This is a genomic window from Pseudomonas sp. RIT-PI-S (genome assembly GCF_025642975.1).
Classification (GTDB): domain Bacteria; phylum Pseudomonadota; class Gammaproteobacteria; order Pseudomonadales; family Pseudomonadaceae; genus Aquipseudomonas.
Genome location: NZ_JANZKJ010000007.1, coordinates 57,672 through 173,014, shown reverse-complemented (window position 1 = coordinate 173,014; position 115,343 = coordinate 57,672). Strand labels below are relative to the sequence as shown.

The window sequence follows — 115,343 nt, the reverse complement described above, 5'->3', positions numbered from 1 at the left end:
GCCCTGCTGCTCGCTTATTTCTTCTTTTTTGCCATCCGCGCGGCACGGCGGATCGACGAACACCTGCAGGTGCTGCATGCCAGCAACCGCGCGCTGGAGGCGAGCGAGGAGCGCTTCCGGGCAGTGGCTGAGGCCGCCTCGGACTGGATCTGGGAGGCCGACAGCCGCGGCCGCCTGACCTACCTCTCGGCCCGCTTCGCCGAGGTCACCGGGTATGGGGTCGAGGCGTGGATAGGCGTGCCGATCGAGCAACTGCTCAGTTGCGATACCACGCCCATCGGCCCGTGGCTGGCCAGCCTGCCAGAGCACCCCACGACCGGGACGACCTTGCGCTGCGCCTACCGCGACCACAACACCGACCGCCGCCATTGCCGGGTTTCGGCCCGGCCGATTCTAGAGGCAGGCTCGGTGGTTGGCTTTCGTGGCACTGCCAACGACATCACCGATGAAGTGGCGGCCCATGCGCAGATCCAGCACTTGTCCATGCATGACGCGCTCACCGGGCTGCCCAACCGCAACCTGCTCGGGCGCTACCTCGAAGATGCGTTGGCGCCCCGCCATGAAGGGCCGCCACTGACCCTGATACTCATCGACCTGGATAACTTCAAACCCATCAACGATAGCCTTGGGCACCCGGCCGGCGATGCGGTGCTGCTGGAAATCGCCAAGCGCCTCAAGGCGAGCACCCGCGACCTGGACCTGATCGCCCGTTTGGGCGGCGATGAGTTCGTGCTGATCCTCTGCGGGCCAGAGAACCGCTTCGAGATCGACCGCTTCTGCCAGCGCCTGATCGATAGCCTGCAGCAGCCGGTGAGCTATGCCGAGCACACCTTGCACGTAGGTGCCAGCCTGGGCATTGCGCAGAGCCGCCTGCAGGGCTATGAAGGCCACGAGCTGATCCGCTGCGCCGACATTGCCTTGTACGAGGCCAAGAATGACGGCAAGGGCACCTGGCGCTATTTCTCCGAGCAAATGAGTGAGCAGATCCAGCATCGGCGCCGGCTGGAGAGCGAGCTACGGCTTGCCATACGCAACCAGGAATTCGTGTTGCACTACCAGCCCCGTTATCAGATCGACGGCCTGGCCATCGTGTCCGTGGAGGCGCTGGTGCGCTGGCACCACCCGGTGGAAGGGCTGATCGGGCCAGATACGTTCATTCCGCTGGCGGAGCAGTCGGAGCTGATCGTTCCGCTCGGCCGCTGGGTGCTTTATGAAGCATGCCGTACCGCCTGCACCTGGCCGCAACCGCTGGTGGTGTCAGTCAACCTGTCACCAGCGCAGTTCGCCCGCAGCGACGTGGTCAAGGATGTGCGCGACACCTTGATCGCCACCGGCCTGCCGGCGCAGCGCCTGGAGCTGGAGATCACCGAGAATGTGATGCTCACCGCCATCGACAACGCCCTGGCGACCATGAACGCGCTGAAAGAGCTGGGGGTGAAACTGAACATGGATGACTTCGGCACCGGCTACTCCTCACTGGGGTACTTGCGGGCCTATCCGTTCGACAGCATCAAGATCGACCGGCGCTTCATCGCTGCGCTCAATGGCACCACCGCCGCCGAAGGCGACCGCGCGGTGGTACGGGCGATCATCAGCCTGGGCAAGGCCATGGGCATGACCGTAACGGCCGAGGGTGTGGAAACCGAGCAGCAACTGAGCGCGTTGACCCATGACCAGTGCCATGAGGTGCAGGGTTACTTCCTCAGCCGGCCGATAGACCGGGACGCCTTGCTCAGCCTGCTCCACGACCAGAACGCTCCACCCGGCCGCGCCAGCGCCGGCTAGGCTGGGTGGCCCACGGCGGATGTAGGTGAGCGGCAGCCCGTGAACCTTGCCCGGCAAACGTTCGAAGTTGCCTGGCCATTCCCAGGCGTTGCCCGGGCCCGCCGTGGCCGGCGCAAGCCAAGGATCCGCGCGGCCATGCCAGCTTTTTTTCTTACAAATCCACCAGCGCACCGATAAACTGCGGCTTTGACCCTTTTTGCACAGTGGCTCGGATGGCAAACAACTTCAGCTCGGATGTGGCGCTTATCGGCCGGATCGAGGCCGTTCCCGGCATGCTCCGTGTGCTGTGCGATACCACTGGGTTGCGCTTTGCCGCCGTGGCGCGGGTGAGCGACAGCCATTGGACGGCCTGCGCAGTGCATGACCGCCTGGGCTTCGGCCTGGAACCCGGCGGGCAGCTGGAGTTGAGCAGCACCCTGTGCGACGAAATCCGCGGCAGCCACCGCACCATCGTGATCGACCACGCCAGCACCGACCCTCTTTACTGCAATCACCACACTCCACGCCAGTACAGCTTCGAGAGCTATATATCGGTGCCGCTGTTCTACCCCGACGGGCGCCTGTTCGGCACCGTGTGCGCCTTCGATCCGCTGCCGACGCAGCTTCGCAACAGCACCGCGACGACTATGGTGGAATCCTTCGCCCGCCTGCTGACGACCCTGATGGAGTCGCAGGATCACCAACAGCGTACTGAACAGGCCCTGCTACACGAACGGGAAGTGGCCGAGCTGCGCGAGCAGTTCATCGCGGTGCTCGGGCATGACCTGCGCAACCCGCTGTTCGCCATCGGCGCGGGGGCCGAACTGCTGCTGCGCCGCAGCCCGGATGAGCGCACCAAAGGTATCGTGGAACACATCCTGGCCAGCGGCCGACGGGCCTCTCGGCTGGTCGAAGATGTGCTGGACTTCGCCCGTGGACGCCTCGGTGGCGGTATCACCGTAAACCTCGAGCCCTGCCCGGACCTTCCACAGGCGCTGCGTCACGTGGTTGCTGAAATTCAGCGGGTCCACCCCCAGCGCACCTTGCAGCTGTTCCTCGGCGACTTGGACGGCGCCTGCTGCGACCGTGAGCGAGTCTCGCAACTGGTGTCGAACCTGGTGAGCAACGCCATCGTGCACGGCGCCAGGGATGGGGTGGTGACGATCACTGCCGAGCGCACTGCAACCGGGCTGTTGATCAGCGTGCACAACCTGGGGCCGGTGATCGAAGACGCTGTACTGGTCAAGCTGTTCCAGCCCTTCTCCCGGGGTCACGGTGAGCGCGCCGGCAGCGGCCTTGGGCTCGGCCTGTACATCGCGCAGCAGATCGCCGAGGCCCACGGCGGCCACTTGCAAGTCACCTCCAGTGTCGAGGCCGGCACGCTGTTCAGCTTTCACCTGCCGCAACCCCCGCGCGCCCCCGCGCTGGGGTGACGCACCCGCCATACCACGCCCACGCCTGGCCAGAATGCCTTCGGTCAGCCGTTTTTCGCGCCGATTAAAGCAGAGCAAGGTCTAGCCGATGGCTTGGCATACTCCCTTCGGGTCTTGGCAGGTACCTGCGATGTTCAACAAACAACAGAAAGCGGAATTGGCGGCACTGCGTGAAGAGCTCGCCTCGGTGCGGCAAGTCCGGGATACCCTGGACGCCGACATGATCGGTATGCGTCTGGACGCCAGCGGCCGCATCGAGCATGTGAACGCCAATTTCGAAAATGGAATGCTCTATCGCCGCCAGGATCTGATCGGCAAGCTCCTGGAAGACATCGTCCCGGAGCACGTCAAGCGTGACCCCTTCCACCTTCGCGTGCGCACCGCACTGGAGCGCGGTGAACCCTTCAGCGGCGCCCTGCGGCTGTTGCGCAAGGATGGCCGCGAGGCATGGCTTCGGGCCTTGATGCACCCAAGCAGGGATGCCAGCGGTGCGGTCGTCTATTTCGCCATCTATGCCAGCGACCTTACCCGCACCATAGAAACCTCCCGCGAGCAGGAGGGGGTGATCAAGGCCCTGTTGCGTTCGACGGCGGTGATCGAATTTGACCTGCAGGGCCATGTGCTGACCGCCAATGATCGCTTCTTGCAGGGCATGGGTTATCGCCTGGAGCAGATCAAAGGCAAGCACCATCGCCTGTTCTGCACCGCGGCTGAAGCCAGCTCACCGGAGTATCAAGGGTTTTGGGAAAAGCTACGGCGCGGTGAATACGTGGCCGCTCGCTTCGAGCGGGTTGACAGCCAGGGCCGCCCGGTGTGGCTGGAAGCGTCCTATAACCCGGTGCTGGACGCCAATGACCGGCTGGTCAAGATCATTAAATTCGCCACTGTGATCACCGAGCAGGTCAACCGCGAAAAGGCCGTGGCCGAAGCGGCGAACCTGGCCTACAGCACCTCGGTTCAAACCGACAGCAGCGCTCATCGCGGCGCCGATGTGGTTCAGCAAACCGTTGCAGTCATGCGCAACCTCGCCAAGCACATGGAGGAAGCCGCCGAAGGCATCGAAGCGCTGGACCAGCAAAGCCAGATCATCAGCACCATCATCAAGACCATCAGCGGCATCGCCGAGCAAACCAACCTGCTGGCGCTCAACGCCGCCATCGAGGCGGCGCGTGCCGGAGAACAAGGCCGCGGTTTTGCGGTGGTCGCCGATGAAGTGCGCCAGTTGGCCTCGCGCACTACCCAGGCCACGGCGGAGATCGCCGGCGTGGTGCAACAGAACCAGAAGCTCGCGTCGGACGCGGTCACTGTGATCGCGACCGGCAAGCAGCAGGCCCAGGATGGCCTGGACCTGGCAGGCCAGGCGGGCAGCGTGATCGTTGAGATCCAGGACGGCGCGCAGAAGGTAGTGAGCGCCGTAGGGCAGTTCGCCACGCAGTTGAGCCGCTAGCCCTGCCGGTAGGGCAGCGCCTGACGGGCCTCGCTGGCATAGCGGGCGATGCCCTCGCGCTCGCGCTCGAGAAATTCGCCGACGGCCGCGTGCAGCCCGGGGTGCAGGAGGTAGTGCCAGGAACGGGTAATCACCGGCTCGAAGCCTCGGATCAGCTTGTGCTCGCCTTGGGCGCCCGCGTCGAAGCGGGACAAACCCATGGCGATGGCCTGGTCCATGCCTTGATAGAAACAGGTCTCGAAGTGCAGGCGGTCGAACTCCGCCAGGCAGCCCCAATACCGGCCATACAACGTTTGGCCATCCACCAGGCAAAACGCCATGGCCACCGGCCGCCCCGCCTGGTGAGCGAACACCACGCGAATGGCCTCAGGCATGCGCTCGGCCAGCAGGCTGAAGAACGCACGCTCCAGGTAAGGCGCCTGCCCCCGTACTTCATAGGTGTTGGCGTAACAGGCGTAGACAAAATCCCAATGGGCTTCACCCAGCTCAAAGCCCTCCAGCCACTGGAATTCAAACCCTTGCGCGGCTACCTGTTCACGTTCCTTGCGCATCTGCTTGCGCTTGCGTGAGCTGAGGGTGTCGAGAAAATCCTGGAAGTCTCGGTAGCCGCGGTTATGCCAGTGATACTGGCAGCCCCAACGCTCCAGCCAACCCGGCTCTCGGGCCAGGTGGCGGTCCAGGCCGGCCTCGGTGAAGTTCACATGGGCGCTGGAATAGCCATGCGCCAACAAGTGCGCCGGCAGGCCACGTATCAGTGCCATGCCTTGGTCCAGGTCGTGGGCCAGCAACCGCGGCCCGCTCACCGGGCTGAAGGGCACCGCGCAGAGCAACTTGGGGTAATAGGGTAAGCCTGCGCGGCGGCAGGCGTCCGCCCAGCCGTGATCGAAGACGTATTCACCATAGGAATGGCTCTTCCGGTACGCCGGCAGCGCGGCACGCAGCTGGCCCTCCTCCCACAACAGCAGGTGCTCCGCGCGCCAACCGGTGCCGGGGCCAACGCTGCCGCTGTCCTCAAGGCTGCTCAGGAAGGCGTGACGCAGGAAGGGCTGCGCATCGCTGAGCAAGTGATCCCAGGCGGTGGCTGGCACCTCGGCCAGGCGGGTACAGATCTGCACGGTCATAAATCTCCCCCATCGCCGCAGTTGCCGCGAGTATCGCGTAAAAGCCAGCCCGATTCACCGCGGCCAGGCCCAACGGCATCCCAGGCAATAGCGGCCATTTGCCCACGAATGGCTTTGAAGCAGCGCGCTAGAGCGGTTGCTTCCGCTTCGCTTGTAACCAATCTGCCATCTGTTCGCCACGCACCTGTCATAACGCCTCGCAATACTTGCGCCAGTTTCGAAGACGGGGGTCGCCTTGGCGTAACCCCGCATCGATGTCCTTCTGGACCTGTCTTGGGGTGGCCACCATCCCGCCTTTTAACCTGGGAGTACTTTATGCGTCTTGTTTCAACACGAACCGGAGCGGGTATGTGCGCGGCTGTATTGTTGGCCACCACCGTACCAGCCCATGCTGGCGTGGACGAGAAGCTGCTAGACATGCTTCGCGCCAACGGTTCGATCAGCGCCAACCAGTATGCCGAGCTCAAGGGCGAACTCGTTAAGGAGCAAGAGGCGCAGCAGCAAGTCGCGGCGCAACAGGTCAAGAAGGAAGATCTCAACGCCTTCCAGCAGAAAGTCGCTTGGGCCTCCAAGACCCAGATCAAAGGTGACGTGCGCCTGCGTTACGAAAACCAGGACACCGAAGGCGCCGCCAGCAACAGCGGCAAGGAGCAGGATCGCCAACGCGTGCGGGCCCGCTTTGGCGTGTATAGCGAGATCAACCCGCAGGTGGATGCCGGCATCCGCTTGGCCACTGGCAGCAGCAACGACGCCCGCTCGACCAACGAAAACCTGGACAACTACTTCGTCAAGAAGAGTTCCTGGATCGACCTGGCCTACCTGGACTGGCACCCCACAGCCCTGCCGAACCTGCACCTGATCGGCGGCAAGATGGCCCAGCCGTGGGTCAGCATGGGCGACGTGATCTGGGACGGCGACATCAACCCCGAAGGCGCCACCGCCACCTACAAGCACGCCTTGGGCGGCAAGTCCGAGCTGTTCGGCAGCGTCGGCTATTACAACCTCAAGGACAACGTGGACGGGGAAGGCGTCGAATTCCGTCATGACCTGCGCATGTACGCCGGCCAGTTGGGCGGCCGCTTCGGCGTCACCGATAACCTGAAACTGACCGTGGGCGGCAGCGTGTATGGCTTCGATGGCGACGAGGACACCACCGCGTTGTCGATCAACGGCAACAGCGCCAACGAGCAGTTCAAGCTGTACGAGGGCTTCGCCCAGGTGGATATCAGCGGCCTGGCCATCCCGCTCGCGCTGTACGGCCAGTACGTGAAGAACGCCGACGCCTCCGACGACCACGATGTTGCCTGGCTGACGGGCGCCAAGACCAAGGTCTTCGACAAGTGGAGCCTGGATTACAACTATCGCGACGTGCAGCGTAACGCCGTGGTAGGCGCCTTCACCGACTCGGACTTCGGTGGCGGCTTCGCCGGTGCCCGCGGCCACAAGTTCAAGGTCAGCTACGACATCGACAAGAACTTCGCCCTTGGCGCTACCTACTTCATGGCTGAGTCCGACACCTACTTCGCGGCCAAGCGCGATGCCGATGTGGATACCTTGCAGGTGGATCTGGAAGCGAAGTTCTAACGCTAAGAGGCGGGGAAGAAGGCCCCTGCAAGAGCGCAAGAAGCCTGCGAACTGCAGTGCAAGGGTTCGCGGGCTTCGGCCCGCTCCTACAACAAGCGGGCGCCGCCCTTGTGAGAGCAGGCAGCGCCTGCGAAACGCTGTAAAAGGGTTCGCGGGCTTCGGCCCGCTCCTACAACAAGCGGGCGCCGCCCTTGTGGGAGCAGGCAGCGCCTGCGAAACGCTGTAAAAGGGTTCGCGGGCTTCGGCCCGCTCCTACAACAAGTGGGCACCGCCTTGTAGGAGCAGGCAGCGCCTGCGAAACGCTGTAAAGGGGTTCGCGGGCTTCGGCCCGCTCCTACAATCTAGGCACCGCCCTTGTGGGAGCAGGCAGCGCCTGCGAGCCGCTGTAAAAGGGTTCGCGGGCTTCGGCCCGCTCCTACAATCTAGGCACCGCCCTTGTGGGAGCAGGCAGCGCCTGCGAAACGCTGTAAAAGGTTCGCGGGCTTCGGCCCGCTCCGACAACAGGTGGGCACCGCCTTGTGGGAGCAGGCAGCGCCTGCGAAACGCTGTAAAAGGGTTCGCGGGCTTCGGCCCGCTCCTACAACAGGTGGGCGCCGCCCTTGTGGGAGCAGGTAGAGCCTGCAGACCGCTGTAAAAGGATTCGCGGGCTTTGGCCCGCTCCTACAACAGGTGGGCACCGCCTTGTGGGAGCAGGCAGCGCCTGCGAAACGCTGTAAAAGGGTTCGCGGGCTTTGGCTCGCTCCTACAACAGGTGGGCACCGCCTTGTGGGAGCAGGTAGAGCCTGCGGACCGCTGTAAAAGGGTTCGCGGGCTTTGGCCCGCTCCTACAACAAGCGGGCGCCGCCCTTGTGGGAGCAGGCAGCGCCTGCGGACCGCTGTAAAAGAGTTCGCGGGCTTCGGCCCGCTCCTACAACAGGTGGGCGCCGCCCTTGTGGGGGCAGGCAGCGCCTGCGAAACGCTGTAAAAGAGTTCGCGGGCTTCGGCCCGCTCCTACAACAAGCGGGCGCCGCCCTTGTGGGAGCAGGCAGCGCCTGCGGACCGCTGTAAAAGGGCTCGCGGGCTTCGGCCCGCTCCTACAACAGGTGGGCGCCGCCCTTGTGGGAGCAGGTAGAGCCTGAGAGCCGCTGTAAAGGGGTTCGCGGGCTTCGGCCCGCTCCTACAACAAGCGGGCACCGCCTTGTGGGAGCAGGCAGCGCCTGCGAACCGCGTTTCAGCGTTTGCGCAGGATCACGCTACCGATCGAATAACCCGCACCGAACGAGCTCAGCACGCCGAGCGCGCCGCTGGGCAAGTCGTCCTGGTATTTGTGCAAGGCGATCACCGAGCCGGCCGAACTGGTGTTGGCGTAGGTGTCGAGGATCACCGGTGCCTCTTCCGGCGTGGCGTCGCGGCCGAGCAGCTTCTTGACGATCAGGTGGTTCATGCTCAGGTTGGCCTGGTGCAACCAGAAGCGCGACACCTTCGACACTTCGATGTCGTTCTCTTCCAGGTGCTTGCCGATCAACTCGGCGACCATCGGGCACACCTCGCGGAACACCTTGCGACCTTCCTGCACGAACAGCTTGTCATCGCCGCCCACGCCCTCTTCCGCGGCGCGGTTGAGGAAGCCGAAGTTGTTGCGGATGTTGTTGGAGAACTGCGTCAGCAGCTTGGTGCTCAGCACTTCGAACTGGTACGGCGAGGTCGCCAGGTCGGCGCGCTCCACCAGCACCGCGGTGGCTGCATCGCCGAAGATGAAGTGGCTGTCACGGTCACGGAAATTCAGGTGGCCCGTGCAGATTTCCGGGTCCACCACCAGCACCGAGCGGGCCTGGCCGAGCTGCACGGCGTTGCAGGCGGCTTGAATACCGAAGGTCGCCGAGGAGCAGGCGACGTTCATGTCGAAGCCGAAGCCCTGGATGCCCAGCGCCTGTTGCACTTCGATGGCCACGGCCGGGTACGGGCGCTGCAGGTTCGAGCAGGCCACGATCACCGCGTCGACGTCCGCCGGCGTGCGGCCAGCGCGTTCGAGGGCCTGGCGAGCGGCAGCCACGGCCATCTCGCACAGGATCGATGGCTCGTCGTTGCTGCGCTCAGGCAGGCGCGGCACCATGCGCTGCGGGTCGAGGATGCCGGCCTTGTCCATTACGAAACGGCTTTTGATGCCCGAGGCTTTTTCGATGAAGGCCGCGTTGGATTCGCCCAGCGGCTCGAGCTCGCCCCGCGCGATTGCGTCGGCGTTGGCGGCATTGTGCTGGTGAACCCAGGTGTTGAATGATTCCACCAATTCGTCATTGGTGATGCTCTGGGCCGGGGTGAACAGCCCGGTACCACTGATAACGACGCTATGCACGCTCGTTCCTCTGAATGATGAGACGCCTTGGTCAGGCAATGACCGCCGATTTTGCCACATCTGGAACGAACGTGCCCGTTCGCTTCAGGCCTCGACCATCGCCCACTGCTTGGTCAGGCGCTTATCGGAAATCGGCGCGCGGGTCCCCAACTGCTGGGCGAACAACGACACGCGGTACTCCTCCAGCCACCAGCGATACAGCACCAGGTTCGGATCGCGCTTGCCTTCCTGGGCATGCTTGGCGGCGCGGGCCTGGTACTGCGCCCACAGCTGACCCAGCTCGCCGCTCCACACCCGATCCCGCTGTACCTGAGCGCCGATCTTATCCAGGCGCAGTTCGATGGCCTTCAGGTAACGCGGCAGCTCCTTGAGCCATTGCGCAGGGGTCTCGCGCACAAACCCAGGATAGACCAGCGCCGCCAGCTGCTGCTTGATGTCATTGAGGGCCACCGCCTGAGCCAGGTCGATCCGGCCCTTGAAGCGCTTCTGCAAGCCATGCCACAGGGTGAGGATCTCCAGCACCAGCCGGGCCAGGCGCTCGGCGTGCTCGGCCCAGCTCCCGCGCTTGCGCTCGGCCAGGCTGGCCAGGCCGGCGCCGTCCCGCGGCAGGCTGGCCTCGCCGTCCAGCACGCAGCTGTCGAGGCTGGCCAGGAGGATGTCCTCCACCAACGCTTCGATACGGCCCAGGTCCCGGTACAACAGGCCCATCTGGGTCTGCCCGGGCAGCTTGCCGCGCAGGAACCGCGCCGGCTCGGCCAGTTGCTGCAGCAACAGCCGTTGCAGGGCACGCCGATGCTGGTGTTCGGCCTCGGCGGCAGTGGCGAAACGGCCCTCGCGCACCTCGCCCTGTTCTTCCACCAATGCCGGGTACACGGTCAATTGCAAGCCGGCAACGCTGTGCCGCGCGGTTTCGGCCACAGCGGCGAAGGCCTTGGGCTGCACCGGCGTCGGCTCGCGCGCCGCGCCAGGCATGGCCAGTGCGGCCTGCCCGGCTTCGGCGAAGCGCGCGTTCAGGGCATCGAGGTCGCGCCCTTCGCCGAGGAACTTGCCCGCGGCGTCGACCACTTCCAGGTTCATCCGCAAGTGCCCTTCCAGCTGGTGCTCGGCGTCGGCCCAGTCCTGTTCGCTGACGCGGGCCCCGGTCATGCGGGTCAGCTCCGCGCCCAACGCTTGAACCAGGTTGCCCTGGCCGAAAACCATGCGGGCAAGCGCGGCTTTGATGAAATCTGGCACCGGCACGAAGTTCTTTCGCACCGCCTTGGGCAGGTTGCGCACCAGGGCGATACAGCGGGCTTCGATCAACCCCGGCACCAGCCAGGCCAGCCGCTCGGCGGGCAGCGTCGACAACAGCGGCGCCGGCACGCGCAGGGTCACGCCGTCGCGCGGGTTCCCCGGCTCGAAGTGGTAGCTGAGCGGCAGGCTGAGGTCCCCCAGCTTGAGCGTGTCTGGGTACATCGCCGCCGTCACCTCGTTGGCGTCGCGGGCGAGCACGTCTTCTTCGCGCATGATCAGCAGGTTGAGGTCTTTCTGGCTGTGGGTGCGATACCAGCTGTCGAAGGTCGCGGTCTGGTGGATGTTCTCGGGCAGCCGTGCTTCATAGAAGCTGTAGAGGGTTTCTTCGTCGGCGAGGATGTCGCGCCGACGCGCCTTGGCTTCCAGTTCATCCAGGCGTTCGAGCAGCGCCCGGTTGGCCGTCAGGCAACGCGCCTTGGATTGAATCTCGCCGCGCACCAGCGCTTCGCGAATGAACAGCTCGCGCGAAGCCACAGGGTCGATAGGGCCAAAGTGCACCGGGCGGCGGCCGACGATGATCAGCCCATAAAGGGTCAGTTGCTCGAAGGCCACCACTTGGCCGCGCTTTTTCTCCCAGTGCGGCTCGAAGTGGTTGCGCTTGATCAGGTGCTCGGCCAACGGCTCCAGCCACTGCGCGTCGATGCGGGCCACCACCCGTGCGTAGAGCTTGGTGGTTTCTACCAGCTCGGCAGCCATCAACCATTGCGGCCGCTTGCGCCCGATACCGCTGGAGGGATGCACCCAGAACCGCCGCTGGCGCGCGCCGAGGTAGTCCCCCTCTTCGGTTTTTTGCCCCACCTGGCTCAACAGCCCGGAGAGGATCGCCCGGTGCAACCGGGCATAGTCCGCCGGCTCTGGATTCACCGGCAACTGCAACTCACGGCAGATCAGCGAAAGCTGGCGGTGGGCGTCGCGCCACTCGCGCAGGCGCAGGTAATTGAGGAAGTGCTTGCGGCACCAGTTGCGCAGCGGGTTGGACCCCAGCGCCTGGCGCTGCTCCTCGAAGCCGTTCCACAGGTTGACCAGTGCGGTGAAGTCCGAATCCACGTCCTTCCACTGCGCGTGCGCCTGGTCGGCCGCCTGCTGGCGCTCCGGCGGCCGCTCGCGGGGATCCTGCACGGACAACGCACTGGCCACGATCAGCACCTCGGCCAGGCTGCCTTGCTGGGCGCCTTCGAGGAGCATGCGGCCCAGGCGCGGGTCCACCGGCAAGCGCGCCAGTTGCCGGCCCAGCGGGGTGAGCTGATTCTCACGGCTGACCGCCCGCAGCTCTTGCAGCAGGTTGAAGCCGTCGCTCACTGCCTTGCCGTCTGGCGGCTCGATGAAGGGGAAGGCGTCGATGGCGCCCAGGCGCAGGTGCAGCATCTGCAGGATCACCGCGGCCAGGTTGGTGCGCAGGATCTCCGGGTCGGTGAAAGCCGGCCGGGCGTTGAAGTCTTCTTCGCTGTACAGGCGTACGCACAGGCCCGGCTCGACCCGGCCGCAACGCCCCTTGCGCTGGTTGGCGCTGGCCTGGGACACCGCTTCGATCGGCAGCCGCTGCACCTTGGCGCGATAGCTGTAGCGGCTGATGCGCGCGGTGCCGCTGTCGATCACATAACGGATGCCGGGCACGGTCAGGGACGTTTCCGCCACGTTGGTGGCCAGCACCACGCGCCGCCCAGGGTGCGACTGGAAAATCCGCTGCTGCTCGGCCGGCGAAAGCCGCGCATACAGCGGCAAGATTTCCGTATGGCGCAACTGAGCCTTGCGCAGGTAGTCCGCGGCATCGCGAATCTCCCGCTCGCCGGGCAGGAATACCAACACGTCACCGGGGGTCTTACGCTCGCGGCGCTCCAGTTCGGCGAACTCTTCAAGGCTGGCGAGGATGCCTTGGTCGATGCTGAGGTCTTCCTCGACCGCGTTGCCATCTTCGTCCTGCTCTCCCACCAGCGGCCGATACCACACGTCCACCGGGAAGGTGCGCCCCGACACCTCGATCACCGGCGCGCCGTCGAAGTGCTTGGAGAAGCGTTCCAGGTCGATGGTCGCCGAGGTGATGATGACTTTCAGGTCCGGGCGGCGCGGCAGCAGGGTTTTCAGGTAACCCAGGAGGAAGTCGATGTTCAGGCTGCGCTCGTGGGCTTCGTCGACGATGATGGTGTCGTAGCGCTCGAGGAAACGGTCATGCTGGGTCTCGGCCAGCAGGATGCCGTCGGTCATCAGCTTGATCAGGCTCTGCGGGCCGGTCTGGTCCTCGAAGCGCACCTGATAACCCACCAAGGCACCCAGCGGCGTGGCGAGCTCTTCCGCTACCCGGGTGGCAACGCTGCGGGCAGCGATCCGGCGCGGCTGGGTGTGGGCGATGAGGCCGGCCTGGCCGCGGCCCAGCTCAAGGCAGATCTTCGGCAACTGGGTGGTCTTGCCCGAACCGGTCTCCCCGGCGATAACGACGACCTGATGCTCGGCGACCAGCTTTTTGATCTCGTCGCGCTTGGCGGCGATCGGCAGTTGATCGTCGTAGCGAATGCTCGGCACGCTCGCTCGCCGTGCCTGCACCACCGCGCACGACGCCTCGTAGCGTTCCAGCCAGCGCGCCAGCTTGGCGTCGTCCGGCGCTTTACGCAGTTCGTGCAACTGCCGACGCAGCCGATGGCGGTCGGCGGTCTGGGCGAGGTCAAGGTTGCGCAGCAGGGTGTCGAGGGAAGGCGTCGGTTCGGTCATCAGTCAGGCCCGGGCGGGCACGGCAAGAAAAGTGCGGAGGATTGTCGCAGATTTACCCGACTTTCGCGCGGCAGCCTCAAGGCAATGTTTAGCCAACGCGCAACCGAAGTTCTTCTAATCCCCATTGAACGAACGAAAGTGGCCATGGGAGCATCCCGGCATGATTTCGCCCGTGCGCAGCTCCCGCCACACCGCCGGCCCTTCGTTCACGAAGCGTGGCGGCCATCCCGGCGAAAACCCGCTGTTCAACATCATCCTCGCTTTCTGGGCCCTGTGGCATTGCCGCCACGCCCGCCCGCCAGACGCCCTCGCCCCTCGACCCCGCTAATTCGTGCCCTCCTCGGCACGGCCCTGTGATCGTGCGCCCCGGCGGCGCGAGCGAGTGACCATGTTTGCCACTGAGCAAGAAGCCCGGTTGTTCCTGGAACAAAACCCGGATATCGAACTGTTCGAGCTGTTTATCCTCGATGCCAATGGCGTCCCCCGCGGCAAGCTGCTGCATCGCGAGGAACTGCTGGCGACCTACGCCAGCGGCCGCCCGCTGCCCAGCACAATGCTGGGCCTGACCCTCAACGGCGACGACGTGGAAAATTCCGGCCTGGTGTGGGAGGTCGGCGACATCGACTGCCGTGCCTATCCCCTGCCCGGCAGCCTGGTGCGCCTGCCCTGGCGGCAAGTGCCTACCGCCGCGGTACAGGTGAGTTTGCACCCTGAGCAGGGAATGCCGGCCACGGTCGCCGACCCTCGCCATGTGCTGGCCCAAGTGATCGAACGGCTGCACGCCGACGGCTATTACCCGGTGATGGCCTGTGAAGTGGAGTTTTACTTGCTGGACCCGCGCCGCGACGCGTTCGGGCGGCCACAACCGGCGCTGGACGCCGATGGCGGCCGCCCGCGCAGTACCCAGGTGTATGGGTTGCGGGAACTGGAGCAAATCGAGCCGTTCCTGGCCGACCTCTATGCCGCTTGCAAGGCCCAAGGCATTCCGGCGCGCACGGCAATTTCCGAATACGCCCCCGGGCAGGTGGAAATCACCCTCGAACACGGCCCGGCGCTCGAGGCGATGGACCAGGCCGTGCGCTACAAACGGCTGGTCAAGGGCGTGGCGCACCGGCATGGCATGCAGGCCTGCTTCATGGCCAAGCCGTTCGACCATCTGGCCGGCACCGGCATGCACATGCACGTAAGCCTCACGGACGCCACCGGCCATAACCTCTACGCCAGCGAGGACAAGGCGGGTACGCCGCTGTTGCGCCACTCCCTGGGCGGCATGCTCGAACACCTGCTCGCCAGCCTGCTGCTGTTTTGCCCCAACGCCAACTCGTACCGCCGCTTCCAGGCCAACAGCTATGCCCCGCTGGCACCTACCTGGGGTGTGGACAACCGCACCGTTAGCCTGCGTGTGCCCGGCGGCCCGGCGCCTACCCGGCATATCGAGCACCGCATCTGCGGCGCCGACGCCAACCCTTACCTGGCGGCCGCAGCGATACTCGCAGCGATCCACGACGGCGTGCGCCGCTCGCTGGACCCCGGCGCCCCCGTGCAAGGCAATGGCTATGCCCAGGCGACTTCGCTGCTCCCCACCGACTGGCTCAGCGCACTCAACGCTATGAGCGCGTCGGCCTGGGCCTGGGAGGCGTTCGGCGAAGGGTTCATGCAGGTGTACATGGCGGTGAAACGTGCCGAATACCGGCAATTCATGGCGCAGGTGAGTGAACAAGACTGGCGCTGGTACTTGACCCAGGCTTGAGCCTGCATTTGGAGATTCAGCAATGACGGCTCGAAGCCCTTCGTATTACACCGCGACCATCGCCCAGGAAAGCGCCTACCCCCGTTGCCAGGGGGAACATCACGTGGACATCGCCATCATCGGTGGAGGCTTCACCGGGGTCGCCACCGCGGTCGAGCTGGCCGAACGCGGGTTTCGCGTGGCCATCGTGGAGCAGCACAAGATCGGCTGGGGCGCCAGTGGCCGCAATGGCGGCCAGGTGACCGGCAGCCTGTCTGGCGACGAGGCCATGCGCAAGCAGATGCGCCTGCGCCTGGGCGATGAGGTGGACGACTTTATCTGGGCCCTGCGCTGGCGCGGGCACGCCATCATCGAAGAACGCGTGCAGCGCTATGGCATTGCCTGCGACCTCAAGCATGGCCACCTGCATGCGGCGATGAAGCCCGCGCACATGGCCGAACTCCGCGCCAGCCTACAAGAGGCCGAACGCCGTGGCATGGGCGCCCAGGTGACGTTGCTCGATCAGGCCGGCGTGCGCGACCACCTGCAGAGCGACCTGTACATAGGCGCATTGAAGAACACCCGCAACCTGCACCTGCACCCGTTGAACCTGTGCCTGGGCGAGGCCCACGCCGCACAAAGCCTGGGCGCCCTGGTGTTCGAACACAGCGAGGTACTGGAAATCATCCACGGCGCGAGCCCTGCGGTAGTCACCCGTAATGGCCGCATCAATGCCAGCCAAGTGATACTCGCCGGCGACGTGTATCACAAACTGGAACCCGCCCAACTGGCCGGTAAGATCTTCCCGGCAATGGGCGGTATCGTCACCACCGAGCCCCTGGGCGAACTGGCGCGGGAGCTGAACCCCCAGGACCTTGCCGTCTATGACTGCCGGTTCGTGCTCGACTATTACCGCTTCACCGCCGATGGCCGTCTGCTGTTCGGCGGTGGCGCCAATTACTCTGGCCGGGATTCGCGGGACATCGCCGGCGAGCTGCGCCCGTGCATCGAGCGCACCTTCCCGCGGCTCAAAGGCGTGAAGATCGATTTCCAGTGGAGCTGCGCCATGGGCATCGTGATCAACCGCATTCCCCAGGTGGGCAAGCTGTCCGAGAACGTCTGGTATTGCCAGGGCTACTCCGGCCATGGCATCGCCACCAGCCACATCATGGGCGAGATCATGGCCGAGGCTGTAAGCGGTACGTTGGAGCGGTTCGATACCTTCGCCGGTTGCCGCCACGTTCGGGTGCCGGCGGGCAGGCTGCTGGGTAACCCGCTGCTGGCGGCGGGCATGTGGTATTACCAGATGCTGGAAAGGTTGCGCTGAAGGGCGTGGAGGTGGGGCAGATCCGGGGTTCATCCAACCCCGGCTCTGGTCCCAAAGCGCCTAGCTTCAGGCGTTTGTGGGAGCTGGCACAGCCTGCGAAAAAGGCATCGCAGACTGGCCGAAGGCAGCGTTTATCCGCGCGCCTCAGGCCGTCTTCTTCAGCCCCAGCTTTTTAAGCTCTTCGTCGCGCAGCTCGCGACGCAAGATCTTGCCAACGTTGGTGGTCGGCAGGGTGTCGCGGAACTCCACGGCCTTGGGCACCTTGTAGCCGGTGACGTTGGCGCGCATGTAATCGAGCACCTGTTCGCGGGTGAGGGTCATGCCAGGCTTGACTACCACGAACACCTTGATCGCCTCGCCGGATTTTTCGTCTGGGATGCCGATGGCTGCGCACTGGAACACCCCAGGCAGGGTGACCAGTACATCTTCGAGCTCGTTGGGGTACACGTTGAAGCCCGACACCAGGATCATGTCTTTCTTGCGATCGACGATGCGGATGTAACCGTCAGGCTGGATCAGCGCGATGTCCCCGGTTTTCAGCCAGCCATCGGCGTCGAGGATCTCCGCGGTCGCGTCCGGGCGCTGCCAGTAACCCTTCATTACCTGCGGGCCCTTCACACACAGCTCGCCGACTTCGCCGAAGCTCAGCTCGCGGCCACTGTCGTCGCTCACCCGGCACAGCGTGGAGGGAACGGGGATACCGATGGTGCCCACCTGCACGGCCTGCTTGGGGTTGACCGTGGCCACCGGGCTGGTCTCGGTCATCCCGTAGCCTTCGCAGATGGTGCAGCCGGTGACTTCGCGCCAGCGATCGGCCACCGCTACCTGCAGCGCCATGCCGCCCGACAACGTGAGCTTGAGCGCGGAGAAGTTGAGGCGGCGGAAATCGGCGTTATTGCACAGGGCGACGAACAGGGTATTGAGCCCCACGAAACCGGTGAACTTCCAGTTCCCCAGCTCCTTGACCATGGCGGACAGGTCGCGCGGGTTGCTGATCAGGATGTTGTGGTTGCCCATCAGCATCATGGCCATGCAATGGAAGGTAAACGCATAAATGTGATAGAGCGGCAGAGGCGTGATCAGCACTTCGGCGCCCTCGTCCAGGTTCGACCCCATCAGTGCCTTGCACTGCAGCATGTTCGCCACCAGGTTGCGGTGGGTGAGCATGGCGCCCTTGGCCACCCCTGTGGTGCCGCCGGTGTATTGCAGCACGGCGACGTCATCGCCCTGGGGGGAAGTTTCGTTCACCGCCACGCCGCGGCCCAGCGCCAGGGCGCGGTTGAAGCGCACCGCCTGAGGGATGTGGTAAGCGGGGACCATTTTCTTCACATAGCGGATCACGCTATTGACCAGCACCCGCTTGAGCGGCGACAGCAGGTCGGCTACCTCGGTGACGATCACATGGCGCACGGAGGTCTTGGGCACTACCGTTTGCGCCAGGTGGGCCATATTGGCCAGGCACACCAGCGCCTTGGCGCCGGAATCCTTGAACTGGTGTTCCATTTCCCGCGCGGTATAGAGCGGGTTGGTATTGACAACGATAAGCCCTGCGCGGATCGCGCCGAAGACGGCCACGGGGTACTGCAGCACGTTGGGCAACTGCACGGCGATACGGTCGCCGGGCACCAGGTCGGTGTGCTGCTGCAGCCAGGCGGCGAAGGCCCCGGATAGCTCGTACAGCTCGCCGTAGGTCAGGGTCTTGCCCAGGTTGCTGAACGCTGGCTTGTCAGCGAAGCGCCGGCACGACTGCTGGAGCACTGCTTGGATATTGGGGTATGCGTCTGGATCGATCTCGGCGGGAATACCCGGCGGGTACTTGTCTGTCCAGTAATTGTCGGCCATGGGAACCCTGCTCCTCGTGCAGCGAGATCACCGCATTTGATGCGATTTTTATAGATATGTTGAAAAGCGGGCCGAGATTATCAGCTTTGCGAAAGACCGCCTAGAGCCCGACCGGGCTCCGAGGTCATGTTTGAAACCAAACGAGGCTGTACGGTCACGTTTAGAGTAAATGCACTAAACGCTGGCAGCAGTGCCGGCTGGAACCGCTATCTCGTCGCGCAGGGCGCGACGCAGGATCTTGCCGACCGGGGTCATCGGCAGGCTGTCGCGCACCACGATCTGCCGCGGCACCTTGTAAGCGGCGAGGTTCTCGCGGCACCAGGCACTCAGCGCTTCGATATCGACGGTTCCCTCGCGGGGCACCACGAACAGGCGAATGGCTTCACCGGTGCGGTTGTCGGGAACCCCGATAGCGGCGCAGTTGAGCACCTGCGGGTGCGCCATCACCACCTCTTCCACCTCATTGGGGTAAACGTTGAAGCCTGAGACGATGATCATGTCTTTCTTGCGATCGACGATCCGCACGAAGCCGTCCGCCTCGATCACCGCGATGTCGCCGGTCTTGAGCCAACCCTGGCTGTCGATGGCTTCGGCGGTCGCCTCCGGCCGCTGCCAGTAGCCTTTCATCACCTGCGGGCCCTGCACGCACAGTTCGCCTGGCTCCCCGAGGGGCAACTCCTCGCCGTTCTCGTTGATCACCTTCACCGCCGTGCCGACCGCTGGCAGGCCCACCGTTCCCAGGCGCGCGGCCTGACCATAAGGGTTGGTGCTGACCACCGGCGAGGTTTCGGTCAGGCCATAGCCCTCGGAAATACGGCAACCGGTCAGCGCCTCCCAGCGGTCTGCCGTAGCCTTGACCAGCGCGGTGCCGCCGGAATTGGTCACCTTCAGGCTGGAGAAATCCAGGGTGGCGAAACCGGGGTGGTCCATCAGGGCGACGAACAGCGTGTTAAGGCCCACCAGCGAGCTGAACTTCCAGCGAGAAAGCTCCTTGACGAAGGCAGGGATATCCCGGGGGTTGGTGATGAGCACACTATGGTTGCCAGTGACCATCATGCACATGCAGTTCGCGGTGAACGCGTAGATATGGTAGAGCGGCAACGGCGCGATGGCGGTTTCTTCGCCCTCGCGCATCAAACGTTCACCGCTGGGCCCAAGCTGGGCGAACCAGGCCTGCATCTGCTGCATGTTGGCCAGCAGGTTGCCGTGGGTCAGCATCGCGCCCTTCGCCTGGCCAGTAGTGCCGCCGGTGTATTGCAGCACGGCGATGTCTTCCCGGCGCAGCGGCACTGGCGTGATCGCGCCCTTGCGGCCAACCCGCAGCGCTTCGTTAAAGCGCATCGCCTGGGGCAGCCGATAGGTAGGGACCATTTTCTTGAAGCGGGCCACCGCCATGTTCACCAACCAGCCCTTGGCCGGCGGCAGCAGGTCGCCCATGCGCGCTTCGATCAGGTATTCGATCGGCGTATCGGCCACGACCTCCTGCACGCGGTCGCCGAACAGGTTCAGGTACACCAATGCGCGGGCACCGGAGTCCTTGAATTGATGGCGCATCTCCCGGGCCGTATACAGCGGGTTCGTGTTGACCACGATCAGCCCTGCGCACAATGCGCCAAACACCGCGACGGGGTACTGCAGCACGTTGGGCAGCTGCACGGCGATGCGGTCGCCCGGTATCAGGTCAGTATGCTGCTGCAGCCAGGAAGCGAAGGCCACCGCCTCGCGCTCGAGTTCCGCATAGGTGAGGGTGCGGCCCAGGTTGCTGAAGGCGGGCTTGTCGGCGAAGGTCCTACAGGAATGTTGAAATACGTCGACCACCGAGCCCCATGCCGTGAAGTCGATGGCGGAGGGAACCCCACGGGGGCGCTTGTCGTTCCAGAAGTCAGGTTGCATTGTTGTTTTCCCCTGCTTGGGTGGCGGGCTTCATGCCAGCGCAGCCTTGAGGCGAAAGTAGCAGGTGCGGCACACATGGCAATCGCCGGGCATGCGTTATTTACATCCTGAATTGATAAGGCCAAGCCACATGGCGATACACTACGCCCCTTTACGCGAACAGGATCACGCCTCCATGACCGAAAGCACCAACACGCCTTACGAGGCCCTCGAGGTCGGCCAGACCGCCAGCTACACCCGGACGGTCGAGGAGCGGGACATCCAGCTGTTCGCGTCCCTGTCCGGGGACCGTAACCCGGTCCACCTGGACGCCGACTACGCCGCTCGTTCGCTGTTCAAAGAGCGCATTGCCCATGGCATGTTCAGTGGCGCGCTGATCAGCGCCGCCGTCGCTTGTGAGCTGCCTGGCCCCGGCACGATCTACCTGGGGCAGCAAATGACCTTCGAAAAGCCGGTAAAGCTGGGCGACACCCTGACCGTGCGCCTGGAAATCCTGGAAAAACTACCCAAGTTCAAGGTCCGGATCGCCACCCGCGTGTTCAACCAGCGCGATGAGCTGGTGGTCGATGGCGAGGCTGAGATTCTCGCGCCGCGCAAGCCGCAGACCGTGACCCTGGCCGAACTGCCGCCGATTACCGTCGGTTAGCTGCCACGCCGGCCCAATACCGGCAGGAATCGGGCGGGGCCGTTCGCAGGTTTCGCCAGCGCCTATAAAAGCTTGCGGGGCGGCCCTGAAATCACCTGCACGAGCTTCGGCCACACCGCTTACCCTGAGGCAAAAAAAAGGCGGCCGAAGCCGCCTATAAAATGCCTTGCGTGCCCGAGGACAGTGGGGTTCCGCTGCCTCGAGGCACAAACATTAACGCCCAGCGCGATTCCGGGAGCTGACCGAGGTCAACGCTTTTTCGGTTTTTTCTTAGGCTTTTTCTTGCCCGCCATGGGCATGGCCTGCTCGAAGGCGCGGCGAACCTCAGCAAGGCGCTTGTCGTTCAAGTCGTGCTGGCGGCGGGCGCGCTCAGCGGCGAAATCCAGCAAGTTGTTGTCCTGGCTCATGGTCGTGATGTCAGTCAAAGGTGGCTGTATCATCGCGCGTCATCGCGGCGCTGGCCAGTCACACTTCAAGGTCAACCCACAAGCCCTGTCTGGCGGGGGCGTCCATCAGCGGCACGGCGGGCACGGTGTTATCGGCATTGAGCTCATCTCCCGGTACCACCAACAGCGCCTGCTCGTCCTCGCTTTGCGGCTGCCGGCGGCGGCGTTGCTCATGCTCACGCAACAACAGCGCCGCCTCCTCACGCTCGCGGTTGCGCAGGTCGATGTCCGTTTCGGCCGAAGGTGCTTGCACCGGGCCCACCGGAGGAATATCTGGGGTCGGCTTGACCGGATCGAGCTGGGGGTTGATCGGCACGAACGGCTGCAGTGTCACGGGTGAAATCATCTCGCCTCCAGGCACCTGGTTGATCGCTCCACTCATGGCCAGGCGTGGCTGACGGAGCACTGGCTAGCTGGATTATCGGCGCAGCGGCGGCGAACTTGAGGCCAATCGTCGGCTCCCTCTGGCCAAGCTTCGGCAGCCCTTTGGCATAGCTGGACTACAATTGCGCCAGGCAACTTTGGTTCTCTCTTGGCGATCCGTTAGAATCCTCGGCTTTTGGCAGGCGGAGTAAGGCATGGCGCAGCAGTATCAACCGGGACAACGCTGGATCAGCGACAGCGAAGCGGAGCTCGGCCTGGGCACGGTGATCGCCCAGGATGGCCGCCTGCTCACGGTGCTCTACCCTTCCACCGGCGACACCCGCCAATACGCGCTGCGCAATGCGCCTCTGACCCGGGTGCGATTCTCCCCAGGGGATGTCATCACTCACTTCGAGAACTGGAAGCTCACTGTCCGGGAAGTCGAGGACGTGGACGGCCTGCTGGTGTATCACGGCTTCGATGCCCAGCATCAGCCACGCACCCTGCCAGAAACCCAGCTGTCGAACTTCATTCAATTCCGCCTGCCCAGTGACCGCCTGTTCGCCGGGCAAATCGACCCGCTGGCGTGGTTTTCTCTGCGCTACAACACCCTGCAGCACGCCAGCCGGCTGATCCAGTCTCCGCTGTGGGGCTTGGGCGGCGTTCGCGCGCAGCCTATCGCGCACCAACTGCACATCGCCCGTGAAGTCGCCGACCGTATCGCGCCTCGGGTACTGCTTGCCGACGAAGTGGGCCTGGGCAAGACCATCGAAGCGGGCCTGGTGATCCACCGGCAGCTGCTTAGCGGCCGCGCCAGCCGTGTGCTGATCCTGGTGCCGGAAAACCTCCAGCACCAATGGCTGGTCGAGATGCGCCGGCGCTTCAACCTGCAGGTGGCGCTGTTCGATGCCGAACGCTTCCTCGAAAGCGATGCCAGCAACCCCTTCGAGGACGCGCAACTGGCATTGGTGTCGCTGGAGTGGCTGACCCGCTCGGAAAAAGCCCAGGACGCGCTCTTCGCAGCCGGCTGGGACCTGCTGGTGGTCGACGAAGCGCACCACCTGGTTTGGCACCCCGATCAGGTCAGCCCGCAATATGCGCTGGTAGAACAGCTCGCGCAGGTGATACCTGGCGTGCTGCTGCTCACTGCCACCCCTGAGCAACTGGGCCTGGACAGCCACTTCGCGCGGCTGCGCCTGCTGGACCCGAACCGCTTCCACGACCTGGAAGCCTTCCGCCACGAAAGCGAGCATTACCGGCCAGTGGCCGAAGCCGTGCAGGAGCTGCTGGAACAGGGCCGTCTTTCGGAAAGCGCGCACAAGACCATCCATGCCTTCCTCGGCGCCGAAGGCGAAGCGCTGCTCGGCGCGGTGCAGGACGGCGACGTTGAAGCCAGCGCACGCCTGATTCGCGAACTGCTCGACCGCCACGGCACCGGCCGCGTGCTGTTCCGCAACACCCGTGCAGCGATCCAGGGCTTCCCGGAGCGCGAACTGCATCACCATGCCCTCGAGGCGCCCGCGCAATACGCGGAGCTCGCCGGGGCTGCGGCCCTGCACCCTGAGCGCACCCTGCAACGCAACCAGAGCGAAGGTGACGAGGACCGCTGGTGGCGCTTCGACCCGCGGGTTAGCTGGCTGATCGACACCCTCAAGGGATTGAAGAAGGTCAAGGTGCTGGTGATCTGTGCCAAGGCCGAAACGGCCATGGACCTGGAAGACGCCCTGCGCGTGCGCTCGGGGATCCCTTCGACCACCTTCCATGAAGGCATGAGCATCCTCGAACGCGACCGCGCCGCCGCTTACTTCGCCGATGAGGAATACGGCGCGCAAGTACTGATCTGCTCGGAAATCGGCTCGGAAGGTCGCAACTTCCAGTTTGCGCACCACCTGGTGCTGTTCGACCTGCCCGCCCACCCGGACCTGCTCGAGCAACGCATCGGCCGTCTGGACCGGATCGGCCAGAAGCACGTCATCCAACTTCACGTGCCGTACCTGGCCGGTACTGCCCAGGCACGGCAATTCCGCTGGTATCACGAAGCGCTCAACGCCTTCCTTAATACCTGCCCCACCGGCAACACCTTGCAGCACCGCTACGGCGAACAGCTGCAAGCGCAACTCGACGACGGCAGCGATGCCGCTTTCGATGCGTTGATCGTCGAGGCACGGGCCGAGCGCGAACGCCTGGAAGCCGAACTGCATAGTGGTCGCGACCGGCTGTTGGAACTCAACTCAGGCGGCGCGGGCGAAGGGCAGGCGCTGGTGGAGGCGATCGACGAACAGGACGACCAGTTCGCCTTGCCTATCTATATGGAAACCCTGTTCGACGCCTTTGGTATCGACAGCGAAGACCATTCGGAAAACGCCCTGGTGCTCAAGCCCAGCGAAAAAATGCTCGATGCCAGCTTCCCGCTCGGCGACGACGAAGGCGTGACCATTACCTATGACCGGCAGCAGGCGCTGTCACGCGAAGACATGCAATTCCTGACCTGGGAACACCCGATGGTTCAGGGAGGCATGGACCTGGTGCTGTCCGGCTCCATGGGCAACACCGCCGTGGCGCTGATCAAGAACAAGGCGCTCAAGCCAGGCACCGTGCTACTCGAGCTACTGTACGTCAGCGAAGCGGTGGCGCCGCGCGCCCTGCAACTGGGCCGCTTCTTGCCACCGATGGCACTGCGCTGCCTGCTCGACGGCAACGGCAACGACCTCTCGCCACGCGTGGCCTTCGAAACGCTCAACGACCAGCTTGAAAGCGTGCCGAAAGGCAGCGCGAACAAGTTTATCCAGGCCCAGCGCGACGCCCTAGCCCCTCGGATCAACGGCGCCGAAGCCAAGGTAGCGCCCCGACATGCCGAACGCGTGGCCGAGGCGCAACGTCGGCTTGCCGCCGAGCTGGACGAAGAGATCGCCCGTCTGACTGCGCTGCGCGAGAAGAACCCCAGCGTACGTGAAAGCGAGATTCAGGCACTGCGCGACCAACGCGAGCAAGGCATGGCCATGCTGGCCAAGGCCGCCTTGCGGCTGGAAGCGATTCGGGTGTTGGTGGCTGGCTGACCGGCGCCAGCGGTGGCACCCGCAATGGGCAGCCACCGCCGCCGCACTCAAATAGCGCATCGCCCTAGCTGGATGCCCTTTCTTGGAACAACACCCAGGGAGACACGACGACCGCCCACAGCTCTGGCTCGCGTTCCAGCAGCTCTGCCGCCAACCCTTCTCCTACTTTCTGCAGGTCGCCGGCCTCTAGCCAGGCGCTAACTTGCGATTTGTCGTTATCGGCCATGGCCTCAGCCACTCGGATAAGGTCCACCGCTGGGGCGACCCACAAGAGTGCACCCTTGGCAAAAAAGGGCTGTAACTCTTGCCAACTAATTCTTGCCGTCTCCCCTAGCAGCTTGGCATAGAGGGTGCTTGTCTGTTGTGTCATGAAGGGGGCCTGCGAGGCTGAAGTGGCGCCTATGATAGCCGCAACCCTTTTCCTGAAAAACCCGGTTTCAATATCCGCTACACAAGGAAACACTCGCATTTTCGGGATGTTACCGCGATGAACGGCAAACGCCCGCTCGCAATCTATAAGAAACTTTCATTTAAGCGACACGGCGTCAGCAGTCGGCAACTGGCCAGCTTTTCAAGAGAACGACGCGCGCTCTACACTGCGTTCGTGATACTCAAGGGGCTGGCCGGGGTGGTCGATTCTGGTGCAGCCTGCCAGGGCAGGCGGCAGTACCCCGGTCCACGGCCCCGGCCGAACGGACTATAAAAACTAAAACATGAGAGTGGAGCCCTATGCACAACACTACCAAGATGTCCAAGCTGTTCGCCGCCATGGTACTGGCCGGTGCCGCTAGTTACTCCTTCGCCGCCGACACAATCAAAATCGGTATCGCTGGGCCAAAGACCGGTCCGGTAGCCGAATACGGCGCCATGCAGTTCCGCGGCGCCAAGATGGCAATCGAGCAGATCAACGCCAAGGGCGGGGTCGATGGCAAGAAGATCGAAGCCGTGGAATACGACGACGCCTGCGACCCCAAGCAGGCCGTGGCCGTGGCTAACAAGGTGGTGAACGACGGCGTGAAGTTCGTGGTCGGCCACTTGTGCTCCAGCTCCACTCAGCCCGCACTGGACGTGTATAAAGATGAAGGCGTGCTGATGATCACGCCCGCCGCCACCAGCCCGGATATCACCAGCAAGGGTGACTACAACGGCGTATTCCGCACCATCGGCCTGGACAGCGCTCAAGGCCCGGCCGCGGGCAACTACATCGCCGAGCACGTGAAGCCCAAGATCGTCGCTGTTGTCCACGACAAGCAGCAATACGGCGAAGGTATTGCCACCGCGGTGAAGCAAACCCTCGAAAGCAAGGGGGTGAAAGTCGCCCTGTTCGAAGCCATCAACCCCGGCGACAAGGACTTCTCCTCGCTGATCGCCAAGCTCAAGCAGGCTAATGTGGACTTCGTCTACTACGGCGGCTACCACCCGGAACTGGGCCAGATTCTCCGTCAATCCAAGGAAAAAGGCCTGAACGCCAAGTTCATGGGCCCGGAAGGCGTGGGTAACGACTCCATCTCGCAAATCGCGGGCGATGCCTCCGAGGGTTTGCTGGTGACCCTGCCTAAATCCTTCGATCAAGACCCGGCCAACCAGGCGCTGACCCAGGCGTTCAAGGACAAGAAAGAAGACCCGAGCGGCCCGTTCGTTTTCCCCGCCTATAGCGCTGTGCAGATCATCGCCGACGGCATTCAAGCCGCTAAAAGCGAAGACGCCGAGAAAGTGGCCAAGGCCATCCACGCCGGCACCTTCAAAACCCCAATGGGCGATCTGAGCTACGACGCCAAGGGCGACCTGAAGAACTTCCAGTTCGTGGTCTACGAATGGCACTTCAACGCACCTAAAACCGAAGCGAAGTAATCACGGCGCTACGGTTTCCCCAAGGCCCACTGCTTTCGTGCAGTGGGCTTTGTTTTACGAGTACCGAAGCCTGAGCCGAGATCCGGCGCAGGCTTTCCCTGAAAATCTTAAAACCGTTACAGGCGGTTCACCGGACGCAGACGAGGTTGAACGCACCCTGAGAGTGCGCACCCCACCCGACTCGCTGGAGAAATGCAGACAGGTTTTTAGGAGCGCGGCAAATGCCCGATATTTTTCACTACCTGCAACAGCTGGTTAACGGCTTGACCGTTGGCAGTACCTACGCCTTGATCGCCATCGGCTACACCATGGTCTACGGCATTATCGGCATGATCAACTTCGCCCACGGCGAGGTGTATATGATTGGCTCCTACGTGGCATTCATGGCCCTTGCCGGCCTGGCCATGCTAGGCATCCATAGCCTGCCCGTGCTGATGATCGCCGGCTTCGCCGCGGCCATCCTGGTGACCAGTGCCTATGGCTACAGCATCGAGCGAGTCGCCTATCGCCCCTTGCGTAACAGTAACCGCCTGATCCCGCTGATCTCGGCGATCGGCATGTCCATCTTCCTGCAGAACGCCGTGCAGCTGTCCCAAGGCTCCGGCAACTTCGCCATTCCCAACCTGCTTCCCGGCAACCTGACGTTCGGGCCCGGCGGCTCGGAAGAAGTGGTGGTGTCTTATATCCAGATTCTAGTGTTCCTGGTCACGGTCGCGACCATGTATGGGCTGACCCAATTCATCGCCCGCTCCCGCATGGGCCGTGCCTGCCGCGCCTGCGCCGAAGATATGAAAATGGCGAGCCTGCTAGGCATCAATACCAACAGCGTGATTGCTCTGACCTTCGTGATCGGTGCCGCGCTGGCAGCGGTCGCCGCCATGCTGCTGAGCATGCAGTACGGCGTGATCAACCCCAGCGCCGGTTTCCTTGTCGGTCTCAAAGCCTTCACCTCGGCGGTGTTGGGCGGTATCGGCAGCATTCCCGGTGCCATGCTCGGCGGGCTGGTGCTGGGCGTAGCCGAAGCGTTCGGTGGTGACATCTTCGGTGACCAATACAAAGACGTAGTCGCCTTTGGCCTGCTCGTGCTGGTGTTGCTGTTCCGCCCGACCGGCCTGCTCGGTCGCCCGGAGGTTGAAAAAGTATGAGCAAGTCAATCAAGAGCGCGCTGTTCAGCGCGTTGCTGGTGTGGGCCGTGGCCTACCCGGTGTTCGGCCTCAAGCTGGTGTTCTCGGGCGTTACCTTGCAAGTGCAAGGCGCGGATACCCGCACCATCCTCATCATTGCCCTGTGTTCGGTGGCCCTGTTCCTCCGAGTATTGTTCGCCGAGCGTATCGCCGCAGCACGTAAAGGCTCCGGTGGGTCGTTAGTGCCGAGCAGTGTCAGCAACTACCTGACCCTGCCAAGCACCCAGCGCTGGGGCCTGGCGGCGCTGATAGTGCTGGCGTTCGTGTGGCCGTTCTTCGGCTCGCGAGGCGCGGTGGACATCGCTACCCTGGTGCTGATCTACGTGATGCTCGGCCTGGGCCTGAACATCGTGGTAGGTCTCGCGGGCTTGCTGGACCTGGGCTATGTAGGCTTCTACGCCGTGGGTGCCTACAGCTACGCCCTGCTGTCGCACTACTACGGGTTGAGCTTCTGGGTCTGCCTGCCGATCGCTGGCTTGTTGGCGGCGACATTCGGGTTCCTGCTGGGCTTCCCGGTGCTGCGCCTGCGCGGCGACTACCTGGCGATCGTGACCTTGGGCTTCGGCGAGATCATCCGCATTTTCCTGCGTAACCTGACCAGCCTCACGGGTGGCCCGAACGGTATCGGCGGCATCCCGAAACCCACCCTGTTCGGTCTCACCTTCGATAGCCGTGCCGCCGAGGGCATGCGCACTTTCCATGAGTTCTTCGGCCTGACCTACAACCCCGTCAACAAGGTGATATTCCTGTACTTGGTCGCGCTGCTATTAGCGTTGATCGCGCTCTTCGTGATCAACCGCCTGCTGCGCATGCCGATCGGCCGCGCCTGGGAAGCCCTGCGCGAGGACGAGATCGCCTGCCGCGCGCTGGGCCTGAACCCCACCGTGATCAAGCTCTCGGCCTTTACCCTGGGCGCAGCCTTCGCAGGTTTCGCCGGCAGTTTCTTTGCCGCTCGCCAAGGCCTGGTCACGCCGGAATCCTTCACCTTCATCGAATCGGCGATCATTCTCGCCATCGTGGTGCTGGGTGGCATGGGGTCTCAGCTTGGGGTCATCCTGGCGGCGATCGTGATGATCCTGCTGCCTGAACTGATGCGTGAATTCAGCGATTACCGCATGTTGATGTTCGGCGCCTTGATGGTGCTGATGATGGTGTGGCGCCCGCAGGGCCTGCTGCCCATGCAACGTCCCCACATGGAGCTGCGTCGATGAGCCGTGACATTTTGCAAGTGAGCGGCCTGGCCATGCGCTTCGGCGGGCTGCTGGCGGTCAACGGCGTGGCCTTGACCGTCAAGGAAAAACAAGTGGTGTCGCTGATCGGCCCTAACGGCGCCGGCAAGACCACGGTGTTCAACTGCCTGACCGGCTTCTATCGGCCGTCGGAGGGCAGCATCCTGCTCGATGGCGAGCCCATCCAGGGCCTGCCCGGCCATGTGATTGCCCGCAAGGGGGTGGTGCGGACGTTCCAGAACGTGCGGCTGTTCAAGGACATGACCGCCGTTGAAAACCTGTTGATCGCGCAGCATCGGCACCTGAACACGAACTTCCTCGCCGGGCTGTTCAAGACCCCAGGCTTCCGCCGCAGCGAGCGCGAGGCCATGGAGTACGCCGAGCACTGGCTGGAACGGGTGAACCTCAAGGACGTGGCCAACCGCCCGGCGGGCACCCTCGCCTACGGCCAGCAGCGCCGCCTGGAGATCGCCCGTTGCATGATGACCCGCCCACGCATCCTGATGCTCGACGAACCCGCCGCGGGCCTCAACCCGCGGGAAACCGACGAGCTCAAGGCGCTGATCGGCGTGCTGCGCGAGGAATACAACGCCACTGTGCTGCTGATCGAGCACGACATGAAGCTGGTCATGACCATTTCCGACCACATCGTGGTGATCAACCAGGGCACACCCCTGGCCGATGGCACGCCTGAGCAGATCCGGGACAACCCCGACGTGATCAAAGCCTACCTGGGGGAAGCCTGAAATGCTGCAGTTCGAAAACGTATCGACCTTCTACGGCAAGATCCAGGCACTGCACGGCGTGAACGTGGAAATTCGCCAAGGGGAAATCGTCACGCTGATCGGGGCCAACGGTGCCGGCAAGTCCACCCTGCTGATGACCCTGTGCGGCTCGCCGCGCGCGCACTCTGGCAGCATCCGCTACCTGGGCGAGGAACTGGTGGGCCTGGACTCGGCGCAGATCATGCGCAAAAGCATCGCCGTGGTGCCTGAAGGGCGCCGGGTATTCGCCCGCCTGACGGTGGAAGAAAATCTCTCCATGGGCGGCTTCTTCACCGACAAGGGCGACTACCAGGCTCAGCTGGACAAGGTGCTGGAGCTGTTCCCGCGGCTCAAGGAGCGCTACCACCAACGCGGCGGGACGATGTCCGGCGGCGAACAGCAGATGCTTGCCATTGGCCGGGCGTTGATGAGCAAGCCCAAGCTGCTGTTGCTCGACGAGCCCTCCCTGGGCTTGGCACCGATCATCATCCAGCAGATCTTCGACATCATCGAACAGCTGCGGCGAGATGGGGTGACGGTGTTCCTGGTAGAGCAAAACGCCAACCAGGCCCTGAGGGTGGCTGACCGTGCCTACGTGCTGGAAAACGGCCGGGTAGTGATGACCGGTACCGGCCAGGCACTGCTGACCGACCCGAAGGTCCGCGACGCCTACCTCGGCGGCTGATCCTGCCCAGCGACTGCCCGCGGCGCTTCGCGGGCAGTCGCCCTATCCTCTTCCCCGCCCCGGGCCCGTGCGCCCCATTGCGTCAGCCAATCGGCAACCACACTGACCCGCCTGGACATCCCCGCGCCATAACCGTGAACCAGATACAGCGGCAACCGCCGAGCGCGGTAGGCCGGCAACAACCGTTGCAGGCGCCCCTGCGCCAGATCCTCACCGATCAGGTAGAACGGGAGCCGGGCAATGCCGGCACCGCTGAGTGCGGCCTGCCGCAGCAAGTTGTAATGGTTGGTGATGATCGGGCCACTGACCTGGACCTCGACTGGCTCATGATCCCGGTGATAGCGCCAGCGCTCGGGTTCTCCCCGGTAACTATGCAGCAGGCAGGCGTGACTGCTCAGCGCAAGCGGTGAGTCGGGCGTACCTCGTTGTGCGAGATAGGCCGGGGCGGCGCAGGTGAGCTCTTCGATATCCAGGAACGGCCTCGCCACCAGCCGCTCGTCGCTGCCAACGCGGTCCCGAACAGCCAGGTCGAAACCTTCGCGCAGCAAATCTCGATAACCGTTATAGAGGTCGACCTCCACCCTAAGCGCCGGGTATGTGCGGGTGAGGAAGTCGAACAGCGGCTGAAACACCGCCTCGCCCACCGAGACCGGCAAGGTCAGGCGGACCAGCCCACTGGTTTCGTCTCGAAGCGCGCCCAGCGCCTGTCGTGCCCGTTCGCTCTGCTCTAGCAACTGCCGGGCGTGGGGCAGCAAGGCAGCACCAGCCGCGGTCAGCCCCAGCCGCCGGGTTGTGCGGTGCACCAGTTGCACGCCACACGCGTGTTCCATCGCGCTGATGCGCTTGGACAACTGCCCTTTGCTCCAGCCAAGCCGCTGCGCGGCCACGGTGAAAGATCCTGCAGCCATGAGCACGGCGAACGCGCAGAGGTCATCGTTGGTGGCGGGCATTGTTTCCTCACGAAAACGATAGGTTCTGGATTAGTAGGCTTATCAAGCATAAAGCTCGGCGTAGAGTGATAGCTCACCCGGAGGAACATCACTATGAAAATTTTGCTTATCGGCGCGGCCGGTACCGTTGGCAGCGCGATTGAAACCGAACTGGGGCAACGTCATGACCTGGTACGCGCCGGCAGGTCGAACGTTGACGTACAGGTCGATATCGCCGACCCGGCGTCGATCCGCGACCTATACCGGCACGTGGGCAAGCTAGACGCGGTGATCTGCGCAGCAGGCAGCGTGGTGTTCAAGCCTCTGGCCGAGATGGCCCCGGCCGATTTCGAACTGGGCCTCAGAGACAAGCTGATGGGCCAGGTCAACCTGGTGTTGCTAGGCCAGGAGGTACTCAATGAGGGCGGCTCCTTTACCCTGACCACCGGCATCCTGAGCCAGAGCCCTATCGCCAGTGGGGCCAGCGCCAGCCTGGTCAACGGCGCTGTCGATGCCTTCGTGCGCAGTGCTGCCATCGAGCTGCCGCGCGGGCTGCGGATCAACTCGGTCAGCCCGACGGTGCTGGTCGAGGCACTTTCTACCTACGGGTCGTATTTCCGTGGTTTCAAGGCAGTGCCCGGGGCAGAGGTAGCACTGGCCTACTCGCGCAGTGTGGAAGGCCGGCAAACGGGGCAGAATTACCAGGTTGGCTACTAACGGCTGGGGCGTGCCGTGTTAACGTGGCCGACCATTCTTCGGAGGCCCACGATGCACGCTGCCCGCCCGCTACTGTTCGCCGCCCTGCTGCCCTTGCTCGCCGGCTGCCAAATGCTCCCCTCGTTCAGTGCCGATGCCCCGGAAGAGCTGTCGGGGCAAACCCGCATGCAGGGCACGCTCACCGCCAACGGCGGCCACTTGCTGTTTACCCCATGCGACTCGGCACGAACCTTTGTAGTGCAGGACAACGGCGCGACCGGAATCGCCCAAGAGGCAGCCACCTTGGCCGCTGAGCCAGGCGAGCTGTTCGCCGACCTGCGCGGGCGCTTCGATGGAAACAGTGTGGAGGGGGTTGCCGGCACGCTGAACCTGCAGAGCCTTTATCGCGTAGAGCGCACGGCTGGGGCGTGCAAGGACCCAAACTTCAAGCTCACCCGCTTCTATGCCAAGGGCCCGGCCTGGGCCGTGCGCGCCAATGCCAATGGGATGAAGCTCGAGCGCGAAGGCCAGCCAGAGCTGGCCCTGCCCTATGTGCTCGAACAACTGCCGGGGGGCGGCAGTAGCTTGAGCACCGAGGCCAATGGCCAGCACATTGAATTGTGGCTTGCGCCGCAGCGCTGCGTCGACGACGCGCAAGTCAGTTTCCTCGCCGCCGAGCTGCGGGTAGGCGATCAGGTCCAGCGTGGTTGCGCCTACCCGGGCGCGGCAGCCAACGATTGAGCGTCGCCGCGCCGGTCGCCTGGGCGCGCTGGCCGCGGCGGCCTGGGCAGGTATAATCGCCGGCTTGCACGTGCGCCGCTTAGCGGCCGGCTATTGGACTTCCCATGCTACGAATTACCGAACTCAAGCTTCCCCTGGACCACACCGACGACGCCCTGCGCGATGCCATCGTGCAGCGGCTGGGCATCGACAGCACTGAACTGCTGGGCTACACCCTGTTCAAGCGCAGCTACGATGCGCGTAAGAAAAACACCGAGCTGCTGTTCATCTATGCGGTAGACGTGGCGGTTGCCGGTGAAGCAGCGTTGCTCGAGCGGTTCAGCGAAGACCACAACGTGGTGCCCACGCCCGACATGGCGTATCGCTTCGTTGGCCAGGCGCCTGCCGACGCGGGCCCGCGCCCATTGGTAGTGGGCTTTGGCCCGTGCGGGATTTTCGCCGCGCTGGTGCTGGCGCAGATGGGCTTTCGGCCGATCGTGCTGGAGCGTGGCAAAGAAGTGCGCCAACGCACCAAGGACACCTGGGGCCTGTGGCGCAAAGGCGAGCTGAACCCGGACTCCAACGTGCAGTTCGGTGAAGGTGGGGCCGGAACCTTCTCCGACGGCAAGCTGTACAGCCAGATCCGCGACCCGCAGCATCATGGCCGCAAGGTGCTGGAAGAGTTCGTCAAGGCTGGCGCGCCGGAGGAGATCCTCTACGTCAACAAGCCCCATATCGGCACCTTCCGCCTCACCGGCATGGTGGAGAATATCCGCCAGGAAATCATTACCCTTGGGGGCGAGATCCGCTTCGAATCACGGGTGACCGACCTGTTGATCGAGGACGGGCGGGTGCACGGCGTGGAGCTGGCTAGCGGTGAGCAGCTGCAGGCGCGGCAGGTAGTTCTGGCGTTGGGGCACAGCGCCCGTGACACCTTCCGCATGCTGCATGCGCGTGGGGTGTTCATGGAAGCCAAGCCGTTTTCCGTGGGCTTTCGCATCGAGCATCCACAGTCGGTGATCGACAAGGCGCGCCTGGGCAAATATGCCGGGCACCCCAAGCTCGGCGCCGCCGATTACAAACTCGTCTACCACGCCAGCAATGGCCGTTCCGTTTACAGCTTCTGCATGTGCCCAGGCGGCACTGTGGTCGCGGCCACCTCGGAGCCGGGGCGGGTGGTTACCAACGGCATGAGCCAGTATTCGCGCAACGAGCGCAACGCCAACTCCGGCCTGGTGGTTGGCATTTCCCCGGAGCAGGACTACCCCGGCGGCCCGCTGGCTGGCATCGAATTGCAAGAGCAACTGGAAGCCGCCGCCTATGTAATGGGCGGCAGCAGCTACCATGCCCCCGGCCAACTGGTGGGGGACTTCCTCGCTGGCCGAGCGTCCATCGGGTTGGGCAGCGTGGAGCCCTCCTACAAGCCGGGGGTAGCCCTGGTCGACCTGGCGCCGTCGCTGCCAGCGTTCGCCATCGAGGCGATCCGGGAGGCATTGCCAGCCTTCGACCGGCAAATCAAGGGCTACAGCATGCATGATGCGGTGCTGACCGGGATCGAGACGCGCACCTCATCGCCCCTGCGGATCACCCGCGATCACAGCTTCCAGAGCCTGAACCTGAAGGGCTTGTTCCCGGCCGGTGAGGGGGCTGGCTATGCTGGCGGCATTCTTTCCGCCGGCGTGGATGGCATCCGTGTGGCCGAGGCGGTCGCTCAGGACATCCTCGGCGCCTGAGCGATGCGCTAACCGCAGTGAGCCAGCACGGACGCTGGCAACGGCGCGCCCTGCTCGACCGTTTGCCGAACCGCGGCGAGCGGCGCCGTAAGGTCGAAGCCCTGGGCGGTGAGCCAGTCGTTGTTGTAATAGGTGCTCACATAACGCTCGCCGCTATCGCACAGCAGGGTCACGATGGACCCATGGCGGCCCTCTTCTCTCATTTTGCCGGCCGCTGCCAGCGCACCGATCAGGTTGGTGCCGCTGGATGCGCCAACGCGCCGGCCCAGGCGTTCGCTGAGGTAATGCATGGCCGCCAAAGAGAGTGCGTCCGGCACTTTGACCATGCTGTCGATAACCCCTGGCATGAATGAAGGCTCCACGCGCGGCCGGCCGATGCCTTCGATACGCGAACCGTGGGCCAGGGTCAGGCTGCGGTCACCACTGCGATAAGCCTCGAAGAACACCGATTGCTCGGCGTCGGCGCATAGCACCCGGCTGCGGTGCTGGCGATAGCGCACGTAGCGCCCTAGGGTAGCGACCGTGCCGCCCGTGCCAGGGCTCGACACCAGCCAATCTGGCTCTGGGTGACGCTCCAGGCGCATCTGCTGGAAGATCGACTCCGCGATATTGTTGTTGGCCCGCCAGTCGGTGGCGCGCTCGGCATACAAGAACTGGTCCATGAAGTGCCCACCTGTGCGCTCCGCCAACTCCAGCGAGGCTTGGTGGATCTGCGTGGGGTCGTCCACCAGGTGACTTTGCCCACCGTAGAAGGCAATTTGCTCGATCTTCACCTGCGAGGTGGACGCCGGCATCACGGCAATAAACGGCAGCCCCAGCAAACGAGCGAAATACGCTTCGGAAATCGCCGTGGATCCACTTGACGCTTCGATTACAGGTTTGTCGGGCTTGAGCCAGCCGTTACAGAGGGCATAGAGGAACAGCGAGCGGGCCAGGCGGTGCTTCAAGCTCCCCGTGGGGTGGCTGGACTCATCCTTGAAATAAAGGTCGATACCTGGGAACCCAGGCAGCGCGAAAGGAATCAGGTGTGTGTCGGCGCTTCGCTGGAAGTCGGCTTCGATCAAGCGAATGGCATCCAGTGCCCAGCTGCGGTCAGTCATGGAAAGATCCTTGGGGAAATCGCGACTGCAATCCGCAGGGCGCGTCTGGACATAATCGGAAACTCTTTCAGGAATGAGCTCAAAAGCCCCACGGGCACGGGGCGATGGCTTCTTCCAAACAGCTATAAGCTTATACTTTTTGTTTGCCGGGCGGCCATAGCGCGTTAGGGTACGCCCCTTTATTCACTGGACTCAGGAGGGCGCCTTGTCCGTACGTCTCTCGCTTCGGAAATTCTTCGCGATGGAGGCCACCGGTGGCCTACTGCTGATAATCGCTGCGGTAGTCGCGCTGCTGGCCAATAACTCGCCGGCTTCCTCTTGGTACATGGGCTTTCTGGATATCCCGGTGTGGTTGCGCCTGGGGCCGCTGGAGCTGGCCAAGCCGCTGCTGCTGTGGATCAACGATGGGCTGATGGCGCTGTTCTTCCTGTTGATCGGCCTGGAGGTCAAGCGCGAGATGCTCCAGGGCCATTTGGCCAAGCCCTCCCAGGTAATTTTGCCCGGCGCCGCCGCTCTCGGCGGCATGGCGGTTCCGGCGCTTATCTACTGGACATTGAACCATCAGGACCCCGCGGCCGCCGCCGGTTGGGCGATACCTACCGCAACGGACATCGCCTTTGCGTTGGGTGTATTGGCCCTGCTCGGCAAACGCGTACCCGCCTCTCTCAAGCTGTTTTTGATGACGCTGGCGATCATCGATGACCTGGGGGCCATCGTGATCATCGCGCTGTTCTATTCCGGTGCCTTGTCGAGCACCGCACTGATGCTGGCCGCTGGGTGCATGGCGGTACTGTTCGGGCTCAATCGTGCTGGCGTGCGCCGCCTGGCGCCTTACCTACTGGTGGGTGCGGTGCTTTGGGTCTGCGTACTGAAAAGCGGCGTGCATGCGACCCTGGCCGGGGTGGCGTTGGCGTTCTTCATTCCGTTGCGCGGCGGCGATGAAACCGAGCATGAAGCGCCTTTGCTGCGCCTGGAACATGCCCTTCACCCCTGGGTGTCCTACGCCATCCTGCCATTGTTCGCGTTTGCCAATGCAGGGATTTCACTGGCCGGCATGAACCTGGAAAGCTTTACCCATTCGGTGCCGCTGGGGATCACCGCCGGCTTGCTGGCAGGGAAGACCATCGGCGTGTTCGGGCTGACGTTCCTGGCGGTGCGTAGCGGCCTGGCGGCCCTGCCGACTGGGGCGAACTGGGGGCAACTGCTCGGTGTAGCGGTGCTTTGCGGCATAGGCTTCACCATGAGCATCTTCGTTGGCTCGCTGGCATTCGACCCAGCGACCAGCGTATACGCCGGCCAGGACCGCATGGGGATTCTAACGGGGTCTACGCTGGCGGCGATCGGTGGGTACCTGATCATGGCAGCCGCCAGCAAGCGGGCGGCCTGAATAGCCGGGCCCGGGCATGCAGCCCGGGCCCGTTTGGCTTGGCCGTCAGTGAGTGACGCGGCTGGTGCCGTCGACGGTCATGATGCGAACGCGCTCACCGATGCGGAAGATTTCGTTTTCCTGCACCTGCTGAACATAAGCGCGCATGCTGCCGTCGTCTTCGCGCACGGTGATTTCCACGCCCTGGGTACGGGTCAGGCCTTCTTCAGTCGCCGAGCCGAGCAAACCGCCCGCCACCGCACCGATGACCGCCGCTACCAGGCTACCGCGCCCGCCGCCGACCGTGCTGCCCGCCACGCCACCGACGACTGCCCCGGCGCCAGCGCCGATGGGGGTTTTAGTGCCTTCGAGTTTCACTGGGCGCAGGGCCTCGATGGTACCCATGCGCACGGTTTGAACGCGCCGCGCTTCGTCACGCGAATAGGTGTCGCCGGTGAGGCTCGAGGTGCAGCCGCCGAGCAGCAAGGACATGGCAGTGAAGCAGCTTGCAAAAACAACAGATTTACGCATGGATCAAACTCCGTAGGACAGACAGCCATTAAACGCCGTCCCGCAAAGCGTGTCACGAAACCCGAGATTTTTGAAGGTGCCGCGCAAAGACAGCTCCGCCCACTGCGAATGAAACCTTACAGCGACGCCGCCCTCAGGGGGCCAACCGCTGCCGTTGCCAGGCACCATGGTGCAGGCGGTAATCGAGGCGATCATGCAGGCGGCTGGGCCGCCCTTGCCAGAATTCGATACGGTCAGGGACCAACCGATACCCGCCCCAATGATCCGGGCAGCTCGGCGGCGTGTCCCCGAAACGCTGGCGAGTCAGCTCCAGCAAGCCTTCGAGCTCAGCGCGGTCACTGATCGGCCGGCTTTGAGGCGAAGCCCAGGCACCGATGCGGCTGCCTAGAGGGCGCACCTGGTAATAGGCTTCGGACTCGGCGGGCGCGACCTTTATCGCCCTCCCCTCGATACGCACCTGGCGCTCGAGGGTCGGCCAGAAGAAGGTCATGGCCGCAAACGCATTCAGCGCCAGGTGTTGCCCCTTGGCGCTTTCGTAATTGCTGAAGAACGTGAAACCCTGGTCGTCGACACCCTTGAGCAACAATACCCGGCAGTGCGGCCGGCCCTCGCTGTCAACGGTGGCCAACGTCATGGCATTGGCCTCGATCGGCAACTGTTCGGTTTGCACGGCCTCATCGAACCACTGGCGGAACAGGATCAGCGGATCGGCCGGGGCCTCGCTTTCGGTCAGGCCTTCGCGGGTGTAATCACGACGCATGTCCGCCAGGGATTTGCTCATTGACGTGTTCCGGCTCAGTTTTTGGCTTGCTGATCAGTCACGGGCTTTTTGCTCGCCACTACTTTCTTGGCAGGGGCGGCCTTTTTCTTCGCGGTGGTTGCCGCAGGCTTCGCTGTAGCCTTCTTGGCGGTGGCCGCTTTCTTCGCAGGAGTAGCAGGCGCAGCCACTGGTGCGTCAGGCACGGCTTTCACATCCTGCAGAGCGACGATAGCGGCGGCGACCGGCGTTGGCTGGTCGTACTTGGCCATCAAGGTGGCCATCCCGCTTTCAGGCGTTACCAGCATCTCCACGCGGCGGTTCAGGGCCCGACCCGCAGGGCTGTCGTTGGCGGCGCGTGGCACGATCGCACCCATGCCGCGCAGGCTCAGGCGGTTACGCTGCAAGCCGCTGAGGCGGAAGATCGCAGCAACGGACTGCGCCCGCTCCAGGCTGACTTTCTTGTTGGCGTCGGTAGCGCCCGATGCATCGGCGTGGCCAAGAATGAGTACCGAGGTCTTGCTATCGCTCTCCAGGGCCTTGGCCACGTTGGTGATGGGCGCCAAGGAAACCGGCAGCAGCATCGCGGGGCGATCCGGGTTGAACGAGCTGTCTACCGGAGCGGTGACCACCAGCATGTCCTCATGGCGCTCGAGCTCGAATTTGCTGCCTTTGATTGCTTCGCGCAGCTTAGGCTCATAAGCATCCAGCCAGGCCTTGGTCACCTGCGGGTCGACCTTGGCGGCTGCCGCGATGGCCGCCGCAGGGGCGCCCTTGGGGTTTACCGCCGCGGCCTGAGGCTTGTCATTGCCGCTGAACGGCCACCACCAGTGCCCTTCGCTTGCCGCCTTCGCATCGGACGCAGCCTCGGCCTTGGCAACCCGATCCTGCACCGCCTGCTCCACGCTGTTGTCCTTGGCTACCACTTCCTTGGCAGGGGCGTCCTTGCCAAACGGCCACCAGCCTGCATCCGCGTTGGAATGGGCTTCCTGCGAGGTGTGAGCACAGCCCGTAATGGCCAGGCACAGAGCGAAAGCGAGAGTCTTCTTGGCGTACATGATCGATCCGGAAAGTGGTGTCAATAAATCGGGTTAAAAAACCCACATAAATCGTTGATTGGATGGTAGAACATTCCGCGCAGGCTGGGTAACCGTCGGTCGCGTGAGGTTAAAGGCAACTGGCGACCGTACGCGCCAGCTTCTGCGCGCGGGGGTCCATCAATATGTAAGGGCCTAGCGTGTTGGTGACGAAGCCAAAGGCAACCCCCCGCTCTGGATCGGCAAAGCCCACCGAACCGCCTGCGCCGGGGTGGCCGAACGCACGCGGGCCCATGCCGAAGGTGGCATTGGCCAAAGTTGGTTGGTCCAGCATGCAACCCAGGCCGAAGCGCGTTGGCGTTAGCAGTGTCAGGTCATCGCCGGAGCTGTGTTCGCGGGTGAGCTCGTCCAACCATTCGCTTTCAAGCAAGGTGCCTTCCAGCAGCCCCTGATAGAAACCGGCCAAGCTGCGCGCATTACCGTGACCGTTGGCCGCTGGCTGTTCCATGCGACGCCACTCTGGCTTGTTGGTGCTGGTCAGGATCGACGGCGGGTTGGTGAAGGCCCGGGTGCTCATGGCTTCCGGCTCACGCATGGTCACTTGCAGCAGCCGTTGGGCCGCCGCGTCGCCTGGGTTGCCCTTCCCTCGGGCAACGTGGGCAACGCGGTGGAACTCGCTGTCGGCCAGGCCGATATGGAAGTCCAGTTGCAACGGCGTCACCACCCGGTCGACGATTGCCCGGCCCGGTGAACGCCCGTCCACCCGGCGGATCAGCTCACCCAACAGCCAGCCATAAGTGATCGCCGCATACCCATGAGCCGTTCCCGGCTCCCACCAGGGTTTTTCCGCCGCCAGCGCCGCGGTCATGGCAGCCCAGTCGTAGAGTGCCTCCGCTGGCAGCAGCTCCCGCACGGCCGGCAGGCCGGCGCGATGGCTCAGCAATTGCCGCACTGTGATGGCGGCTTTACCGTTGGCTGCAAATTCCGGCCAATACTGCGCCACCGGGGCATCCAGGCTCAGCTTGCCTTCAGCGGCCAGCTGCAATACCGCCACGGCGGTGAAGGTCTTGGTGCAGGAGAACAAGTTCACCAGGGTGTCGCTGTGCCAGGCCTCGCCACCGTCCCTGTCGCAAGTGCCCCCCCACAGGTCGATGACGGTTTCGCCATTGACCTGAACGCACAGGGCCGCGCCGCGCTCTTGGCGGTCGTCGAACAGTGCGGCGAAGGCATCGCGCACCGCTTCGAATTCAAGGGAAAAATGGCCTTTGACTAGCAAGGGGAGCTCCGGGCGCGCCTGGGTAAAATTGCTGCGTATTGTTTCAGCGATTGCCGGCTTTGTGAAGAACAACGGCGCCCTTATGGCCCAGCTGCTCAGCCGATCTCCCGGCGGAACGGAGGAAGCGCGTCGAGGATGGCCTTGCCGTAGCGCTGGGTGACAACGCGGCGGTCCAGCAAGGTGATGGTGCCGCGGTCTTGCTCGGTGCGCAGCAGCCGGCCGCAGGCCTGAATCAGGCGCAGGGACGCATCCGGCACGGCGATTTCCATGAACGGGTTCCCGCCACGCGCTTCGATCCACTCTGCCAGTGCGGCCTCCACTGGATCATCCGGCACGGCGAAGGGAATTTTCGCGATAACCACGTGCTCGCAATAGGCGCCAGGCAGGTCGACGCCCTCGGCAAAGCTGGCCAGGCCGAACAGCACACTGCTGTCGCCCTCATCGACCCGCGCCTTGTGCTTGTTGAGGGTCTCCTGTTTGGAGAGGTTGCCTTGGATAAACACCTGCCGGCGCCATTCGCGGTCCAGCCCGTCGAACACGTCCTGCATTTGGCGCCGCGACGAGAACAGCACCAGCGAGCCGCGCGAGCCTTCGACCAGCCCGGGCAGCTCTCGAATGATCGCCGCGGTGTGCGCAGCGGCATCCCGCGGGTCGGCACGCAGGTCCGGCACTCTCAACACGCCGGCATCGGCATGATGGAAGGGGCTGGGGACCACGGCGGTCACTGCGTCGCGAGGCAGCCCGGCACGCATGCGAAAGCGATCGAAGCGGCCCAGCGCGGTCAGGGTCGCGGAAGTGACAAGCGCGCCAAAGGCTACGTTCCAGAGATTACGGCGTAGCATCTCGGCCGCCAGGATGGGGCTGGCGTTCACTTCCAGGTCATACCCCGCCCCGGCTTCCACCAGCGTCAGCCAGCGAGCCATGGGCGGGTTGCCCTCCGGATCCTCGGCGGTAAAGGCCACCCACAACTCCCAACTGCCCTGGGCACGGGCCAACAGGCTGCCAAACAGGGGGTACCACTCTTCCGCCTGGTGGCTGGCGATGCCGATATTCACCTCACCTTCCATACCCTGCTTGAGCAATTCGGCCAAGCGCGTGTAAAGGTCGGTGAGGCGGGCAAAGCCTTTTTTCAGTTCCATGCCCATCTCGCGGATGTGCTCCGGCACCAAGCCGCCGACGAAGCGGTGCCGCGGGCGCTCGCGGCCTTCCATGTCTTCACCTGGGCGAAAATCGGCCAGCTGCTCGCAAGCGCCATACATGAATTGCAGCTGGGCCTTGAGTTCCCGCGCCAGTTCGGGGACTTGCTCGATCAGTTTGCCCAGGTCTCCTGGCAAGGGATGCTGCGCTAGCAGCTTGGTCAGGTTGCGAGCCGTTTGCTCGAGCCAGTCGGCGGTGGAACGCAGCCGGGTGAAATGAGCGAAGTGGCCGATGGCCTTGTCTGGCAGGTGGTGCCCTTCGTCGAAGACGTAGAGGGTATCTTTCGGGTCTGGCAGCACGGCGCCGCCGCCCAGGGCGAGGTCGGCCAGAACCATGTCGTGGTTGGTGACGATCACATCGACCTTGCCCATGCCCTCCCGTGCCTTATAGAAGGCACACTGCTGGAAATTAGGGCAATGGCGGTTGGTGCACTGGCTGTGATCGGTGGTCAGCCGCGCCCAGACCGGGTCTTCCAGCGCTTCCGGCCAACTGTCGCGGTCGCCGTCCCAGCGATTACCGGCCAGCTTCTCGATCATCTTGGTGAACAGCTTGAGGCTCGCTTCGTCCACGTCGATGGAAAAACCCTCGTCCTCGAACAGCTGGGCAGTCGCCGTCTGCGCCTGGCCTTCCTGCAGCAAGGCATCGAGCTTGGACAGGCACAGGTAGCGACCTCGGCCCTTGGCCAGGGCGAAGCTGAAGTTGAGGCCGGCGTTGCGCATGATGTCCGGCAGGTCTTTGTGAACGATCTGCTCTTGCAGTGCCACAGTCGCGGTGGCTATCACCAGCCGCTTGCCAGCGGCCTTGGCCGCCGGAATCGCCGCCAGGCTATAGGCTACCGTCTTGCCGGTGCCAGTACCTGCCTCCACCGCCACCACTGCAGGCTCGCCGCTGCGCCGGCCCTCTTCATCGCAGGGCACGGCGCCTAGTGCCTTGGCGACCTCGGCGATCATCAGGCGTTGGCCATAGCGGGCCTTGAGCCCCTTAGCCTCGAGAAAACGGCTGTAAGCGCCCTGGATGGTGGATTTTAATTCAGTGCTGAGCATGTGGTCCGAGCGGCCCAAAGGGCTGGATGGATTATCAGTAGTTCGGGGAAGGTCGCTATCATACCCCCTATTCTCAAAAGCGCCGACCGAAACTCCGATGAACCCTATAAGTTTTCTTTTTCAAAGCGACTTGCCCCTGGCCACGGCCACCCTGGCGTGCTGCCTGGCACTGCTGTATGGGGGGCTTAACGCCGCCCAGGCAGGTCGCGTCCGCCGCAGCTGCGTCATGGCGTGGGTGGGCTTCGTAGCCTTGGCCGGGTGCCTGGTGATGACATTCAAGGCCCGCTACCCGGGGCTGGAAACAGCGCCACGCTTAGCGCAATGGCAGCTTGGGGCTACCCTGGCAGCGGCAGCGCTGCTACTGCGGGTCAGCCTGTTGAGGCTGGCTGAGCTGGAAAATGCCGGGGCCGCTGGCGAAGACCGCGTGGCGGCTACCTTGGCACGGGGCATCCGCCTGCACCTGGTAGCCGCCGCGCTGCTCCTGGCTGGTGCAGCGGGGCTGGCAGCGATGGCTTAGGCCGGGCCATCGCCCTCGCGTTTACGCTTGTTGCCCATGCGCACGCCGATGTCCATCAGGAATTGGAAGAAACCCTCCTGGTCCTCGAGCACGTTGCTCCAGAACGGCGAGTGATAGAGCGCCACCGCGCCATGCACCAGCGCCCAAGAGGCGCAATAGTGGAAGTACGGTGGAACGTCCTCGAGCTTGCCTTCGTCGATCCGACCCTTGATGAGCTGGGTGAGGCGGTCGAAGTTGGAGGCGCGTATGCTGTGCAGCTCCGAGACCATGTCCGGGACCTGGCTGCCCTTGACTACTTTTTCTTCCAGGCGGTCGAACAGGCGGTAACGCTGCGGATCGCGCATGCGGAATTCGAAGTAGGCGCGCGACAGCGCCTCCCGGTCGCGGTCGACGTCAGAGGACTGCAGCAGGCCGTTCAGATCGCGTTCGTAGTCAAGCATCAGGCGCAGGTAGATTTCGGCCTTGGACTTGAAATGCTTGTAGATGGTCCCTTTGCCGATGCCCACGGCATCGGCGATCATCTCCACGGTGACGCTGTCCTCGCCCTGTTCCAGGAACAGCTTGAGTGCCGTGTCGAGGATTTCCTGTTCCCTACGGCGGAATTCGCGGACCTTTCGAGGTTCTTTCTGCATACACGGACCGGGGGCTGAATCGAAGCGGGTATTATGCCTAAATGGCGTCAAATTGCACGGATCATCCCAATATGTCCAGGTTTCAAAAGGAATTCCCCCAAGCCGCCGGCCTCATCTATCTGAACCATGCGGCGGTTTCCCCTTGGCCCCAGCGCAGTGCCGACGCCGTAGCCCGTTTCGCCCAAGAGAACGTCTCAACCGGGGCACGAGACTACCCCACCTGGCTAGAGGTCGAGCAACGGCTGCGCGAGCGCCTGCAACGCCTGCTCAATGCGCCGGCCAGCAGCGACATTGCCCTGGTGAAGAACACCTCCGAGGCACTCTCGTTCGTGGCCTTCGGGCTTGAATGGGAGCCTGGCGACCAAGTCGTGATCAGCGACGAAGAGTTCCCGTCCAACCGCATCGTCTGGGAAGCCCTCGCTCCGCAAGGGGTCGAGGTAATCAAGGTCAGCCTCGCCGGCGATGACCCAGAAGGCGCGTTGCTCGCCGCCTGTGGACCACGCACGCGGTTGCTGGCCATTAGCGCGGTGCAATATGCCAGCGGCTTGAAGATGGACTTGGTCAAGCTTGGCCAAGGCTGCCGTGAACTGGACGTGCTGTTTTGCGTGGACGCGATCCAGCAGCTGGGCTCGGCACCGTTCGATGTTCAGGCCTGTGAATGCGATTTCGCCATGGCCGATGGGCATAAGTGGATGCTTGGGCCGGAGGGCCTCGGGGTGTTCTATTGCCGCCCAGAGCTGCGCCCGCGCCTGCGCTTGCAGGAGTATGGCTGGCATATGCTGGAGCACATGGGCGACTACACCCGCGAAAGTTGGGAGCCAGCACACAGCGCCCGACGGTTCGAATGTGGCAGCCCGAACATCCTGGGCACCATGGCACTGGAGGCAAGCCTCGGCCTGCTCGAAGAAGTGGGCATGGAGCAGGTTCATCGCGCCATCGAGGCGCAGGTGGATCAACTGATCTCGGGCATCCGGCAGATCCCGGGTGGGCAGATCCATTCCCCGCTGGCGCCCGAACGAAGAGCGGGCATCTTCTCCTTCAGCGTGGATGGCAAGGACAGCATCGCGCTGCATAAGCAGCTCATGGCCCAAGGGGTGGTGTGCATACCTCGCGGCAAGGGTGTGCGCTTCTCGCCCCACTTCTATACCGGCGAAGAGGCGATTGCAGACGCCCTGGCGATCGTTCGGCAACTGAGCGTGTGAGTTGTGAACACGCTCGCGCTGATTCCAAAACTGTTTAAAAAATGATCATTTGCCGCTGGACGATTGGGCCGGGTGGCTAATACTCAATGTGTTGATACGCCATACCCCCCAAGTGGCGTACCGATAAAGGTGTCGACGGACCGCGCACCTTTGTTTTACTCCTAATGGTCTTAACCCGGATTCCCCCCCAGAACCCGGGTTTTTTTTGCCTGCACGGCGCAGGCCGGGCCTACGCCCTGGCGAGCGGGAACAGGCGGCGGAAATTGGCGGTGGTTTGCGTGGCGAACGCCTCGAAGGCTTCGCCGCGAAGATCGGCCAGGAACGCGGCCACTTCATAGACGTATTGCGGCAGATTGGGCTTGCCGCGATAGGGAATGGGTGCCAGATAGGGCGAGTCGGTTTCAACCAGCAACCGGTCAGCCGGCACCTGCCGCGCAACCTCCCGCAGTGCCTCGGCATTGCGGAAGGTGACGATTCCGGAAAGGGAGATATAAAAGCCCAGGTCCAGCGCAGCCTTGGCCATGGGCCAATCCTCAGTGAAGCAGTGCAGCACACCGCCCTGTGGCAGCGCCGCCTCGCGCAGCAACGCCAAGGTATCCGCCTGCGCCGCTCGGGTATGGACGATTACCGGCTTGCCTGTAATGGTCGCGGCCTCCAGGTGCAGGGCAAACGATGCTTTTTGTATCTCTGCGGTTTCAGGCTCGTAGTGGTAATCCAGCCCAGTCTCGCCGATGGCCACCACCCGTGGATGATTGAGTTCGCTCAGCAGCCACTCCAGGGTTGGTGCCCCTTCCGGAGCGACGTCGAGCGGATGAATACCCACCGAGCAGTCGACGTCCGGATAACGGTCCGCCAGCTCGCGCACCGTTCGAGCATTGTCGGCACTGACGCCGATACACAGGAAGTGGCCCACGCCGCGCTCGCGCGCTGCCGCCAGCGCAGCGTCCAGGGAGCCTCCATGGCTGGTGAGGTCGAGACGGTCCAGATGGCAGTGAGAGTCAACGAGCAGTGGTGCAGAGGAAGTCATGGGCATCTACATGGTGTGAGTCGGCCGGTCCGACTTGAGCGCACCGGCAAGGTAGGTCTCGATCTTGTTGCGGGCAGTGGCGTCACCATCGTTGAACTGCACGCCCACGCCCGCGGCGCGGTTGCCCTGAGCACCGCGCGGGGTGATCCAGGCGACCTTGCCGGCCACAGGGATCTTTTCCGGCTCGTCCATCAGGTTGAGCAGCATGAACAGTTCGTCGCCCAGCCGATAGCTCTTGGCGGTGGGAATAAACAGTCCACCATTCTTGATAAATGGCATATAGGCGGCATACAGCACCGCTTTGTCCTTGATGGTCAGCGAAAGAATACCGCTACGCGGACCCGGAGCGACCGGCTGGTTCATTGATCATCCTTTACTGCCTGAAGGAAAGCCCGCTCAGCCCTGGCCAGGCAACGCCAACCAGGACACTAGTAGGGTTTCGAGTAGCAACACACGATTGAGGTTCGCTTTGGACAACACCTTCTGGCGGTGCTGAAGGAGCCAGTCCTGCGCGGCCACTATTTTGCCAGTTGGCGATTTCTGGGCGAGATATTGCAGCACTTTGCGCATATCGCTCAAGCCTAAACCGTCTTCGTCTTGCGTCAACTGGTACCGCAGCAGGCGTTGCGACCAATCGCAGAACCAGTCGAACAGCCAGATCAACGGTACGCCGTTCCAGCTTTCCGCCAGCTGGGTCGGGCTCTGCTGTTGCTTGAGCAAGCGCTTGACCCCTTCCACCACCGCCGCGCGCTGGGCAAGCGCATCCTGGCTGTGAAGCACCCGGGCGGCCAAGGGCGAGCCATTGGCCAGGGCCAATAGGTCGGCACGCGCTTCATCGCCCACCTCCGGCAACGTAGCGGCAAGCCATTGCGCCGCCTGTGCCGGGCTCGGCAATGGGCAAGGCTGCTGCACGCAGCGGCTGCGAATGGTGGGCAACAACCGGCTGGGCTGATGGCTCACCAGTAACAGCACGGTATTCCCCGAGGGCTCCTCGAGGCTTTTGAGCAGGGCATTGGCAGCATTCAGGTTCATCGACTCTACCGGCTCGATCAACACCACCTTGCGCCCGCCCAATTGGGCCGTCTGGCTGACGAAATCCACCAGGCGCCGCACTTGGTCCACCAGGATGGCCTTGTCTGCTTCCTCAGGCTGCAGGATGAAATTGTCCGGGTGGCTCCCTGCTGCCAGCAACAAACAGCTTTTGCATTGCCCGCAAGGGCCTTGCGCCGGTGCCTTGCATAGCAAAAAGGCCATCAGCCGTTGGGCCAGTGCGAGCTTGCCGATCCCTTGCGGGCCATGGAGCAGATAAGCGTGAGCATGCTCCTGGCGGCCGCTCAATTGCTGCCAAAGCTCAGCCTGCCAAGGGTAGAGCTCATCCACGCGCAAGCTCCAGCCATTGCGGCAAGGCCTTGTTAAGGTGCGCCTGCACGTCAGCGAGGGGCTGGCTGGCATCGATAATTTGGTAACGCCGTGGATTGGCCGTGGCGCGGGCCAGGTAGGCCTGGCGAACGGCGTCGAAGAAGCCACGGGCTTCCTGCTCGAAGCGGTCCAGCCGCCCCCGGGCCGCGGCACGGGCCAGGCCCACCTCCACCGGCAGGTCGAAGATCAGGGTCAGGTCCGGCTGCAACGTGCCTTGAACGAAGGCTTCCAATTGGGCGATGCGTGCCAGCGGAACGCCGCGACCACCGCCCTGGTAGGCGTAGGTGGCATCGGTAAAGCGGTCACACAGCACTACCGCGCCGCGCGCCAGGGCTGGTCGGATAACCTGCTCGATGTGCTGGGCCCGTGCGGCAAACATCAGCAGCAGTTCGGTATCCACGGCCATGGGCTCCTCGCTGGGTGCCAGCAGCAGCTCGCGAATACGCTCGGCCAGCGGCGTCCCACCCGGCTCCCGGGTAAGCTGCACTTCCATGCCGACCTCGCGCAGGCGGCCGGCGATAAATTCGCGGTTGGTGCTCTTGCCCGCACCTTCTGGCCCTTCCAGGGTAATGAACAGACCGCTCACACAGGCTTCCTCATGGTTGTTGCGTTTCCTCGGCTGGCGCAGTGGGCGCCAGCGGCGCATCCGCCGCACCCGACGGGGGCGCGGGCTGGGATGGCGCGGGGCTGGAGCGATAATCGGCGCGACGTTTGAGCTGGTATTGGCGAACCGCCTGGTTATGGGCGTCGATATCGGCGGAAAAAACATGGCTGCCGTCGCCCTTGGCAACGAAATACAGGCTTTCACCGGGGGTGGGATTCAAGGCCGCGCGAATGGCCTCGCGCCCCGCCATGGCAATGGGCGTGGGCGGCAACCCGGGATTGAGGTAGGTGTTATAGGGGTTCGGTTCGCGCAGGTCGGCGCGGGTGATCCGCCCGCTGTAGCGTTCGCCCATGCCATAGATCACGGTCGGGTCGGTCTGCAGCAACATGCCCGTGGCAAGGCGCCGAACGAAGACTCCAGCGATCTCTCCGCGCTCCTGCGGCACGCCGGTTTCCTTCTCGATCAACGACGCCATGATCAGCGCCTGGTAGGGGTCGTTATAAGGCAGTGCAGGGTCGCGCGCTTGCCATTCCTGAGCGAGGACCGCGTCCAGGCGGGTAAAGGCTTGCTCCAGCAGCTGCGTATCGCTCATGCCCTTGACGTACTTGTACGTGTCTGGGAAGAAACGCCCTTCCGGGAACACGCCCGGATGCCCCAGCTTGGCCATGACGTCCTCGTCACTCAGGCCAGCAAGGGTTTGTTTGAGCTTTTCCTGGCGCGCCAGCGCAGTGCGAACCTGGCGGAAGGTCCAGCCTTCGACCAAGGTCAGGCTGTACTGCACCACCTCGCCGCGCTGCCACAGGCCGAACATCTCGCGCACCGTCATGGTCGGGCCAAGGCGGTACTCACCGGTGTGCAAGGGTTGGCTGTCGAGGTTGAAACGCCAATACAAGCGGGCCCAGAACGCACCATGCAACGCGCCCTGCTCTTCGAGGCGGTTAAGCATGCCGCCCGGCGAAGCACCTAACGGCACTTCGACCAGTTGTTCAGCAGGCAGCGACAAAGGTTGTTCGAGCACCGCCTGGATGCGCCAGACAGCTATACCCAGGACGATGCCCGCCAGGACGACCAAGGTTTCAATCAGCAGCAGGAATTTGCGTAGCACTGTCAGATATCCAGAAGTTCGCAGGCCATCTGCTGAAGTTTACGGGTGTGGGGCCCTACCGGCCAAGTCAGCTCGCCGCAGCGCCGCACTGGCCAGATGCCGTAGACGCTGTTGCACATAAAGGCCTCGCTTGCCCCGGCCAGCCGGCTCAGATCCACATCCTCCACACGAACCGGCTGCCCCTTGGCGGCGGCCCGTGCCAGCAGCTCGGCACGCAAGGTGCCCGCCACGCCGCAACGGCTCAGGTCGGGGGTGTACAACTGATCGTCACACACCAGGAACAGGTTGCTGAACACGCCCTCGATCACCCGCCCGCTCAGATCCCGCATCAAGCCTTCGGCATACTCGGTGCCCTGCCATTCGGCCCGGGCGAGCACCTGTTCAAGGCGGTTGAGGTGCTTGAGGCCGGCCAGCAGTGGCTGCTCGGCCAGCCGTACCTGACAGGGGTATAGGGAAATGCCGTCGGCCTGGCGCTGGGCCGGGTAATCCGGCAACGGGCTGCCGAGCATGATTCGCCGCGCCGGGGCCGTCGGGTCGACAGCATAGCCCCGGGGGCTATCGCCTCGTGTGACGATCAACTTGATCACACCGTCGCCCAGCGCATCGGCGTAAGCCTGCAGTTCACCACGCAACAGGGGTTCATCAAGCGGGAGACCGAGCCGTTGACAGCCGAGCGCCAGCCGGGCGAGGTGACGCTCCAGCAAACTGAGGCGAGCACCACGCACCCGGATGGTTTCGAACAGGCCGTCGCCGTAGGCGAGCCCTCGGTTGCCCAGGCCGATGGCGCTGGCGCGCCGGCCGTCGACCCAGGCGTCCATCACTCGCTGAACCGGCGGAACACCAGCGAGCCGTTGGTACCACCGAAGCCGAACGAGTTCGACAACACCACGTCGATAGGCATGCTGCGCGCTTCGTGAGGCACGAAATCGAGATCGCAATCCTCGTCTGGCTCATCGAGGTTGATGGTTGGCGGCGCGATCTGGTCGCGAATGGCGAGCACGCTGAAGATGGCCTCCACCGCCCCGGCAGCACCGAGCAGGTGGCCAATCATGGACTTGGTCGAACTGACCGCGAGCTTGTATGCGTGGTCACCGAACACCGCCTTGATCGCCCGCACTTCAGCCAGGTCGCCGGCCGAAGTGGAGGTGCCATGGGCATTGATGTACTGCACGGCTTCTGGCGCCAGGCCGGCATCCTTGAGCGCATTGGCCATGCAACGGGCAGCGCCGGCGCCATCTTCAGGCGGCGAAGTCATATGGAACGCATCGCCGCTGGTGCCAAAGCCCACCAGTTCGGCATAGATCCGCGCGCCACGGGCACGAGCGTGCTCGAGCTCTTCGAGAATAAGCGCGCCAGCGCCGTCAGACAGCACAAAGCCGTCGCGGCCCTTGTCCCACGGGCGGCTGGCCCGGGTAGGCTCGTCGTTGCGAGTGGACAGCGCCCGGGCGGCGCCAAAGCCACCCATGCCCAGGCCGCAGGCGGCCATTTCAGCGCCACCGGCGATCATTACGTCCGCCTCGCCATAGGCGATGTTGCGAGCGGCCATGCCGATACAGTGCGTACCGGTGGTGCAGGCTGTGGAAATAGCGTAGTTGGGGCCCTGGACGCCCAGATGGATCGACAGGAAGCCCGAGATCATGTTGATGATCGAGCCGGGAACGAAAAAGGGCGAAATCCGTCGTGGCCCCTGCTCGTGCAGCGTGCGGCTGGTGTCTTCGATGTTGGTCAGGCCACCGATGCCCGAGCCCATGGCCACGCCGATGCGCTCACGGTTGCCATCGGTGATGTCCAGCCCGGCGTCGCGCACGGCTTGGAAGCCAGCGGCAAGGCCATATTGAATGAACAAGTCGAGCTTGCGCGCCTCCTTGGGAGACAAGTACTGCGCAACATCGAACTGTTTGACCGAGCCACCGAAACGGGTGGAAAACGCTGACAGGTCCGTATGCTCGATCGGACCGATGCCGCTTTGGCCGGCCAGAATGCCTTGCCAGGTACTCGGCACGTCAACGCCCAGCGGCGATAACATGCCCATTCCAGTGACCACGACGCGTCTACGCGACACAGGGTTCTCCTTAATACTTTGTTTCAACCTCTTGCCTTGATGAAAGAAAAAACCGCACGCCCAGACAGGCAGTGCGGCTTTTTCCGACAAGAAGCTTCGATTACTGCGATCAGGCCTGGTGGGCGGTGACGTAATCGATGGCTGCCTGAACGGTGGTGATCTTTTCGGCTTCTTCGTCTGGAATTTCGGTTTCGAATTCTTCTTCCAGCGCCATTACCAGTTCAACGGTGTCAAGGGAATCGGCGCCCAGATCGTCAACGAAGCTCGCCGAATTCACTACTTCTTCTTCTTTGACGCCCAGTTGCTCGGCAACGATTTTCTTGACGCGCTCTTCGATGGTGCTCATACCTAGTTTTCACTCCTAGTGGATAGTCAGGCAACTGGCCGGTGTGTAAGTTTATAGGAAGGGACCCGCATTTCAAGCGTAATGCGTACCCTGCCAAACGCCGGCCGGCGACCTCTATAATCTGGATGCAGCTTTATAACGGATTTTCGGGCGATACGTATGACATTTTTTCCGTATCGCCCGCTTGAGCTGGATCACATGTACATGCCGCCGTTGACCGGAACGGTCGCGCCGGTGACATAAGCGGCGCCTTCGGACGCCAGGAAGCCGACGACCTTGGCGATTTCCTCAGCCTGGCCCAACCGGCCCAGGGGGATCTGAGTCAACAGGCCCTCGCGCTGCGCTTCTGGCAGCTCGCGGGTCATGTCCGTGTCGATGAAGCCTGGGGTCACCGAATTGACGGTGATACCCCGCGACCCCACCTCGCGCGCCAGCGCGCGGCTGAAGCCTTCCAGGCCAGCCTTGGCTGCTGCGTAGTTTACTTGGCCGGCGTTGCCCATGGCACCCACCACCGAGCCGATACTGATGATCCGGCCCCAACGCGCCTTGGTCATGCCGCGCAGTACAGCCTTGGACAACCGGAACAGGCTATTGAGGTTGGTGTCGACCACGTCGAACCACTCGTCATCTTTCATCCGCAACATTAAGTTATCGCGGGTGATCCCTGCGTTATTGACCAGGATCGCCGGGGCACCGAAGCGCTCGGAGATGATGGCCAGCGCGGCGGCGACGGATTCGTCGTTGCACACGTTAAGCTCCAGGCCCAAGCCCTCGACGTTATGTTCTTTCAGGGTGGCGGTAATGCGCTCGGCCCCTGAGGCACTGGTCGCGGTACCGATGACGATGGCGCCTTGGCGACCTAGCTCCAGGGCGATTGCCTGGCCAATGCCACGACTCGCACCGGTCACCAGTGCCACTTTACCTTGCAGGCTCATGCCAGCTTCTCCTGTTTCAGGCCAAGGCCGCACGAGCGGCGGCGAAGGCATCGGGGGTATCGAGGTTGTACGTATCGATGCCATCGGCGCAACGCTTGTTCAGCCCCGACAGTACTTTGCCAGGCCCGCACTCAACCAGCTGATGCGCACCTTGCTGGGCGAGCAGTGCAACCGTTTCGACCCAACGAACCGGCATGTACAGCTGCGCCAGCAGGTTCTGCTTGAGGTCATCGAGGTTGGCAGCGACGGCTGCGGTAACGTTTTGCACGAGCGGGATCGCCGGCGCCTGCCACGCAATGGCGGCGACATCTTCGGCGAACCGCTCGGCGGCGGGCCGCATCAGTGCGCAATGCGAGGGCACGCTTACCGGCAGTGGCATGGCGCGCTTGGCGCCGCGAGCCTTGCACGCTTCGATGGCGCGATTGACGGCCTCGGCATTGCCGGCGATGACCACCTGCCCCTTGGAATTGAAATTCACTGCGCTGACGACTTCGCCATTGGCGGCTTCAGCGCAGGCGGCGATGACGGCTTCATCGGCCAGCCCGAGAATGGCGGCCATACCCCCCTGCCCCGCCGGCACAGCGTGTTGCATCAGCTGGCCCCGGCGTTCGACCAGCCGGGCCGCGTCCGCTAGGCCAATGCTGCCAGCGGCAACGAGCGCGCTGTATTCGCCAAGGCTATGGCCGGCGACATAGGCCGGAGTGGCGCCATCTTGGGCTTGCCACAGCCGCCACAGCGCCACCGACGCGGTAAGGATCGCCGGCTGGGTCTTGTCGGTCTGGTTCAACTGCTCGGCCGGGCCCTGTTGCGTCAATGCCCAGAGGTCATAGCCGAGGGCCTCGGACGCCTCCTTGAAGGTTTCGCCGATTACCGGATGCTGCCCGGCCTGATCAGCGAGCATGCCGACGACCTGTGAGCCTTGCCCGGGAAAGACGAATGCGAGGGATGCAGACATTGAACACGCCCTTATTGGTTCTGCCTTAGAAATGCTCCCCGCCATGGCCGGGAACGAAAACTAGAGTGTTGGATGATAGCCGGAACTCACCGGTCACATTCTTGCGTCGCCTTCGCCGCGACCAGCAAGCATCGCTTGCAAGCCATTGCCGATTTTTCGGGGCAAGTCCTCACGTACTTGCTGGCAGGCACGCTCGATAGCCACCTGCAGCCCCTGCACACCCGCAGCACCATGGCTTTTCACGACTACCCCCTGCAGGCCGAGGAAACTGGCGCCGTTATGCCGTGCCGGCACCAGCTCTTCGCGCAACCGGCGAAGCACCGGCAAAGCCACCGCGCCAGCCAGCCGCGCGGCCAGCCCGCCGTTGAATTGCGCCTCGATCCGCTCGCCGATCATGCTCGCCAACCCTTCGCTTGCCTTGAGCAGCACGTTACCCACGAAGCCATCGCAGACCACCACGTCAGCCTCGCCGCGATAAAGGCCATCGCCTTCGACGAAACCGATGTAGTTGATGCTCGCCCGCTGCAATCGCGCCGCCGCCGCCTTGACCTGCTGGTTGCCCTTGATCTCCTCGGTGCCTACATTGAGCAGTGCCACACGCGGCTGCATCACACCTTGAGCCTCGGCGGCAACAGCCCCCATGAGGGCGAACTGATAGAGGTGCTCGGCGTCGCAATCCACGTTGGCGCCCAGGTCAAGCAGTTGGCAGTGACCGGTGCGCGTGGGAATGGCGGCGACCATCGCGGGGCGATCCACGCCTGGCAAGGTCTTCAATACATGACGCGACAACGCCATCAGCGCACCGGTATTGCCGGCACTGACCACTGCCTGCACCTTACCGTCGCGCAGGGCTTGCAGCGCCACGCGCATGGAAGCGTCCAGCTTGCCGCGCAGCACCTGCGACGGCTTGTCGCTCATGCCGATTACTTCGGTAGCAGGAAGAATGTACAGACGCGAGCGATCGACACCGCGATGGGTGGCGAGAATCTCTTCAAGGAGCTTGGGTTGACCCACCAGGGCCAGGTGCAGCGAGGGGTATTTGGAAAGGCAGGCGACACAGGCCTGAACAATGCCGCGGGGACCGAAGTCCCCGCCCATTGCGTCGATCGCGAGGATCTGAGCGGACAAGGATTACTCGTCGGCGCCCTTGTCGATCACTTTACGACCACGGTAAACGCCTTCAGGCGAAACGTGGTGGCGCAGGTGAACTTCGCCAGTGGTTTTTTCCACGGACAGTGCGTTCGGCTCGAGGGCGTCGTGCGAACGGCGCATGTCGCGGGCAGAGCGGGATTTTTTGTTCTGCTGAACAGCCATAACTGATTAACTCCTAAACGTTTGGGTCACGCTTTAACTGCGCCAATACACTGAACGGGTTGGACCGTGGTACCTCGTCCTCGCTCGGTTCGGGCTCATCGAGACCCGCCGGCGGCTGGCATTCTTCCGGATGATGAGCAGGGATGATCGGCAGCGCGAGCAAAAGCTCGTCTTCGACCACCGCCCGCAGATCCAAGGGATCCTCGCCCACTTCCAGCACGTCATAACCTTTCGGTATCGATTGGGTATTCGCACCCTCCTTGACCACGGCGTAAGTACATTCGCTGTGAATCGGGAGGGTGACCAGCTCAAGACAACGCTGGCAAACCATCTTCACTTCGACATCAAGATCACTGCGCATGACCACAGTATGATCTTCGTCTCTGGCGAAGATGAATTTACCCTGGACCGTACCGACGTCGTCGGATAGCAGGTCGCAAAGTCTCTCCAAACTAGCGAGTGGCAGGCTACCTTCGAGGGTAGCGCCGCGATCGGCCAGTTTGCGCGGGTCAACGTGAGGTGGAATCGGGTCATTCAACATAGGCGCAGCATTCTAGGGATGCCCCCCGGCTGTGTCAAAGGAAATTCGGCCATCGGCAGCGTAACGGCGCAGGGGTAGAATCACCGCCTGCCAACAAAGAGGGATCGACCATGCGGCCACTGATTCTAGCGTCAAGCTCGCCCTATCGGCAGGCCTTGCTCAAGCGCCTGGGCCTGCCATTTTCAACCCACGCGCCCGAGGTCGACGAGCGGCGCCATGAGGGCGAATCAGCATTGGCGCTGGTACTGCGCCTGGCTGAGGACAAAGCCCGGGCGCTCGCCCTCCGCTACCCGCACCATCTGATCATCGGCTCAGACCAAGTGGCAGTGCTCGGTGATCAGGTGCTCGGCAAGCCCGGCGGGTTCGAACAGGCTTTGGCGCAACTGACTGCCGCAAGCGGCGAGCGAGTGACCTTCCTCACCGGGCTGGCATTGCTCGACAGCGCGAGCGGTGAATGCCAGGTAGACGCCGTCGCTTTTTCAGTGAACATGCGCAAGCTTCCCCAAGACGCCCTCACCCGCTATCTGCAGGCCGAACAACCTTACGATTGCGCCGGCAGCTTCAAGGCGGAGGGGCTGGGCGTAAGCCTGTTCGAAAGCACCGAAGGGCCCGACGCGACCAGCCTGATCGGCCTGCCACTCATCCGCCTGGTGGCGATGCTGGCTGCGATGGGCGTCGCGGTCCCTTGAGCCGGGGCGGCTAGCGCAGAGCTGGGCCGGTGAACCCCATCCACATGGCCATTTCGCTGGCCACGCTGGCGCCGAGCTTTTTAGAAAAACGATCCAGCGGTGACTGCTCGACCGTGAAGTCGACCAGGTCCTCCGCGCCGACAATCTCGCGGGCGACATAGCTGCTGTTACCCAACCCGTCGATCAGACCCAGGTCCAGGGCCTGCTCCCCAGACCAGATCAACCCGGAAAACAGCTCGGGATGGTCCTTGTCCTTCAGGCGATCCCCACGGCCCGCCTTGACCTGGGCGATGAACTGCCGGTGGGTGGTATCCAGCACGCCTTGCCAGAACCGGGTTTCCGATTCCTTTGCCGGCTGGAACGGATCGAGGAATGCCTTGTGCTCGCCCGAGCTGTACGGTCGACGCTCCACGCCGAGCTTCTCCATGGTGCCGACGAAGCCGTAGCCGGCTGCCGTGACGCCGATCGAGCCGACGAGGCTGGCCTTGTCGGCGTAGATCTGGTCCGCGGCGCTGGCGATGTAGTAGGCACCGGAGGCGCCCAGGTCGGCGATCACCGCATACAGCTTGACCTGTGGGTGAAGCCCGCGCAGCCGGCGGATTTCGTCGTACACATACCCGGACTGGACCGGGCTTCCGCCAGGGCTGTTGATCCGCAGCACCACACCCTTGACCTTCGGGTCGTCAAAGGCGGCACGCAGGCTGCTGACGATATTGTCGGCGCTGGCGTCCTCCTTGTCGGCGATCATGCCTTGCACGTCGATGAGCGCGGTATAGCCACCCGCTTTGCCGGCGCTTTTCTCCAGCTTGCCCAGCGGCGAGAACAAGAACAGCATGCCCAGCAGGTAAAGGAAGGTCAGGCACTTGAAGAAAATCCCCCAGCGGCGCGCGCGACGTTGTTCCTGCACGCTGGCCAACAGGGTTTTCTCCAGCAGCTGCCAGCTGCGCTCATCCCCGGAGCGCGGTACGTCGCCTTCCGAGGCGGATGGTGCTTTCCATTGATCGGACATCCGTTTACTCACTTCTCGCAGGTAGTGGTTCGCCCGGCTGTAGCCAGGCGGTCAGTTGGGCGAAACGTTCGATCGCCAGCACCGGCTCGTAGACCATCAGCGCCGCCAGATCGATGGCACCATAGCCTACGGCCACGCAAGGCATACCCGCGTTATGGGCCATTTGCAGATCAAAGGCCGAGTCGCCGATCATCAAGGCGCGCCCGGCACTGACCCCGCAATGTTGCAGAATTTCTTCCAGCATCAGCGGGTGCGGCTTGCTGCAGGTTTCATCCGCCGCCCGGGTGATATCGAAAAAGTCTTCCAGGCCATGCCCCTTGAGCACGCGATCAAGGCCACGGCGCGCCTTCCCTGTTGCCACCGCCAACCGATAACCGGCGCGGCGAAACGCCTCCAGCCCTTGGGCGACACCGGGGAACAATGGCGAGGGAGTCGCTTCCAGCGCGATGTAGCGCTGCGCGTAATGCTCGCGAAAATCGATCACGGCGGCGTCATCAAGACGGGGATAAAGCGAGCGGATGGCCTCCGGCAGGCCCAGGCCGATAATGCCTTTTATCTGCACATCGTCTCGTGGCGCGAGCCCGGCGCGAATCGCTGCATGTTGCATGGCGTCGACAATCCGACCGATGGAGTCGGCAAGGGTGCCGTCCCAGTCGAACACCAGCAGGTCGTAATCAGGCACTGGCCAGGCGCTCCACCGCGGCTGACCACAACTCATCGACCGGTGCTTGTACGTCCAAGCGGCTGCCATCGGGCAAGGTCAACGACAACGCATAGGCATGCAGGAACAACCGCTTGCCACCCAAGTCGCGAAGCTCGCGGCTGAACTCCTCGTCTCCATATTTGGGATCCCCGGCAATGCAGTGCCCCGCATGCAGGGCATGCACGCGGATCTGGTGGGTGCGCCCGGTAACCGGGCGCGCCTCCACCAGGGTGGCGAAGTCGCCGAAACGGCGCAGCACCTTGAACAGCGTCAGGGCCTCCTTGCCTTCGGGATTGACCTCGACCATGCGCTCACCCGAGCGCAGGTTGCTCTTGAGCAAGGGTGCGTTGACTTGTTTCTTGCTAGTTGGCCAGTGCCCGCGGACCAGTGCCATGTAGCGCTTATCCACGCCGTCCCCGCGCAACGCCTCATGCAAGTGCCGCAGCATGCTACGCTTCTTGGCAATCATCAGCAGCCCGGAGGTGTCGCGATCCAGCCGGTGTACCAGCTCCAGCTCCTTGGCATCAGGGCGCAGTTGCCGGAACGCCTCGATGACCCCAAAGCTGAGCCCGCTGCCGCCATGCACGGCGATACCGGCCGGCTTGTTGATGATGATCAGGCCCTTGTCTTCATGGACGATGGCTGCCTCGAGACGCTGCAACAGCCCTTGCGCGACAGGCACAGGGGCGTCCCGCTCGGGCAGACGCAGCGGCGGCACCCGCACGATGTCACCGGCCTGAAGCTTATACTCAGGTTTTATCCGGCCTTTATTCACGCGCACTTCGCCTTTGCGCAGGATGCGATACACCAGCGTGCGAGGTACGCCCTTGAGGGCCGTGATAAGGAAATTGTCGATGCGTTGGCCGGCAAGTTCCGGCGCAACTTCAAGCAACTGAACGCCTGAAGTTGGGGGAGAGGTCGTGGTCATGCCGCGGATAATATCAATTTTTCAGCCATTTGAAGCACTTAATGTTTGCTGCTATAGTCCCGAACGCCGCCATAAGCGGCCGGGGAGTGACAGACGGTAAACGACCGCCGCTTACCCAGGTGTTAGAAGAGGACGCGAGGCCGTCCGACGGGGCTTGCACCGCGCGGCGAACCGGTGGTTCGTGCAAGGCGCGGCCAGGCAAAACGAGTCGAACTCATCAGGGCGGTCTTATCGGGCCCTGGCTGTTCGAATCCTGTGGCTAATAAACAAGCGCAGCCGTTTAGCCTGGTATCGGTGAAGGCTTCGGAAATACAAGCCTTGATTTTTTTTAGCGTGCGACGGCCAACAGGCGTCGCGATAAATGCCAACCCGTTGCGGATTCAGCGCGCGGCAGCACCCGAATTATCAGGGATACGTGTAGGGTGGAGATGCACAGGTAACGTGCCGTGTGGCACCGCGCCCTGCCAGTGGCGGCCCAGGATCTGTAAGAAACAGAGCCTGGCGCCAGCCCGCGGCACGGCCGGCCCGCGCAGATGCCCCCGAGGGCGTCCACGGTCGAGACCTGATTCCTCCTCCTGACTGAGTGCTTTTGACACCACACAAAGGCAGGACGCGTCGCCAAGGCGCAGGCTTAAAGAAGCCTCACCACTGGCCGGGAAGCTATCAACGCCTCCCTCGCACCTGAACACCGACCGTGAGAAGTCGTGTGTGCCGAACGCTGTTTCCGGCAGCCCGGAAACCGACGGTACTACATGAAAAGAATGCTGATTAACGCAACTCAACCCGAAGAGTTGCGTGTTGCCCTGGTAGATGGCCAGCGCCTCTATGACCTGGATATCGAATCCGGTGCGCGAGAGCAGAAGAAGGCCAACATCTACAAGGGCCGCATCACCCGCATCGAGCCGAGCCTTGAAGCCGCTTTCGTCGACTTCGGCTCCGAACGCCACGGCTTTCTGCCGCTGAAAGAAATCTCCCGCGAATACTTCAAGAAGGCCCCCGAAGGTCGGGTCAACATCAAGGAAGTGTTGAGCGAAGGCCAGGAAGTCATCGTCCAGGTCGAGAAAGAAGAACGTGGCAACAAGGGCGCGGCCCTGACCACTTTCATCAGCCTCGCCGGCCGTTACCTGGTGCTGATGCCAAATAACCCCCGCGCTGGCGGCATTTCGCGGCGCATCGAGGGTGAAGAGCGCAATGAACTGCGCGAAGCGCTGAATGGCTTGGTCGCCCCAGCCGACATGGGCCTGATCGTCCGCACCGCTGGCCTGGGCCGTAGCAGCGAAGAAATGCAGTGGGACCTGGATTACCTGCTGCAACTGTGGACCGCGATCAAAGAAGCTTCGCTGGATCGTTCCGCGCCTTTCCTGATTTACCAGGAAAGCAACGTCATCATCCGTGCGATCCGCGATTACCTGCGCCAGGACATCGGCGAAGTGCTGATCGACAGCGTCGAGGCCCAGGAAGAAGCACTGACCTTCATCCGCCAAGTGATGCCCCAGTACGCCAGCAAGATCAAGCTGTACGAAGACAGCGTTCCGTTGTTCAACCGCTTCCAGATCGAAAGCCAGATCGAAACGGCCTTCCAGCGCGTCGTCGAATTGCCGTCCGGCGGCTCGATCGTGATCGACCCCACCGAAGCCCTGGTTTCCATCGACATCAACTCTGCTCGCGCCACCAAAGGCAGCGACATCGAGGAAACCGCGCTCCAGACCAACCTGGAAGCGGCCGAGGAAATCGCCCGCCAACTGCGCCTGCGTGATATCGGCGGCCTGATCGTCATCGACTTCATCGACATGACCCCCGCCAAGAACCAGCGCGCGGTGGAAGAGCGGGTGCGCGAGTGCCTCGAAGCCGACCGCGCGCGGGTGCAAGTGGGCCGTATCTCCCGCTTTGGCCTGTTGGAAATGTCTCGCCAGCGCCTGCGCCCCTCGCTGGGTGAAAGCAGCGGTATCGTTTGCCCACGCTGCAGCGGCACCGGCATCATCCGCGACGTCGAATCCCTCTCCCTGGCCATCCTGCGCCTGATCGAGGAAGAAGCCCTGAAGGATCGCACCGCCGAAGTGCGTGCTCAGGTACCGATCCCGGTAGCCGCGTTCCTGCTCAACGAAAAACGCAACTCGATCACCAAGATCGAACTGCGTACCCGGGCGCGGATCATCATCCTGCCGAACGATCACCTGGAAACGCCGCACTTCGAAGTGCAGCGCCTGCGTGATGACAACCCGGAAGTGTTGAACGCGCAATCGAGCTACGAAATTGCCGCCGCCGAAGTCGAGGAAGCTCAGCCGGCTGCCGCTACCCGCACCCTGGTTCGCCAGGAAGCCGCGGTAAAGACCGCCCCTGCCCGCGCCAACGCGCCGATGCCGGCCAGCGAGGAGCCACAGCCCGCGCCGCAACCGAGCACCGCGCCAGCCACCGCCGAGCCGAGCCTGTTCAAGGGCCTGGTGAAGTCGCTGGTCAGCCTGTTCGCCGGCAAGGAAGAACCCGCGGCCCCTGTCGCCGCCGCTGCCGCGCCCAAGCCCGCCACCGAGCGCACCTCGCGCAACGAAGAGCGTCGCAACGGCCGCCAGCAAAGCCGCAACCGCAACGGGCGTCGTGACGAAGAGCGCAAGCCGCGTGAAGAGCGCGCTCCGCGTGAAGAACGTGCCAGCCGTGAAGAACGCGTCCCGCGCGAGGAACGTGCACCGCGCGAGCCGCGCGAAGAGGCACCGGTTGCACGCGAGGAGCGTACTCCGCGCCCGCCACGCGAAGCCCGTGCACCTCGTGAAGAGCGCCGCCCACGCGAGGACCGCCCGGTACGCGAACTGCGTGAGCCTCTGGACGCGCCTGCCCAGCCCCGTGAAGAGCGCCAGCCCCGCGAAGAACGCGCCGAGCGCCCGGCCCGCGAAGAGCGTGCACCGCGCGAGCCACGTGAGGAACGCGCACCGCGTGAAGAACGCGCACCGCGTGAAGAACGTGCACCTCGCGAGGAACGCCAGCCGCGCCCTGCCCGCGAGGAGCAGCCGCAACAGCAGCCTGAGCCGACTCCGGCTGAGGAAGCGGTACTGAACGAAGAACTGCATGACGATGGTCAAGACACCAACGAAGGCGACCGTCCACGTCGCCGCTCGCGTGGCCAGCGCCGCCGCAGCAACCGCCGTGAGCGCCAACGCGACGCCAACGGCGAGCTGATTGGCAACGATGGCGCTGAAGAAGGCGAAGGCGCCGAAGCCTCCGCCCCGGGCGAGCCTATAGCCTCTGTGGCCGCCAGCGTCACCGCGGCAGCCGTGGTGGTTGAGGGCGTTATCAGCCAGGAAGCCGAAGCGCAGGCCAACGAGCAAGCCGAACAGGCGACTCGCCAGCTGGAAGCAGCTGACACCACCGCCGCGCCGGAAATCGTCGCCACGCCGGTGGAACAAGCATCCTCCATCGTGCCGCAGCCGTTGGAGCGTCTCGTCGAGCCGCAAACCGTGGAAACCACTCCAGAGCCATTGCCGGAGGTGTCGGTAGCGCCAGTGGTCGAGCAACCGGTACAGCATGTGGACGTTCCAGCGGCCACCGAAGCTGCCGAGCTGCCAGTGCAACCGGTGACCGAACAACCGCTGCATGTTGCACCAGCCAGCGAGCCGGCCCCCGCCGAGCAAGCACCGTTCAACGAGGCGACGGCCGCGACGCAAGAGCCTACGGAGCCGGCCGCGACCCCCGCGGTATTGGCTAACGGTCGCGCACCGAACGACCCACGTGAAGTGCGTCGCCGCAAGCGCGAAGCTGAGCTGGCCGCGGCTGCTGCCCGTGAAGCCGAAGAAGCGGCGACCCTGGCAAACGCCAGCGCCCTTGCTCAGGCACAAGCGCCGGTGGAGGTTGAGGCGCCCGCACCGGTCGTGGTCGACCCCATCACCTTGACCGAAGTGGAGCCGGCACCTGCAGCCGACACGGCCGTGCAAGCCGCGCCGCAGCCGCAACAGCCGTCATTCGCTGAAGCCGCCGAAGCTACGCCTAAGGTTGCCGAGCACACTTCTACTCCCGTCATCGACGAGAACGTGCAAAGCGCTGAAGAGGTTGAAGCTACGGTCGAGCACAGCGAAGACCAGGACAAGGAGCCCAAGCCGTTGGCCTGAGCTCTTTGAATGAAAAAACCCCTGTCATCTTGCGGTGACAGGGGTTTTTTTATGGCCTTGGCGCGACTCCATGCGATGCCGATCGCCAACAAACCTGAGACGGAGCCTCGGCTGATTAGATCAAATCCCCTGGCACATCCACATCACGCAACACGCCAGGATCATCAACCTCCAGAAGGTTGACCCGCCCCTCTTGCAATAGCCGACGGCCGCCCTGATCGCCACGCAAGGCGGCCAATGCCGGACCGAAGGCCGCGCCGAAACCCACCGGATGGCCCCGTTGCCCCTGGTACACCGGCACACAAGCACGATCACCGCTCATGCCGCCCGCTACCCGCAAGGGGGTGTCGTTGCGTACCCAGGGCATGTCACCAAGCGCTACCAGCCAGCCGCGTGCACTGGCTCGGGCACGCACGGCGGCACTCAGGCTGTCGCCCATTCCGTCTGAACCCACCAGCAGGCTGTCAAAACCGTGCCGGGCTGCGAGTTCTGTTAATTGCGCCTGCCCCACGCAGCCGCGACGCAGGACCAGCAAACGTTCCCCGGGCCAGTCACGGAACGTCAGTAACCCATGCTCGAGCACTGCACGACGGCTACCGTCGAGGCCCGCGCATGTCGCAAGCAATTTGTTCGCTCCAACGCCGGCCTGCTCCGCGAAGCGGCGCCCATAGCCGGCAGCCAGGACCACAGCGCAAAGGTCGCTCATTGCCCACGGTTTTTGATAGCGACCACTTCGGCCATGAGCGAGAGAGCGATTTCCGCCGGGGTGTGACTGCCTATCGGCAACCCGATGGGCCCATGCAAACGTGCCAGGGCTTGTGGGCTCACACCAAGAGCCGCCAGGTTGACCCGGCGCTTGTCACTGTTGACGCGGGACCCTAAGGCACCCACGTAGAACGCTTTCGAGTCCAGGGCCGTCAACAGCGCCATGTCGTCCAGCCGCGGGTCGTGGGTCAGCGCTACGATAGCCGTGCGTTCGTCCGGCCCGATGGCCAGCACCGCGTCGTCTGGCATCCCCGCCACGAAGCGCCCGTGTTCGGTTTGCCAGCCTTGGGTGAATTCGGTGCGCGGATCGCACACCAGCACTTCGAAATCGAGCATCCGTGCCAGCTCGGCCACGCAGCGCGACAGCTGCCCCGCACCGATGAGCAGCAGCCGCCAGCGCGGGCCGTAGAGGGTGCGCAGGCACTGCCCGTCGAAACTTTGCAAGGCCTCGCGACCTGCGCTGGCTAAACTGACCGCCCCGGTCTGAAGATCCAGCTCACGCGCGACTACCTGATGGTCGGCGCAGCGGTCCAGCAGCTCGATCACCCAGCCGGCATCGTTGACCCACTCCTCGGTCAACCGCAGTGTGCCGCCGCAGGGCAAGCCAAAGCGGGCGGCTTCTTCGACGGTGATGCCGTAAGTGACCAACTGCACCTGGCCGCCCTTGCGCTGAAGGCGACCATCATGCAAGCGGGCGATGAGGTCATCTTCGATGCAGCCGCCCGAAACCGAGCCGCTGACCACGCCGTCATCGCGCAAGGCAAGCATGGCTCCCGGCGGCCGAGGGGCGCTACCCCAGGTTTGCACCACGGTATACAGCACCACGGTGCGCCCCTCCCCGACCCAGTCGCGCACATCGCGCAATACGCCAAGATCAACGCTGTTCATCGACCGTCCCTTTCGCGGTTGCCCACCGGCTCTGCGCCGGGTTATCAGCATCGGACGGCGACGAACCGCCGAGGTTCAGGCAGCGGGGAGCAGATTGGCCTCCATTTCCAGCTCCACCCCGAAGCGCGCGCGGATGTCGGCCTGGATGTCGCGGGCCAGAGCCAGCAACTGGGCGCCAGTGGCTGTACCGTGGTTTACCAGCACCAATGCCTGGTGCTGGTGCACCGCGGCGTCGCCGCGCCTATAACCTTTCCAGCCAGCCTGCTCGATCAACCAACCGGCTGCGAGCTTGGCTTGGCCATCGGCCTGCGGATAGGCGACCAATCCCGGCCAACGCTCGCTCAGCGCGGCGGCCTTGGCGGCTGGCACCAGGGGGTTCTTGAAGAAGCTACCGGCGTTGCCCAGCGTGGTGGGGTCAGGCAGCTTTTCGCGACGGATCTGGCAGATCGCTTCGCTGACGTCCCGTGGCCCCGGCTCGGTGATGCCCTGCTCGGCCAGGCGCTGACGCACCGGACCATACTCCAGTTGCAACGGCGCCTCGCGGTCGAGCCAAAAACGCACTCGCAGGATCACCCAGCGACCAGGCTCACGCTTGAACACGCTATCGCGGTAGCCGAAACGGCACTGCTCAAGGGTGAAGTCCTGTAGCTCCCCGCTCTGGCGGTCCAGTGCGGTGAGCCCGGCGAACACATCTTTGACCTCCACCCCATAGGCGCCCACGTTCTGCATGGGCGCGGCCCCGACGGTGCCGGGGATCAGGCTCAGGTTCTCCAGCCCACCCAGGCCTTGGTCCAATGTCCAGCCGACGAAGGGGTGCCAGGGCTCGCCAGCTTCGGCCTCCACCAGCACTCGGCTACCTTGCGCCTGCAACAGCCGCCGGCCACGGCTGGCCATGCGGATCACCAAGCCGGGGAGATCTTCGAGCAACAGCAGATTGCTGCCGCCACCGAGCAGGTAGACCGGTAGCTCGTGGGCCTTGGCATAGCCGAGCGCGGCAAGCAGCGCGGCGTCATCGGTAACCTCCGCGAAATGCGCCGCGCGCACGTCCACCCCAAAGGTGTTATAGGCCTTGAGCGACACACCCTGGTCGATCGCCGCGGTCATCCCGCCTCCAGCAAGCGCCGCACACGCTCCAGGTCTTCGGGAGTATCCACACCCGGTGGCGGCGCGATCAGGGCATCCGCCACATGGATGCGCACGCCGTGCCAAAGGGCGCGAAGCTGCTCGAGCGATTCGGTTTTTTCCAACCAGCACGGGCCCCAGCGGACGAAGTCCTGCAAAAAGCCCGCGCGGTACGCATAGATACCGATGTGCCGGCGATAGGGGACGCCTTCCGGCAGGCGGTCCGGGTGCCGCGCCAGTGCGTCGCGGGCCCAAGGCAGCGGCGCACGGCTGAAGGTCAACGCCAGCCCGGTAAGGTCCGTCACTACCTTGACCACATTGGGGTTGAACAGGTGCTGAGCTTCGAGCAAGGGCTCGCTGAGCGTCGCCATCCGGGCCTGGGTATTGGCCGCCAGGTTGGCCGCGACCTGATCGATGACCACAGGTGGGATGAGCGGCTCATCCCCTTGAACGTTCACTACGATAGCGTCGTCACCCAGGCCCAGGCTGGCGGCGACTTCGGCCAGGCGGTCGGTGCCGGACTCGTGATCGGCGCGAGTCATCACCACCTCGGCGCCAAAGCTTTCGCAGGCAGCGAGGATACGAGCGTCATCGGTGGCGACCACGACTCTCGAAGCCCCGCTCTTGCGGGCTTGTTCCCACACGTGGCGGATCATCGGTTTACCGGCGATCTGCTCGAGCGGCTTGCCGGGGAAGCGGGTGGACCCGTATCTCGCCGGAATGACTACGGTGAACGCTGTGGTCATTTATCCAGGCGCTCGTCGTCGGTGAGGGTGCGGGCTTCGCTTTCGAGCATCACTGGGATGCCGTCGCGAATGGGGTATGCCACCCCAGCGCCCTTGCTGATCAGCTCGGTCTTGTCTTCGCTGAGCTTGAGCGGGCCCTTGCAAATGGGGCAGGCGAGAATGTCGAGCAGTTTGGTGTCCATGGGAATCCTTGCGTCAGGGAGGCCGTTTCAAGCTGGTGGATGGCCCACCAGGCTAGCCAGGCGGGCGTCGAACCAAGCCACGAAGGCCGGCGAAGGTTGCGCGTCCACCGCCAGGTACCACCAGTCGCTTTGCGCGAAAGCCCGGCATTTGACGGCGTCTTTTTCGGTCATCACAACCGGTAAGGCCGGTGCGAACGCCAGCTGGGTTTCGCTATAGGTGGCATGGTCGGCGAAGGCATGCTCGGTCGGGCGCCAGTTTAAACCTTCAAGGGTGGAGAAGAAACGCCGCGGGTTGCCAATCCCGGCAACGGCATGCATAGGTTGGCCCGGCGGGAAGTGGCTCAGCGCCACAGGCTCCCCCGACCGAAGGTTCACCAACGCTACCGGCTCCAGGGTCATCGCATAGCCCAGAGGGCCGTCGCCGCGCTGGCCGTTGCACAGGACCGCGTCCACTTCTTCCAGGCGTTCCGCAGGCTCGCGCAGCGGCCCCGCCGGCAGGCAGCGGCGATTGCCAAGACCGCGAGCGGCGTCGATCAGTACCAACTCCAGATCGCGAGCCAAGCGGTAGTGTTGCAGGCCGTCGTCGCACAGGATCAGATCCACTGCATGCGCGGCGAGCAAGGCACGCGCGGCCTGTGCCCGGTCAGGGTCGATGGCCAGCGGAACGCCGCTGCGCTGGACGATCAGCAAGGGCTCATCGCCGGCGACGGCGGCGCTGTCCGAAGCGGACACCAACCAGGGGAAGCGTGGGGGCTGGGCACCGTAGCCCCGGCTGATCACGCCAACTCGCAGGCCAGCCTGGCGACAGTGCTCGATCAACCAAAGAATCATCGGGGTTTTGCCGGTGCCGCCGACGGTGATATTACCGACCACCAGTACCGGCACGGGCGCCTTCCACGCCGGGGCCGTGCCGGCCTTGAAAGCCTGACGGCGGCGGTTGGCGACACGCCGGTAGAGCAGTTCCAGCGGCGCCAGCAGCGAGAGCGCCGGATGGCCCTGATACCAGGCTGCGAGCAAACGGTCGGAGAAAGCCATCAACGCGTCGCCTGCCCCTCGACCGTGGTCATGCTCAAGCGGCTGAAGCCCAGTTTGCCAGCCGCGTCCATGGCGGTGATCACCGCCTGATGTGGAGTTTTACCATCCGCGCTGATCGAAAGCGGCAGGGTGGTGTCCCCGCCTGACTCGGCGCGCAGGGCGGTCATCAAGGTGTCCAGGTCGCTCTTGGGCAGCACGTGGTCGTTGATTGCGTAGTTGCCATCAGCACTGATAGCGATATCCAGGCGCTTGGGCGGGTTTTCCTCGGGCGCGCCGTTGACCGCCTCGGGCAGATCGACCTGCAACTGCGTTTCGCGGGTGAAGGTGGTGGTGACAACAAAGAACAGCAAGAGGATGAACACCACGTCGATCAAGGACGTGAGGTTGATTTCGATGTCCTCGCGCTGCCTGCGGGCGCGACGGAATTTCACGCTTTGCCTCCGCCGATATCGACTTCGCGATCACCATGCACGACCTCGACCAGCTTGATCGCGTCCTGCTCCATGCGCACCACCAGCGCGTCGATTCGCCGTTGCAACAACCGATGGAAAAACACCGCTGGAATGGCCACGATCAGCCCTGAGGCAGTAGTGATCAGTGCCTTGGAAATCCCGCCGGCGAGCACCGTCGCGTTAGTGGCATTACCACTGGCGTTGAAAGCGCTGAAGATATCGATCATGCCTAGCACGGTGCCCAGCAAACCGAGCAGTGGTGCCATGGCTGCGATGGTGCCGAGCGCGCCGACATAACGCTCCAGCTCGTGGATGACGCTGCTGGCAGCCTCTTCGATGCACTCTTTCATGATGTCGCGGCCGTGACGGGAATTGGCAAGGCCGGCGGCGAGGATTTCACCCAGGGGTGAGTTGGCGCGCAGCTCCTTGAGCTTTTCGCCATTGAGCTGTTTGTCTTTTATCCATTTCCACACCTGCGCGACCAGATAAGGCGGGGTCACCCTGCTCGCCCGCAGCGCCCACAAGCGCTCGGCGACGATGGCCAGGGCCGCGATGGAACTCAAAATGATCGGCAGCATCATCCAGCCGCCGGCTTTGACCAATTCCCACACAGTGACGCCCCTCTCGAACAAATTCCGCCACTCTATCACAACGCTCCTAGGACGCGCCGGCGCGCTAGCCGCCGCCGCTGCCGCTGGTCGCGCGCCATAGCCGCGGGCGCTGGCGCCAGTACTCCGGAGCGCTGCCGCGGCCCAAATGCACCTGCACCGCCCCGTGCAAGGCGCTATCCATTGGCCGGATCGCTCGCTGGGCCAACCTCGCCAGCACGTGCGGATGAGGATGGCGAAAGCGGTTGTTCCAGCCCCTGGAGATCAATACGCCGCTGGGTGCGAGAGCATCGAGGAACACTGCCGAACTTGACGTGCCGCTGCCGTGATGCGGCACCTGCAACCAATTCACCGTCAGGCCTGGCCACGCTTTGAGCAGAGCGCGCTCGGCGCTGGCGTCGATATCGCCGGTCAGCAGCAGGCGCTCACCGTTGGCCTCCACCAGCAGCACACATGACGAGGGGTTGCTCTCTTTTGCCGCTGCCCATCGCCAAGGTTTGAAACGCACCCCATCCCATTCCCAGGGTTGGGCGTCCTGGCACGCCTCGGCCTTCCAGCGCCGCGGCGCCTGTTGCGGTTCGCCGGCCATTACCCGGGTGGGCGCAAGCGCGTTGATGAGCGCTTGGCCGCCGCCGCTGTGATCAACGTGAGCATGGCTGAGGACGAAGGCGTCCAGCCGCCGAACACCGAGCCGTCGCAGGCTGGGCACTACCACCTGCTCCCCCGCATCGCCATTGCCGTAGCGCGGGCCAGCGTCGAACACCAAGGCATGCCTGCGCGTGCGCACCAGGATGGCCAGCCCCTGGCCGACGTCCAACTGAACCACCTGCGCCTGCCCCCAGGGTGGCTTGGGCAGCGGGGCGAAGGGCAGCTGCAAAATGAGCGGTAGGCCGAGCCAGCGCAACGGCACACCTGCAGGCAGCAACAATAACAGCGCGCCGAAACTGGCCAGCACCCAGGCAGAAAGCGGTAACTGCGGCGCTAACCAGGCCGGCAGCGCGCTGCCCAAGGGGGTGAGCACACCCAGCAGTATGTCCAGCGCACTGCCGGCCAGCCACAGCAATGGCCCACCGCCCCACGGCAACCAGAGCTCCACAGTGCCGGCCAAGGCCAGTGGCAGGACCACCAGGCTTATCCATGGCACTGCGAAAAGGTTGACCCAGGGCCCGCTCAGGCTGATGGCCAGGCCCAGCGCGCTCATGATCACGCTCAGGCCGAGCGCCACCTGCCATTGCGCTCGAACCAGGCCCTGCCACCACGACCACGCCCCCAAACGCCCGGAAAAACCGAACAGCAACACCGCCACCGCTGCGAAGGACAACCAGAAGCCAGGCGTCAGGCTCACCAAGGGATTGAGCGCCAGTACAGTTGCCAACGCCAGGAGCAACGGGGTGAAGACGCCCAAGTGGCGAAAACGCCAGCGCCATAGCAACGTCACGCAGATCATTAAACAGGCGCGTTGCACCGGCACTTCGAAGCCGGCAAGGGCACCGTAGCCCACCGCGGCCATGCACGCACAGCCGCAGGCCCAAGGCAGCCATGGCCAGCGCCGGGGCCACCAGCCCAATCGGGCCAGGCCGGCAATCAGGCCATACACCAGCCCGGCCAGCAGCCCAACATGCTGCCCGGAAATCACGAACAAGTGCACGGTGCCGGTGGCCTGCAGCAGTCTCCACTGCTCGGGCGACACGCCTGCATCGTCCCCGAGCACCAGTGCCGCCAGCATGCCCAACCTGGGATGCGCTTGCGATTCCAGCAGGCGTTGCCGTATGGCTTCCCGCGGGCCACGGCGCTCGCCGTCGATCCGCTGGCCATCCTTCACGCTGCCGGTTGCGCCTATGCCTCGGGCGAACAACCAGGCCTCGTAGTCGAAACCACCTGGGTTGACCTGCCCCCGCGGCGTGGCGAGCGTTACCGCCAGGCGCCAGCGCTCGCCGCTGCGTACCGGCGGGCCGCCATACCAGCTGAGGCGCAGTCGTGACGGCAGGGCTGCGCGCCGTGACACCGCATCACCCAACTCGAAGCGGACGCTGCGGGCCGATTGCGCGGGCAAGCCGACCACCACGCCTTCGAGCCACAGGGTGCGGTTATTGAGGTCGATAGCCAGGCGATCGGCGTCCATCCGAAGGGCAGCCCACAAGGCCCAGGCCAACCCGAACAGCACCCATCCGAGCCACTTGCCAGCACGCTGAGCCACCCCCGCGAGTACAAGACCTCCCGCGCCGAACAGGGCGACCAGCCAAGCCGGTGGCAAGCCTGGCCACCAGCGCGCGCCCAGCACACCGAACGCGAAAGCCAGCAACGCTGGACGCATACCCTACCCTCCCTGGTCCCCCGCGAAGTATGGGCGGGGAAATCAAACCAGGGCAGAGCAGGCTGTTACCGGGTGTTTGGCGGCTTGAGGGCTGATCAGGAACGCATGCCGCGGCCGCTGACCAGCAGCCGCGCACAGCCGATGTAGAGCACTACGGTGGCGACGGCCATGAAGGTCAGGGCAGTACCGATCTGGATGTCCGACACCCCGAGGATGCCGTAGCGGAAAGAGTTGACCATGTGTAGCACGGGGTTAGCCAGCGACAGGGTCTGCCAGATCGGCGGCAGCAGGTTGATCGAATAGAACACCCCGCCCAGGTAGGTCAGCGGCGTGAGCACGAAGGTCGGGATAATGGAGATATCGTCGAAGTTGCGCGCGAACACGGCATTGATAAAGCCCAGCAGGGAGAAGATAGTCGCCGTCAGCAGCACTACTACGAGGGTCACGCCCAAGTGGTGCACCTGCAGGTGAGTGAAGAACAGCGACAGCAGCGTCACGATCACTCCGACCGCCAGCCCTCGCAGCACGCCGCCGAGGGTATAGCCAATCAGGATGGTATGCGGAGAGACTGGCGACACCATCAGTTCTTCAATGGACCGCTGGAACTTGGCGCCGAAGAAACTCGATACCACATTGCCATAGGAGTTGGTGATCACGGACATCATGATCAGCCCAGGCACGATGTACTGCATGTAGGTGAACCCGCCCATGTCGCCGATCTGGCGGCCGATCAGATTCCCGAAGATCACGAAGTACAACACCATGGTGATCGCCGGGGGCAGCAGGGTCTGCGGCCAGATCCGCATGAAGCGGCGAATCTCCCGGTACACGATAGTGTTGAGCGCGATCAGGTTGGGCGAAAACTCCGTGCTCATAGGGCCACCTTCGCCAGGTTTTTTTCAACCAGTGACACGAACAACTCCTCTAGCCGGTTGGTTTTATTGCGCAGGCTTTGCACTTCGATGTTGCGCATTGCCAATTGGCCGAACAATGCGGTGATGCCCGCCTTTTTATCGACCTGCACTTCTAGCGTATGCGCGTCCAGCAAACGGCAGGGGTAGCCGGCGAGTTCGGGCACGGCTTCGAGGTTCTGCCGCAGGTCCAGCACGAACGTTTCTACATTGAGCTTGCCCAGCAGTTTGCGCATGCTGGTGTTCTCGGCAATGGTGCCGTGATCGATGATGCCTATGTGGCGGCACAGCTGTTCGGCTTCTTCAAGGTAGTGCGTGGTCAGGATGATGGTGATCCCCTTGCGGTTGAGCTCGGTGAGAAAGGTCCACATCGAGCGGCGCAGCTCGATGTCCACGCCGGCGGTGGGCTCGTCGAGAATCAACAGCTTTGGTTCGTGGATCAGTGCGCGGGCGATCATCAGCCGGCGCTTCATGCCGCCGGACAACGACCGTGAAGGGGCATCGCGCTTTTCCCATAGCCCGAGCTGGGTCAGGTATTGCTCAGCCCGCTCCATCGCCACCTTTCGCGGAATGCCGTAGTAGCCGGCCTGGGTAACCACGATGTCGAAGGTTTTTTCAAACTGGTTGAAGTTGAATTCCTGCGGCACTACGCCAATGGAGCGTTTGAGCCGGGCCGGGTCGCGGTCCAGGTCATGCCCGAACACACTCACGCTGCCGCTGGTTTTGTTCACCAGGGTCGAGAGGATGCCGATGGTGGTGGACTTGCCGGCGCCGTTAGGGCCGAGCAATGCGAAGAAATCGCCTTCGGCAACGTCCAGATCGATCCCCTTGAGGGCCTGGAAGCCGTTGCCATAGGTCTTGGTTAGCTGCCGGATGGACAGTGCGGAACTCATGACAGGTCTTTTACCGATAAGAAGGTGGCAGGAACGTTAAGGGCCACTCAGGTGAATTTCAATGTTTGCCGTTTGGCTTCATGCTGAAGAGGTGCCAGGCCGCCGTAAAGTCACGACTATCGATAGTCACTATCAAGGCCCGCCATCTTCCCCCCTATGTTCCACCGACCGGCCTACCGCCCGTTAAGTTTCGCCGACACGCCCGCAGCCCTGGCGAACTCGCCCTGCGCCCCAGGGTCATTAATGGCAACAGCCGGACACCGAAGCGGTCCGGCGCCATCGCGGTTCGGTGCCGGCTGCGTCTGCGTTTCACTGCTCCGCGACCCCGGCCGCGCGAGCAGGCGCTGACCTGGCCCCACCTTTAAGGAGGGAGCTTATGTGGGGTTTCGGTGTGTTGATCCTGTTGTTCGGCATTGCCTGGTTAACGCACAGGCGGCTGTCACCTTTGCCCGCGCTAGGGATCGTGGCCATCTACCTGCTGGGATTGGGGCTGTTCAGCCACACCCCACGGCTGCTGCTAGCGGTGTTCTGGTTGGTGCTGGCAGGTGTCGCGGCCTTTGTGGCCTGTCATGGCCTGCGCCGGCAGTGGTTCACCCGGCCTATGTTCGGCTGGCTGAAGCGTACCCTGCCGCCGATGTCCAGCACAGAACGCGAGGCCATCGAAGCTGGCACAGTGTGGTGGGATGCGCAGTTGTTCAGCGGTCGGCCGGACTGGCACACCCTGCTCAACTACCCCGCCGCCACCCTGACCGCTGAAGAACAAGCGTTTATCGACGGCCCTACCGAGACCCTCTGCGCCATGGTCAGCGACTGGCAGGTCGGCCAGGACATGGACCTGCCCGCCGAAGCATGGGACTACATCAAGCAGAACGGCTTCTTCGCGCTGATCATTCCCACCCAGTATGGCGGCAAGGGATTCTCGGCCTATGCTCACTCGCAGGTCGCGATGAAACTGGCGACCCGCAGCGGCGATCTTGCCTCCACGGTCATGGTGCCTAACTCCCTTGGGCCCGCCGAGTTGCTGTTGCACTACGGCACTGATGAGCAGCGCAACCATTACCTGCCTCGGCTGGCCCGGGGTGAGGAAGTGCCCTGTTTCGCCCTTACCGGGCCGCTGGCAGGGTCCGACGCCGGTGCCATGCCAGACGTCGGCATCGTCTGCCGCGGCCAGTGGCAGGGAGAGGAAGTGCTTGGCCTGCGCCTGACCTGGGAGAAGCGCTACATCACCCTAGGCCCGGTCGCCACCTTGCTGGGGCTTGCCTTCAAGGCGTATGACCCGGACCACCTGCTGGGCGACCAGGAAGAGCTGGGTATCAGCCTGGCGTTGATTCCGACCGATACACCCGGCGTAAATATCGGCCGCCGCCACGTGCCCCTGGGGGCTGCCTTCATGAACGGCCCCAACCACGGCAAGGACGTGTTTGTGCCCTTGAGCGCGCTGATCGGCGGCCCGGCCATGCTCGGCAAGGGCTGGATGATGCTGATGAATTGCCTCTCTGTGGGGCGCTCGATCTCGCTGCCCGCGGTGGGCACGGGCGTGGCCAAATACAGCAGCCTGGTGACTGGGCGGTACACGAGCATCCGCGAGCAGTTCAACGTGCCGCTGGCTGCCTTCGAAGGCATTCAGGAATCCCTGGCGCGCATCGGCGGCAATGCCTGGCTGATGGACAGCGCGCGGATTCTGACCGCGGGCGCCGTCGACCTTGGAGAAAAGCCGTCGGTGCTCTCGGCCATTCTCAAATACCACCTCACCGAACGCGGGCGCGAATCCCTCACCCACGCGATGGATGTGCACGGCGGCAAGGGCATCATTGCTGGGCCCAATAACTACCTGGCGCGTAACTGGGCGGGCGCGCCCATTTACATCACGGTCGAAGGCGCCAACATTCTTTCGCGCAACCTGATGATCTTTGGCCAGGGCGCGATCCGCTGCCATCCCTTTGTGCTCAAGGAAATGGCCATCGCCAGCCAAGGTGACGGGCCCGAAGCGCTGGAAGCCTTCGATGAGGTGCTGATGAAGCATCTGGGCTTCGCTGCCGGCAATGCCGCCAGCACGCTATTGCTGGGGCTGGGCATCGGGCACTTGGAGCGGCACCCAGGCGACGGTCTCAGCCAGGGCTATTTCCGTGCCTTGGATCGGCTTGCCGCCGCGTTTGCGCTGCTTGCGGACCTGAGCATGATGCTGCTTGGGGGCAGCCTCAAGCGTAAGGAGCGGCTCTCGGCACGCCTGGGCGACGTGCTCAGCTACCTGTACCTCGCTTGCGCCGCCCTCAAGCGTTACCACGACCAGCAATCCCCCGCGCATTTGACGCCGTTGCTGTGTTGGGCGCTCGAGGAGAGCCTGGGCAAGGCCGAGGCGGCGCTGGCCGGGGTGCTGGACAACTTCCCCAACCGCCTGCTCGGGGGCCTGCTGAAACTGGTGGTGTTCCCGCTGGGCCGGCGCCATTGCGGCCCGAGCGATCGGCTGGAAGCACAGGTGGCCGAGATCCTTGGCCGTGCCGAGGGCGATCCGGCGCTCGAAGCGCTGCTGGAAGGGTGCTACCGCCCCATCGACACGCAGGACCCAGTAGGCAACCTGCGCGCAGCCTATGATGTGCTGGCCAAGGCCGCTCCTGTACAACACAAGCTGCACACCGCGCTGAAGGCCGGGCAGCTGGCTCCCGCTCCAGGACAGTCGTTGATCGATGCCGCGGTGGACAGTGGCCTGCTCCAACTTGGGGAGGGGCAAATGCTGCGTGAAGCCGAAGCGGCACGGCGCCGGGTCATCGACGTGGACGACTTCGCACCTGAGCAACTGCGACGTACCGAAGGGCAGGTGCGCTGAGACCGGCCGGGACAATGGGCGCGGCGACGCTTATACTGCCGCGCCCTTCAAACCGGAGACGTCCCCGTGGCTAACCCCATCGTCGAGCATCACCTGGCGCTGTTGCGTCACCTGCGTGGCATCCTTGTGGCTTTGGGCGAAGCTGAGCAGGTGCCTGAAGAAAGCCATGAGCTGTTTGTGGAACGCTTCGACGAGTTGCTGAGCGCGCTGGCCGAGGACGAGCAAGAGAGCCAATACCTGGGCCAGGAACTGCTTTGCCAGGTCATCACCCGCTACCCCCAGATCGCCCACCTGGTGCCACGCGACCTGTTGTGGTTCTTTGGCGGGGACTGCCTGCACTACATGCCCGACGACGAGATCGACCTTTACCAGCAGCTCGAAGAACGGCGTTATTACGCAGAGCAGAACGACGAACCTTTCGATTGGACCCAGGAAAAACAACTGCTGGCGCTGCCCAACGAAGGCCCCAGGCACTGATTGCCGACAAGAAGCGCCTTCCTTGCAATGCATACCGTACAGGCGCCTGGGTTTTCATCCGCTGAAGCGGGGTTTGCTCCGCTTCAGGCAGATGGATGTGCAGGCTAAACACGGCGCAGTGCAATGACCCATTACTCCTGAGCCATTGCCAGCCACGTGCGCCTATAGGCTTTAGCCGAAGATTTCCTGAGCCTGATCTGCCGTCTCAACCGTTTCTGCCATGGTCCGCACGAACTCCGGCATTTGCGTGACCTTCGCGGGCAGCTTTGCCTGCCAACCGGTTAGCAGCTGATACCTGTTACCCGTCAGCAATTTTTGTACGGCATCACTCTCAACCACGGCAAACTTGGGCGTGATTAGATCCCCCAGCACGTCGGTCACTTTCGCCTGGCTCACTCTGGTCGCCGCTCGGGCACTGGCCTGGGCGGCTTTGGCCGCTTTGCTCGCGTCCCGCAGGTAGCGGTAGGTTTTTACAAAACCACTGCTGCCCCATTTGAGTAATACCCGCCACCCCATTTTCACCGCGCCTTTGAGCAAGCGCGCCGACACCCTAGCTGCCGAGCGCAGTAGATTGGCCGCCTGCTTGAAGGCACCGGCAAAATTGCCGATGGACAACACCCCCGTCACGGTCGAGGCGATCGACAACTTCCTGGCCAGCTTGGGGTCGCTGTCCTCCACCAGCACGGCGGCAATCTCCAACCCCAACGAGGCCACACTTAGCGTGGTGAGCGCGGCAAACACCAGCATCGATGCGGTACCCCCGGTGAGGATCGACGCCCCGAAGCCAATCACCGTGAGCGCGGCGGAGAAGGCAATGCCACGCCAACGGCTGCCCACCGGGAAGGGTTGGGTATCGCGCAGGCTTTGCTCCACGCTGGCCAATATTCCCGACTGACGCCCCCAGCGGCTAAGCATGATCGCGCCACTGGGGTCGTGCAGGTTCACCGGGTCCGGGCAATACACGTAGTCGTTGATCCCACCTTCGCCAAAGGGGCTTCGCCAGTCTGGCTGGGCATGTCGGTACAAGGACGGGTCGTAGCAGCGGTAGCCATTGCCGGCGTGGTAATCGCCGGTCACCGGATCACGGCGCATGCCGTTGTAGCCCAGGCCCGTCAACGTTTTGCCCTCACCGAAGGGCAGCAGCGGTGTCAATTGCAGCCCGGCCTGGTTGAACTGCCCGGCGACACCACACTGCGGGTCATCGATCAGCCAGCTCACCGCGTTGGCTTCATACTCGGCCAACCCCGGGGCGATGCTGCGCTGGCGTGTCAGTTTGCCAGCGGTGTCGAACCAGTCCTCGCCGATCAGCGTGTCGCCGGCATAGCGCAGTTCACGGGTGCTGGCGTCTTCCGCCACGTACTGGGCAGCCAGGCGCTGGTAGCCATCGTAGGCGTAACGGCTGCGGACGCAGCCATCGGCATCGCTGACCTGGGTCAGTTGGCCGCCGGCGTTGTACCCGAGGACGCGCTTGTGCCCGTCCGTCGTCTGGTAGCCGTTGGCATTGTGCGTGAGTTCTACGCTGGCTCCATCCGTGGTGACGGCCTTCAGCCGCGTGGGGTTGTCCGCGTCGTAGGTAAACACCTGGGTGCGCTTGGTGTCATCCGCGTGGGTCGTGGTACAGGTTTTCAGGTTGCTCAACGCATCCCACTCAAAGCGCTGCGCCTTGACCGGCTTGCCCTGCTCGGTACGGGGGCGGTACTGGTCGGTATCGGCCTCGCAGGTGTAGGCGATCAGGCGATCGAGGCTGTCATAGTCGAAGCGTTCGCTGCGCACCTGCTTGCCCGGCTGCCCGCTGTGTTTGGCGAGTAACTGGCCGTCGCTTCGCCACTGCAGTTGCTGGGCAAAGACCGGCTTGCCGTTATGGCTGAAGGCGCGTTGGATTTCCTGCCCGAACAGGTCGTAGTCACTGTTCACCTGCCACTGCGCATTCGCTTGAGTGGCCTGTACCCGGCGCTCCACCAACCTGCCGTGGTCATCATGGCGGTGGACGACGTCCTGATGGTCATGCCAACTGCGTAGCAGGCGGCCGTCATGGTCCACGAACGAGCGCTCCCAATGCCCATCGGCGCGCAGCGAGGCGACCGTGACGCCACGCAAGGTTTGCCAATGGCTGCCTTGGCGTTGGCCCCGGAGCGTGGTCTCGTTCAGCCGCTGCTGCCCTGGCAACAGGCTGGCGGTCAGGCTGTATTGCCACGGCCCGGCCTTCAGCTCCGAACCCTGCTGCGCTTCGCCATCACTGGCCAGGGTAGTGACCGCGCCGCTGCGGCTAACGCTTGACAGTGTCTCCGTGCCCGCCTGGTATGTGCCACCCTCACGGGTTTCGGACAGGTTCAACTGAGTGTTGTCCGGGAGGGTGACGTTATCGCCCTCGAAGCGGTACTGCCGGGTACCCACCTTGCGTTTGCCAAGGGTGGAGAGGCTGTCGACGTCTTGGGTCGCGATGAGCTGGCCAGCGGACGCGGCTTCACCGTGCTTGCACACCCTCAGCTCGGTCACGTGGGTGCTCATGCCGTGGTAGGTACGCAGCACGGAGTAACCATCCGGCCGATCCTGTCGGGTCACCCGGCCTAGCTCGTCACGGGTCAGGACGTGCTCGCGCGCCGTGCCATCCACCGTTTGCGTGAGTCGGATCAACCGACCGTTGACATCGAACTCACGAAGAACGCCTGCCCGTTCGATGCCCGTGGTGCTGGCCAGGGTTTCGCGGCGGGTCAGGTGGCCGTTGGCGAGGGTTTCCAGGGTGCTGGTGCTGCGCAGCAGCGTCTGCGCGCCAAGGCCGCGTTCGACCGTGCCGGCACTATCGAGCAGGTCACGGCTCCAGGCTTGCTGCCCTGGCAGTTGTACCGATTGCAGGGGCTCGCACAGCGCTTGGCCGCCCGGCAGGTAGTCCCATTCCTGGTCCACCAGTGGGTCGTCATCGGCTGTGCCGCGCAGCACTTTGTGCAGCAGCGGTACGAAGGGGTCGCTCGGCGTGCGCCGCAACTCGCTGCGCACCACGCGTTGCAGGCCATCGAGCCAGTCACGGTGCTGGCTCCCGTTGGGCAAGGTGGTCAAGGCCGTGAGGCTGTCTTGCTCAATGGCGAAGGCGGTGGCCGTACTGCTTTTAGAGGCGTCGTCACGGATGCCATTGGGCTTGAAACGGTAGCGTGTCTGTTCCACGACACGGCCCAAGCCGTCGCGCCGGAAGTGGGTTTCCACCTCGCGGGCGGTCTTGCTCAGACAGCGGCGACTAAAGCGCGAACGGATTTCGCGGCTGACCAGCTCAGTGCCAGCGGCGGTGGTCACGGTTGTGCTGACCTGCAGGCCGGCATACGTGCTGCTGGGGTTGTCCTCGAACTGCTGGACAGTGGTCACCTGCAAGCGCTGGTCGCCCACGGCGGTAGTTTGGATGTCGGTAATGGCCCAGGTGCTGACCTTGCAGCCTTCGTTGTTGGTCTTGGCGGTGGGTTCGGAGGTCGTGGTGTTACGCACTCGCCAGAGAGCGTTCTGGTTGGGGTCCGCCATCGCCCAGGCGGTGCTTGCATCGAAGGTGTCATCGGTAAGCGTGGCTTTGAGGCCCTCCACCGTGACGATGTGCGAGGCTTCCAGCAGGTGGCGCTCGTTGCGCTTGACCGAACGATAGCCGTAGAGCGTCAGGCCTAAGGGATTGCCATGGGCGTCGCACTGGTACTCGGCCATCAGCGGGGCAGCCGCTTCGGGGGGAATGGCTGGGCAGGAGAGGTGGGGGAAATCCTTGAAATCCTTGATCAGCGCCGGGACGAGGGTATTGCTGCCTTTACCGTCGTAGTAGCACCGGTGCGTCGTGTGACCGTCTGAGGTGGTGATTTTTTGAACGGTATGTGCTGAGGTATATTGAATCTGTTGTTTGTGCAATTCGAAAAAATTTTCACCTTGAGCATCATTACTCGGTAAAAAATCAGGATTGTCATGCACGAACTCAAGACCACGAACCATTTCGGCAAATGCAAAAAACCCTCCCTTATTCCAAGAGGAATCATCCTGCAACTGTAACCAACGGCCTATACTTCTAAAAAGTTGATAACTCTCCACTGCAGCTCTTTTCTCCTCATTGGTTGACAAACCAGCCATATCGGAAGTTTCAAGAACGGCCAACAGCTCATGATCTTCCAGTTCTGATTGCCGCCGCAATTGTTCTAAAGACAATAACCAAATTAGCTCAAACCTATTAAGCGTCATCACCTCAGCGCCAACACGTTTCCCAACGGCAGAGAACAAGGACTTCATCAGCAGGAGTTCGTAACTCCTTACACCGAAATCTAGCGAAGCCGATGCTGGCTTAGCTTCCTCAAACATTTCTTCTTCAGACATTGCCTCCTCAAACTTATATTCCTCTTCTGCGTAAAAAACTGAGGTTTGATAGTGAGCCGTTCCCCGCAGCCAACTCCAAAGTCTCTTCCTATCTACATGATAGTAATCATCAGCCCGGGCTTCAGCCCACGTCGCGTGATCGGCCTCCCTCTCAGCCCATAGAGCAACCACTTTATCGAAACGAGCAGCAGTCGCTTCTATATCTTTCTCCTTAAGGAAAAAGGATAAACTTTCCAACTGATCCTCTACTCCCTTAAAAAAATTTCGAAACTCTAAACCCTTCTGCAAGGCTATAGCTAAATTTACTATTTCACCGCTCGACTTACTGTCCTTTTGAAAGCTTATATCGAGCCTTCCCACGCTTGATCGGGCATTGCTGATCATTTCACCTTTTCTTGTATAACGTTTTGACTGCTTCATCCCCTGGCTGTGCGTAGTCACCGCATAAATAGCATTTTCGACAAAACTGCCCTTGTAACTGAACCCGACGACAGTATTTTCTGCACCACCGCCTGGGATCAGCACATGGCGATCTACCCTGGGCAAGGCCGGGCGCCCATCCGAGAAGGCCACTGCCTTGGCTTCCCACTCCACACGCTCCACGGAACCGTCCAGCTCTTGCAGCCGGTAGAGCACCCGATCCAGGGTCGGATCCTGCGCATAATCACAGTCCACTTGCTGTAGTACCTGCAACGCTTCACTTTCACCCTGGGTACGCTTGAAGGTTCTCAGCAGATAATCTTCCAAGCGCAAGGTCAGCTTGAACGTTTCCTGGGCGCTGGTCGGCCAGATCTCCATCGTCACTTCAGCCGGGCTGTAGCTGGCCTTGAACAGTTCGACCTCGCCACTGCTGACCTTCACCAGCAGAAATTGCCCCTGCTGGCGCTTCCAACTCAACGCCAAGGACTCGCCATAGGGCGACACAATGCTGGACGGCAGCAACTGGGCAAATGGCCGCTGGTAATAGGCAATGTGCTCGTCGATCTCCTTGGTTTTACCCTTCCACGCTTTCAGCGCTGCGTTGTAATCAGCCGCGGCACCTGCGGTGTAGCCAAGTGGGCAAATAACCGCCAGCGCCCGCTGTGTCGCACCGGAGAGCTTGGCGGGAAACTCCGGCTTGGACTTGGCTTTGATCGCCTTAAATAGTCGAATAACTTCCTGGCGGAACTCGTCGTTAGGTTCAATCTCATCGCTGCCCGGGGCAGCGGGCTTGCTGAGGATTTCCTGGCGCCCGCTGGGCAGGTCTAGGGTAAATTGGCTGTGATCCTTGTTACTGCGGATAAAGCAAGGCTGCTTCTCTAGGCGAGCGCCATTGCCCAATTGGGTCCATTCCTCATCGGTGAAGGTGATCGTCATGCCGTCAGCGAGCGTCAATCGCCTGTCGCGGGTGTCCAGGCTGGCGAAGCGCCAGGCCCAACCGTCGCCCAGGCCGCCCTCATTACCGCGCAGGGCGGAATAATGCAGGGTCAGCTCGCACACCGGGCCGCGACCCGCCAGCCCCTGCAACGTTGCCACCGGGAAGTGGGCGTGGAACATCCCGGTACGCGAATCGACGCCGGTTTCACTTTCGCCGCCGGCATCGAACACCTCGGAGCCGAGCGTATTGCCATAGTCCTCGCACAGCGGGCTGCTTGGCGCGTAGGGCTCCAAGGCGGCGGGCGGCGTAAATTTCACCTCTGTCAGGTTTCGCCACAGGTAGTGGTCGTCCAGGTAACCCACGTGGCCGACCGTGAGCTGTGTGGCATCACGGCTAGTGTCCGGGTAGTCCAGCACCAGCTTGAAGGCCGCTCGGCCACGGCCCTTGCCCCAAGTAATGGTGTCACTGGTGACCGAACGCACGGCGATGTCGCTCTTTGCGAATTTGGAAGCGTAAGTTGTGCTCGTTTCCCGATAGCAGTCCGCTACGCGGTAACCTTTGGCCCGCGCTTCAGTGCTAAGGCGAAATACCAACTCATGACTACATTTGGTGATGTAGAGCAAGGCACAGCCTTCGCGGTAGGACCGCGTCGAGGCTTCGACTTGCGACAGGGACAGCAAACTGGTGGTTGTTTTACTACCACTCACGTCCGTGTCGAGCAGGTACTTGCCTAACCGACCAGTCGACCAAGTGCTGCTGTCCCCCAGGTTTTTCAGCTCGATCAACAATCCGGCGTAGCGCGGCTGCCACGCGTGCCAGGCGCCCTGCCCTGCATCGCCCTCGGTTAGCTGGCCATCAGGCCCTTCGCGGCCGACCCGCAGTTCAGGCCACTGTTTATCCCCAATGGCCTTGGCCAAGGCCCCTTCCCATGCGCCCTGGTCGGCCAGCCCCTTGGCCAGGAACACTTCATGCCCCAGCAACTGCCGACTGAAGGGGTGACGCAGCGTGATCAATACCGCGTCGTTAGCCGTGTTCCACACCGAGCCTAACCGCGGGCCGGCCACCCAGTTATCAGCGCCAGGCAACGAGGTAAACACCCGCACCCCTTCCCCACGCTGCCACAGGGTCAGTTGCTTGGCCTTGGCCAGCCCCGTTGCCGCGCCTGTCGGTTGTTCGGCACTGGCGCACAACCAGCGGCCCAAGGGTGACTGGTTGAGCGCCGTCGCCCAGGCTTCCAACCAATTGTTCGCCTTGGCTTGGGCCTCGGTCGGCGTCCAGCTAAAGCTGTCGAGCAGGCGGTGGGAGTACGCATCGTAGGCCCAGGCCTGCAGAGGCTGTCCGCCGGTCAATGGTTGTGCGCCCTCCAGCACCTGGGCGGGCCACCAGTTCACTTCGGCCAGGGTCACGCTCAAACGGGCGCACTGCCCGACCCAAAACGCATTGCCCTTTGCCGCGGGCGCCACAGCGCAGGCGTTGGCATCCAGCACGCCCGCACGCACCAGTTGGCTGTCCCGATTGATCTGCTCACAAAGTGCCTTGGACCAGGCCTTGCCCGTCTGGGCGCTGGAGGGCATGAACACGTGGTGTTCATACAGGTGTTGAGTGTTAAGGTCGCGTACCTGCAGGCATAGGCTCTGCCCATTCGCCAGCGCGTACTGGTCGTCGCAGGCCAGCGCTTGCACCAAATTGCTGGCGAAGGGTGCTGTACTGAAGGCCCTGAAGGGGTTGCGGCACCACAAACGCAGTTGCTCCGTGCCCTCACAGGTCAGGCCGCCCTGCGCGTTCCAACCTCCGGCACTCAGCCCCTTGCCGTGCTCGACAATGTACTTGGCGAACGCTTGCGGCCACTGATCTTTCTTCAAGGTGCCCTCTATGGCCGTGTAGTCGACCCTGACCATCTCGCCGTCCCGCTCGCGAACCTGGCACGCGCTGATGACTTCTCCCTTGATCAGGTCACGCCCGCCCTCGATCGGGCAGAGGCTGTGCCAGCCCTTTTCCAGCGAGCCCAAACGTTGCAGGGTAAAGCCCTTCATATCCGGCAAATAGCCATCGGGCTGGGTGGTGATCCTGAAGGGTACGGGGGTGGGCGCGATGGTTTGAGCCGCTGGGGCTGCGGCGGTGCTTGCGGTGGCCATGGATCATCTCCTTGCTGAGGCTGACAGGGCGGATCAACTCAGATGGCAACAGCATCGATGGATGCGCCCTCGTTGAGCCGATGGCCTATCAAACGTCCGGCTTGGCGAATGAACAACTGACAAAACTGCTAGGTTGCAACAAGCACGCACATGCGCAACTTGGCATCCTTGGCACGATAAATAGTGCAAAGCCTGCGCAATCGCTGTGCTTAAATCGAGTGGCTGGGGGCTAGGTATGGCGCGCGGAAAACGAAAAAAAGACGCCTAGGCGTCTTTTTTTGGGGTATCTACAAACGCTCATGAAAACGCCGTAGATCGATATTTGGAGCGGGAAACGAGACTCGAACTCGCGACCCCGACCTTGGCAAGGTCGTGCTCTACCAACTGAGCTATTCCCGCAAATGGCGTCCCCTAGGGGACTCGAACCCCTGTTACCGCCGTGAAAGGGCGGTGTCCTAGGCCACTAGACGAAGGGGACAACTGCCCGAAACAACCTTCGGCTGTTTCAGCAACCGCAGCCCGAGGGCTTCGGATTTTACCGGCATCGCCTAAGGCGCTACCACTGTAAACTGGAGCGGGAAACGAGACTCGAACTCGCGACCCCGACCTTGGCAAGGTCGTGCTCTACCAACTGAGCTATTCCCGCAATGGCGTCCCCTAGGGGACTCGAACCCCTGTTACCGCCGTGAAAGGGCGGTGTCCTAGGCCACTAGACGAAGGGGACACACTACAACATTCACTCCTTGCGACGCCTAGCTTAGCGCTTTACGCTGCAAGTGGCGCGCATTCTAGGGGCGGTTTCCACCCTCGTCAACCCCTCCCGAAAAAATTATTCAAATCAATAGCTTCGGGCGCGCACCGGGCGTCCTCACCCTGGCCAGGGCTATGCCAGCCGGCAACCCACGCGCATAATCAAGCGCCCAGCCAAGGCGCTGGCGCGATGGGCTGTGCTATCAGGGTAGCGAGGCAGCCACTACACTCATGCTATTAGTACGAACGAGGTCAGCCCCGTGACGCATATGATGATCGCTGCAATGGTGATAGCGGGGGTCGCGATACTCATCGCTATCGGCTTCCTCAATAACGCAGTGGAAGCCAACAAAGCGGAAAAAATACGCCTCGGCCATGAGCTCAAGGATCGGCTGCGTCGCTGTGCGGAAATCAACGAGCGCTTCCCCGGCCAGTTCACCACCCCTGAGTTGAAGATGCTGATGCACCGGCTTGAACACAATGTGGTCAAGCGGGCGTTGGCGTTGGATAAGTCCAATGTAGACCTCAAGGAACGGCTGGCCGAGCTCGAGCTGGACATGAACAGCGGCAAGGGCGACGGTGAAGAGGATGGCGAGAAGGGCAAGGAAAAGGTCGAGGTAAAGAACCCGGCCACTCCAATCGTGACCGAAGCCCAGGCCAAGGAAGTCAGCTTTCTGATTGAAGCGCTGCATCACCAGATTCTTCGCGCGGCGCAAGAAGGGATCTTCAAGCCTGGCGAATCTCGACATTGGGCGAACGTCATCCGTGGGTTACTGGTGCAGCTTCACCTCGAATACTTCAATAATCTGGGCCAGCAAGCCTTCCAAGATGCTGACCCAGGCCACGCTCGCCTGGCCTACGAACGCGCTGTGCAGTATCTGAAAAAACAGCCCGACCCTGCTGTGTACAGCGAGCAATTGGCCTACGCGCAAAAGATGGTCGCGCGTGCCGATGCCCTGGTATTGAACAAGATCCAGGCAAACGACGGCGACGAGAATGAGCTCACAGCGGGCTTGAAGGAAACCGAAGACGAAACCCAGTGGAAGAAAAAGGCAATCTACGACTGACGCTCACCTGATTCTGCTGGTCATGGCGCCAGCCCGCGAACCGTGACCAAGCGGGTTCGCGGGCTGGCGACCCGCCCCTACCCTACATCCGTTGCCCGCAGGAAAATCTCTACCAACTGCTCCACGCCAGCCTCATCTTGCTCGCCGAAGCGCCCTATCCGAGGGCTGTCCAAGTCCAAGACCCCGATCAACGCGCCATCCTTGACCAGCGGCACCACCAGCTCGCTGTTCGAGGCACTGTCACATGCGATGTGGCCCGGGAATGCATGCACATCCTCGACCCGCTGTGTGGCACGGGTGCGTGCCGCGGCCCCGCATACGCCCTTATCGAACGGGATACGCACGCAGGCAACCTTGCCCTGGAACGGCCCCAGCACCAGCTCTTCGCCCCGGTTCAGATAAAAGCCTGCCCAGTTCAGGTCCGGCAGCTCGCTATACAGAAACGCCGACATCTGCGCTGCATTCGCAACGAAGTCTCGCTCCCCGGCCAGCAAGGCTTCGAGTTGCGCGCACAGCAGGGAATACCCCTGCAGGCCGTCACCGGTGGATTGCAGGTCGATCATTGTTCAGCCTCCAGCATTTGCAAGCCCACCCAATAGCGAGCGAATTGGTAGGCGCAGCGACCGTTTCGGTTACCGCGCGAAGTGGCGAAGCGAACCGCCAGCACGTCGAACGCCGGGTCCCGCGCCCAGGCAAGGCCAGCCTTGCGCGCCAGTTGGTCAACCCAGTGCTCTACTACGTTGAGGTAGTGTTCCTGGGTGAAGGGATAGAACGACAGCCACAACCCGAAGCGGTCAGACAAAGCGATCTTGTCTTCCACCGCCTCGCTGGGGTGCAGCTCACCCTCCACGCGTACCCAGTTGTCGTTGTCGCTTTGTTTTTCGGGCACCAGGTGACGGCGGTTCGAGGTTGCGTACAACAACACGTTTTCCGGTGCTTGTTCCAGCGAACCGTCGAGCACGCTCTTTAGCACCCGATAGTCGCCCTCCCCCGCTTCGAAGGAAAGGTCATCGCAAAAGAGCACGAAACGTTGCGGCAGCGCCTGCAACTGCTCCACCACGCGCGGTAAGTCAGCCAGGTGATCACGTTCGATTTCGATCAGGCGTAGCCCCTTGCTGGCGTACTCGGCGAGCAGGGCACGTACCAGCGAGGACTTGCCGGTGCCCCGCGCGCCCCACAGCAGTGCATGGTTGGCGGGCAAGCCGTCGATGAACTGGCGGGTGTTGCGCTGTAGCTGTTCGCGTTGTTTGTCCACGCCACGCAGGTCATCGAGGCGAATATCCAGGCTGACCTCGAGCGGCAGCAGATAACCGCCCCGGCTATCACGCTGCCAGCGCGCGGCAAGCGTGGCGCCCCACTCGAGAAGGGGGCGCGGCGCCGGGAGCAAAGGTTCCAGGCGAGCCAACATCGCTTCGGCTCGCTCAAGAAAGGTATACAAACGAGAGTCCACAACTTCACCTCAGCGCCGACAAGCGCTATACAGGATGCAGGACACGCCCTCTGGGGCCGCAGGGCCGCTTGGCGACCCATTGACTATGCTGGAGGGTGCATCATCAAGGAAAACAGCGCGGTACCCATGGGCATCAAGTTCAACCACCGATTGTCCTATAAACAAGCGCGACTGACCGTGGTGGTAGGCCTGATCCTGGGCACGCTGCTGAGCGTTGTGCAGATATCGCTCGATTATGCCAGCAGCCGCGATCTGCTCAAACGTCAGATTGCCTCGCTGCTGGAAATCAGCCAGAACCCGGCCTCCCGAATCGCCTATAACATCGACCGGGAGTTGGCGCTGGAGCTGACCCGCGGGCTGCTGCGGTCCGAATCGATCATAGGCGCGCGCCTGACCGACAACGAAGGCACCCTATTGGCCGAGGTCGAGCGGCCACGCATCGAAGCCTCCTACCGGCCCATTACCGACGCCCTCTTCGGCCGAAGCCTTGAGGTCGAAACCAACCTGTTCCTCGAGCACCTGCCGCAGGAGAACCTGGGCACCTTAAGCGTGGCCGTCGATACCGCCTCCCTTGGGGGGCGGTTCATCGAGCGGGCGGAGGTGACCCTGATCAGTGGTTTCCTTCGCACCACGTTGTTCACCGCGATTTTGCTCGTGATGTTCTATTTCATGCTGACCAAACCCTTGGTAACGGTGGTGGATCACCTTAGCCGCGCCAGCCCCGAGGTGCCGGATCCCAAGCTTCTACCCTGCCCGCGCAGTCATGAGCACGACGAGATAGGCGTGCTGGTGCAGACGGTCAATCAGCAGCTGGACCGCACTGCCGCTGAAATCCGCCACCGACGCGCCGCCGAAGACCGCCTGACCGCCTATCTGGACGAGCTGGAAAGCATCGTCTCGGCCCGCACCACCGAGCTTGAAGCCAGCAACCAAAGCCTGAGCCAGTCCAATCAGGAGCTGGACGTCGCCCGCCGCATCGCCCTGGACATGGCCCAGGCGCGTTCGGCGTTTCTGGCCAATATGAGCCATGAAATCCGCACGCCGCTCAACGGCCTGTTGGGCATGATCGCCTTGACCCTGGACAGCCCGCTGACCAACGAGCAGCGCCAGCAGCTGGCAATCGCCCATGATTCAGGGAAAGTCCTGGTGGAGCTGCTCAACGATATCCTTGACCTGTCCAAGTTCGACGCCGGGCAACTGGAACTGGAGCAGCTTCCCTTTGACCTTTCGGTGCTCATGGAGGACACCGCCAGCCTGTTTTCGCAGAATGCCGCCCCTGAAGTGGAGCTGACTTGCCTGGTACAGGCGGGTTTCCCGGCACAGGTAATCGGTGACCCCATGCGGGTCCGGCAGGTCATCAGCAACCTGCTCTCAAACGCCCTTAAATTCACGCGTCAAGGCCGGGTAGACGTGCGCCTGCAGATGGCTGGCGAGAACGTGCGCATCGAGGTCAGAGACACGGGCATTGGCATTGCGGACGAAGCGCAAAACAAGATCTTCAAGCCCTTCACCCAGGCTGGCGCCGCCATCAGCCGGCAGTTCGGTGGCACCGGCCTGGGGCTGGCCCTGACCAGCAACCTCTGCACGGCCATGCACGGGCGCTTGAGTATCAGCTCCCGCTCCGGCTTGGGCAGCCGCTTCTACGCCGACCTACCCCTGCCCATTCATGCTCCGGCCGCCCCCGCGCCAAAGCTGGAGGGAAAGGTCGTGGTCGTGAGCAATGCGCAAAGCGGGCTCACGGAATTGCTCGACGAATACCTCCCGCGGTGGGGCTTGGAATACCGCCGTTTCGACATCCACGAGTCGCTGGAAGGCGCGCAGCCCGACCTGTTGATCACCGACTGCCTGGAGTGCCTGACACGGCTGCGCCCAGCCGTGTCAGCACCTCTGCTGCTTGTCACTGCCTATGGAAACTTCCTTCCCGCCGAACGAACGGCCAGCCTGGCGCCCATGCTACAAATGGCCCGGCCGCTAGCCCGGCACGCGCTGCTCGACCTAATGCGCAGCCACCTGGACGAGCACATACCGCCCGCGCCAGTGCCCGCCCCACGCGACGGCGCGCCCCTGCACCAGGCACGGATCCTTCTGGTAGAGGACAACCCGGTGAACCAATTGGTCGCCAAGGGCATGCTGAGCAAGCTCGGCTGCCAAGTGGAAGTGGCCATCAACGGCGCGGAAGGTCTCACCGCCCTCGAGCGGCAGCCCTTTGACCTGGTGTTGATGGACTGCAACATGCCGGTGATGGATGGCTACGAAGCCACCCGGCGCATTCGTGAAAGCGGGCGCTGGCAGGGGCTACCGATCATCGCCCTGACCGCCAACGCGATGCCCGAGGAACGCGAACGCTGCAAGGCGGCGGGCATGACCGACTACCTGGCCAAGCCGTTCCGCCGCGAAGAATTGATCGGGATGATCGATCATTGGGTGCCGCGCCGGCCGGTCTGACAGGCCCGCCGGCGCGGCCTAGGCCCCAGTCAACGCAGCAAGGCTTCGATGTCAGCTTCGAGCCGCTCCGGCCGGGTGGTCGGGGCGAAACGCTTGACCCGCTCACCGGAGGCATCGACCAGGAACTTAGTGAAATTCCATTTGATCCGAGTGGTGCCAAGCAGCCCGGGGGCCTTGTGCTTGAGCGCGGAAAACAAGGGGTGGGCCCGCTCGCCGTTCACATCCACCTTGCGAAACAGCGGAAAGGTCACCCCGAAGTTCAGTTCGCAGAACTGCGAAATCTCCGATTCGGACCCCGGCTCCTGCCCCCCGAACTGGTTGCAGGGGAAACCCAGCACCACCAGCCCTCGATCCCGATAACGCTGCCACAGTTGCTCCAGCCCCTGGTATTGGGGCGTGAAGCCGCATTTGCTCGCGGTATTGACCACCAAGTATGCCCGGGCTGGAAGCTCGGCCAAGGTACGAGGGGTTCCAGACATCAGGGTGCAGGGAATGTCCAACAGAGGCGCCGCCATCAGACCCGCTCCCCTTCCGACGTCACCAGCTGCAGGCATACCGAATTGATGCAATAACGCAGGCCGGTTGGCGGTGGCCCATCGGGGAATACATGGCCCAGGTGAGCATTGCAGGACGCACAGCGCACCTCGGTGCGGATCATGCCGTGGGTGGTGTCGCGCACCTCGACCACCGCCTGTTCGCCGATCGGCTCGTAAAAGCTCGGCCAACCGCAGCCGGAGTCGAATTTGGCGTGCGAATCGAACAAGGCTGCATCACAGCAGATGCAGTGGTAGATCCCGGTGGTCTTGACGGTGTTGTATTTGCCGGTGAACGGGCGCTCGGTGCCGGCCAGCCGGCAGACCCGATACTGCTCTGGGTCAAGCATTTCACGCCATTGTTCAAGGGTTTTTTCGGTCGTTTGCATGGCTTCACCTCGGCTACGGAAAATCCGCCGGAGGTGGCTTTTCCGTGATGGGGACGGCACGTATCATTGCGCCTTTAATCTTTGCCAGTCTGTCACCCGCGCATCGCTCGTTCAAATCCAATTTCGGCGCCACCCGGCCACTCTTCGGGACCTCATCATGCAGTTCAGCAAATCGAACAAGCTCGCCAACGTTTGCTATGACATCCGTGGGCCCGTGCTCAAACACGCCAAGCGCCTGGAAGAAGAAGGCCACCGCATTCTCAAGCTCAATATCGGCAATCCCGCGCCGTTTGGCTTCGAAGCCCCCGAGGAAATCCTTCAGGATGTGATTCGCAATTTGCCAACGGCCCAGGGCTACAGCGATTCGAAAGGGCTGTTCAGCGCGCGCAAGGCAGTGATGCAGTACTACCAGCAAAAGCAGGTCGAAGGCGTAGGCATCGAGGACATTTACCTGGGTAACGGGGTGTCCGAGCTGATCGTGATGTCCATGCAGGCGTTGCTCAACAATGGCGACGAAGTATTGATCCCGGCGCCGGACTACCCGCTCTGGACCGCCGCGGTAAGCCTGGCGGGCGGGCATGCGGTGCACTACCTTTGCGACGAACAGGCCAACTGGTGGCCGGACCTGGCCGATATCAAGGCCAAGATCACCCCGAACACCAAGGCCATGGTGATCATCAACCCGAACAACCCCACCGGCGCGGTGTACTCCAAAGAAGTGCTGCTAGGCATGCTCGAACTGGCCCGCCAGCATAACCTGGTGGTCTTTTCCGACGAGATCTACGACAAGATTCTCTATGACGAAGCCGTGCACATCAGCACCGCCTCGCTCGCTCCCGACCTCCTTTGCCTGACCTTCAACGGCTTGTCCAAATCCTACCGGGTGGCAGGCTTCCGCTCTGGTTGGATGGCTATCTCCGGGCCCAAGCATCACGCGCAGAGTTATATCGAGGGCGTGGACATTCTCGCCAACATGCGCCTGTGCGCTAACGTACCGAGCCAACACGCAATCCAGACCGCCCTGGGCGGCTACCAGAGCATCAACGATCTGGTGTTGCCGCCGGGCCGCCTGCTCGAGCAACGCAACCGCACTTGGGAACTGCTCAACGACATCCCGGGCGTCAGCTGCGTCAAGCCCATGGGTGCGCTCTATGCGTTCCCCCGCATCGATCCCAAGGTCTGCCCGATTCACAACGACGAGAAGTTCGTCCTCGACCTGCTGCTGTCCGAAAAACTGCTGGTGGTTCAAGGCACGGCCTTCAACTGGCCGTGGCCGGATCACTTCCGCGTGGTCACACTGCCCCGCGTCGACGATCTGGAGCAAGCCATCGGCCGGATCGGCGGCTTCCTGCGCACGTATCGGCAGTAACCGCGCGCCCCGAGGCCGGCGCAAGCCCAGGAATTCCCGGGCTTCGACCGGCCGCACGGGCATTGCGGGAGGTTGGCCATCGCTGGCACCAATTGTAGGAATTTTCTGACGACACAGTTTGAAATAGTCGCCTGGTTGAATCACTGAGGTGAGCGCCTTATATACCCGACTACGCTTCACATCTTTCCGTCAGGAGTACCTCAACACCATGATGCGCATTCTGCTGTTCGTGGCCACCAACCTTGCGGTAGTGCTGATAGCCAGCATTACCCTGAGCCTTTTCGGCTTCAACGGCTTCATGGCAGCGAACGGGGTGGACCTCGACCTTAACCAGCTGCTGATCTTCTGTGCGGTCTTCGGTTTCGCCGGCTCGCTGTTCTCGCTGTTCATTTCCAAATGGATGGCCCGCATGAGCACGGGCACCCAGGTCATTACCCAGCCACGCACCCGCCACGAGCAGTGGCTGTTGCAAACGGTCGAACAGTTATCCCGCGAGGCCGGCATCAAAATGCCCGAGGTCGGTATCTTCCCGGCCTACGAGGCGAACGCCTTCGCCACCGGCTGGAACCGAAACGATGCCCTCGTCGCGGTCAGCCAGGGCCTGCTGGAGCGTTTCTCGCCAGACGAAGTACGTGCGGTGCTGGCGCACGAGATCGGCCATGTGGCTAACGGCGACATGGTCACCCTGGCGCTGGTACAGGGCGTGGTGAACACCTTCGTGATGTTCTTCGCACGGATCATCGGCAACTTCGTCGACAAGGTGATCTTCAAGAATGAAGAAGGCCAGGGCATGGCGTACTACATCGCGACCATCTTCGCCGAGCTGGTGCTGGGCATCCTCGCCAGCGTCATCGTGATGTGGTTCTCCCGCCGCCGCGAGTTTCGGGCCGACGACGCCGGTGCTCGCCTGGCCGGTACCAACGCCATGATCAATGCGCTGCAACGCCTGCGGGCTGAACAGGGCGTGCCTGTCACCATGCCAGACACCCTGGCCGCCTTTGGCATCAATGGTGGCCTCAAGCACGGCCTGGCCGGGCTGTTCATGAGCCATCCTCCTCTTGAAGAGCGGATCAACGCCTTGCGCCAGCGTGGCTGACACTTCGAAAAGGGCGACGCAAGTCGCCCTTTTCGTTTGTCCAAGGCTCGAACCCTGGAGCCGAACGATGCGTAGATCCCTGATAATTGCCCTGCTTGCCCTTGCCGGCTGCCAAAGCCCGTACCTGTCAATGATGGAAAGCGCCGGCATCCCCAAACGGGAAATCCTCGCGCACCGGGTCGAAGACGCACGCGATGCCCAGATCAAGGCGCGCTATCAATTCAACCGTACGCTGGAGCATTATCGCCAGGTCGAGGCGCTTAGCGGCGCCGATCTGGAATCGGCCGTGAACGACCTTGAGCGCGATTATCAAGCCAGCGAGAAGGCCGCCGCCGCGGTCGCGCCGCGGGTGGATCAGGTACAGGTGGTCGCCGAAGCGCTCTTCGATGACTGGGAAAGCGAACTCAAGGATTACCACACCCAAAGCCTGCGCGATGCCAGCGCCGCACAATTGCAGGCCACGCGAGCGCAGTACCAGGACCTGCTAACCAAGATGCGCAGCGCCCAGAGCCATGTTCTGCCGGCGCTCGACGCCCTCAACGACCAGCTGCTGTTCTATCGGCACCAGGCCAATGCGCGGACTATCAGCGGCCTCGACGCCGGCTATAGCACGGTGAGCGGCACCGTGCAGCCACTGCTGACCGACATGCAGCGTTCAATCGATGGCGCCCAGGGCCTGATCCAACGCTTGCAAGGCCAGTAACCGGCCAACTTGCCGCTTACCTCGGGAAATTCGATGGGTTCGTACAAAAAAACCCGTTGGATCTCTCCTCAGCGGCTCGCTCAAGATTAAGCCCTATCCTTGATGCGAGGCCGCCATGCTGCCCAGCCTGTTCATTTCACACGGATCCCCCATGCTCGCCCTGGAGCCGGGAACCAGCGGCCCGGCCTTGCTCCGCCTGGCCAGCGCACTCCCACGGCCGAAAGCTATCGTGGTGGTGTCGGCCCATTGGGAGAGCGACAGCCTGGAGGTAGGTAGCCACCCTGCTCCGCCCACCTGGCACGACTTCGGCGGCTTCCCCGCGCCGCTCTATGCTTTGCGCTACAGCGCCCCGGGCGACCCCGACCTGGCCGCACGCATCGCGGAACAACTCAATGCCCAAGGGCTTCCGACCAGCCTGGCGCGACAGCGACCCTTCGACCACGGCGCCTGGGTGCCGCTGCGGCTGATGTACCCAGACGCCGACATACCAGTGGTTCAGGTATCGCTACCCAGCCAGCACGGGCCTGCCCTACAAGTCGCGGTCGGCAAGGTACTGGCCAGCTTGCGCGAAGAAGACGTGTTGCTGATCGGTTCCGGCAGCATCACCCATAACCTGCGCGAGCTGGACCGCTACGCCCAGGATGAACAGGCCACGCCCTGGGCCCTGGCGTTTCGTGAGTGGATGATCGGCAAGCTAGGCGCGGGTGATCTTGAGGCGCTATTGGATTATCGCCGGCAGGCGCCGCATGCGGCGCGCAACCACCCCAGCGACGAGCACTTGCTGCCGCTGTATTTCGCCATGGGCGCCGGAGGCCGTTTCGGCATCGCCCATCAAGGGTTCACCCTGGGCTCCCTGGGCATGGACATCTATCGGTTCGACTGACGACCTTGCCGCGGCGCAAAGCCCATTGCTCGCAGGCTTCGCCAGCGCCTGCTCCAAAAAACAAAACCCCCGCACTCAGGCGGGGGTTTTGGTCAACGCAAGCTCAGCTTAGTCTTCGCGGTACCGACGCAGCTTGAGCTGCTTGCCGGCGACGCGAGTGTCCTTGAGCTTGGCCAGCAAACGGTCAAGACCGTCTTCCGGCAGCTCGACCAGGCTGAAGCTGTCACGTACCTGAATGCGACCGATGGTTTCACGCACCAGGCCACCCTCATTGAGGATCGCACCCAGCAGGTTCTTCGCGGCGATACCGTCGCGAGCACCCAGGGCGGTACGGCAGCGTACACGGCCCTCGCCCAGCGGCATGGGCGCACGGCGCTCGTGACGCTCACCGCTGCGCTCGCCAGTACGCTCGCGCGGCGCGGCGGTCGGCACCAGCGGCTGGTCGCGTTCGACCGTGGCCAGGTCCAGCGCCTGCCCATTGGTCGCCTTGCTCAGCAGCGCGGCAGCCAGCGCACGTGGCGTGCAGCCAATGTCGGCGGTCAGGCGGTCGAGCAGTTCGCCATGGCTGGCTTCGGCATCGGCGACCAGGGGCGCGAGGCTGTTGGTCAGCTTCTTGATACGAGCATCCAGGACGGCCTGGGCGTTCGGCAAGCGGACTTCAGCGACCTTCTGCCCGGTCACGCGCTCGATCACCTGCAGCATGCGGCGCTCACGCGGCGTTACCAGCAGCAGCGCACGCCCCTCGCGACCGGCGCGGCCAGTACGGCCGATACGGTGCACGTAGGATTCCGGATCGTACGGCATATCCACGTTGAACACGTGGGTGATGCGCGGAACGTCCAAACCGCGGGCGGCGACGTCGGTGGCGACGACGATGTCCAGGCGGCCATCCTTGAGCGAGTCGATCACCCGCTCACGCTGGTTCTGGGCGATGTCGCCGTTGAGCGCGGCAGCCTTGTAGCCCTTGGCTTCCAGAGCGCTGGCCAGGTCCAGGGTCGCTTGCTTGGTGCGCACGAAGGCGATCAGAGCATCGAACTCTTCCACTTCCAACAGGCGCAGTACCGCGGGCACCTTCTGGTCGGCGTGGACCAGCAGGTAGGCCTGCTCGATGGCCGAGACGGTCTGGGTCTTGCTCTGGATCTTGACGTGCTTGGGATCGCGCAGGTGACGCTCGGCGATCGCGCGAATGGACGCCGGCAGCGTTGCCGAGAACAGCACGGTCTGGCGGGTTTCCGGCATGGCGTCGAAGATCACTTCGAGGTCGTCCATGAAGCCCAGCTTGAGCATTTCGTCGGCTTCGTCGAGCACCAGGTGGTTGACGGTCGCCAGTACTTTTTCATCGCGGCGCAGGTGGTCGCACAGGCGGCCCGGGGTGGCCACGACGATTTGCGCGCCATTGCGAATGGCTTTGAGTTGCGGGCCCATCGGGGCACCGCCATATACGGCTACTACGTTCACGCCAGGCATCTGCTTGGCATAGGTTTCGAACGCGGTAGCCACTTGCAGCGCCAACTCACGGGTCGGCGCCAGGATCAGGGCTTGCGGCTCGCGCTTGCTCGGGTCGATACGGTGCAGGATCGGCAGAGCGAACGCGGCGGTCTTGCCGGTGCCGGTCTGCGCCTGGCCGATCATGTCATGACCGGCAAGGATGATCGGGATCGATTGCTGCTGGATCGCCGAGGGTTCTTCGTACCCCGTGGCGATGACTGCGGCAACGATGCTTGGATGAAGTTCGAGCGCGGCGAAGCCGCCGGATTCCTGGGTCATGGGTCTGCCTCTAAGTGCATCCGCAAAGACCCATGCTCCAAAGTTGCACATGCCGTAAGACTTCGAGAGTCACCCTGGCAACTTTGGCGGCGGGGATTTGCGAAAACGATTGATGAATGAATCGTCAGGAGAGCCCGCTAGCGCGGACGTCAGCCGAAGCTGTCTTCGGAGAATGCTACCTAAACGTGGCCCGTTAAATGGCCGGCGCGCATCATACCTGAAAAGCTGGCGCCAGGGTGAGTTTTTTCACCACCAAGATAGCGCTGCCCCGCCTGCCCCCACTGGTCGGGTTCAGGAGGCCGGGCGCAGCACAGCCAACAGGTAATCGAGCGAATACCCCAGGCGTGGCGCCAGCGCGGCGCATCGCTCGTGCAGGCCTTCAAGGTCGAGCACCTGATCCAGCTCGGCGGGCACCAGCAGGATCACATTGCCCTCCTTGACCGGCAATTCCCAATAGTGGCGGTGGTACAGCCCACGCAGCAGCGCAGCACCCAAGGGCTTGCCGTCATCGGCCGCCCATTGGTTGATCACCAACCAGCCACCGGGGTTGAGTTGCTGCTGGCATTGCTCGAGGAAGCGCCAGGCCAGGTGCCCGACACCTGGCCCTTGGTCTGTGTAGAGGTCGACGAACACCAGGTCGGCGCGTTCGGCGCTGGGCAGCAGCTCGAGCGCGTCGCCTATGCGGATATAAAGGCGCGGATCGTCGGCAAGCCCCAGGTAATCCATGGCCAAGCGTGGCACATCCGGGCGCAGCTCGATGCATTCCACGTCTTCCAACGGGAGGTGCGCCAGGCAGGCTTGGGTCAGGGTGCCGGCGCCAAGGCCCAGGAACAGCGCGCTGTCCGCGTGAGCGTGGCACAGCGCGCCAATCAGCATGGCGCGGGTGTAGTCGTATTCAAGCCAGGCGGGATCGGGCATGAATACGCAGCTTTGTTCGATCGCGGCGCCAAACTCGAGAAAACGGTACTCGCCGACTTCCCACACCCGGATCATCCCGAAAGCGTCTTCGACTTCGGCGAGCAGGCGCTCCTGTTCCGGGGTGGTGGCAGTTGTTTGGGTCGGTTCGTCCACGGGGGGCCCGTTGTTCACGCGGAAACCGGCCATTCTCCTCTACTGCTCAAGGATTGGCCAGTGCAGCGGGGCCGCATGTTTCTAGGGTAAGATCGCCGCCCCGTCCATAAAAGCCCGAGGTCCCCATGCCCGCCCCCTGGAGCCCAGAAAGCTGGCGCGCGTTGCCGATAAAACAGCAGCCGAGCTACCCAGACGCCGCCCACCTGGCACGGGTCGAACAGACCCTCGCAGGTTACCCGCCGCTGGTGTTCGCCGGCGAGGCGCGGGAACTGCGCCGGCAATTCGCTGAAGTGACTCAGGGCCGGGCGTTCCTTCTGCAAGGCGGCGACTGCGCGGAAAGCTTCGCAGAATTCTCCGCCGCAAAGATCCGCGACACCTTCAAGGTGCTGCTGCAGATGGCCGTGGTCATGACCTTTGCCGCGGGCTGCCCGGTGATCAAGGTCGGGCGCATGGCCGGGCAATTCGCCAAGCCACGCTCCGGCGACGATGAAACCCAAGGCTTGGTGACCCTGCCGGCTTACCGTGGCGACATCGTCAACGGCATTGGTTTCGATGCGAAAAGCCGCACCCCCGACCCAGACAGGCTGCTGCAGGCCTACCATCAGTCCACCGCCAGCCTGAACCTGTTGCGCGCCTTCGCTCAAGGCGGTTTCGCCGACCTGCACCAGGTGCATAAATGGAACCTGGACTTCATCGCCGGCTCGGCCCTGGCGGAGAAATACCATCGGCTGGCCGACCGCATCGATGAAACCCTGGGCTTCATGCGCGCCTGCGGCCTGGACAACCTGCCGCAGCTGCGCGAAACGAGCTTCTTCACCGCCCATGAAGCGCTGCTGCTGAACTTCGAGCAGGCCTTCGTGCGCCGTGACAGCCTGACCAACGACTGGTACGACTGCTCCGCGCACATGCTGTGGATCGGCGACCGTACCCGGCAGCTCGACGGTGCCCACGTGGAGTTCCTGCGCGGGGTCAACAACCCCATTGGGGTCAAGGTCGGCCCTAGCATGAATGGCGAGGATCTGATTCGGCTGATCGACATCCTCAACCCGGATAACGACCCTGGCCGCCTCAACCTGATCGTTCGCATGGGCGCCGGCAAGGTCGGCGAACATCTGCCACGGTTGCTGCGCACCGTGCAACGCGAAGGCCGCCAAGTGTTGTGGAGCTGCGATCCGATGCATGGCAACACCATCAAGGCCAGCAGCGGCTATAAAACCCGCGACTTTGCGCAGATCCTGGGCGAAGTGAAGGACTTCTTCCAGGCGCACCAGGCGGAAGGCACATACGCCGGCGGCATTCATATCGAAATGACCGGGCAGAATGTCACCGAATGCATCGGCGGCTCGCGGCCGATCACTGAAGACGCGCTCTCCGATCGCTATCACACCCACTGCGACCCTCGGCTAAACGCCGATCAGTCCTTGGAGTTGGCGTTCATGATCGCCGAGACGCTGAAGGCGGTACGGCGCAGCGTCTGACCCTCGCTGCGCTGGCACAGGACCTCCAGCCGTTCCAGGCCGAGCCAGGCGGCCAGCTCATGCAAAGCGTGGCCGAGCGCCTGGACGGCATCCTCGCTCAGCCCCCCGGGCTCTTCGTGGACCGCATGCACCAACAGCCGCTGGGTTGCGCGCTCGGCGCGCAGATCGACCCGTGCCAGCAACTGTTCCTGGTACAAAAACGGCATCACGTAATAGCCATACACCCGCTGCGATGGCGGCGTGTAAAACTCCAGCCGATAGCGGAAGCCAAACAACCGTTGCGCCCGGTCGCGCTCCCACAGCAGGGAGTCGAACGGCGAGAGCAGCGCGTGGGTGGTGACGGCCCGGGGCAGCCGCTCGATCGGCATGCACCAACCCGGCCGAGGCCAACCCTCTACCTCGCAGCGCAACAGGCTGCCCGCCTCGCCTAGCTCCTCCAGCCGAAGCCGGGCTTCACCGGGGCTGAGGCGGAAATAGGCGCGTAGATCTTGCTCACTGGCGACGCCGAGCGCCTTGGCGGCATGCAGCAGCAGTTGCCGCTGCGCCTCCTCGACGGTGGGCGTCGCCTGCGCCAGCACCGCGGCGGGCAGCACGCGCTCGGGCAGGTCGTATAGGCGCTCGAAACCGCGCCGCGCTGCCACTGTGACCTCACCGGCGGCGAACAGCCACTCCAGCGCCATTTTCTCTTGGCTCCAGTCCCACCAGGGCCCGGCCCGCTCCTGCCGGATCGAAAGGCTGCCGGCGGCCAATGCCCCTTCACGTTGAACCCGGCCGAGCACGGCGGCGATACGCTGCGGTTGCTCTGCGCCAAAGCGGGCCAGTTGCTGGTAAATACCTTGGCCCGCAGCAGCCCGTGCCATTCGCCAGCGCAGCAGTGGCTGCAGTTGCACAGGCAATAGCGAAGCCTCATGCCCCCAATATTCGAACAGCCGCCGCTGCCGGCCGCTGCCCCAGGCCATAGCGTCCAGCGCCTCGCGAGGATAAGCGCCCAGGCGTGAATACAATGGCAAGTAATGAGAACGCACTAGGGCGTTGACCGAATCGAGCTGCAACGCACCCAGGCGGTCGACCATCGCCAACAGATGACGTGGCTGGTGCTGGCCCTGGCGGGCTGCAAACCCCTGGGCCCATAAGGCAATTCGACGTACCTCGAGCGAGGAAAAGGATAAGCGGGGCGGCATAGGCGATTCCGTTCGGCAGTGCTCTTGACTCTAGCCCAAGCGCGCCCCGTCCCGCACTGCTCACTTGTGCATCGGGTCGTCCCAGAAGGGCCGCTCCACTTCCGAGGCAATGTCGGCGCGGCTCAGGCCCAGGTCCTGCAGTGCCGAATCGCTCAGCGAGGCGAGCTGGCGACGCTGCCTGGCCAGTTCCCACCAGCGGTTGACCTGGGTAGCGAGCGAGTGGGCCAATCCGGCGCCAGGAATATGCAGGGGCGCTGGGGTAACGCGTACAAAACCTTTTTGACCTTTCATCTTCTTACCCTCCGTGAGTGATGGGCAAAGTGTCCGCCCAGCGCTAAGATCAATCCAACGAATGTTTCTTATGGATTGCATCTCGGAGTTTGATGAATGTCCTCTTATCCCAGTATCGACTCCGACGTGCTGCGCACCTTCGTCGCGATAGCCGACCATGGCGGCTTCACCCGGGCGGGCGAGTTGGTCAACCGCACCCAGTCGGCAGTGAGCATGCAGATGAAGCGCCTTGAAGAGGACGTATTGCAGCGACAGCTGTTCGAGCGCGATGGCCGCCAGGTTCGGCTCACCGCTGAAGGGCAAGTGCTGCTAGGTTACGCGCGGCGCATCCTCAAGCTGCATAGCGAGGTCTTCAACACCCTGCGCGCACCCCATATGGTTGGCACCGTGCGCATCGGTACGCCAGACGACTACGCCATGCGTTTCTTGCCTGGCATCCTTTCCCGTTTCGCCCAGGCGTATCCACTGGTGCAGGTAGAAGTGCATTGCGAGATCTCTTCGCAGTTGCTCAATCGCCAGGACCTGGACCTGACCATCGTTACCCGGGAGCCGGGCCACGAGGTCGGTCAATTGCTGCGCCAGGAGCGTTTCGTCTGGGCCGAGGCCAGCGGCTTCGCCCCCCATGAGAAGGATCCGGTGCCCCTGGCGATGTTCAACAGCGAGTGTTTCTGCCGCGCCTGGGCGTGCAACGCGCTGGACGCTGGCGGCAAGGCCTTTCGCATTGCCTACAGCAGCCCCAGCCTAGCGGCGATCATGGCCGTGGTCACGGCTGGGCTTGCGGTTACGGCGCAGTTGAAGAGCTTGATCCCAGCAGACATGCGCGTGCTCGGGGCTGCTGAAGGTTTGCCGGAATTGCCGCTGGCCAATGTGATGCTGTTACGCAATGCCGCTACCCAATCGCCTATCACAGAATCACTGGCCGAATTCATTGCCGAGGGGTTCAAGATTTGAAGGCGAGCATCAGAGCGCACACCACCAGAAAACCGCAAAAGGCCGCGCGCAGCGCCCGTTCCGGCATGGCATAAGCGATACGCACACCCCAGCTGATGCTCATCAACCCGCCGATGGCCATGGCCAGGCCCATCGGCCAATTCACATGCTGGTGCAGGGCATACGTAAGCAGAGTGATCCCAGTGCTAGGCGCCGCCAGCGCCAGCGACAGGCCTTGCGCGACCACCTGAGAGGCACCGAACACTGCGGTGAGCACGGGCGTGGCAACCACTGCCCCGCCAACTCCGAACAGCCCGCCCGCCAGCCCGGCTACGCCGCCTAACGCTCCGAGCCAGGGCCAGCCATGCCTGAGCGCCTGCGCGGGTGCCGGCTGCTGGCCGGCCAGGCGCGCCAAGTTCATCGCTGCCAGCACCAGCAGGAAGCCTACGAACCCTTTGCGCATGGCTACCGCATCCAGCCCGATGGCCCATAGCGACCCCAGCCAGGCGCACACAAGCCCAGCGACACCCAGCGCGATGGCATGGCGTGGATCGATGCGGTTGCGCTGATGGTAGCGCCACAAGGCCAGGAGCACGTTGGGTACCACCATCACCAATGCCGTCCCTTGCGCAAGTTGCTGGTCGAGCCCGAAGAGCAGCCCTAGGGCGGGGATTGCAATCAGCCCGCCGCCAATGCCGAACAGGCCACCGAGCGTGCCTAGCGCCGCGCCAAAGAGTACATAACCTGCCCACTCGACCATGCCCACCTCCGGAAAATTTCATATCGTACGGGAGATGAACATTTAACGAACTTCTGAATGCCTCCACGGTTCGAAATTTCAGGTTGCTCGCTGCGGTAATAAATAAAAAGCCGACACGGATTGAATGGCACACTAAATAAACGCGCACCATAATTTATAGTCATTCGACATCAAGGATCAGCATGAAAGCCGAACATTCTTCGAAACAGGCGGCCGACTCCGGCGATCACTTGTTGCTGGATAACCAGCTTTGCTTTGCCCTTTATTCGACGTCCCTGCTGATGACCAAGGTATACAAGCCCCTGTTGAGCAAGCTTGGGCTGACCTACCCGCAATACCTGGCAATGCTGGTGCTCTGGGAGCGTGACGGCATGACGGTGGGTGAAATCAGCACACGCCTGCTGACTGACCCCGGGTCGCTTACCCCGCTGCTCAAGCGGCTGGAGAGCCTCGGGCTACTGAGCCGTACCCGTAGCAAGGAAGACGAACGAGTGGTGATCGTGAACCTCACCGATGCCGGGCGGCAGCTGCGCCAGGAAGCGCAGCAGATTCCTGCCTGCGTGTTCGGGGCTATCGCGCTCGACCTGCCTGATTTGAAAACACTTCAAAGCAGCCTGTTACAACTGCGCGGGCGCCTGCAAGACAACGTTTAGCCTCGCTTTGCGCGCCGCTCTCAAGGGCGGCGCACGAGCAATGCCGCGTGCCGTTCATCGGCTCCTCCCTATCCTTCGCTTGCGTTCGCCACTGAGTGGGAATACCTTGATCACGTTATTGTTTTGCACACTAAATATTAACGCACAATATTAAAGGCGATTCTCATGCAAGCGCTTTATGTAGCTTCGGCCACATCCACCGGCGGTCGGGATGGGCGTTCGGTTTCCAACGACGGCGCCCTAGACGTCCGCCTGTCTACGCCCAAGTCACTAGGTGGTGCTGGCGGCGACGGCACTAACCCCGAGCAACTCTTCGCAGCTGGCTATTCCGCCTGCTTTATCGGCGCGCTCAAGTTCGTGGCCGGCCAGCAGAAGGTCAGCCTTCCGGCGGACACCAGCATCACCGCGCACGTGGGTATCGGCCAGATTGAAGGTGGCTTTGGCCTGGACATCGATTTGAACATCAACCTGCCAGGCTTCGCTCAAGCCGATGCTGACGCTCTGGTAGAGGCCGCTCACCGCGTATGCCCTTATTCGAATGCCACCCGCGGCAATGTGGACGTTCGGTTGCACGTAAGCGTGTAAAAGCGGCCGCGGCCCTTCTCGCATGCATAAAAAAACCCGGCCATGGCCGGGTTTTTTCATCTCGGGCGAAGCTTACTTCGCGCGGCCTTTGTAGGAACCGCCTTCCCGGGTATCGATCTCGATCATGTCGCCGATTTCGATAAAGTCTGCAACCGACAGCTCGGTGCCGTTTTTCAGCTTGGCAGGCTTCATCACCTTGCCGGAAGTGTCGCCACGGGCGGAGCCTTCGGTGTAGTCGACCTGACGCACGATGGTGGTCGGCAGTTCTACCGAAACCAGGCGGCCTTCGAAGAACACGGCTTCACAGATGTCGGTCATGCCTTCTTCGATGAACGGCAGAACGGCTTCGATATCCTCGGCGTTCAGCTCGTACATGGTGTAGTCGGTGGTGTCCATGAAGGTGTAGGTGTCACCGCTGATGTAAGACAGGGTGGCTTCCTTGCGATCGAGGATCACGTCATCCAGCTTGTCGTCAGCGAAGTAGACGGTTTCGGTCTTGTAGCCGGTCAGCAGGTTCTTCAGCTTGGTCTTCATGATCGCGCTGTTGCGGCCGGACTTGGTGAATTCGGCCTTCTGCACCAGCCATGGATCGTTGTCGATCCGCAGGACGGTACCGGGTTTGAGCTCTTTACCAGTTTTCATTACGCAATTCCGAAATGGGGTTGTGACGTGTCGTAGCCGCGTATCATAGCGAATTTCGGCAAAACTGCACCAGCGCCGTGGCAAGGTCCGGGCGAGCGGCCAAGCCCGCGCACCACTGGCGGGCATGGCTTTGCAGCTCATCCCAGTGAGGCTCGACGGCCGCCCAGGCGCTGGCCATGTCGCCATCCATGTTCCAACTGCGCCAAAGGCCGCGCAGGGCTTCTGAAGCGGCCCCCGGCAATCCCTCGGTGTAGAGCTCCAGGAACGCCTCGAGCTTTTCCCAGTGGGCGTATTCGTCCTGGCGGTAGATGTGCCAGAGCATCGGCCGGGCGGCCCACTGCGCACGGACGAAAGAGTCCTCGCCACGCACGGCATTGAAGTCGCAGGCCCAAAGCAATTGGTCGTAAGCCTCCTGCGAAACGAACGGCACCACCTGCACAGTCAACCCGCCTCGGCGGATGCAGTCCCCCGCGCCCACCCGGGCCTGTGCCCAGGTTTCCAGGTTGGCAAGCACACGCCCTTCGGGCACCAGCAGGTGGGTGAGGCGTGGGGCTGCTGCCAGCGCCTCGAGCCAGCCGGTCAGGCCATCGTTCTCGTAGGCGAACAGGGAGAGCAGCCTGGCTTCCGGCGCCGGGCTCACGTTCAAGCCACGCAGGAAGGCATCACGCGCCGCGCGGCTGGCCTGGAACGCGTCTCGGCGCTCCAGCAGCCCCGCCTCGCGCAACAAGCCGCCGGTGTCGGAGCGAAAGCCTGGAAAGAAGAAGAACTTACGCACCGAGCCACAGCCGAGCGAAGGCAAGCCATGGCAACCGCCTACCCAGGTTTCGGCGCTAAGGTAGTCCAGGTTTACCCAAAGCGCAGGGGTAGCGGTGGCCGCCAACCGCGCTTGGTACGGCCCAGGGAGCTTGCAGCCGAAGGCCTCTATCACCACGGTGGCGGTGGGCGTGTCCTCCCAGGGCTCCGGCCACTGGCACACTTGCACGCCCGCCCGCACCTGGGTACGCGCCAAGGGATCGGCGTCCGGGCACAGGCGGGCGAACGCGGTCAGGTCGTCGATCCACAACCGCACGGCGAGGCCCTGTTCATTGGCCAGTTGACGGGCAAGGCGCCAGGTCACCCCGGCATCGCCGAAGTTATCGACCACCTTGCAGAAAATATCCCAGCGGCTGTCCATGGCACTCCTGCTCAATGGGGCAAGCGGCAAATTGTGCGGCTGCTGCCAGCTTGCGTAAAGCCCGGGCGCTATCCCACGGCCGTTGACGGTCACAGCTATGCCACAATAAACGGCATGCCTTTCCGGAGCTTCGCCATGCCCGCCCGTCCAGTCCGTCGCACTTTGCCCGTGCGCATGTCCAGCTTGCAGCTGGTGTTGTCCATTGCCCTCGGCGTTTGGCTGGGCTTTGTGCTGATGCTGATCACGGGCTGGCTCGCCTGGCGATATGGATACTCGGCCACTACGCCGCTGGCGCCAACCCCGGGCGCACCCGTCGCCAGCGCACCAGCGGTACCCATGCCTACCCCACGCAACCCGGCACCTGCGCCCACGCTGCCGCCGGCCGCGGTGGCGCCAGATGCCGACCGGATGTTCGACGAATACCAGTACAACCTGCACATGCAGGAGCTGCGCCAAGCCGAGGAAGCCGCCAGGGCCAACCCGTCCAATCAGGCGAACCCCACCTGCCAGTTCTGGCTGCAGCAGGCCCAGACCGCGCCCAGCGACCATAGCCGCGAGCAAGTGGCGAGGTCATGCAATTGATGAACAAGCACAACCTGCACGGCTTGATCGTCCAGGCGCTCGAACGTGACCTGGCCGTTGCCCAACGTGCCGCGCAAACCGCTTACGAAGCCGCGACCCACGAAGAAAACATCGCAGAAAATAAATATGACACCCTTGGCCTCGAGGCCTCCTACCTGGCCACTGGCCAAGCCCGGCGCATGGCCGAAATCGCCCAGGCGCTAGCCCGTTTGCGCGACTTGCCGGTGCTGCCCCACCAGCCCGAGCGGGGCGTGCAACCGGGGGACTATATCGAGCTGGAGGACAGCGACGGCCAACTGCGCGCGCTGTTCCTTGGCCCCGACGCTGCGGGTTTGGTGGTGCAGGCCGAAGGCCGTAGCGTGACTGTCATCACGTCCCGCGCGCCGTTGGGCCAGGCCTTGCTGGGCAAGCGTGCGGGCGATGAGGTCAGCCTGCAGGTGGCTGGAAAGGCACAGGATTACATCATCGTGGCGGCTTGGTAAGCGGCGGGGCGCGGCCGCTGGCGAGCCTTGGGTAAGAGCTGGCGCCCGCCCGCGCATAGCAAAAAGCCCCGGAGCTGGAAGCTACCGGGGCTTTCTATATGTGGCGGTGAGGAAGGGATTCGAACCCTTGATACAGTTTCCTGTATACACACTTTCCAGGCGTGCTCCTTCAACCACTCGGACACCTCACCGAAGCTCTTCACACCGTCAGTGTGTCGAGGCGCGCTAATGTAGTCGAAACCGATTCGGATGGCAAAGCTTTTTTTATGGTTTTCATGCGGTTAACCCAGGCGGCGCAGATCGCTGCTGGCGGCTGGGGGCATCGCGAGGGGCATGGCTGGCCTAGGCGTGACCATCAGGTCAGACGCCGCGCTTTACCGGAACGATCGTGCTAGGTAACGTCTGCGCATTACAAACAAAAGGAAACCGCTTCATGTCCGACCTGATCGACTACCGCCTGGAAGAAGGCGTGGCGACGCTGACCTTGAACAATGGCAAGGTAAACGCCATCTCTCCCGACGTGATCGCGGCCTTCAACAACGCCTTGGACCGCGCCGAGCAGGACCGCGCCGTGGTCGTGATCACCGGGCAGCCGGGAATCCTCTCGGGCGGCTACGACCTGAAGGTGATGACCGCGGGCCCGCAGCAGGCCGTAGACCTGGTCAGCGCCGGTTCTACCCTGGCGCGGCGGCTGCTGGCCCACCCTCATCCGGTGATCGTGGCATGCAGCGGCCATGCAGTGGCCAAGGGCGCGTTCCTGCTGTTGGCCGCGGACTACCGCATTGGGGTCGAAGGTCCGTTCCACATCGGCCTGAATGAGGTCATGATCGGCATGACCATGCACCATGCGGGTATCGAGCTGGCCCGAGACCGGCTGCGTCGCTCAGCCTTCCATCGCTCGGTGATCTGCGCCGAGATGTTCGATCCCCAAGGCGCACTCAGCGCCGGCTTCCTCGATGAGGTGGTAGCCGCCGAAGCGTTGCCGCAAGCCATTGCCAAGGCCGCGCAGCGCCTCAAGAGCATCAACCAGGTTGCCCACCGCAATACCAAGCTCAAGGTACGCAAAGCGCTGCTCGATAGCCTCGACGACGCCATTGCCAAGGACAAGGAACAGTTCAAGGTCGGCTGATACGCCCCGCGCGAACGATGTCATTTGCCGCTCGCAGGCCGCGACCGTACACTGCGTGGCCTTTGCACCAAGAGTAGATGGCATGCTCTACATCGTTCGCATGGCCTTGCTGGGCCTGAACTTTCTGCTGGTGGGGGTGCTGGGCCTGCTGGTCGGCCTTGCCCGGCCGTTCAACCCTGACAACAATCGGATCTTCGCACGGCTGTATAGCCGCCCCGCCCTGCCGTTGCTGGGCTTGAGCCTGGAAGCGGACGTGGCTTCGCTGCAAGCCCAGCCTCCGGGCTTCGTGATCATTGCCAACCATCAGTCCAACTACGATGTGTTCTTCCTCGGCTCGATCGTGCCGCGGCGCATGGCCTGTATCGGCAAAAAGAGCCTAGGTTGGGTGCCGCTGTTCGGTCAGCTGTTCTGGCTCGGGGGCAACGTACTGCTCAACCGGGATAACGCCTACCAGGCGCGCCGGGCCCTGCAGACCACCAGCCGCGTGCTGCGCGATCAGCGAACGTCCATCTGGATATTCCCCGAAGGCACGCGCAACCCCAGCGATCGCCTGCTGCCGTTCAAGAAGGGGGCCTTCATGATGGCGATCGACGCTGGGGTGCCTATCATCCCAGTGTGTGCCAGCCGCTACGTAGGCACACTGGACTTCAACCGGCGGCACAGCGGCTACATCCGGGTACGCTCCCTGGCGCCGATTCCGACCCAGGGCTTGACCGCGAAAGACATCCCAGACCTCATGGCCCGCTGCCAAACGGCAATGCAAGCGTGTGTCGACGAGCTTTCGATGGCCACTGAACTGCAAGCGCAAGCGTCACTCTGATCAGGCGACACCAGTGGAGATCCACCGATCATGGGCCGAGTGGTTGCGGCGGCGGTCTATACCGCCGGTAGAAAGGTCACCGACATCCAGTTACAAGACGGGCGAAAGTGGGCCTGCCAGCCCGACCATTTCGTTTGGATCGGCCTGGAAGAACCGGACGCTGCCACGCTGTCTCTGCTTCAGGAGCAGTTCGGGCTGCATGAGCTGGCGATAGAGGACGCACTGGAGCGCCACACCCGCCCCAAGCTTGAGACTTTCGGCGACGCGCTGTTCATCGTGACCTATTCGCCGGTGCGCCGCGATGGCACGCTGGAATTCATCGAAACCAACATCTTCGCCGGCAAGGGTTATGTGATTACTTGCCGCAACGGCCATTCAGCGTCCTACTCCCTGGTTCGCCAGCGCTGCGAGGCACGACCGTTGCTGCTAGAGCACGGCGAAGACTTCGTGCTTTACGCGATTCTCGATTTCGTGACCGACAATTACCAGCCGGCCACCGAAAGCATCCACCAGGAAATCGAGGCCCTGGAGCACAACGTGCTGAGCCAGGCGCTCAATGAGCGCGACATCCAGTGCTTGCATGCGTTGCGTCGGGACTTGCTGAAAATGCGCCGCTACCTGGCACCGCTGGTGGAAATCAGCGAGGAACTCCAGCGGCTGGATTTCCCCTTCATCGACCGCAACATGCGGCCCTACTTCCGGGACGTGCAGATTCACGTCAATCGGCAGATGGAGGATTTGGTGGGCATCCGCGATATCGCCAGCCAGACGATCGAGATCGGAATGCTGCTGGAGTCTGCCCGGCAGAGCGTCACCCAGCGCAAGTTCGGTGCGTGGGCAGCGATACTTGCCTTCCCTACCGCCATCGCCGGGATCTATGGGATGAACTTCCAGTACATGCCCGAGCTGACTTGGCACTACGGCTACTTCACCGTGCTGGGGGTGATCACCCTTGGCTGCACCGGGCTATACGCCAGCTTCAAACGGTCTGGGTGGCTGTAGGCGCAGCCCCCGTGCGGGAGGGGAGCCGGCACCTATGCGGCTAATGAAAAGCGCGCACAGGATGCTATCGCTTTCGCGGCCCTCCCCTTTCCTACAGCCCCGCGGGGGCTTCAGGCCGCGTTGACGTTCGGGCCAGCCACGAAGCGCATCATCCATTCTGCGACGGTCGCCCCATCATGGTCGCGCGCCAGGCTGTCCATGGCGGCTTGATACACGTGTTCGCCAAGGTGTTGCTGGCGCAGGTCGAGCAGTGCCCGGGAGTAATCCTGAACGAACTCCGGGTGGCCCTGGAAGCACAGCACCTGATCATTGAGCTGGTAGGCCGCATACCGGCAGAACTCACTGGAAGCGACGACGGTAGCGCCCTCCGGCAGCTCGGTGACCTGGTCCTGGTGGCTGATCAGCAGGGTCAGGTCGTTCGCCTGCGGGGTCATCCAGGCTGGCCGCGCGTGCAGTTCGTAGCGATGGCTCCCCAGCCCCCAGCCCTGTTCCGCCCGCTGGGCGCGGCCGCCCAGCAGCAGCGCGAGCAACTGATGACCGAAGCAGACCCCAAGAAGCTTGTCGCCGCGCTGATAACGGTCGAGCAGGAACGCCTTGAGGGTTTCGATCCACGGATCATTGCCGAACGAATCGGCCTTGCTGCCGGTAACCAGGTAGGCGTCGTAGCGTGCTGTCTCGGGAGGATATTGACCGTCGACCACGTTGAACACCTCGAAATCCGCGGCCACTGGCTGACGCTTGAACAGCTCTTTGAACATCGCGCCATAGCCTGTGTATCGCTCGACCAGCTCAGGGCGGATGTGGTCGGTTTCGAGGATGCAGATGCGCAACGACATGGGTATCGGTCTCGGGTCGAAACAAGCGGAATTGCTTGGCGCAAGCCTGCATCCGAACGGCAGGTAAATGCAAGGGTGTAGACAGACGAACGGTCGGGCGCTGGGGTAGCCGGCTGAGGGCGTCTAGGTCAGCCTACTGAAACGATACGGCAGATAGTTTCATGCGATTTTGGCCTAATAATGGGTCATATTCCTATCAAATCGCTCTGGACAGCCACGCCACCGCTTCTACATTGAACAGTGTTCCGGTGATTCGGGCCCGCTCGCCTGTGCCACCGCGACCAGCCAACAGGCAGTGAAGCCGGCCCCAGGCAGCGGGGTCGGCGCTGGTCAACAAGAAGAAAGGCTAGAGGTCATGTTCAAACATCCCAAAATGCGCCAGGCGACCTTGATCGTCTTCGCCACCACGTTGCTATTGATCTTGCCGAACCTGGGGCGCCTATTCGGCTGATCGCCCAATGGGCGAGATCATTGCTCGGCAACCTTAAGCGATGGGCTAGGCGTCACCTCCACGTGGCCGTTGCTCGCCCTTATGCCACCTGCCCGCCGCATGGCTCGCACTGGGCAGGCATCGAGGTGATCAAGGCCCACGGCAAGCTTCAAATGTCGCTCCGGCCGGGCAAGCCGCTGGGCGATGTCAAAACTGTACCAGGCGCCGTCCAGCCAGGCCTCGGCCCACGCATGGTCGGCCAGACGGTCGCTGCCGGGCGTATACAGGTACCCGGACACATAACGCGCCGGCACGCCCAGCACCCGGGCGCAGGCCAGGAAAGCATGCGCCTGGTCGTGGCAGGCGCTGCTGCGCTGGGCAAAGGCGTCAGTGGCGCTCAGGCCCAGGCCATCGGCGCCAGGCTGCCCTGTCATCTGCGTGCCTAACGCCTCCATCAGGTCTAACAACCCCGTGCGATCGCGTTTGCTGCCGCAGGACGCATGGGCGAAGTCGCGCAGCTCGCCTTCGGCCTCGGTCAACGTGGTGGTGCGCAGGTACGGCAACGGCGACGGCCGCTCGTGTTCAGCCTCCAGCGCCTCGTTGATGTCGACCTGGCCACGCGCGCGGATCGTGATACACGCGTGCGGGCCTTCCAGGCTGAGCACATGCAACACATTGCCAAAGGGATCGAGCTGCGGGCGAACCTGCCGTGGTAAATCCAGCTGCCAACTGAGCACGTGCTGGCGCTCGGTGTCATGTGGGGTCAGGCGCAAGTACTGAATGCTGCTGCGCACTTCGTCCTCGAACCGGTAGGTCGTTTCCTGACTGATCGAAAGCCTCATACAACCTCCAGGTAACAGGTGTGGATGACATTGCCCAGGTCACGCACCTGATCGATGAACTGGTTGAGCCACTCATGTAACCCTGCCTGCAGGATTTCATCGATGCCCGTGTAGCGCAGGCGGGCGTCCATTTCGGCGGCCATGCGCTGGGCGGGGCGGCCATTGAGGCCTGGCAGCACGGAGAGGATCTGGTCGATTTCTTCGGTGCAGGCGCGTAGAGAGCGCGGCACATCGGCGCGCAACAGCAGCAACTCAGCCACCGGCCGCGCAGCGGGAGCGTCGCGGTAGATCTCGGTATAAGCCTCGAACGACGACAGCGCCCGTAGCAGCGCGCTCCACTGGTAATAGCTCCACGCCGAATCGTCGGCAACGGTGTTGAGCGCCTTGATGCTCATCATTTCGTAGCGGGCGTCGAGCAACCGCAAGGTGTTGTCGGCGCGCTCCAGGAACGTCCCCAGGCGAATAAAGCGGAAGGCGTCGTTGCGCATGATGGTGCCGTAGGTCGCGCCCCGGAACAGGTGCGAACGCTCCTTGAGCCATTCACAGAACCGGCTCATGCCGTATTGCGCCAAACCTTGGGCAGCAATGCCGCGGATTTCCAGCCAGGTAGAGTTGATGTTTTCCCACATGTCGGCGGTGATCCGGCCTCTGACCGCGTGGGCCGAGGCGCGGGCGGCACCCAGGCAGCTATAGATGCTGCCCAGGTTGCTGGCGTCGAGTGCGAAAAAATGCAGCAGCCGCTCGGCATGGGGCTCGCCATGGCGCTGTAGGTAATCGTCCAGGGTGCCAGTGATCAGCAGCGGCATGGCCATTTCATCCAGGCCGGTGCGCCCGTCCTGGGGCATCAGCGACAGCGAATAGCTGACGTCCAGCATGCGTGCCATGTTTTCCGCGCGCTCCAGGTAGCGCGACATCCAATACAGGTCTGAGGCAGTTCTACTGAGCATTGGGCAAGCTTCCTTGATCCTCGACAACCCAGGTGTCCTTGGTGCCGCCACCTTGGGACGAGTTCACCACCAGTGAACCTTCGCGCAGCGCCACCCGGGTCAGCCCACCGGGGACGACACGGGTTTCCTTGCCAGACAGCACGAACGGGCGCAGGTCGATATGGCGTGGGGCGATACCGTTTTCCACGAACGTAGGGCACGTGGAAAGGCTCAGCGTGGGCTGGGCGATATAGGCTGCCGGCCGCGCCTTTAGGCGGGCGCGGAAGGCTTCGATCTCGGCCGCACTGGCGGCGGGCCCTACCAGCATCCCGTAGCCGCCGGAGCCTTGGGTTTCCTTGACCACCAGTTCAGGCAGGTGCGCCAGCACGTGAGACAGCTCCTCCGGCTTGCGGCATTGCCAGGTCGGCACGTTCTTGAGGATCGGCTCTTCGTCGAGGTAGAAACGAATCATGTCGGTCACGAAGGGATACACCGACTTGTCGTCGGCCACGCCGGTGCCGATGGCATTGGCCAGCACCACGTTGCCGGAGCGGTAGGCCGATAGCAGGCCGGGCACGCCGAGCATCGAGTCTGGGTTGAACGCGAGCGGGTCGAGGAAGGCGTCATCGAGACGACGGTAGATCACGTCTACCTGGTGCGGGCCGTGGGTGGTCCGCATGTACACCTTGTCGTCGCGCACGAACAGGTCTGCCCCCTCGACCAGTTCCACGCCCATTTCCCGGGCCAGGAAGGCGTGCTCGAAGAAGGCGCTGTTGAAACGGCCCGGCGTCATGACCACCACGCTGGGGTCGTCCAGCGGGCTGGAACTCTTCAGGGTTTCGAGCAGCATGCTGGGGTAATGATCCACCGGCGCAATGCGCTGCGCCGCGAACAGCTCGGGGAACAACCGCATCATCATCTTGCGGTCTTCGAGCATGTAGCTCACGCCGCTGGGCGTGCGCAGATTGTCTTCAAGCACGTAGAAAGTGCCGTCGCCGTCGCGAACCAGGTCCACCCCGGAAATATGCGAATACACGTCTCGATGCAAGTCCAGGCCCTGCATGGCGAGCTGGTATTGCTCGTTGGCCAGCACCTGTTCGGCTGGGATCACCCCGGCCTTGATGATGCGCTGATCGTGGTAAAGGTCGGCCAGGAACATGTTCAAGGCCTTGACCCGTTGGATGCAGCCACGCTCCACCACCCGCCATTCGCTGGCCGGAATGCTGCGCGGAATGGTATCGAAGGGGATCAGCCGCTCGGTGCCCTGCTCGTCGCCATAGAGGGTGAAGGTGATACCCGCGCGGTGGAACAGCAAATCCGCTTCACGACGACGCTGCGACAGGAGCTCTTCCGGGGTTTGAGCCAGCCATTGGGCAAACGCCTGGTAATGCGGGCGAACCTGACCGTCCGCGTCGTACATTTCGTCAAAATAGGTGCGGCTCATGCCGTGCTCCTTGTCACCTGGACATACCAGTGTCGCAAGCCCCGTGCCAGCCGCCCCGCCCCGTTTAATCAGGCATTGGCGGCCAACTCGGGTCGACGTCGCACCAAAGGCGTGCACCCGGGTTGCCGCAAGCGGGACAGCGCTTCACGGCAACGCAGCCGGCCTGCACGCTCACGCCTGGTGCCTGGGCATCTTGTGCTTCACGCCCCAGCCTTCGATTTCCCCACCCAGTGGCTCGACCACCGACTCGAAGTCGTGCTCGAACTCCCCGATACCGAAGTGCGTGGCATACATCAGCTTAGACAGCTCCAGGTGCCAGGCACCGTCCGGGCGCTCCATCACCTGAGCATTGAGGGACTCACCGCGAAAGTGGCCAGCGGCCGCGCGGGCCCGATGCTCGTCTGGAAACACGGCATAAAATTCGATGGGGTGGATGGCTGCGAAGTCGAAGCCGCCTTCTTTCATTTTGCGTAACAGCAGGGTGCTGATGTCTTCCTGATAGGCATTGCTCATGTCTCGTCCTCCTGAAAAGCGATGGATAGACTCTCCTTGTCGCCGGTCATCCCGGCCACTTGCATGAAGCGTTCAGCGTGAAATGTTCAGTACACCCCGCCGTGCACGGGGTATCGGCCGCGGGTGGCGCCACCCGGCATCAAGCCTCCGTGATGGCGGTGATCTTCATACCGTTCTGCTCTTCGAGCCACTTGGCAGTGGGCTTCTCGTCACGCCCATCGAAGTCATTGAGGGGGACCTCGTGGATGACCGGAAACATCTTGGCCCGGATGGCTACGGCGGCCTCTTCATCGCTAGGGCGGTGCTCGGACGGGACCGAAATCGATGACGGGCTGCCGCTCTTGTCGGTGAAGGTGATCTGCCACTGTTTCATTGCTATCTCCCTCAGGCGATGAATGTATCGATGCCAGGCACTGCTTGCCTGCCCATAGTGGACCGGGGTGCTGGCAGGGTTGTTCCGGCTGTTTTAGTGCAAGCGGCACACAGATGTTTCACTTGATTTAACGCAAGCGAGCCCCAAGCTGCTGGATAGCCCTTAACCTGTGCAACGGAGCGCTTGATGATCGACCTTTATTACTGGACCACCCCCAACGGCCACAAGATCACCTTGTTTCTGGAAGAGGCCGGGCTCGAATACAAGCTGCACCCGATCAACATCAGCAAGGGCGAGCAATTCGCCGCCGATTTCTTGAAAATCTCCCCTAACAATCGCATCCCGGCCATCATCGACCAGGCGCCAACCGACGGCGGCGCGCCGATCTCCCTGTTCGAATCCGGTGCGATCCTGCTTTATCTGGCGGAGAAAACCGGCAAGTTCCTCGCGACGGACCTACGCGAGCGCCAGCAAGTGCTGCAGTGGTTGTTCTGGCAAATGGGTGGCCTTGGCCCGATGGCCGGGCAAAATCACCACTTCGGCCGCTTCG

General features: G+C 63.1%; 99 protein-coding genes, 5 tRNA genes and 1 pseudogene (2 of these 105 cut by a window edge). 39 read left to right on the top strand and 66 right to left on the bottom strand.

All coding sequences use genetic code 11. From position 1 onward, the window contains the following. From OGL93_RS12275 to OGL93_RS12265, 3 genes are all read left to right on the top strand, one after another. Positions 1-1,785 carry the 3' portion of an EAL domain-containing protein gene (locus tag OGL93_RS12275; protein WP_263262916.1) on the top strand. It extends 801 nt beyond the left edge of the window, so only the last 1,785 of its 2,586 coding nucleotides appear in the window; its start codon lies off the left edge, out of view; it ends in the stop codon at positions 1,783-1,785. A 212-nt stretch (positions 1,786-1,997) separates the two neighbouring features. Continuing rightward, positions 1,998-3,197, top strand: a complete 1,200-nt coding sequence (locus tag OGL93_RS12270) for a GAF domain-containing sensor histidine kinase (RefSeq protein WP_263262915.1) — start codon at positions 1,998-2,000, stop codon at positions 3,195-3,197. Positions 3,198-3,327: 130 nt separating this feature from the next. Further along, positions 3,328-4,644 carry a methyl-accepting chemotaxis protein gene (locus tag OGL93_RS12265; protein ID WP_263262914.1) on the top strand — a complete coding sequence of 439 codons (1,317 nt, stop codon included), beginning with the start codon at positions 3,328-3,330 and terminating at the stop codon, positions 4,642-4,644. Here OGL93_RS12265 and OGL93_RS12260 read toward each other — a convergent pair. Continuing rightward, complete coding sequence (locus OGL93_RS12260; RefSeq protein WP_263262913.1) at positions 4,641-5,765, bottom strand: GNAT family N-acetyltransferase; 1,125 nt, start codon at positions 5,763-5,765, stop codon at positions 4,641-4,643. The two genes, OGL93_RS12265 and OGL93_RS12260, sit on opposite strands and share 4 nt — an antisense overlap. Before the next feature lie 315 nt (positions 5,766-6,080). On the opposite strand from OGL93_RS12260, the gene OGL93_RS12255 reads away from it, so the two are divergent. Continuing rightward, positions 6,081-7,349 carry a putative porin gene (locus OGL93_RS12255; protein WP_263262912.1) on the top strand — a complete coding sequence of 423 codons (1,269 nt, stop codon included), beginning with the start codon at positions 6,081-6,083 and terminating at the stop codon, positions 7,347-7,349. A 1,210-nt stretch (positions 7,350-8,559) separates the two neighbouring features. On the opposite strand, the gene OGL93_RS12250 is transcribed toward OGL93_RS12255, so the two are convergent. Both OGL93_RS12250 and hrpA read right to left on the bottom strand, forming a co-directional pair. Beyond that, positions 8,560-9,681, bottom strand: coding sequence for a beta-ketoacyl-ACP synthase III (locus OGL93_RS12250; protein ID WP_263262911.1), 1,122 nt, complete (start codon positions 9,679-9,681; stop codon positions 8,560-8,562). A gap of 84 nt (positions 9,682-9,765) precedes the next feature. After that, entirely contained in the window at positions 9,766-13,677 is a 3,912-nt protein-coding gene (gene hrpA, locus OGL93_RS12245; RefSeq protein WP_263262910.1) for an ATP-dependent RNA helicase HrpA, read from the bottom strand. A gap of 388 nt (positions 13,678-14,065) precedes the next feature. Here hrpA and OGL93_RS12240 point away from each other — a divergent pair, with 388 nt between their 5' ends. Beyond that, positions 14,066-15,427, top strand: coding sequence for a glutamine synthetase family protein (locus OGL93_RS12240; RefSeq protein WP_263262909.1), 1,362 nt, complete (start codon positions 14,066-14,068; stop codon positions 15,425-15,427). Positions 15,428-15,449: 22 nt separating this feature from the next. Then, positions 15,450-16,733, top strand: a complete 1,284-nt coding sequence (locus OGL93_RS12235; protein ID WP_263262908.1) for an FAD-binding oxidoreductase — start codon at positions 15,450-15,452, stop codon at positions 16,731-16,733. Positions 16,734-16,877: 144 nt separating this feature from the next. On the opposite strand, the gene fadD1 is transcribed toward OGL93_RS12235, so the two are convergent. Beyond that, positions 16,878-18,575 carry a long-chain-fatty-acid--CoA ligase FadD1 gene (gene fadD1, locus OGL93_RS12230; RefSeq protein ID WP_263262907.1) on the bottom strand — a complete coding sequence of 566 codons (1,698 nt, stop codon included), beginning with the start codon at positions 18,573-18,575 and terminating at the stop codon, positions 16,878-16,880. A gap of 174 nt (positions 18,576-18,749) precedes the next feature. Continuing rightward, positions 18,750-20,468, bottom strand: coding sequence for a long-chain-fatty-acid--CoA ligase (locus OGL93_RS12225; protein ID WP_263262906.1), 1,719 nt, complete (start codon positions 20,466-20,468; stop codon positions 18,750-18,752). A 175-nt stretch (positions 20,469-20,643) separates the two neighbouring features. Between OGL93_RS12225 and OGL93_RS12220 the strand changes: the two genes are divergently transcribed. Then, on the top strand, positions 20,644-21,114 hold the full coding sequence (locus tag OGL93_RS12220) for a MaoC family dehydratase (RefSeq protein ID WP_263262905.1): 471 nt from the start codon (positions 20,644-20,646) through the stop codon (positions 21,112-21,114). 248 nt (positions 21,115-21,362) lie between these two features. On the opposite strand, the gene OGL93_RS12215 is transcribed toward OGL93_RS12220, so the two are convergent. Beyond that, positions 21,363-21,539, bottom strand: a complete 177-nt coding sequence (locus tag OGL93_RS12215) for a hypothetical protein (RefSeq protein ID WP_263263010.1) — start codon at positions 21,537-21,539, stop codon at positions 21,363-21,365. Positions 21,540-21,579: 40 nt separating this feature from the next. Then, positions 21,580-21,906 (bottom strand): aspartate-semialdehyde dehydrogenase, encoded by a 327-nt coding sequence (locus tag OGL93_RS12210; RefSeq protein WP_263262904.1) that lies wholly within the window; start codon positions 21,904-21,906, stop codon positions 21,580-21,582. Positions 21,907-22,138: 232 nt separating this feature from the next. Here OGL93_RS12210 and rapA point away from each other — a divergent pair, with 232 nt between their 5' ends. After that, positions 22,139-24,979, top strand: coding sequence for an RNA polymerase-associated protein RapA (rapA, locus tag OGL93_RS12205; protein ID WP_263262903.1), 2,841 nt, complete (start codon positions 22,139-22,141; stop codon positions 24,977-24,979). 64 nt (positions 24,980-25,043) lie between these two features. On the opposite strand, the gene OGL93_RS12200 is transcribed toward rapA, so the two are convergent. Beyond that, entirely contained in the window at positions 25,044-25,349 is a 306-nt protein-coding gene (locus OGL93_RS12200; protein ID WP_263262902.1) for a DUF2288 domain-containing protein, read from the bottom strand. A gap of 359 nt (positions 25,350-25,708) precedes the next feature. On the opposite strand from OGL93_RS12200, the gene OGL93_RS12195 reads away from it, so the two are divergent. From OGL93_RS12195 to OGL93_RS12175, 5 genes are all read left to right on the top strand, one after another. Further along, a complete protein-coding gene (locus OGL93_RS12195; protein WP_263262901.1) occupies positions 25,709-26,830 on the top strand; it encodes a branched-chain amino acid ABC transporter substrate-binding protein in 1,122 nt (373 codons plus the stop codon). 221 nt (positions 26,831-27,051) lie between these two features. Next, complete coding sequence (gene livH / locus OGL93_RS12190; RefSeq protein WP_263262900.1) at positions 27,052-27,975, top strand: high-affinity branched-chain amino acid ABC transporter permease LivH; 924 nt, start codon at positions 27,052-27,054, stop codon at positions 27,973-27,975. After that, positions 27,972-29,225, top strand: coding sequence for a high-affinity branched-chain amino acid ABC transporter permease LivM (locus OGL93_RS12185; RefSeq protein WP_263262899.1), 1,254 nt, complete (start codon positions 27,972-27,974; stop codon positions 29,223-29,225). Before livH ends, OGL93_RS12185 begins: the two co-directional genes overlap by 4 nt. Then, positions 29,222-29,989 (top strand): high-affinity branched-chain amino acid ABC transporter ATP-binding protein LivG, encoded by a 768-nt coding sequence (livG, locus tag OGL93_RS12180; protein WP_263262898.1) that lies wholly within the window; start codon positions 29,222-29,224, stop codon positions 29,987-29,989. Before OGL93_RS12185 ends, livG begins: the two co-directional genes overlap by 4 nt. Before the next feature lies 1 nt (position 29,990). After that, complete coding sequence (locus tag OGL93_RS12175; protein WP_263262897.1) at positions 29,991-30,692, top strand: ABC transporter ATP-binding protein; 702 nt, start codon at positions 29,991-29,993, stop codon at positions 30,690-30,692. On the opposite strand, the gene OGL93_RS12170 is transcribed toward OGL93_RS12175, so the two are convergent. Beyond that, complete coding sequence (locus OGL93_RS12170) at positions 30,677-31,642, bottom strand: LysR family transcriptional regulator (RefSeq protein ID WP_263262896.1); 966 nt, start codon at positions 31,640-31,642, stop codon at positions 30,677-30,679. The genes OGL93_RS12175 and OGL93_RS12170 overlap by 16 nt on opposite strands. A gap of 93 nt (positions 31,643-31,735) precedes the next feature. Here OGL93_RS12170 and OGL93_RS12165 point away from each other — a divergent pair, with 93 nt between their 5' ends. The 3 genes from OGL93_RS12165 to OGL93_RS12155 all read left to right on the top strand — a co-directional run bounded on the left by OGL93_RS12165 (position 31,736) and on the right by OGL93_RS12155 (position 34,770). Then, complete coding sequence (locus OGL93_RS12165) at positions 31,736-32,338, top strand: short chain dehydrogenase (protein WP_263262895.1); 603 nt, start codon at positions 31,736-31,738, stop codon at positions 32,336-32,338. Positions 32,339-32,389: 51 nt separating this feature from the next. Beyond that, positions 32,390-33,058 (top strand): hypothetical protein, encoded by a 669-nt coding sequence (locus OGL93_RS12160; protein ID WP_263262894.1) that lies wholly within the window; start codon positions 32,390-32,392, stop codon positions 33,056-33,058. Positions 33,059-33,162: 104 nt separating this feature from the next. Continuing rightward, entirely contained in the window at positions 33,163-34,770 is a 1,608-nt protein-coding gene (locus tag OGL93_RS12155; RefSeq protein ID WP_263262893.1) for an NAD(P)/FAD-dependent oxidoreductase, read from the top strand. A gap of 8 nt (positions 34,771-34,778) precedes the next feature. Here OGL93_RS12155 and OGL93_RS12150 read toward each other — a convergent pair whose 3' ends face one another. After that, positions 34,779-35,870 (bottom strand): PLP-dependent cysteine synthase family protein, encoded by a 1,092-nt coding sequence (locus tag OGL93_RS12150; protein ID WP_263262892.1) that lies wholly within the window; start codon positions 35,868-35,870, stop codon positions 34,779-34,781. Between the two features lie 205 nt (positions 35,871-36,075). Here OGL93_RS12150 and nhaA point away from each other — a divergent pair, with 205 nt between their 5' ends. Next, positions 36,076-37,257, top strand: coding sequence for a Na+/H+ antiporter NhaA (gene nhaA / locus OGL93_RS12145; protein ID WP_263262891.1), 1,182 nt, complete (start codon positions 36,076-36,078; stop codon positions 37,255-37,257). Positions 37,258-37,302: 45 nt separating this feature from the next. On the opposite strand, the gene OGL93_RS12140 is transcribed toward nhaA, so the two are convergent. The 5 genes from OGL93_RS12140 to dinG form a co-directional block, all read right to left on the bottom strand. Further along, positions 37,303-37,767, bottom strand: a complete 465-nt coding sequence (locus OGL93_RS12140; protein ID WP_263262890.1) for a glycine zipper 2TM domain-containing protein — start codon at positions 37,765-37,767, stop codon at positions 37,303-37,305. Between the two features lie 133 nt (positions 37,768-37,900). Next, positions 37,901-38,548 carry a pyridoxamine 5'-phosphate oxidase gene (gene pdxH / locus OGL93_RS12135; RefSeq protein ID WP_263262889.1) on the bottom strand — a complete coding sequence of 216 codons (648 nt, stop codon included), beginning with the start codon at positions 38,546-38,548 and terminating at the stop codon, positions 37,901-37,903. 14 nt (positions 38,549-38,562) lie between these two features. Continuing rightward, entirely contained in the window at positions 38,563-39,582 is a 1,020-nt protein-coding gene (locus tag OGL93_RS12130) for an OmpA family protein (protein WP_263262888.1), read from the bottom strand. Positions 39,583-39,691: 109 nt separating this feature from the next. Then, positions 39,692-40,837 (bottom strand): serine hydrolase domain-containing protein, encoded by a 1,146-nt coding sequence (locus tag OGL93_RS12125; RefSeq protein WP_263262887.1) that lies wholly within the window; start codon positions 40,835-40,837, stop codon positions 39,692-39,694. Positions 40,838-40,932: 95 nt separating this feature from the next. Beyond that, positions 40,933-43,077, bottom strand: coding sequence for an ATP-dependent DNA helicase DinG (gene dinG, locus OGL93_RS12120; RefSeq protein ID WP_263262886.1), 2,145 nt, complete (start codon positions 43,075-43,077; stop codon positions 40,933-40,935). Between the two features lie 97 nt (positions 43,078-43,174). Here dinG and OGL93_RS12115 point away from each other — a divergent pair, with 97 nt between their 5' ends. Continuing rightward, positions 43,175-43,594 carry a hypothetical protein gene (locus OGL93_RS12115; protein ID WP_263262885.1) on the top strand — a complete coding sequence of 140 codons (420 nt, stop codon included), beginning with the start codon at positions 43,175-43,177 and terminating at the stop codon, positions 43,592-43,594. Here the strand turns inward: OGL93_RS12115 and OGL93_RS12110 are convergent. After that, positions 43,591-44,226 (bottom strand): TetR/AcrR family transcriptional regulator, encoded by a 636-nt coding sequence (locus OGL93_RS12110; protein ID WP_263262884.1) that lies wholly within the window; start codon positions 44,224-44,226, stop codon positions 43,591-43,593. The two genes, OGL93_RS12115 and OGL93_RS12110, sit on opposite strands and share 4 nt — an antisense overlap. 71 nt (positions 44,227-44,297) lie before the next feature. On the opposite strand from OGL93_RS12110, the gene OGL93_RS12105 reads away from it, so the two are divergent. Further along, entirely contained in the window at positions 44,298-45,428 is a 1,131-nt protein-coding gene (locus OGL93_RS12105) for an aminotransferase class V-fold PLP-dependent enzyme (protein WP_263262883.1), read from the top strand. A gap of 229 nt (positions 45,429-45,657) precedes the next feature. On the opposite strand, the gene OGL93_RS12100 is transcribed toward OGL93_RS12105, so the two are convergent. The 13 genes from OGL93_RS12100 to OGL93_RS12040 form a co-directional block, all read right to left on the bottom strand. Further along, positions 45,658-46,437, bottom strand: coding sequence for a TatD family hydrolase (locus OGL93_RS12100; RefSeq protein WP_263263008.1), 780 nt, complete (start codon positions 46,435-46,437; stop codon positions 45,658-45,660). A gap of 24 nt (positions 46,438-46,461) precedes the next feature. After that, on the bottom strand, positions 46,462-46,818 hold the full coding sequence (locus tag OGL93_RS12095; protein ID WP_263262882.1) for a PilZ domain-containing protein: 357 nt from the start codon (positions 46,816-46,818) through the stop codon (positions 46,462-46,464). Positions 46,819-46,851: 33 nt separating this feature from the next. After that, on the bottom strand, positions 46,852-47,835 hold the full coding sequence (locus OGL93_RS12090) for a DNA polymerase III subunit delta' (protein WP_263262881.1): 984 nt from the start codon (positions 47,833-47,835) through the stop codon (positions 46,852-46,854). After that, entirely contained in the window at positions 47,828-48,460 is a 633-nt protein-coding gene (tmk, locus tag OGL93_RS12085; RefSeq protein ID WP_263262880.1) for a dTMP kinase, read from the bottom strand. Before tmk ends, OGL93_RS12090 begins: the two co-directional genes overlap by 8 nt. 10 nt (positions 48,461-48,470) lie before the next feature. Continuing rightward, positions 48,471-49,583, bottom strand: a complete 1,113-nt coding sequence (mltG, locus tag OGL93_RS12080) for an endolytic transglycosylase MltG (RefSeq protein WP_263262879.1) — start codon at positions 49,581-49,583, stop codon at positions 48,471-48,473. Positions 49,584-49,585: 2 nt separating this feature from the next. Then, a complete protein-coding gene (gene pabC, locus OGL93_RS12075) occupies positions 49,586-50,401 on the bottom strand; it encodes an aminodeoxychorismate lyase (protein ID WP_263262878.1) in 816 nt (271 codons plus the stop codon). Beyond that, positions 50,401-51,645, bottom strand: coding sequence for a beta-ketoacyl-ACP synthase II (fabF, locus tag OGL93_RS12070; RefSeq protein ID WP_263262877.1), 1,245 nt, complete (start codon positions 51,643-51,645; stop codon positions 50,401-50,403). The genes pabC and fabF overlap by 1 nt, the downstream gene beginning before the upstream one ends. A 109-nt stretch (positions 51,646-51,754) precedes the next feature. Then, the gene (gene acpP, locus OGL93_RS12065; protein ID WP_263262876.1) at positions 51,755-51,991 is read right to left on the bottom strand and encodes an acyl carrier protein; all 237 of its coding nucleotides are present in this window, start codon (positions 51,989-51,991) and stop codon (positions 51,755-51,757) included. Between the two features lie 194 nt (positions 51,992-52,185). After that, positions 52,186-52,926 (bottom strand): 3-oxoacyl-ACP reductase FabG, encoded by a 741-nt coding sequence (gene fabG, locus OGL93_RS12060; protein ID WP_263262875.1) that lies wholly within the window; start codon positions 52,924-52,926, stop codon positions 52,186-52,188. A gap of 16 nt (positions 52,927-52,942) precedes the next feature. Next, positions 52,943-53,881 carry an ACP S-malonyltransferase gene (fabD, locus tag OGL93_RS12055; RefSeq protein ID WP_263262874.1) on the bottom strand — a complete coding sequence of 313 codons (939 nt, stop codon included), beginning with the start codon at positions 53,879-53,881 and terminating at the stop codon, positions 52,943-52,945. A 93-nt stretch (positions 53,882-53,974) separates the two neighbouring features. Continuing rightward, positions 53,975-55,009, bottom strand: a complete 1,035-nt coding sequence (plsX, locus tag OGL93_RS12050) for a phosphate acyltransferase PlsX (protein WP_263262873.1) — start codon at positions 55,007-55,009, stop codon at positions 53,975-53,977. A gap of 3 nt (positions 55,010-55,012) precedes the next feature. Beyond that, the gene (rpmF, locus tag OGL93_RS12045) at positions 55,013-55,195 is read right to left on the bottom strand and encodes a 50S ribosomal protein L32 (protein ID WP_168081858.1); all 183 of its coding nucleotides are present in this window, start codon (positions 55,193-55,195) and stop codon (positions 55,013-55,015) included. A 13-nt stretch (positions 55,196-55,208) separates the two neighbouring features. After that, positions 55,209-55,736 carry a YceD family protein gene (locus OGL93_RS12040; protein WP_263262872.1) on the bottom strand — a complete coding sequence of 176 codons (528 nt, stop codon included), beginning with the start codon at positions 55,734-55,736 and terminating at the stop codon, positions 55,209-55,211. Positions 55,737-55,846: 110 nt separating this feature from the next. Here OGL93_RS12040 and OGL93_RS12035 point away from each other — a divergent pair, with 110 nt between their 5' ends. After that, entirely contained in the window at positions 55,847-56,425 is a 579-nt protein-coding gene (locus OGL93_RS12035) for a nucleoside triphosphate pyrophosphatase (RefSeq protein WP_263262871.1), read from the top strand. Positions 56,426-56,435: 10 nt separating this feature from the next. Here OGL93_RS12035 and OGL93_RS12030 read toward each other — a convergent pair whose 3' ends face one another. Genes OGL93_RS12030 through rluC form a run of 3 tightly spaced genes read right to left on the bottom strand, consistent with a single transcriptional unit; the run spans position 56,436 to position 59,065 of the window. Further along, the gene (locus OGL93_RS12030; protein ID WP_263262870.1) at positions 56,436-57,434 is read right to left on the bottom strand and encodes a S49 family peptidase; all 999 of its coding nucleotides are present in this window, start codon (positions 57,432-57,434) and stop codon (positions 56,436-56,438) included. A gap of 4 nt (positions 57,435-57,438) precedes the next feature. Continuing rightward, positions 57,439-58,116: an HAD-IIIA family hydrolase gene (locus OGL93_RS12025; protein WP_263262869.1), complete on the bottom strand. Its 678-nt coding sequence runs from the start codon at positions 58,114-58,116 to the stop codon at positions 57,439-57,441. After that, positions 58,109-59,065: a 23S rRNA pseudouridine(955/2504/2580) synthase RluC gene (gene rluC, locus OGL93_RS12020; protein WP_263262868.1), complete on the bottom strand. Its 957-nt coding sequence runs from the start codon at positions 59,063-59,065 to the stop codon at positions 58,109-58,111. Before rluC ends, OGL93_RS12025 begins: the two co-directional genes overlap by 8 nt. Before the next feature lie 752 nt (positions 59,066-59,817). On the opposite strand from rluC, the gene rne reads away from it, so the two are divergent. Further along, a complete protein-coding gene (gene rne, locus OGL93_RS12015) occupies positions 59,818-63,159 on the top strand; it encodes a ribonuclease E (protein ID WP_263262867.1) in 3,342 nt (1,113 codons plus the stop codon). Between the two features lie 115 nt (positions 63,160-63,274). Here rne and OGL93_RS12010 read toward each other — a convergent pair whose 3' ends face one another. From OGL93_RS12010 to OGL93_RS11960, 11 genes are all read right to left on the bottom strand, one after another. Beyond that, positions 63,275-63,865 (bottom strand): nucleotidyltransferase family protein, encoded by a 591-nt coding sequence (locus OGL93_RS12010; RefSeq protein ID WP_263262866.1) that lies wholly within the window; start codon positions 63,863-63,865, stop codon positions 63,275-63,277. After that, positions 63,862-64,812, bottom strand: coding sequence for an XdhC family protein (locus tag OGL93_RS12005; RefSeq protein WP_263262865.1), 951 nt, complete (start codon positions 64,810-64,812; stop codon positions 63,862-63,864). Before OGL93_RS12005 ends, OGL93_RS12010 begins: the two co-directional genes overlap by 4 nt. 75 nt (positions 64,813-64,887) lie before the next feature. Further along, the gene (murB, locus tag OGL93_RS12000; protein WP_263262864.1) at positions 64,888-65,916 is read right to left on the bottom strand and encodes a UDP-N-acetylmuramate dehydrogenase; all 1,029 of its coding nucleotides are present in this window, start codon (positions 65,914-65,916) and stop codon (positions 64,888-64,890) included. Beyond that, positions 65,913-66,680, bottom strand: coding sequence for a 3-deoxy-manno-octulosonate cytidylyltransferase (gene kdsB / locus OGL93_RS11995; RefSeq protein WP_263262863.1), 768 nt, complete (start codon positions 66,678-66,680; stop codon positions 65,913-65,915). Before kdsB ends, murB begins: the two co-directional genes overlap by 4 nt. After that, complete coding sequence (locus OGL93_RS11990; protein ID WP_263262862.1) at positions 66,677-66,862, bottom strand: Trm112 family protein; 186 nt, start codon at positions 66,860-66,862, stop codon at positions 66,677-66,679. Before OGL93_RS11990 ends, kdsB begins: the two co-directional genes overlap by 4 nt. Positions 66,863-66,889: 27 nt before the next feature. After that, entirely contained in the window at positions 66,890-67,897 is a 1,008-nt protein-coding gene (gene lpxK, locus OGL93_RS11985) for a tetraacyldisaccharide 4'-kinase (protein WP_263262861.1), read from the bottom strand. Then, the gene (locus OGL93_RS11980; RefSeq protein ID WP_263262860.1) at positions 67,897-68,328 is read right to left on the bottom strand and encodes a biopolymer transporter ExbD; all 432 of its coding nucleotides are present in this window, start codon (positions 68,326-68,328) and stop codon (positions 67,897-67,899) included. The genes lpxK and OGL93_RS11980 overlap by 1 nt, the downstream gene beginning before the upstream one ends. Next, positions 68,325-68,960 (bottom strand): MotA/TolQ/ExbB proton channel family protein, encoded by a 636-nt coding sequence (locus OGL93_RS11975; RefSeq protein ID WP_263262859.1) that lies wholly within the window; start codon positions 68,958-68,960, stop codon positions 68,325-68,327. Before OGL93_RS11975 ends, OGL93_RS11980 begins: the two co-directional genes overlap by 4 nt. Before the next feature lie 64 nt (positions 68,961-69,024). Further along, on the bottom strand, positions 69,025-71,271 hold the full coding sequence (locus OGL93_RS11970; RefSeq protein ID WP_263262858.1) for a DNA internalization-related competence protein ComEC/Rec2: 2,247 nt from the start codon (positions 71,269-71,271) through the stop codon (positions 69,025-69,027). Between the two features lie 95 nt (positions 71,272-71,366). After that, on the bottom strand, positions 71,367-72,146 hold the full coding sequence (locus tag OGL93_RS11965; RefSeq protein WP_263262857.1) for an ABC transporter permease: 780 nt from the start codon (positions 72,144-72,146) through the stop codon (positions 71,367-71,369). Continuing rightward, positions 72,143-73,075 carry an ABC transporter ATP-binding protein gene (locus OGL93_RS11960; RefSeq protein ID WP_263262856.1) on the bottom strand — a complete coding sequence of 311 codons (933 nt, stop codon included), beginning with the start codon at positions 73,073-73,075 and terminating at the stop codon, positions 72,143-72,145. Before OGL93_RS11960 ends, OGL93_RS11965 begins: the two co-directional genes overlap by 4 nt. Positions 73,076-73,451: 376 nt before the next feature. Between OGL93_RS11960 and OGL93_RS11955 the strand changes: the two genes are divergently transcribed. Both OGL93_RS11955 and OGL93_RS11950 read left to right on the top strand, forming a co-directional pair. Then, complete coding sequence (locus OGL93_RS11955) at positions 73,452-75,899, top strand: acyl-CoA dehydrogenase (protein WP_263262855.1); 2,448 nt, start codon at positions 73,452-73,454, stop codon at positions 75,897-75,899. A 66-nt stretch (positions 75,900-75,965) separates the two neighbouring features. After that, on the top strand, positions 75,966-76,376 hold the full coding sequence (locus OGL93_RS11950; protein ID WP_263262854.1) for a PA2817 family protein: 411 nt from the start codon (positions 75,966-75,968) through the stop codon (positions 76,374-76,376). Positions 76,377-76,547: 171 nt separating this feature from the next. Here OGL93_RS11950 and OGL93_RS11945 read toward each other — a convergent pair whose 3' ends face one another. From OGL93_RS11945 to OGL93_RS11925, 5 genes are all read right to left on the bottom strand, one after another. Then, positions 76,548-84,197, bottom strand: coding sequence for an RHS repeat-associated core domain-containing protein (locus OGL93_RS11945; protein WP_263262853.1), 7,650 nt, complete (start codon positions 84,195-84,197; stop codon positions 76,548-76,550). 323 nt (positions 84,198-84,520) lie between these two features. Beyond that, positions 84,521-84,596 (bottom strand) — tRNA-Gly (locus tag OGL93_RS11940). Positions 84,597-84,599: 3 nt separating this feature from the next. Next, a tRNA-Glu gene (locus tag OGL93_RS11935) sits at positions 84,600-84,675 on the bottom strand. Positions 84,676-84,767: 92 nt separating this feature from the next. Continuing rightward, a tRNA-Gly gene (locus OGL93_RS11930) sits at positions 84,768-84,843 on the bottom strand. Between the two features lie 2 nt (positions 84,844-84,845). After that, positions 84,846-84,921, bottom strand: a tRNA-Glu gene (locus tag OGL93_RS11925). A gap of 286 nt (positions 84,922-85,207) precedes the next feature. Between OGL93_RS11925 and OGL93_RS11920 the strand changes: the two genes are divergently transcribed. Further along, entirely contained in the window at positions 85,208-86,014 is an 807-nt protein-coding gene (locus OGL93_RS11920; RefSeq protein WP_263262852.1) for a hypothetical protein, read from the top strand. Positions 86,015-86,091: 77 nt separating this feature from the next. On the opposite strand, the gene OGL93_RS11915 is transcribed toward OGL93_RS11920, so the two are convergent. After that, positions 86,092-86,577: a GAF domain-containing protein gene (locus OGL93_RS11915; RefSeq protein WP_263262851.1), complete on the bottom strand. Its 486-nt coding sequence runs from the start codon at positions 86,575-86,577 to the stop codon at positions 86,092-86,094. Beyond that, on the bottom strand, positions 86,574-87,464 hold the full coding sequence (locus tag OGL93_RS11910) for an ATP-binding protein (RefSeq protein ID WP_263262850.1): 891 nt from the start codon (positions 87,462-87,464) through the stop codon (positions 86,574-86,576). The genes OGL93_RS11915 and OGL93_RS11910 overlap by 4 nt, the downstream gene beginning before the upstream one ends. Positions 87,465-87,590: 126 nt before the next feature. On the opposite strand from OGL93_RS11910, the gene OGL93_RS11905 reads away from it, so the two are divergent. After that, positions 87,591-89,909: a response regulator gene (locus OGL93_RS11905; RefSeq protein WP_263262849.1), complete on the top strand. Its 2,319-nt coding sequence runs from the start codon at positions 87,591-87,593 to the stop codon at positions 89,907-89,909. A gap of 29 nt (positions 89,910-89,938) precedes the next feature. Here OGL93_RS11905 and OGL93_RS11900 read toward each other — a convergent pair whose 3' ends face one another. Both OGL93_RS11900 and msrB read right to left on the bottom strand, forming a co-directional pair. Continuing rightward, positions 89,939-90,424: a glutathione peroxidase gene (locus OGL93_RS11900; protein ID WP_263262848.1), complete on the bottom strand. Its 486-nt coding sequence runs from the start codon at positions 90,422-90,424 to the stop codon at positions 89,939-89,941. After that, complete coding sequence (gene msrB, locus OGL93_RS11895) at positions 90,424-90,831, bottom strand: peptide-methionine (R)-S-oxide reductase MsrB (protein WP_263262847.1); 408 nt, start codon at positions 90,829-90,831, stop codon at positions 90,424-90,426. Before msrB ends, OGL93_RS11900 begins: the two co-directional genes overlap by 1 nt. Before the next feature lie 157 nt (positions 90,832-90,988). On the opposite strand from msrB, the gene OGL93_RS11890 reads away from it, so the two are divergent. From OGL93_RS11890 to OGL93_RS11875, 4 genes are all read left to right on the top strand, one after another. Then, complete coding sequence (locus OGL93_RS11890; protein ID WP_263262846.1) at positions 90,989-92,200, top strand: pyridoxal phosphate-dependent aminotransferase; 1,212 nt, start codon at positions 90,989-90,991, stop codon at positions 92,198-92,200. 208 nt (positions 92,201-92,408) lie between these two features. Beyond that, positions 92,409-93,296, top strand: coding sequence for a protease HtpX (htpX, locus tag OGL93_RS11885; RefSeq protein WP_263262845.1), 888 nt, complete (start codon positions 92,409-92,411; stop codon positions 93,294-93,296). A 67-nt stretch (positions 93,297-93,363) separates the two neighbouring features. Then, a complete protein-coding gene (locus OGL93_RS11880; RefSeq protein WP_263262844.1) occupies positions 93,364-93,999 on the top strand; it encodes a DUF2959 domain-containing protein in 636 nt (211 codons plus the stop codon). Between the two features lie 115 nt (positions 94,000-94,114). Continuing rightward, the gene (locus OGL93_RS11875) at positions 94,115-94,882 is read left to right on the top strand and encodes a class III extradiol ring-cleavage dioxygenase (protein WP_263262843.1); all 768 of its coding nucleotides are present in this window, start codon (positions 94,115-94,117) and stop codon (positions 94,880-94,882) included. Between the two features lie 108 nt (positions 94,883-94,990). Here the strand turns inward: OGL93_RS11875 and OGL93_RS11870 are convergent. After that, a pseudogene (locus OGL93_RS11870) lies at positions 94,991-96,683 on the bottom strand (DEAD/DEAH box helicase). A gap of 257 nt (positions 96,684-96,940) precedes the next feature. Continuing rightward, complete coding sequence (locus OGL93_RS11865) at positions 96,941-97,642, bottom strand: spermidine synthase (protein WP_263263007.1); 702 nt, start codon at positions 97,640-97,642, stop codon at positions 96,941-96,943. 203 nt (positions 97,643-97,845) lie between these two features. Between OGL93_RS11865 and OGL93_RS11860 the strand changes: the two genes are divergently transcribed. Next, positions 97,846-99,198, top strand: a complete 1,353-nt coding sequence (locus OGL93_RS11860; protein ID WP_263262842.1) for a 3-deoxy-7-phosphoheptulonate synthase class II — start codon at positions 97,846-97,848, stop codon at positions 99,196-99,198. On the opposite strand, the gene OGL93_RS11855 is transcribed toward OGL93_RS11860, so the two are convergent. Both OGL93_RS11855 and OGL93_RS11850 read right to left on the bottom strand, forming a co-directional pair. Further along, entirely contained in the window at positions 99,135-100,379 is a 1,245-nt protein-coding gene (locus OGL93_RS11855; RefSeq protein ID WP_263262841.1) for a crosslink repair DNA glycosylase YcaQ family protein, read from the bottom strand. The genes OGL93_RS11860 and OGL93_RS11855 overlap by 64 nt on opposite strands. Positions 100,380-100,439: 60 nt before the next feature. Beyond that, complete coding sequence (locus tag OGL93_RS11850) at positions 100,440-100,670, bottom strand: DUF1127 domain-containing protein (protein WP_346659643.1); 231 nt, start codon at positions 100,668-100,670, stop codon at positions 100,440-100,442. A gap of 96 nt (positions 100,671-100,766) precedes the next feature. Here OGL93_RS11850 and OGL93_RS11845 point away from each other — a divergent pair, with 96 nt between their 5' ends. Beyond that, complete coding sequence (locus OGL93_RS11845; RefSeq protein WP_263262839.1) at positions 100,767-101,621, top strand: LysR substrate-binding domain-containing protein; 855 nt, start codon at positions 100,767-100,769, stop codon at positions 101,619-101,621. On the opposite strand, the gene OGL93_RS11840 is transcribed toward OGL93_RS11845, so the two are convergent. Beyond that, complete coding sequence (locus OGL93_RS11840) at positions 101,611-102,360, bottom strand: sulfite exporter TauE/SafE family protein (protein WP_263262838.1); 750 nt, start codon at positions 102,358-102,360, stop codon at positions 101,611-101,613. The two genes, OGL93_RS11845 and OGL93_RS11840, sit on opposite strands and share 11 nt — an antisense overlap. Positions 102,361-102,542: 182 nt before the next feature. Here OGL93_RS11840 and OGL93_RS11835 point away from each other — a divergent pair, with 182 nt between their 5' ends. Then, entirely contained in the window at positions 102,543-103,013 is a 471-nt protein-coding gene (locus OGL93_RS11835; protein ID WP_263262837.1) for a MarR family transcriptional regulator, read from the top strand. Positions 103,014-103,178: 165 nt separating this feature from the next. After that, positions 103,179-103,598 (top strand): organic hydroperoxide resistance protein, encoded by a 420-nt coding sequence (locus OGL93_RS11830; protein WP_263262836.1) that lies wholly within the window; start codon positions 103,179-103,181, stop codon positions 103,596-103,598. Positions 103,599-103,670: 72 nt separating this feature from the next. On the opposite strand, the gene OGL93_RS11825 is transcribed toward OGL93_RS11830, so the two are convergent. Together OGL93_RS11825 and earP are read right to left on the bottom strand one after the other, a co-directional pair. After that, entirely contained in the window at positions 103,671-104,240 is a 570-nt protein-coding gene (locus OGL93_RS11825; protein ID WP_263262835.1) for an elongation factor P, read from the bottom strand. Positions 104,241-104,283: 43 nt separating this feature from the next. Further along, positions 104,284-105,414 (bottom strand): elongation factor P maturation arginine rhamnosyltransferase EarP, encoded by a 1,131-nt coding sequence (gene earP / locus OGL93_RS11820; RefSeq protein WP_263262834.1) that lies wholly within the window; start codon positions 105,412-105,414, stop codon positions 104,284-104,286. Positions 105,415-105,549: 135 nt separating this feature from the next. Between earP and OGL93_RS11815 the strand changes: the two genes are divergently transcribed. Together OGL93_RS11815 and OGL93_RS11810 are read left to right on the top strand one after the other, a co-directional pair. After that, a complete protein-coding gene (locus tag OGL93_RS11815; RefSeq protein ID WP_263262833.1) occupies positions 105,550-105,996 on the top strand; it encodes a hypothetical protein in 447 nt (148 codons plus the stop codon). Next, entirely contained in the window at positions 105,996-106,478 is a 483-nt protein-coding gene (locus OGL93_RS11810) for a GreA/GreB family elongation factor (RefSeq protein ID WP_263263005.1), read from the top strand. Before OGL93_RS11815 ends, OGL93_RS11810 begins: the two co-directional genes overlap by 1 nt. A 101-nt stretch (positions 106,479-106,579) precedes the next feature. Here OGL93_RS11810 and OGL93_RS11805 read toward each other — a convergent pair. Further along, a tRNA-Ser gene (locus OGL93_RS11805) sits at positions 106,580-106,669 on the bottom strand. A gap of 242 nt (positions 106,670-106,911) precedes the next feature. On the opposite strand from OGL93_RS11805, the gene OGL93_RS11800 reads away from it, so the two are divergent. From OGL93_RS11800 to OGL93_RS11790, 3 genes are all read left to right on the top strand, one after another. After that, positions 106,912-107,607, top strand: coding sequence for a crotonase/enoyl-CoA hydratase family protein (locus OGL93_RS11800; protein WP_263262832.1), 696 nt, complete (start codon positions 106,912-106,914; stop codon positions 107,605-107,607). Positions 107,608-107,689: 82 nt separating this feature from the next. After that, on the top strand, positions 107,690-108,427 hold the full coding sequence (locus tag OGL93_RS11795; RefSeq protein ID WP_263262831.1) for a 1-acylglycerol-3-phosphate O-acyltransferase: 738 nt from the start codon (positions 107,690-107,692) through the stop codon (positions 108,425-108,427). 30 nt (positions 108,428-108,457) lie between these two features. Next, positions 108,458-109,429 carry a magnesium and cobalt transport protein CorA gene (locus OGL93_RS11790; RefSeq protein WP_263262830.1) on the top strand — a complete coding sequence of 324 codons (972 nt, stop codon included), beginning with the start codon at positions 108,458-108,460 and terminating at the stop codon, positions 109,427-109,429. Positions 109,430-109,539: 110 nt separating this feature from the next. On the opposite strand, the gene OGL93_RS11785 is transcribed toward OGL93_RS11790, so the two are convergent. The 6 genes from OGL93_RS11785 to OGL93_RS11760 all read right to left on the bottom strand — a co-directional run bounded on the left by OGL93_RS11785 (position 109,540) and on the right by OGL93_RS11760 (position 114,793). After that, the gene (locus tag OGL93_RS11785) at positions 109,540-110,265 is read right to left on the bottom strand and encodes an amidotransferase (protein ID WP_263262829.1); all 726 of its coding nucleotides are present in this window, start codon (positions 110,263-110,265) and stop codon (positions 109,540-109,542) included. 468 nt (positions 110,266-110,733) lie between these two features. Then, complete coding sequence (locus OGL93_RS11780) at positions 110,734-111,537, bottom strand: transglutaminase family protein (protein WP_263262828.1); 804 nt, start codon at positions 111,535-111,537, stop codon at positions 110,734-110,736. After that, positions 111,534-112,484 (bottom strand): alpha-E domain-containing protein, encoded by a 951-nt coding sequence (locus tag OGL93_RS11775; RefSeq protein WP_263262827.1) that lies wholly within the window; start codon positions 112,482-112,484, stop codon positions 111,534-111,536. The genes OGL93_RS11780 and OGL93_RS11775 overlap by 4 nt, the downstream gene beginning before the upstream one ends. After that, positions 112,474-113,907 carry a circularly permuted type 2 ATP-grasp protein gene (locus OGL93_RS11770; protein WP_263262826.1) on the bottom strand — a complete coding sequence of 478 codons (1,434 nt, stop codon included), beginning with the start codon at positions 113,905-113,907 and terminating at the stop codon, positions 112,474-112,476. Before OGL93_RS11770 ends, OGL93_RS11775 begins: the two co-directional genes overlap by 11 nt. A 171-nt stretch (positions 113,908-114,078) precedes the next feature. Next, a complete protein-coding gene (locus tag OGL93_RS11765) occupies positions 114,079-114,420 on the bottom strand; it encodes a ribonuclease E inhibitor RraB (RefSeq protein WP_263262825.1) in 342 nt (113 codons plus the stop codon). 139 nt (positions 114,421-114,559) lie between these two features. Continuing rightward, on the bottom strand, positions 114,560-114,793 hold the full coding sequence (locus OGL93_RS11760) for a hypothetical protein (protein WP_263262824.1): 234 nt from the start codon (positions 114,791-114,793) through the stop codon (positions 114,560-114,562). A 186-nt stretch (positions 114,794-114,979) separates the two neighbouring features. Here OGL93_RS11760 and OGL93_RS11755 point away from each other — a divergent pair, with 186 nt between their 5' ends. Then, positions 114,980-115,343, top strand: the 5' portion of a protein-coding gene (locus OGL93_RS11755) for a glutathione binding-like protein (protein ID WP_263262823.1). It continues 281 nt past the right edge of the window; the window shows 364 of its 645 coding nt (coding positions 1-364); the start codon lies at positions 114,980-114,982; its stop codon lies beyond the right edge, outside the window.

Coding starts and splice junctions, on each gene's coding strand:
- OGL93_RS12270 (WP_263262915.1), top strand. CDS start 1,998: ATGGCAAACAACTTCAGCTCGGATGTGGCGCTTATCGGCCGGATCGAG.
- OGL93_RS12265 (WP_263262914.1), top strand. CDS start 3,328: ATGTTCAACAAACAACAGAAAGCGGAATTGGCGGCACTGCGTGAAGAG.
- OGL93_RS12260 (WP_263262913.1), bottom strand. CDS start 5,765: ATGACCGTGCAGATCTGTACCCGCCTGGCCGAGGTGCCAGCCACCGCC.
- OGL93_RS12255 (WP_263262912.1), top strand. CDS start 6,081: ATGCGTCTTGTTTCAACACGAACCGGAGCGGGTATGTGCGCGGCTGTA.
- hrpA (WP_263262910.1), bottom strand. CDS start 13,677: ATGACCGAACCGACGCCTTCCCTCGACACCCTGCTGCGCAACCTTGAC.
- OGL93_RS12240 (WP_263262909.1), top strand. CDS start 14,066: ATGTTTGCCACTGAGCAAGAAGCCCGGTTGTTCCTGGAACAAAACCCG.
- OGL93_RS12235 (WP_263262908.1), top strand. CDS start 15,450: ATGACGGCTCGAAGCCCTTCGTATTACACCGCGACCATCGCCCAGGAA.
- fadD1 (WP_263262907.1), bottom strand. CDS start 18,575: ATGGCCGACAATTACTGGACAGACAAGTACCCGCCGGGTATTCCCGCC.
- OGL93_RS12225 (WP_263262906.1), bottom strand. CDS start 20,468: ATGCAACCTGACTTCTGGAACGACAAGCGCCCCCGTGGGGTTCCCTCC.
- OGL93_RS12220 (WP_263262905.1), top strand. CDS start 20,644: ATGACCGAAAGCACCAACACGCCTTACGAGGCCCTCGAGGTCGGCCAG.
- OGL93_RS12210 (WP_263262904.1), bottom strand. CDS start 21,906: ATGATTTCACCCGTGACACTGCAGCCGTTCGTGCCGATCAACCCCCAG.
- rapA (WP_263262903.1), top strand. CDS start 22,139: ATGGCGCAGCAGTATCAACCGGGACAACGCTGGATCAGCGACAGCGAA.
- OGL93_RS12200 (WP_263262902.1), bottom strand. CDS start 25,349: ATGACACAACAGACAAGCACCCTCTATGCCAAGCTGCTAGGGGAGACG.
- OGL93_RS12195 (WP_263262901.1), top strand. CDS start 25,709: ATGCACAACACTACCAAGATGTCCAAGCTGTTCGCCGCCATGGTACTG.
- livH (WP_263262900.1), top strand. CDS start 27,052: ATGCCCGATATTTTTCACTACCTGCAACAGCTGGTTAACGGCTTGACC.
- OGL93_RS12185 (WP_263262899.1), top strand. CDS start 27,972: ATGAGCAAGTCAATCAAGAGCGCGCTGTTCAGCGCGTTGCTGGTGTGG.
- livG (WP_263262898.1), top strand. CDS start 29,222: ATGAGCCGTGACATTTTGCAAGTGAGCGGCCTGGCCATGCGCTTCGGC.
- OGL93_RS12175 (WP_263262897.1), top strand. CDS start 29,991: ATGCTGCAGTTCGAAAACGTATCGACCTTCTACGGCAAGATCCAGGCA.
- OGL93_RS12170 (WP_263262896.1), bottom strand. CDS start 31,642: ATGCCCGCCACCAACGATGACCTCTGCGCGTTCGCCGTGCTCATGGCT.
- OGL93_RS12165 (WP_263262895.1), top strand. CDS start 31,736: ATGAAAATTTTGCTTATCGGCGCGGCCGGTACCGTTGGCAGCGCGATT.
- OGL93_RS12160 (WP_263262894.1), top strand. CDS start 32,390: ATGCACGCTGCCCGCCCGCTACTGTTCGCCGCCCTGCTGCCCTTGCTC.
- OGL93_RS12155 (WP_263262893.1), top strand. CDS start 33,163: ATGCTACGAATTACCGAACTCAAGCTTCCCCTGGACCACACCGACGAC.
- OGL93_RS12150 (WP_263262892.1), bottom strand. CDS start 35,870: ATGACTGACCGCAGCTGGGCACTGGATGCCATTCGCTTGATCGAAGCC.
- OGL93_RS12140 (WP_263262890.1), bottom strand. CDS start 37,767: ATGCGTAAATCTGTTGTTTTTGCAAGCTGCTTCACTGCCATGTCCTTG.
- pdxH (WP_263262889.1), bottom strand. CDS start 38,548: ATGAGCAAATCCCTGGCGGACATGCGTCGTGATTACACCCGCGAAGGC.
- OGL93_RS12130 (WP_263262888.1), bottom strand. CDS start 39,582: ATGTACGCCAAGAAGACTCTCGCTTTCGCTCTGTGCCTGGCCATTACG.
- dinG (WP_263262886.1), bottom strand. CDS start 43,077: ATGCTCAGCACTGAATTAAAATCCACCATCCAGGGCGCTTACAGCCGT.
- OGL93_RS12115 (WP_263262885.1), top strand. CDS start 43,175: ATGAACCCTATAAGTTTTCTTTTTCAAAGCGACTTGCCCCTGGCCACG.
- OGL93_RS12110 (WP_263262884.1), bottom strand. CDS start 44,226: ATGCAGAAAGAACCTCGAAAGGTCCGCGAATTCCGCCGTAGGGAACAG.
- OGL93_RS12105 (WP_263262883.1), top strand. CDS start 44,298: ATGTCCAGGTTTCAAAAGGAATTCCCCCAAGCCGCCGGCCTCATCTAT.
- OGL93_RS12095 (WP_263262882.1), bottom strand. CDS start 46,818: ATGAACCAGCCGGTCGCTCCGGGTCCGCGTAGCGGTATTCTTTCGCTG.
- pabC (WP_263262878.1), bottom strand. CDS start 50,401: ATGGACGCCTGGGTCGACGGCCGGCGCGCCAGCGCCATCGGCCTGGGC.
- acpP (WP_263262876.1), bottom strand. CDS start 51,991: ATGAGCACCATCGAAGAGCGCGTCAAGAAAATCGTTGCCGAGCAACTG.
- fabG (WP_263262875.1), bottom strand. CDS start 52,926: ATGAGCCTGCAAGGTAAAGTGGCACTGGTGACCGGTGCGAGTCGTGGC.
- fabD (WP_263262874.1), bottom strand. CDS start 53,881: ATGTCTGCATCCCTCGCATTCGTCTTTCCCGGGCAAGGCTCACAGGTC.
- rpmF (WP_168081858.1), bottom strand. CDS start 55,195: ATGGCTGTTCAGCAGAACAAAAAATCCCGCTCTGCCCGCGACATGCGC.
- OGL93_RS12040 (WP_263262872.1), bottom strand. CDS start 55,736: ATGTTGAATGACCCGATTCCACCTCACGTTGACCCGCGCAAACTGGCC.
- OGL93_RS12035 (WP_263262871.1), top strand. CDS start 55,847: ATGCGGCCACTGATTCTAGCGTCAAGCTCGCCCTATCGGCAGGCCTTG.
- OGL93_RS12030 (WP_263262870.1), bottom strand. CDS start 57,434: ATGTCCGATCAATGGAAAGCACCATCCGCCTCGGAAGGCGACGTACCG.
- rluC (WP_263262868.1), bottom strand. CDS start 59,065: ATGACCACGACCTCTCCCCCAACTTCAGGCGTTCAGTTGCTTGAAGTT.
- rne (WP_263262867.1), top strand. CDS start 59,818: ATGAAAAGAATGCTGATTAACGCAACTCAACCCGAAGAGTTGCGTGTT.
- OGL93_RS12010 (WP_263262866.1), bottom strand. CDS start 63,865: ATGAGCGACCTTTGCGCTGTGGTCCTGGCTGCCGGCTATGGGCGCCGC.
- OGL93_RS12005 (WP_263262865.1), bottom strand. CDS start 64,812: ATGAACAGCGTTGATCTTGGCGTATTGCGCGATGTGCGCGACTGGGTC.
- murB (WP_263262864.1), bottom strand. CDS start 65,916: ATGACCGCGGCGATCGACCAGGGTGTGTCGCTCAAGGCCTATAACACC.
- kdsB (WP_263262863.1), bottom strand. CDS start 66,680: ATGACCACAGCGTTCACCGTAGTCATTCCGGCGAGATACGGGTCCACC.
- OGL93_RS11990 (WP_263262862.1), bottom strand. CDS start 66,862: ATGGACACCAAACTGCTCGACATTCTCGCCTGCCCCATTTGCAAGGGC.
- lpxK (WP_263262861.1), bottom strand. CDS start 67,897: ATGGCTTTCTCCGACCGTTTGCTCGCAGCCTGGTATCAGGGCCATCCG.
- OGL93_RS11970 (WP_263262858.1), bottom strand. CDS start 71,271: ATGCGTCCAGCGTTGCTGGCTTTCGCGTTCGGTGTGCTGGGCGCGCGC.
- OGL93_RS11965 (WP_263262857.1), bottom strand. CDS start 72,146: ATGAGCACGGAGTTTTCGCCCAACCTGATCGCGCTCAACACTATCGTG.
- OGL93_RS11960 (WP_263262856.1), bottom strand. CDS start 73,075: ATGAGTTCCGCACTGTCCATCCGGCAGCTAACCAAGACCTATGGCAAC.
- OGL93_RS11955 (WP_263262855.1), top strand. CDS start 73,452: ATGTGGGGTTTCGGTGTGTTGATCCTGTTGTTCGGCATTGCCTGGTTA.
- OGL93_RS11945 (WP_263262853.1), bottom strand. CDS start 84,197: ATGGCCACCGCAAGCACCGCCGCAGCCCCAGCGGCTCAAACCATCGCG.
- OGL93_RS11915 (WP_263262851.1), bottom strand. CDS start 86,577: ATGATCGACCTGCAATCCACCGGTGACGGCCTGCAGGGGTATTCCCTG.
- OGL93_RS11905 (WP_263262849.1), top strand. CDS start 87,591: ATGGGCATCAAGTTCAACCACCGATTGTCCTATAAACAAGCGCGACTG.
- OGL93_RS11900 (WP_263262848.1), bottom strand. CDS start 90,424: ATGGCGGCGCCTCTGTTGGACATTCCCTGCACCCTGATGTCTGGAACC.
- msrB (WP_263262847.1), bottom strand. CDS start 90,831: ATGCAAACGACCGAAAAAACCCTTGAACAATGGCGTGAAATGCTTGAC.
- OGL93_RS11890 (WP_263262846.1), top strand. CDS start 90,989: ATGCAGTTCAGCAAATCGAACAAGCTCGCCAACGTTTGCTATGACATC.
- htpX (WP_263262845.1), top strand. CDS start 92,409: ATGATGCGCATTCTGCTGTTCGTGGCCACCAACCTTGCGGTAGTGCTG.
- OGL93_RS11880 (WP_263262844.1), top strand. CDS start 93,364: ATGCGTAGATCCCTGATAATTGCCCTGCTTGCCCTTGCCGGCTGCCAA.
- OGL93_RS11875 (WP_263262843.1), top strand. CDS start 94,115: ATGCTGCCCAGCCTGTTCATTTCACACGGATCCCCCATGCTCGCCCTG.
- OGL93_RS11865 (WP_263263007.1), bottom strand. CDS start 97,642: ATGATCCGGGTGTGGGAAGTCGGCGAGTACCGTTTTCTCGAGTTTGGC.
- OGL93_RS11860 (WP_263262842.1), top strand. CDS start 97,846: ATGCCCGCCCCCTGGAGCCCAGAAAGCTGGCGCGCGTTGCCGATAAAA.
- OGL93_RS11855 (WP_263262841.1), bottom strand. CDS start 100,379: ATGCCGCCCCGCTTATCCTTTTCCTCGCTCGAGGTACGTCGAATTGCC.
- OGL93_RS11850 (WP_346659643.1), bottom strand. CDS start 100,670: ATGAAAGGTCAAAAAGGTTTTGTACGCGTTACCCCAGCGCCCCTGCAT.
- OGL93_RS11845 (WP_263262839.1), top strand. CDS start 100,767: ATGTCCTCTTATCCCAGTATCGACTCCGACGTGCTGCGCACCTTCGTC.
- OGL93_RS11840 (WP_263262838.1), bottom strand. CDS start 102,360: ATGGTCGAGTGGGCAGGTTATGTACTCTTTGGCGCGGCGCTAGGCACG.
- OGL93_RS11835 (WP_263262837.1), top strand. CDS start 102,543: ATGAAAGCCGAACATTCTTCGAAACAGGCGGCCGACTCCGGCGATCAC.
- OGL93_RS11830 (WP_263262836.1), top strand. CDS start 103,179: ATGCAAGCGCTTTATGTAGCTTCGGCCACATCCACCGGCGGTCGGGAT.
- OGL93_RS11825 (WP_263262835.1), bottom strand. CDS start 104,240: ATGAAAACTGGTAAAGAGCTCAAACCCGGTACCGTCCTGCGGATCGAC.
- earP (WP_263262834.1), bottom strand. CDS start 105,414: ATGGACAGCCGCTGGGATATTTTCTGCAAGGTGGTCGATAACTTCGGC.
- OGL93_RS11815 (WP_263262833.1), top strand. CDS start 105,550: ATGCCCGCCCGTCCAGTCCGTCGCACTTTGCCCGTGCGCATGTCCAGC.
- OGL93_RS11810 (WP_263263005.1), top strand. CDS start 105,996: ATGAACAAGCACAACCTGCACGGCTTGATCGTCCAGGCGCTCGAACGT.
- OGL93_RS11800 (WP_263262832.1), top strand. CDS start 106,912: ATGTCCGACCTGATCGACTACCGCCTGGAAGAAGGCGTGGCGACGCTG.
- OGL93_RS11795 (WP_263262831.1), top strand. CDS start 107,690: ATGCTCTACATCGTTCGCATGGCCTTGCTGGGCCTGAACTTTCTGCTG.
- OGL93_RS11790 (WP_263262830.1), top strand. CDS start 108,458: ATGGGCCGAGTGGTTGCGGCGGCGGTCTATACCGCCGGTAGAAAGGTC.
- OGL93_RS11785 (WP_263262829.1), bottom strand. CDS start 110,265: ATGTCGTTGCGCATCTGCATCCTCGAAACCGACCACATCCGCCCTGAG.
- OGL93_RS11780 (WP_263262828.1), bottom strand. CDS start 111,537: ATGAGGCTTTCGATCAGTCAGGAAACGACCTACCGGTTCGAGGACGAA.
- OGL93_RS11775 (WP_263262827.1), bottom strand. CDS start 112,484: ATGCTCAGTAGAACTGCCTCAGACCTGTATTGGATGTCGCGCTACCTG.
- OGL93_RS11770 (WP_263262826.1), bottom strand. CDS start 113,907: ATGAGCCGCACCTATTTTGACGAAATGTACGACGCGGACGGTCAGGTT.
- OGL93_RS11765 (WP_263262825.1), bottom strand. CDS start 114,420: ATGAGCAATGCCTATCAGGAAGACATCAGCACCCTGCTGTTACGCAAA.
- OGL93_RS11760 (WP_263262824.1), bottom strand. CDS start 114,793: ATGAAACAGTGGCAGATCACCTTCACCGACAAGAGCGGCAGCCCGTCA.